General features: G+C 42.2%; 118 protein-coding genes and 1 riboswitch (1 of these 119 cut by a window edge). Of the genes, 116 read left to right on the plus strand and 2 right to left on the minus strand.

Annotated features, from left to right (window positions below; all coding sequences use genetic code 11):
- The first annotated feature begins 22 nt into the window (after window positions 1–22).
- The 41 genes from ftsZ to ABG082_RS07595 all read left to right on the plus strand — a co-directional run bounded on the left by ftsZ (window position 23) and on the right by ABG082_RS07595 (window position 41,942).
- Entirely contained in the window at window positions 23–1,168 is a 1,146-nt protein-coding gene (ftsZ, locus tag ABG082_RS07395) for a cell division protein FtsZ (protein ID WP_007499752.1), read from the plus strand.
- A 301-nt stretch (window positions 1,169–1,469) separates the two neighbouring features.
- On the plus strand, window positions 1,470–5,789 hold the full coding sequence (locus tag ABG082_RS07400; protein ID WP_348936725.1) for a S8 family serine peptidase: 4,320 nt from the start codon (window positions 1,470–1,472) through the stop codon (window positions 5,787–5,789).
- Between the two features lie 250 nt (window positions 5,790–6,039).
- The gene (spoIIGA, locus tag ABG082_RS07405) at window positions 6,040–6,969 is read left to right on the plus strand and encodes a sigma-E processing peptidase SpoIIGA (protein ID WP_181891572.1); all 930 of its coding nucleotides are present in this window, start codon (window positions 6,040–6,042) and stop codon (window positions 6,967–6,969) included.
- 59 nt (window positions 6,970–7,028) lie between these two features.
- Window positions 7,029–7,748, plus strand: a complete 720-nt coding sequence (gene sigE, locus ABG082_RS07410; RefSeq protein WP_007499746.1) for an RNA polymerase sporulation sigma factor SigE — start codon at window positions 7,029–7,031, stop codon at window positions 7,746–7,748.
- A 143-nt stretch (window positions 7,749–7,891) separates the two neighbouring features.
- Window positions 7,892–8,671, plus strand: a complete 780-nt coding sequence (gene sigG, locus ABG082_RS07415; protein ID WP_003211879.1) for an RNA polymerase sporulation sigma factor SigG — start codon at window positions 7,892–7,894, stop codon at window positions 8,669–8,671.
- A gap of 150 nt (window positions 8,672–8,821) precedes the next feature.
- The gene (locus ABG082_RS07420) at window positions 8,822–9,760 is read left to right on the plus strand and encodes a sugar-binding transcriptional regulator (protein ID WP_007499742.1); all 939 of its coding nucleotides are present in this window, start codon (window positions 8,822–8,824) and stop codon (window positions 9,758–9,760) included.
- A 243-nt stretch (window positions 9,761–10,003) separates the two neighbouring features.
- Window positions 10,004–11,248 (plus strand): SAF domain-containing protein, encoded by a 1,245-nt coding sequence (locus tag ABG082_RS07425; protein WP_008344966.1) that lies wholly within the window; start codon window positions 10,004–10,006, stop codon window positions 11,246–11,248.
- A 12-nt stretch (window positions 11,249–11,260) separates the two neighbouring features.
- The gene (locus tag ABG082_RS07430) at window positions 11,261–11,692 is read left to right on the plus strand and encodes a transcriptional regulator GutM (RefSeq protein ID WP_008354650.1); all 432 of its coding nucleotides are present in this window, start codon (window positions 11,261–11,263) and stop codon (window positions 11,690–11,692) included.
- Between the two features lie 17 nt (window positions 11,693–11,709).
- Complete coding sequence (locus ABG082_RS07435; protein WP_003210918.1) at window positions 11,710–12,240, plus strand: PTS glucitol/sorbitol transporter subunit IIC; 531 nt, start codon at window positions 11,710–11,712, stop codon at window positions 12,238–12,240.
- A gap of 13 nt (window positions 12,241–12,253) precedes the next feature.
- On the plus strand, window positions 12,254–13,264 hold the full coding sequence (locus ABG082_RS07440; RefSeq protein ID WP_008344962.1) for a PTS glucitol/sorbitol transporter subunit IIB: 1,011 nt from the start codon (window positions 12,254–12,256) through the stop codon (window positions 13,262–13,264).
- A 26-nt stretch (window positions 13,265–13,290) separates the two neighbouring features.
- On the plus strand, window positions 13,291–13,647 hold the full coding sequence (locus ABG082_RS07445; protein ID WP_007499733.1) for a PTS glucitol/sorbitol transporter subunit IIA: 357 nt from the start codon (window positions 13,291–13,293) through the stop codon (window positions 13,645–13,647).
- A 129-nt stretch (window positions 13,648–13,776) separates the two neighbouring features.
- Window positions 13,777–14,553, plus strand: coding sequence for an ABC transporter ATP-binding protein (locus ABG082_RS07450; protein ID WP_019743283.1), 777 nt, complete (start codon window positions 13,777–13,779; stop codon window positions 14,551–14,553).
- 79 nt (window positions 14,554–14,632) lie between these two features.
- Window positions 14,633–14,869, plus strand: a complete 237-nt coding sequence (locus ABG082_RS07455; protein ID WP_008344958.1) for a YlmC/YmxH family sporulation protein — start codon at window positions 14,633–14,635, stop codon at window positions 14,867–14,869.
- Window positions 14,870–15,080: 211 nt separating this feature from the next.
- On the plus strand, window positions 15,081–15,944 hold the full coding sequence (gene pgeF / locus ABG082_RS07460; RefSeq protein WP_057079577.1) for a peptidoglycan editing factor PgeF: 864 nt from the start codon (window positions 15,081–15,083) through the stop codon (window positions 15,942–15,944).
- Window positions 15,945–15,950: 6 nt separating this feature from the next.
- The gene (locus tag ABG082_RS07465; RefSeq protein WP_175580589.1) at window positions 15,951–16,640 is read left to right on the plus strand and encodes a YggS family pyridoxal phosphate-dependent enzyme; all 690 of its coding nucleotides are present in this window, start codon (window positions 15,951–15,953) and stop codon (window positions 16,638–16,640) included.
- Between the two features lies 1 nt (window position 16,641).
- Window positions 16,642–17,100 carry a cell division protein SepF gene (gene sepF, locus ABG082_RS07470; RefSeq protein WP_017359354.1) on the plus strand — a complete coding sequence of 153 codons (459 nt, stop codon included), beginning with the start codon at window positions 16,642–16,644 and terminating at the stop codon, window positions 17,098–17,100.
- Between the two features lie 6 nt (window positions 17,101–17,106).
- Window positions 17,107–17,388 (plus strand): YggT family protein, encoded by a 282-nt coding sequence (locus ABG082_RS07475; RefSeq protein ID WP_017367203.1) that lies wholly within the window; start codon window positions 17,107–17,109, stop codon window positions 17,386–17,388.
- A gap of 54 nt (window positions 17,389–17,442) precedes the next feature.
- Entirely contained in the window at window positions 17,443–18,219 is a 777-nt protein-coding gene (locus ABG082_RS07480; RefSeq protein ID WP_348936726.1) for an RNA-binding protein, read from the plus strand.
- Window positions 18,220–18,245: 26 nt separating this feature from the next.
- Window positions 18,246–18,740 carry a DivIVA domain-containing protein gene (locus ABG082_RS07485; protein ID WP_008344947.1) on the plus strand — a complete coding sequence of 165 codons (495 nt, stop codon included), beginning with the start codon at window positions 18,246–18,248 and terminating at the stop codon, window positions 18,738–18,740.
- 356 nt (window positions 18,741–19,096) lie between these two features.
- Window positions 19,097–21,862 (plus strand): isoleucine--tRNA ligase, encoded by a 2,766-nt coding sequence (gene ileS / locus ABG082_RS07490; RefSeq protein ID WP_008344945.1) that lies wholly within the window; start codon window positions 19,097–19,099, stop codon window positions 21,860–21,862.
- Between the two features lie 160 nt (window positions 21,863–22,022).
- Window positions 22,023–22,397 carry a hypothetical protein gene (locus ABG082_RS07495; RefSeq protein WP_008344944.1) on the plus strand — a complete coding sequence of 125 codons (375 nt, stop codon included), beginning with the start codon at window positions 22,023–22,025 and terminating at the stop codon, window positions 22,395–22,397.
- Window positions 22,398–22,491: 94 nt separating this feature from the next.
- Complete coding sequence (lspA, locus tag ABG082_RS07500) at window positions 22,492–22,959, plus strand: signal peptidase II (protein WP_008344942.1); 468 nt, start codon at window positions 22,492–22,494, stop codon at window positions 22,957–22,959.
- Window positions 22,956–23,870: an RluA family pseudouridine synthase gene (locus ABG082_RS07505; RefSeq protein WP_007499719.1), complete on the plus strand. Its 915-nt coding sequence runs from the start codon at window positions 22,956–22,958 to the stop codon at window positions 23,868–23,870. Before lspA ends, ABG082_RS07505 begins: the two co-directional genes overlap by 4 nt.
- 170 nt (window positions 23,871–24,040) lie before the next feature.
- A complete protein-coding gene (pyrR, locus tag ABG082_RS07510; protein ID WP_007499718.1) occupies window positions 24,041–24,583 on the plus strand; it encodes a bifunctional pyr operon transcriptional regulator/uracil phosphoribosyltransferase PyrR in 543 nt (180 codons plus the stop codon).
- Window positions 24,584–24,738: 155 nt separating this feature from the next.
- Window positions 24,739–26,067: a solute carrier family 23 protein gene (locus tag ABG082_RS07515; RefSeq protein ID WP_024720322.1), complete on the plus strand. Its 1,329-nt coding sequence runs from the start codon at window positions 24,739–24,741 to the stop codon at window positions 26,065–26,067.
- A 130-nt stretch (window positions 26,068–26,197) separates the two neighbouring features.
- Entirely contained in the window at window positions 26,198–27,121 is a 924-nt protein-coding gene (locus ABG082_RS07520) for an aspartate carbamoyltransferase catalytic subunit (RefSeq protein WP_017359350.1), read from the plus strand.
- A complete protein-coding gene (locus ABG082_RS07525) occupies window positions 27,105–28,391 on the plus strand; it encodes a dihydroorotase (RefSeq protein WP_008344934.1) in 1,287 nt (428 codons plus the stop codon). The genes ABG082_RS07520 and ABG082_RS07525 overlap by 17 nt, the downstream gene beginning before the upstream one ends.
- Window positions 28,388–29,482, plus strand: a complete 1,095-nt coding sequence (locus tag ABG082_RS07530; RefSeq protein WP_019743288.1) for a carbamoyl phosphate synthase small subunit — start codon at window positions 28,388–28,390, stop codon at window positions 29,480–29,482. The genes ABG082_RS07525 and ABG082_RS07530 overlap by 4 nt, the downstream gene beginning before the upstream one ends.
- Entirely contained in the window at window positions 29,467–32,682 is a 3,216-nt protein-coding gene (gene carB / locus ABG082_RS07535; protein ID WP_206114318.1) for a carbamoyl-phosphate synthase (glutamine-hydrolyzing) large subunit, read from the plus strand. Before ABG082_RS07530 ends, carB begins: the two co-directional genes overlap by 16 nt.
- Complete coding sequence (locus tag ABG082_RS07540; RefSeq protein WP_008344928.1) at window positions 32,679–33,455, plus strand: dihydroorotate dehydrogenase electron transfer subunit; 777 nt, start codon at window positions 32,679–32,681, stop codon at window positions 33,453–33,455. The genes carB and ABG082_RS07540 overlap by 4 nt, the downstream gene beginning before the upstream one ends.
- Window positions 33,449–34,381, plus strand: coding sequence for a dihydroorotate dehydrogenase (locus ABG082_RS07545; RefSeq protein WP_281215352.1), 933 nt, complete (start codon window positions 33,449–33,451; stop codon window positions 34,379–34,381). Before ABG082_RS07540 ends, ABG082_RS07545 begins: the two co-directional genes overlap by 7 nt.
- Window positions 34,353–35,057: an orotidine-5'-phosphate decarboxylase gene (gene pyrF, locus ABG082_RS07550; RefSeq protein ID WP_342498982.1), complete on the plus strand. Its 705-nt coding sequence runs from the start codon at window positions 34,353–34,355 to the stop codon at window positions 35,055–35,057. The genes ABG082_RS07545 and pyrF overlap by 29 nt, the downstream gene beginning before the upstream one ends.
- Before the next feature lie 7 nt (window positions 35,058–35,064).
- Window positions 35,065–35,703, plus strand: coding sequence for an orotate phosphoribosyltransferase (gene pyrE / locus ABG082_RS07555; protein WP_144684321.1), 639 nt, complete (start codon window positions 35,065–35,067; stop codon window positions 35,701–35,703).
- A 159-nt stretch (window positions 35,704–35,862) separates the two neighbouring features.
- Window positions 35,863–35,965, plus strand: a riboswitch (SAM riboswitch).
- A 74-nt stretch (window positions 35,966–36,039) separates the two neighbouring features.
- Entirely contained in the window at window positions 36,040–36,186 is a 147-nt protein-coding gene (locus tag ABG082_RS07560) for a YezD family protein (protein ID WP_008344920.1), read from the plus strand.
- A 45-nt stretch (window positions 36,187–36,231) separates the two neighbouring features.
- The gene (locus ABG082_RS07565) at window positions 36,232–36,933 is read left to right on the plus strand and encodes a phosphoadenylyl-sulfate reductase (protein ID WP_007499702.1); all 702 of its coding nucleotides are present in this window, start codon (window positions 36,232–36,234) and stop codon (window positions 36,931–36,933) included.
- Window positions 36,934–36,946: 13 nt separating this feature from the next.
- The gene (locus tag ABG082_RS07570) at window positions 36,947–38,011 is read left to right on the plus strand and encodes an inorganic phosphate transporter (RefSeq protein WP_008344915.1); all 1,065 of its coding nucleotides are present in this window, start codon (window positions 36,947–36,949) and stop codon (window positions 38,009–38,011) included.
- Between the two features lie 57 nt (window positions 38,012–38,068).
- On the plus strand, window positions 38,069–39,205 hold the full coding sequence (sat, locus tag ABG082_RS07575) for a sulfate adenylyltransferase (protein ID WP_046527256.1): 1,137 nt from the start codon (window positions 38,069–38,071) through the stop codon (window positions 39,203–39,205).
- A 13-nt stretch (window positions 39,206–39,218) separates the two neighbouring features.
- Window positions 39,219–39,812, plus strand: coding sequence for an adenylyl-sulfate kinase (gene cysC / locus ABG082_RS07580; RefSeq protein ID WP_007499696.1), 594 nt, complete (start codon window positions 39,219–39,221; stop codon window positions 39,810–39,812).
- Window positions 39,813–39,840: 28 nt separating this feature from the next.
- Window positions 39,841–40,596 carry a uroporphyrinogen-III C-methyltransferase gene (cobA, locus tag ABG082_RS07585; RefSeq protein ID WP_008344909.1) on the plus strand — a complete coding sequence of 252 codons (756 nt, stop codon included), beginning with the start codon at window positions 39,841–39,843 and terminating at the stop codon, window positions 40,594–40,596.
- Window positions 40,597–40,672: 76 nt separating this feature from the next.
- Window positions 40,673–41,458, plus strand: a complete 786-nt coding sequence (locus ABG082_RS07590; RefSeq protein WP_268432359.1) for a sirohydrochlorin chelatase — start codon at window positions 40,673–40,675, stop codon at window positions 41,456–41,458.
- Window positions 41,439–41,942: an NAD(P)-dependent oxidoreductase gene (locus ABG082_RS07595; RefSeq protein WP_348936727.1), complete on the plus strand. Its 504-nt coding sequence runs from the start codon at window positions 41,439–41,441 to the stop codon at window positions 41,940–41,942. The genes ABG082_RS07590 and ABG082_RS07595 overlap by 20 nt, the downstream gene beginning before the upstream one ends.
- A gap of 31 nt (window positions 41,943–41,973) precedes the next feature.
- Here the strand turns inward: ABG082_RS07595 and ABG082_RS07600 are convergent, their stop codons facing one another.
- Window positions 41,974–43,683, minus strand: coding sequence for an NFACT RNA binding domain-containing protein (locus tag ABG082_RS07600; protein ID WP_348936728.1), 1,710 nt, complete (start codon window positions 43,681–43,683; stop codon window positions 41,974–41,976).
- Between the two features lie 165 nt (window positions 43,684–43,848).
- On the opposite strand from ABG082_RS07600, the gene ABG082_RS07605 reads away from it, so the two are divergent.
- The 17 genes from ABG082_RS07605 (at window position 43,849) to spoVM (ending at window position 61,419) form a co-directional block, all read left to right on the plus strand.
- Window positions 43,849–46,524, plus strand: coding sequence for a calcium-translocating P-type ATPase, SERCA-type (locus ABG082_RS07605; RefSeq protein ID WP_342494682.1), 2,676 nt, complete (start codon window positions 43,849–43,851; stop codon window positions 46,522–46,524).
- A gap of 83 nt (window positions 46,525–46,607) precedes the next feature.
- On the plus strand, window positions 46,608–47,483 hold the full coding sequence (locus ABG082_RS07610) for a YicC/YloC family endoribonuclease (protein WP_007499682.1): 876 nt from the start codon (window positions 46,608–46,610) through the stop codon (window positions 47,481–47,483).
- Between the two features lie 76 nt (window positions 47,484–47,559).
- Window positions 47,560–47,829 (plus strand): extracellular matrix/biofilm regulator RemA, encoded by a 270-nt coding sequence (gene remA, locus ABG082_RS07615; RefSeq protein ID WP_008344898.1) that lies wholly within the window; start codon window positions 47,560–47,562, stop codon window positions 47,827–47,829.
- Between the two features lie 9 nt (window positions 47,830–47,838).
- Window positions 47,839–48,453: a guanylate kinase gene (gene gmk / locus ABG082_RS07620; RefSeq protein ID WP_007499680.1), complete on the plus strand. Its 615-nt coding sequence runs from the start codon at window positions 47,839–47,841 to the stop codon at window positions 48,451–48,453.
- 3 nt (window positions 48,454–48,456) lie between these two features.
- Window positions 48,457–48,660, plus strand: a complete 204-nt coding sequence (rpoZ, locus tag ABG082_RS07625; RefSeq protein WP_008344896.1) for a DNA-directed RNA polymerase subunit omega — start codon at window positions 48,457–48,459, stop codon at window positions 48,658–48,660.
- Between the two features lie 115 nt (window positions 48,661–48,775).
- Complete coding sequence (gene coaBC / locus ABG082_RS07630) at window positions 48,776–49,993, plus strand: bifunctional phosphopantothenoylcysteine decarboxylase/phosphopantothenate--cysteine ligase CoaBC (RefSeq protein WP_317329121.1); 1,218 nt, start codon at window positions 48,776–48,778, stop codon at window positions 49,991–49,993.
- Window positions 49,990–52,398: a primosomal protein N' gene (priA, locus tag ABG082_RS07635; protein ID WP_348936729.1), complete on the plus strand. Its 2,409-nt coding sequence runs from the start codon at window positions 49,990–49,992 to the stop codon at window positions 52,396–52,398. Before coaBC ends, priA begins: the two co-directional genes overlap by 4 nt.
- A 15-nt stretch (window positions 52,399–52,413) precedes the next feature.
- Window positions 52,414–52,896, plus strand: a complete 483-nt coding sequence (gene def, locus ABG082_RS07640; protein WP_048002838.1) for a peptide deformylase — start codon at window positions 52,414–52,416, stop codon at window positions 52,894–52,896.
- Between the two features lie 5 nt (window positions 52,897–52,901).
- The gene (fmt, locus tag ABG082_RS07645; protein WP_017359336.1) at window positions 52,902–53,855 is read left to right on the plus strand and encodes a methionyl-tRNA formyltransferase; all 954 of its coding nucleotides are present in this window, start codon (window positions 52,902–52,904) and stop codon (window positions 53,853–53,855) included.
- Window positions 53,842–55,185 carry a 16S rRNA (cytosine(967)-C(5))-methyltransferase RsmB gene (gene rsmB / locus ABG082_RS07650; protein WP_113747338.1) on the plus strand — a complete coding sequence of 448 codons (1,344 nt, stop codon included), beginning with the start codon at window positions 53,842–53,844 and terminating at the stop codon, window positions 55,183–55,185. The genes fmt and rsmB overlap by 14 nt, the downstream gene beginning before the upstream one ends.
- Window positions 55,186–55,188: 3 nt before the next feature.
- Window positions 55,189–56,277 carry a 23S rRNA (adenine(2503)-C(2))-methyltransferase RlmN gene (gene rlmN / locus ABG082_RS07655; protein WP_017367222.1) on the plus strand — a complete coding sequence of 363 codons (1,089 nt, stop codon included), beginning with the start codon at window positions 55,189–55,191 and terminating at the stop codon, window positions 56,275–56,277.
- 3 nt (window positions 56,278–56,280) lie between these two features.
- On the plus strand, window positions 56,281–57,051 hold the full coding sequence (locus ABG082_RS07660) for a Stp1/IreP family PP2C-type Ser/Thr phosphatase (protein ID WP_034647887.1): 771 nt from the start codon (window positions 56,281–56,283) through the stop codon (window positions 57,049–57,051).
- The gene (pknB, locus tag ABG082_RS07665; RefSeq protein ID WP_025207318.1) at window positions 57,045–59,000 is read left to right on the plus strand and encodes a Stk1 family PASTA domain-containing Ser/Thr kinase; all 1,956 of its coding nucleotides are present in this window, start codon (window positions 57,045–57,047) and stop codon (window positions 58,998–59,000) included. Before ABG082_RS07660 ends, pknB begins: the two co-directional genes overlap by 7 nt.
- Window positions 59,001–59,012: 12 nt before the next feature.
- Window positions 59,013–59,909 (plus strand): ribosome small subunit-dependent GTPase A, encoded by an 897-nt coding sequence (gene rsgA / locus ABG082_RS07670; protein WP_019743292.1) that lies wholly within the window; start codon window positions 59,013–59,015, stop codon window positions 59,907–59,909.
- A 3-nt stretch (window positions 59,910–59,912) separates the two neighbouring features.
- Window positions 59,913–60,563 carry a ribulose-phosphate 3-epimerase gene (rpe, locus tag ABG082_RS07675; protein ID WP_017367226.1) on the plus strand — a complete coding sequence of 217 codons (651 nt, stop codon included), beginning with the start codon at window positions 59,913–59,915 and terminating at the stop codon, window positions 60,561–60,563.
- 59 nt (window positions 60,564–60,622) lie between these two features.
- Window positions 60,623–61,267 carry a thiamine diphosphokinase gene (locus ABG082_RS07680; protein ID WP_017367227.1) on the plus strand — a complete coding sequence of 215 codons (645 nt, stop codon included), beginning with the start codon at window positions 60,623–60,625 and terminating at the stop codon, window positions 61,265–61,267.
- Window positions 61,268–61,338: 71 nt separating this feature from the next.
- Complete coding sequence (spoVM, locus tag ABG082_RS07685; RefSeq protein WP_008354550.1) at window positions 61,339–61,419, plus strand: stage V sporulation protein SpoVM; 81 nt, start codon at window positions 61,339–61,341, stop codon at window positions 61,417–61,419.
- A 69-nt stretch (window positions 61,420–61,488) separates the two neighbouring features.
- Here the strand turns inward: spoVM and rpmB are convergent, their stop codons facing one another.
- Window positions 61,489–61,677, minus strand: coding sequence for a 50S ribosomal protein L28 (gene rpmB, locus ABG082_RS07690; RefSeq protein WP_003212514.1), 189 nt, complete (start codon window positions 61,675–61,677; stop codon window positions 61,489–61,491).
- A 271-nt stretch (window positions 61,678–61,948) separates the two neighbouring features.
- Here rpmB and ABG082_RS07695 point away from each other — a divergent pair, with 271 nt between their 5' ends.
- From ABG082_RS07695 to flhF, 58 genes are all read left to right on the plus strand, one after another.
- Entirely contained in the window at window positions 61,949–62,311 is a 363-nt protein-coding gene (locus ABG082_RS07695) for an Asp23/Gls24 family envelope stress response protein (protein ID WP_008344871.1), read from the plus strand.
- Between the two features lie 15 nt (window positions 62,312–62,326).
- On the plus strand, window positions 62,327–64,000 hold the full coding sequence (locus tag ABG082_RS07700; protein WP_048002836.1) for a DAK2 domain-containing protein: 1,674 nt from the start codon (window positions 62,327–62,329) through the stop codon (window positions 63,998–64,000).
- Window positions 64,001–64,149: 149 nt separating this feature from the next.
- The gene (gene sdaAB, locus ABG082_RS07705; RefSeq protein ID WP_348936730.1) at window positions 64,150–64,812 is read left to right on the plus strand and encodes an L-serine ammonia-lyase, iron-sulfur-dependent subunit beta; all 663 of its coding nucleotides are present in this window, start codon (window positions 64,150–64,152) and stop codon (window positions 64,810–64,812) included.
- A 20-nt stretch (window positions 64,813–64,832) separates the two neighbouring features.
- Complete coding sequence (gene sdaAA / locus ABG082_RS07710; RefSeq protein ID WP_008354543.1) at window positions 64,833–65,735, plus strand: L-serine ammonia-lyase, iron-sulfur-dependent, subunit alpha; 903 nt, start codon at window positions 64,833–64,835, stop codon at window positions 65,733–65,735.
- Entirely contained in the window at window positions 65,713–67,761 is a 2,049-nt protein-coding gene (gene recG / locus ABG082_RS07715) for an ATP-dependent DNA helicase RecG (protein WP_025207322.1), read from the plus strand. Before sdaAA ends, recG begins: the two co-directional genes overlap by 23 nt.
- A 112-nt stretch (window positions 67,762–67,873) precedes the next feature.
- Window positions 67,874–68,440 carry a transcription factor FapR gene (fapR, locus tag ABG082_RS07720; RefSeq protein ID WP_017359102.1) on the plus strand — a complete coding sequence of 189 codons (567 nt, stop codon included), beginning with the start codon at window positions 67,874–67,876 and terminating at the stop codon, window positions 68,438–68,440.
- Between the two features lie 15 nt (window positions 68,441–68,455).
- Complete coding sequence (gene plsX / locus ABG082_RS07725) at window positions 68,456–69,454, plus strand: phosphate acyltransferase PlsX (protein WP_348936731.1); 999 nt, start codon at window positions 68,456–68,458, stop codon at window positions 69,452–69,454.
- A gap of 15 nt (window positions 69,455–69,469) precedes the next feature.
- Window positions 69,470–70,414: an ACP S-malonyltransferase gene (gene fabD / locus ABG082_RS07730; RefSeq protein WP_017367232.1), complete on the plus strand. Its 945-nt coding sequence runs from the start codon at window positions 69,470–69,472 to the stop codon at window positions 70,412–70,414.
- Entirely contained in the window at window positions 70,414–71,157 is a 744-nt protein-coding gene (gene fabG / locus ABG082_RS07735) for a 3-oxoacyl-[acyl-carrier-protein] reductase (protein ID WP_008344855.1), read from the plus strand. Before fabD ends, fabG begins: the two co-directional genes overlap by 1 nt.
- Window positions 71,158–71,238: 81 nt before the next feature.
- Window positions 71,239–71,472, plus strand: a complete 234-nt coding sequence (gene acpP, locus ABG082_RS07740) for an acyl carrier protein (protein WP_008344853.1) — start codon at window positions 71,239–71,241, stop codon at window positions 71,470–71,472.
- Window positions 71,473–71,656: 184 nt separating this feature from the next.
- Complete coding sequence (rnc, locus tag ABG082_RS07745; RefSeq protein ID WP_017367233.1) at window positions 71,657–72,400, plus strand: ribonuclease III; 744 nt, start codon at window positions 71,657–71,659, stop codon at window positions 72,398–72,400.
- A 105-nt stretch (window positions 72,401–72,505) separates the two neighbouring features.
- Window positions 72,506–76,066, plus strand: coding sequence for a chromosome segregation protein SMC (gene smc, locus ABG082_RS07750; RefSeq protein WP_348936732.1), 3,561 nt, complete (start codon window positions 72,506–72,508; stop codon window positions 76,064–76,066).
- Between the two features lie 21 nt (window positions 76,067–76,087).
- Window positions 76,088–77,074, plus strand: a complete 987-nt coding sequence (gene ftsY, locus ABG082_RS07755) for a signal recognition particle-docking protein FtsY (RefSeq protein ID WP_007499644.1) — start codon at window positions 76,088–76,090, stop codon at window positions 77,072–77,074.
- 141 nt (window positions 77,075–77,215) lie between these two features.
- Window positions 77,216–77,548, plus strand: coding sequence for a putative DNA-binding protein (locus ABG082_RS07760; RefSeq protein ID WP_008344844.1), 333 nt, complete (start codon window positions 77,216–77,218; stop codon window positions 77,546–77,548).
- A 13-nt stretch (window positions 77,549–77,561) separates the two neighbouring features.
- Window positions 77,562–78,905, plus strand: coding sequence for a signal recognition particle protein (ffh, locus tag ABG082_RS07765; RefSeq protein WP_008344842.1), 1,344 nt, complete (start codon window positions 77,562–77,564; stop codon window positions 78,903–78,905).
- A 105-nt stretch (window positions 78,906–79,010) separates the two neighbouring features.
- Window positions 79,011–79,283, plus strand: a complete 273-nt coding sequence (rpsP, locus tag ABG082_RS07770) for a 30S ribosomal protein S16 (protein WP_003212139.1) — start codon at window positions 79,011–79,013, stop codon at window positions 79,281–79,283.
- Complete coding sequence (locus ABG082_RS07775; RefSeq protein ID WP_348936733.1) at window positions 79,283–79,528, plus strand: KH domain-containing protein; 246 nt, start codon at window positions 79,283–79,285, stop codon at window positions 79,526–79,528. Before rpsP ends, ABG082_RS07775 begins: the two co-directional genes overlap by 1 nt.
- 103 nt (window positions 79,529–79,631) lie before the next feature.
- Window positions 79,632–80,018, plus strand: a complete 387-nt coding sequence (locus ABG082_RS07780) for a YlqD family protein (RefSeq protein WP_046526650.1) — start codon at window positions 79,632–79,634, stop codon at window positions 80,016–80,018.
- An 8-nt stretch (window positions 80,019–80,026) separates the two neighbouring features.
- Entirely contained in the window at window positions 80,027–80,551 is a 525-nt protein-coding gene (gene rimM / locus ABG082_RS07785) for a ribosome maturation factor RimM (protein ID WP_007499637.1), read from the plus strand.
- Window positions 80,548–81,282 carry a tRNA (guanosine(37)-N1)-methyltransferase TrmD gene (gene trmD, locus ABG082_RS07790; RefSeq protein ID WP_007499635.1) on the plus strand — a complete coding sequence of 245 codons (735 nt, stop codon included), beginning with the start codon at window positions 80,548–80,550 and terminating at the stop codon, window positions 81,280–81,282. The genes rimM and trmD overlap by 4 nt, the downstream gene beginning before the upstream one ends.
- A gap of 137 nt (window positions 81,283–81,419) precedes the next feature.
- On the plus strand, window positions 81,420–81,767 hold the full coding sequence (gene rplS, locus ABG082_RS07795) for a 50S ribosomal protein L19 (RefSeq protein WP_008344834.1): 348 nt from the start codon (window positions 81,420–81,422) through the stop codon (window positions 81,765–81,767).
- A gap of 90 nt (window positions 81,768–81,857) precedes the next feature.
- The gene (gene ylqF / locus ABG082_RS07800) at window positions 81,858–82,706 is read left to right on the plus strand and encodes a ribosome biogenesis GTPase YlqF (RefSeq protein WP_007499632.1); all 849 of its coding nucleotides are present in this window, start codon (window positions 81,858–81,860) and stop codon (window positions 82,704–82,706) included.
- 76 nt (window positions 82,707–82,782) lie between these two features.
- Entirely contained in the window at window positions 82,783–83,547 is a 765-nt protein-coding gene (locus ABG082_RS07805; protein ID WP_348936734.1) for a ribonuclease HII, read from the plus strand.
- Between the two features lie 28 nt (window positions 83,548–83,575).
- Complete coding sequence (locus tag ABG082_RS07810; RefSeq protein ID WP_348936735.1) at window positions 83,576–85,309, plus strand: glycosyltransferase; 1,734 nt, start codon at window positions 83,576–83,578, stop codon at window positions 85,307–85,309.
- The gene (locus tag ABG082_RS07815; protein WP_008344827.1) at window positions 85,306–85,581 is read left to right on the plus strand and encodes a FlhB-like flagellar biosynthesis protein; all 276 of its coding nucleotides are present in this window, start codon (window positions 85,306–85,308) and stop codon (window positions 85,579–85,581) included. The genes ABG082_RS07810 and ABG082_RS07815 overlap by 4 nt, the downstream gene beginning before the upstream one ends.
- Window positions 85,582–85,757: 176 nt before the next feature.
- Window positions 85,758–86,918: an ADP-forming succinate--CoA ligase subunit beta gene (gene sucC, locus ABG082_RS07820; protein WP_008344824.1), complete on the plus strand. Its 1,161-nt coding sequence runs from the start codon at window positions 85,758–85,760 to the stop codon at window positions 86,916–86,918.
- Window positions 86,919–86,940: 22 nt separating this feature from the next.
- A complete protein-coding gene (gene sucD / locus ABG082_RS07825) occupies window positions 86,941–87,843 on the plus strand; it encodes a succinate--CoA ligase subunit alpha (RefSeq protein ID WP_007499624.1) in 903 nt (300 codons plus the stop codon).
- A gap of 63 nt (window positions 87,844–87,906) precedes the next feature.
- Window positions 87,907–88,809, plus strand: coding sequence for a DNA-processing protein DprA (gene dprA, locus ABG082_RS07830; protein WP_348936736.1), 903 nt, complete (start codon window positions 87,907–87,909; stop codon window positions 88,807–88,809).
- Between the two features lie 194 nt (window positions 88,810–89,003).
- Complete coding sequence (gene topA / locus ABG082_RS07835; RefSeq protein WP_008344821.1) at window positions 89,004–91,079, plus strand: type I DNA topoisomerase; 2,076 nt, start codon at window positions 89,004–89,006, stop codon at window positions 91,077–91,079.
- A 70-nt stretch (window positions 91,080–91,149) separates the two neighbouring features.
- A complete protein-coding gene (trmFO, locus tag ABG082_RS07840; RefSeq protein WP_007499618.1) occupies window positions 91,150–92,454 on the plus strand; it encodes an FADH(2)-oxidizing methylenetetrahydrofolate--tRNA-(uracil(54)-C(5))-methyltransferase TrmFO in 1,305 nt (434 codons plus the stop codon).
- A gap of 62 nt (window positions 92,455–92,516) precedes the next feature.
- On the plus strand, window positions 92,517–93,434 hold the full coding sequence (gene xerC, locus ABG082_RS07845; protein WP_007499616.1) for a tyrosine recombinase XerC: 918 nt from the start codon (window positions 92,517–92,519) through the stop codon (window positions 93,432–93,434).
- 14 nt (window positions 93,435–93,448) lie between these two features.
- Window positions 93,449–93,994 (plus strand): ATP-dependent protease subunit HslV, encoded by a 546-nt coding sequence (gene hslV, locus ABG082_RS07850; RefSeq protein ID WP_007499614.1) that lies wholly within the window; start codon window positions 93,449–93,451, stop codon window positions 93,992–93,994.
- A gap of 16 nt (window positions 93,995–94,010) precedes the next feature.
- Window positions 94,011–95,411: an HslU--HslV peptidase ATPase subunit gene (gene hslU, locus ABG082_RS07855; protein ID WP_017367242.1), complete on the plus strand. Its 1,401-nt coding sequence runs from the start codon at window positions 94,011–94,013 to the stop codon at window positions 95,409–95,411.
- A 34-nt stretch (window positions 95,412–95,445) separates the two neighbouring features.
- Entirely contained in the window at window positions 95,446–96,225 is a 780-nt protein-coding gene (gene codY, locus ABG082_RS07860; protein ID WP_041108981.1) for a GTP-sensing pleiotropic transcriptional regulator CodY, read from the plus strand.
- 288 nt (window positions 96,226–96,513) lie between these two features.
- On the plus strand, window positions 96,514–96,903 hold the full coding sequence (gene flgB, locus ABG082_RS07865; RefSeq protein ID WP_198406498.1) for a flagellar basal body rod protein FlgB: 390 nt from the start codon (window positions 96,514–96,516) through the stop codon (window positions 96,901–96,903).
- Entirely contained in the window at window positions 96,903–97,355 is a 453-nt protein-coding gene (flgC, locus tag ABG082_RS07870) for a flagellar basal body rod protein FlgC (protein WP_007499610.1), read from the plus strand. The genes flgB and flgC overlap by 1 nt, the downstream gene beginning before the upstream one ends.
- An 11-nt stretch (window positions 97,356–97,366) precedes the next feature.
- On the plus strand, window positions 97,367–97,684 hold the full coding sequence (gene fliE / locus ABG082_RS07875; RefSeq protein WP_007499609.1) for a flagellar hook-basal body complex protein FliE: 318 nt from the start codon (window positions 97,367–97,369) through the stop codon (window positions 97,682–97,684).
- A 50-nt stretch (window positions 97,685–97,734) separates the two neighbouring features.
- Window positions 97,735–99,327, plus strand: coding sequence for a flagellar basal-body MS-ring/collar protein FliF (gene fliF / locus ABG082_RS07880; protein WP_210552433.1), 1,593 nt, complete (start codon window positions 97,735–97,737; stop codon window positions 99,325–99,327).
- A gap of 11 nt (window positions 99,328–99,338) precedes the next feature.
- Complete coding sequence (fliG, locus tag ABG082_RS07885) at window positions 99,339–100,355, plus strand: flagellar motor switch protein FliG (RefSeq protein WP_008344808.1); 1,017 nt, start codon at window positions 99,339–99,341, stop codon at window positions 100,353–100,355.
- Window positions 100,348–101,112 (plus strand): flagellar assembly protein FliH, encoded by a 765-nt coding sequence (fliH, locus tag ABG082_RS07890; RefSeq protein WP_017359090.1) that lies wholly within the window; start codon window positions 100,348–100,350, stop codon window positions 101,110–101,112. The genes fliG and fliH overlap by 8 nt, the downstream gene beginning before the upstream one ends.
- Window positions 101,109–102,425, plus strand: a complete 1,317-nt coding sequence (gene fliI / locus ABG082_RS07895) for a flagellar protein export ATPase FliI (protein WP_008344803.1) — start codon at window positions 101,109–101,111, stop codon at window positions 102,423–102,425. The genes fliH and fliI overlap by 4 nt, the downstream gene beginning before the upstream one ends.
- An 8-nt stretch (window positions 102,426–102,433) precedes the next feature.
- Entirely contained in the window at window positions 102,434–102,877 is a 444-nt protein-coding gene (gene fliJ, locus ABG082_RS07900) for a flagellar export protein FliJ (RefSeq protein WP_024720352.1), read from the plus strand.
- 12 nt (window positions 102,878–102,889) lie between these two features.
- Complete coding sequence (locus ABG082_RS07905; protein WP_017359089.1) at window positions 102,890–103,576, plus strand: MotE family protein; 687 nt, start codon at window positions 102,890–102,892, stop codon at window positions 103,574–103,576.
- The gene (locus tag ABG082_RS07910) at window positions 103,577–104,899 is read left to right on the plus strand and encodes a flagellar hook-length control protein FliK (protein WP_203085356.1); all 1,323 of its coding nucleotides are present in this window, start codon (window positions 103,577–103,579) and stop codon (window positions 104,897–104,899) included. It begins immediately after the preceding gene.
- The gene (flgD, locus tag ABG082_RS07915; RefSeq protein ID WP_017359087.1) at window positions 104,899–105,342 is read left to right on the plus strand and encodes a flagellar hook assembly protein FlgD; all 444 of its coding nucleotides are present in this window, start codon (window positions 104,899–104,901) and stop codon (window positions 105,340–105,342) included. The genes ABG082_RS07910 and flgD overlap by 1 nt, the downstream gene beginning before the upstream one ends.
- 21 nt (window positions 105,343–105,363) lie before the next feature.
- A complete protein-coding gene (gene flgG / locus ABG082_RS07920) occupies window positions 105,364–106,155 on the plus strand; it encodes a flagellar basal body rod protein FlgG (RefSeq protein WP_017359086.1) in 792 nt (263 codons plus the stop codon).
- A gap of 37 nt (window positions 106,156–106,192) precedes the next feature.
- Window positions 106,193–106,408 carry a flagellar FlbD family protein gene (locus ABG082_RS07925; protein ID WP_008344794.1) on the plus strand — a complete coding sequence of 72 codons (216 nt, stop codon included), beginning with the start codon at window positions 106,193–106,195 and terminating at the stop codon, window positions 106,406–106,408.
- On the plus strand, window positions 106,405–106,833 hold the full coding sequence (fliL, locus tag ABG082_RS07930) for a flagellar basal body-associated protein FliL (RefSeq protein ID WP_007499592.1): 429 nt from the start codon (window positions 106,405–106,407) through the stop codon (window positions 106,831–106,833). Before ABG082_RS07925 ends, fliL begins: the two co-directional genes overlap by 4 nt.
- 32 nt (window positions 106,834–106,865) lie before the next feature.
- Window positions 106,866–107,864, plus strand: a complete 999-nt coding sequence (gene fliM, locus ABG082_RS07935; protein WP_008354483.1) for a flagellar motor switch protein FliM — start codon at window positions 106,866–106,868, stop codon at window positions 107,862–107,864.
- Entirely contained in the window at window positions 107,854–108,975 is a 1,122-nt protein-coding gene (gene fliY / locus ABG082_RS07940) for a flagellar motor switch phosphatase FliY (protein ID WP_007499588.1), read from the plus strand. The genes fliM and fliY overlap by 11 nt, the downstream gene beginning before the upstream one ends.
- Window positions 108,976–109,002: 27 nt before the next feature.
- The gene (locus tag ABG082_RS07945) at window positions 109,003–109,365 is read left to right on the plus strand and encodes a response regulator (protein ID WP_007499584.1); all 363 of its coding nucleotides are present in this window, start codon (window positions 109,003–109,005) and stop codon (window positions 109,363–109,365) included.
- Window positions 109,366–109,383: 18 nt separating this feature from the next.
- Window positions 109,384–110,043, plus strand: a complete 660-nt coding sequence (gene fliZ / locus ABG082_RS07950) for a flagella biosynthesis regulatory protein FliZ (RefSeq protein WP_024720357.1) — start codon at window positions 109,384–109,386, stop codon at window positions 110,041–110,043.
- Entirely contained in the window at window positions 110,036–110,701 is a 666-nt protein-coding gene (fliP, locus tag ABG082_RS07955; protein ID WP_007499580.1) for a flagellar type III secretion system pore protein FliP, read from the plus strand. Before fliZ ends, fliP begins: the two co-directional genes overlap by 8 nt.
- 16 nt (window positions 110,702–110,717) lie before the next feature.
- A complete protein-coding gene (gene fliQ, locus ABG082_RS07960; protein WP_003211206.1) occupies window positions 110,718–110,987 on the plus strand; it encodes a flagellar biosynthesis protein FliQ in 270 nt (89 codons plus the stop codon).
- Between the two features lie 6 nt (window positions 110,988–110,993).
- Window positions 110,994–111,773: a flagellar biosynthetic protein FliR gene (fliR, locus tag ABG082_RS07965; RefSeq protein ID WP_007499578.1), complete on the plus strand. Its 780-nt coding sequence runs from the start codon at window positions 110,994–110,996 to the stop codon at window positions 111,771–111,773.
- Complete coding sequence (gene flhB / locus ABG082_RS07970; RefSeq protein WP_007499576.1) at window positions 111,770–112,858, plus strand: flagellar biosynthesis protein FlhB; 1,089 nt, start codon at window positions 111,770–111,772, stop codon at window positions 112,856–112,858. The genes fliR and flhB overlap by 4 nt, the downstream gene beginning before the upstream one ends.
- Before the next feature lie 29 nt (window positions 112,859–112,887).
- Window positions 112,888–114,921 carry a flagellar biosynthesis protein FlhA gene (gene flhA, locus ABG082_RS07975; RefSeq protein ID WP_007499573.1) on the plus strand — a complete coding sequence of 678 codons (2,034 nt, stop codon included), beginning with the start codon at window positions 112,888–112,890 and terminating at the stop codon, window positions 114,919–114,921.
- Window positions 114,921–115,343 carry the 5' portion of a flagellar biosynthesis protein FlhF gene (gene flhF / locus ABG082_RS07980; RefSeq protein ID WP_348936737.1) on the plus strand. Its footprint extends 696 nt past the window's final position, so 423 of the gene's 1,119 nt are visible here — the first part of the coding sequence; its start codon is at window positions 114,921–114,923; its stop codon lies off the right edge, out of view. Before flhA ends, flhF begins: the two co-directional genes overlap by 1 nt.

Genomic DNA, 115,343 nt, shown 5'->3' on the forward strand with positions numbered 1-115,343 from the left:
CGACGGATTAGGAGGATTCAGCATGTTGGAGTTTGAAACAAATATAGACGGCCTAGCATCAATTAAAGTAATCGGTGTAGGTGGCGGCGGAAATAACGCTGTCAACCGAATGATTGAAAATGACGTACAGGGTGTCGATTTTATTGCAGTGAATACAGATGCACAGGCGTTAAACTTATCAAAAGCAGAAACAAAAATGCAAATCGGTGCTAAGCTGACAAGAGGGCTTGGAGCAGGTGCGAATCCTGAAGTCGGTAAAAAAGCTGCTGAAGAAAGCAAAGAACAAATTGAAGAAGTCCTAAAAGGCGCTGACATGGTCTTTGTGACAGCCGGTATGGGCGGTGGAACTGGTACGGGTGCTGCACCTGTCATTGCGAAAATCGCAAAAGATTCAGGAGCCTTGACAGTTGGAGTTGTGACTCGTCCTTTCACATTTGAAGGAAGAAAGCGTCAGCTTCAAGCAGTTGAAGGGATTGCTTCTATGAAAGAAGCAGTTGATACGTTAATCGTGATTCCAAACGATCGCCTGCTTGAAATTGTCGATAAAAACACGCCAATGCTTGAAGCATTCCGTGCAGCAGATAACGTGTTAAGACAAGGTGTTCAAGGGATCTCAGATCTCATTGCAACACCAGGTTTAATTAACCTTGACTTTGCTGACGTGAAAACGATCATGTCTAACAAAGGTTCAGCTCTTATGGGAATTGGTGTCGCAACAGGCGAAAACCGTGCTGCTGAAGCAGCGAAAAAAGCCATTTCTTCACCACTTCTTGAAACAGCGATTGATGGAGCACAAGGTGTTATCATGAATATTACTGGTGGTACCAACCTTAGTCTTTATGAGGTACAAGAAGCAGCGGATATTGTTGCATCAGCCTCTGATGAAGATGTCAACATGATCTTTGGATCTGTCATTAATGATAACTTGAAGGATGAAATTGTGGTCACAGTCATCGCAACCGGTTTTATTGAGCAAGAGCCGGAAGTGACAAAACCTCAAAGAAATCCATTAGGGCAAGGATTAAAGCAGAATCAATCTATTCCACAAAAGCGTGAAGTAAAACGTGAGGAACATCAACAAACATCATCACAACCAAGACAAAATACACAGTCAAGTGATGATACATTGGATATCCCAACGTTCTTACGTAACCGCAACAAACGATAAGCAAGCACGATTCATCCCCCTTCCTTTGGAAGGGTTTTTTTTATGTCTGCATGGTGAAAAGATCCTGAGTCTGATTGATATAAAAGTCTTGTTTCTGCGTGTTATTTGGATCTATCGTATGTGTTTTGGCTTGAGTTTTTTAAGTCAAAAGAATCATTTTTAATTCCCTTTACAAAAAACGACAAAATGTTGAACTTTATTTGACTACATTAATGAGAACACCATGAATCTTGTCATGATCAAAAAGAAGGGGGAGGGGCAGGGTACACACTGTTTGACCATTTGAGGAGGAGGGATTTTATTGAAAGTGAAGTTTCGCAAAACCGCCGTCTATCGTTTCATGAGTCTTTTGGTGATTGGTACTTTAACGATGACAAGCTTTGGGATGGTTCAAGCAAAATCGACTTCTACCTCATATCAGGAGGAAGCCGTTTCCTCTAAGACAACAAAAGCCAAGATTTCTTCGAGATTAAAGAAGCAGTTTCAAAAGGAAGATAAGGTGACCTTCTTAGTCAAAATGAAGGAACAAACGAATGTACAAAAAGTAGCAAAAGAAGCTGTATCAAAAGCAAAAAAACAAAAATTAACCGCGGCTAAAACGCAGTACACAAAAAGATCAGCCGTTGTATCTGAGCTGAGAGCAACATCTGATGAAACGCAGCAAGCGCTCCTAGCGTATTTACAAAAGGAAAAAAAGAATAAGCAAGTGAAAGATATTCATTCCTACTATATTGTGAATGGTCTAGCTGTGACGGCAACAAAAGAAGTGATGGAAAAGGTTGCTTCTTTTCCAGAAGTAGCTCAAGTGCTACCGAATGAAACACGTCAACTTCATCGTCCTGTTGATTTGAAGCATTCTAAGCCAAACAAACAAATCAAAGCAGTAGATGGAGTTGAATGGAATATTGCTCAGGTGCATGCACCAGAAGCGTGGGATTTAGGCTATGACGGGACTGGAACCGTTGTAGCAAGTATTGATACAGGTGTCGAATGGGATCATCCTGCGCTAAAAGAAAAATACCGCGGGTTTGACCCTGCTCGTCCGAACGAACCATCTCATGAACTGAATTGGTATGATGCCACGACAGGATCTGAAGTCCCTTATGATGACTTGGAGCATGGGACCCATGTGACAGGCACAATGGTTGGTTCTGAGCCAGATGGAAAGAATCAAATTGGGGTCGCACCGGGAGCAGAATGGATTGCAGTGAAAGCTTTTTCAGAAGATGGCGGTACAGATGCTGATCTGTTAGATGCCGGTGAGTGGATTTTAGCACCGAAAGATCAAAACGGAAATCCTCACCCAGAAAAGGCACCTGATGTTGTGAATAATTCGTGGGGCGGCGGGCCAGGTCTTGATGATTGGTATAAAGATGTAGTGAATGCTTGGAGAGCAGCAGACATCTTTCCAGAATTTTCAGCGGGTAATACCGATTTATTCAATCCAGGCGGCGCGGGTTCGATTGCAAATCCCGCTAACTATCAAGAAGCCTTTGCTACAGGCGCAACAGATCAGGACAACAAGTTAGGGTCTTTCTCCCTTCAGGGTCCTTCTCCATATGGCGTAATGAAACCAGATATTGCGGCTCCAGGAGTAAACATTCGCTCTTCGATCCCGGGAAAAGGATATGAGGATGGGTGGAATGGTACATCGATGGCAGGTCCGCATGTCTCGGCTGTTGCTCTTCTTCTCCGCCAAGTGCAATCAGACCTTTCTGTTGATGAAATTCAGCAAATTCTCATTGAGACAGCGAAACCACTGACAGATCAGCAATTTCCTGAATCCCCTAACAACGGCTATGGGGCAGGGTTAGTTGATGCAAGAGAGGCGATTACTGCTTTAACCAATGGAATCGGTACGATTGAAGGTCAGGTGACAAAAGAGGGAGAAGATACAGAACCACCTGTTTTTTCACATAAAGGTCCGAATGAAATTTTTACTGCAACGCCAACCCCATTGACCATCACTGCAGAAGATGGGATAGCAGTGACAAATGTTTCCTTGACTTATCGAGTAGATCAAGGTGAATGGGAGACGCTGAAAGCCAACCGCACGGATGGAAATCATTTAAAAGGAACCTATACGGTGCAGCTCCCTGAACTCGAGGGGGAGAACGTGACGTACCGATGGATTGTGAAAGATTTTGGAGAAAATGAAGCGGCATCAGATCCTTATACACTTCCAATTAAAACATCCATCACCACTGGCTACTCACAAGATTTTGAAGCATGGCCAAGTGGATGGTTCAGTGGTGGAACAAAAGATCCGTGGCAGTGGGGAAAACCGTCCACAGGTCCAAAACAAGCATTTAGCGGGGAACATGTCTACGCCACCAATTTAGACAGTCCTTATGAAAATAAAACGGACGCCAATTTGTCTATGCCGCTTATTGCTGTACCAGATTCAGGTTCTTCCTACCTGCAATATCAATACTGGCATGATCTCGAAGCCAATTATGATTATGTGCATGTCTATGTACAGCCAGAGGGGGAAGACGCCGTTCAAGCGACAGCTTATACGGGAAAAACAAATGCGTGGACAGCAGGCGAAGTTGATTTATCTGCTTATAAAGGTCAAAAAGTGAGAGTCCTGTTTCATATAAGAACAGATGGCAGTGTCACAAAAGATGGCTTTTATTTAGATGATGTGAAAATCACAGATCAAGCATTGTCTCAACAAGCCAAGAACCAGCTGGGGGTGATCAAAAAAGAAAAATCCACAAGCCAGAATAAAAAATCAGTTGATCCAAAAAAGGCAAAGCCTGCTAAAGTAAAAAATAAACATGTACAAATTCAAAAGCAAAACAGTCATGATGCTCCGTCTATTCAAGCTCTTCCAATGAGAGCGCAAATCAGTGTTCTAGAAAGCGGAAAATCAACTTCCACCGATGAAGCGACAGGGAAATATCAGCTGTCTCAAGGAGCAGGAGAATGGACAGTGAAAGCGGAAGCTTACGGCTTTGAATCACGGTCCCAAAAAGTCAAAGTGGCATCAAAAGAAACAGCAGAAGCGAATTTCTCCTTACAGCCGCTAGAGAAACGAACGATCTCCGGCACGGTCGTCAATGAAACAACTGGTGAAAAGGTGAAGAATGCAACTGTTTATCTTGTGGAGGACGCAAAAATTGAGCCGGTGAAAACAGATGAATCCGGTGAATTTTCTCTAGAGGCATTAAGCGGTGTCTATACAGTCAAAATTTTTGCGAAGGGGTTTAAAGGCTATACGTTTACAGCGGATGTGACGGAAAAGCCGCTTGAAAAGTCAGTGAAACTTGAGCCTTTTATCGGTTTTCCGGGAGAGATTGGCTACGATGATGGAACGGCTGAAAATGCACGGGCTTTCTACGATCCTGGCAATGGTTGGGCTGTGAAGTTTTCATTAGAAAAAGGAAAGAAACAAGCACAAGTCACAGGTGGCCTTTTCAGATTTTGGACATCAGAATGGCCAGCTCCTGGAGGCGATGAATTTGCTGTTGAAGTATATGATGCTTCTGGGAAGGGTGGCGCACCAGGTGAGAAAATCGCAGGACCTTTAAAAGCAAATGCACTGCGTAATGGTGAATGGACAAAAGTAGATTTAGAAGATCAAGCCATTACAGTGGATGGCGATTTCTATCTTGTTTATATTCAAACGAAAAAGAATACCGAATCTCCGGGACTTGCCACAGATGAAGATGGCCCTAATGCTGAAAGAAGCTGGCAGCTGACGAGCGGTGCTTTTTCTCCTTCTCCGAAAGAAGAGGGGAATTATATGATTCGTGCGCTCGTAAACTATGAAGCAGATGTACCAGAAATCACTTCTCCAAAGGCAGGAACCATTACAAATCAAGGTGAATTGACGATTGAAGGCACGGCCTCTCCGGGTCTCGATGTGGCCATTTATCAAAATGATGAAGAGGTGGCCAAAGTCAAATCAGATGAGTCGGGTACTTTCAAAGAAAATGTATCTGTTCCAAGTGGAGAGCATGTCTTCACGGCGGCGACTGTAACGGATAAAGGCTCAACAAAACATTCCAAGCCAGTCAAGGTGATCATCGATCAAACAGCACCGACGTTGACCATTGATACACCGAAAAAAGGTGACAAGTCTAATAGAGAATCACTCACGGTGGAAGGGAAAGTAGCGGATGATTATCTAGACCAAGTCACAGTCAATGGAAAAAAAGCGACCGTAAAGGATGGGGCATATTCTGCAAGGGTGCTACTTGAAAATGGGAAAAATACAATCAAAGTGACAGCAAAAGATGCGGCTGGAAACAAAACGACTAAAAAGGTCGACATCGATGTACAATATGATGCACCTGTCATTTCTGAATTAACGCCAAAAGAGAATATGAATCTATCATCAGGTGAATCGGTTAAGATTTCATTTAAAAGCAGGGAAAAGCTAGATGCCACCTTTGTTCTTCATATGCCGCTGACAAATGCTAGATCAAAACTTCAAAACACAACTGAACTGCCGATTCGTGAAGTAGCACCGGGAACGTATGAAGGCTATTGGACGGCGACATCTATTGCAAAAGCAAAAGGTGCAGTGATGGAAGTCATTGTCAAAGATGATTATGGAAATGTCACAAGACAGAAGGCAGAAGGAACACTCACCATCAATGAGAAAGAATGACAGCGAAAAAGACACGACTCTTCGGAGCGTGTCTTTTTTTTGTGCTATTGATAGAGGAGACACTTGTCCAACAAATCATTCTGATGTTCTCTCTGTCTCATACGTCGACAAAAACGATAACAATCCACCAAAAGTTCTCTATCATCCCCTACAAGAATTGACAGACTTCCATCCGATGACTGTTTTATACTGGTACAAACAAGTGCAAGTACTGCTTTTGATTCTTTGTTTCAGATGAAAGGAGCAGAAGGTGGTCATTTATTTAGATGTCATTTGGCTGTTAAACTTTTGTTTTGATCTATTGCTGCTCTTACTCACGGCATTTATTCTCAAACGACAAGTGAAAAAAAGGCGATATATGTTTGGAGCTCTCATTGGATCGAGCATTGTTCTCTTGCTCTTTACGCCATTTGCAATGATTGTGTCGCACCCTTTAGGCAAACTGCTTTTTTCTGTCTTGATCGTGCTTGGAACCTTTGGCTTTCAAAGATTTCGTTCCTTTTTTCAAAACCTGTTTGCTTTTTACTTTGTCACATTTTTGATGGGAGGGGGCATGATCGGGGTTCATTCGTTTTTGCAGACAAATACAGTCATTCAAGATGGACTGCTTATTTCACAAAATGATGGATTTGGTGATCCCATTAGCTGGCTTTTTGTTCTCACTGGCTTTCCGGCCATTTGGCTGTTTTCAAAGAAACGATTAGGAGAGGTTGGTGCGAAAAAAAGACAATATGACGAACAAGTACTTGTGGAGATCCACATTCAAGGAGAAACGATCCGCTTAAATGGTCTGGTCGATTCTGGAAATCAGCTGTATGATCCATTGACGAAAACACCTGTCATGATCGTCCAGCTCGATCAGCTCACATCTATTTTCGGAGAGCCATTTATAGAAAAAATGAAACAGTTTCATCCTGTTGAAGTGATGCAAAAGCTTGATGACCATTTTCCGCTGCTTGATCGTTTAAGACTCGTTCCATATCGCGCAGTCGGTCATGATCACGGGTTTCTACTATGCTTTAAACCAGATACGGTCGTCCTTTATACAAAAACGCATATGATCCAGCCAGCGAAGTGTTTTGTTGGGATGAGTCTAAGTGGATTATCAGCAGATCAGGAATTTCAATCCATCATTCATCCAGAGATGTTAGACGGAAAAATGATACAAGGGGTGTCGTAGTTTTTTTGTGATGTCTTTTATCTTACGAAGTCAACTGGACATTTAGAAGGGAGAAGAAGATGAAAAAATTAAAATTTAAACTCACTTACTACTGGTATAAACTCCTCATGAAGCTAGGGCTAAAGAGTGATGAGATTTATTATATTGGTGGAAGTGAGGCACTGCCTCCGCCGTTATCAAAGGATGAAGAACAAGAATTGCTCGTTAAATTACCAAAAGGTGATCAAACAGCACGAGCCATTTTGATCGAAAGAAACTTGCGATTGGTCGTTTATATTGCAAGAAAATTTGAAAACACAGGCATTAACATTGAGGATTTGATTAGTATCGGAACGATAGGCCTCATAAAGGCAGTAAATACGTTTAATCCAGAAAAAAAGATCAAACTGGCCACATATGCGTCTAGATGTATTGAAAATGAGATTTTGATGTATTTGCGTCGAAATAATAAAATCCGTTCAGAAGTATCGTTTGATGAGCCGCTTAACATTGACTGGGACGGCAATGAATTGCTTTTATCAGATGTACTTGGGACAGATGATGATATTATCACCCGGGATATTGAAGCAAATGTCGATAAAAAATTACTGAAAAAAGCGTTAGAACAATTAAACGATCGTGAAAAACAAATTATGGAACTACGATTCGGTTTAGTTGGTGGTGAAGAAAAGACCCAAAAAGATGTTGCCGACATGCTTGGTATTTCTCAGTCCTATATTTCAAGGCTCGAAAAAAGAATTATTAAACGATTGCAAAAAGAATTTAATAAGATGGTCTAAAAAAATTTTTTTGAAAGCTTTATCCCTGTACTGTCAAAGGGATCACCATTTTTTCACATCTTTCTCGTCATAGACCGTGCATATTTTTCCATCCCACGGAGATACTGAACTTTGTACAACAGCTCCTGTAGGGAGGGAAAAAAGTGTCCAGAAATAAAGTGGAAATCTGCGGAGTCGACACCTCCAAACTGCCTGTTCTGAAAAACGACGAAATGAGAAAATTATTCAGACAGCTGCAAGATGAAGGTGACGATACAGCAAGAGAAAAGCTAGTCAATGGCAATTTGCGGTTGGTTTTAAGTGTGATTCAGCGTTTTAACAACAGAGGCGAGTATGTTGATGATCTCTTCCAAGTAGGCTGTATCGGATTAATGAAATCAATTGATAATTTTGATTTAAGCCACAATGTCAGATTTTCAACTTATGCGGTCCCTATGATCATAGGAGAAATCCGTCGATACTTGCGCGATAACAACCCTATCCGGGTGTCTCGTTCACTAAGAGATATTGCCTATAAGGCGCTTCAAGTCCGTGAGAGACTGATTAGTGAGACAAGCAAGGAACCAACGGCAGAAGACATTGCCAAAGTGTTAGAAGTCCCTCATGAGGAAATTGTTTTTGCCCTAGATGCCATTCAAGATCCTGTTTCTTTGTTTGAACCGATTTATAATGACGGAGGAGATCCGATTTATGTGATGGATCAAATTAGTGATGAACGGAACAAAGATACACAATGGGTAGAAGAATTGGCCTTAAAAGAGGGAATGCGCAGATTGAATGATCGAGAAAAAATGATCCTTCGTAAACGCTTCTTCCAAGGCAAAACACAAATGGAAGTGGCAGAAGAAATCGGTATTTCTCAAGCACAAGTATCAAGGCTTGAAAAAGCAGCAATCAAACAAATGAATAAAAATATTTTTTAAAGCCGCCGCTAATGTGCGGCTTTTTTCATTCTTTTTAGAGAACCCATCTCTAGTATTGACTCTGTTATTTTTTTCATTTAATCTGTTTTTAACAAATGTTATTTGAAATATCATTTGTGAGGGAATAGAGAAGCGGAAAGAAGGGTTATTATGACATTCCATGATGAAAGAAGGCTGCTCATTAAGGTTGCGCATATGTACTATGAAGAAGGCGCCACTCAATCTAAAATTGCAGAAGCTGTTGGGGTTAGCCGTTCGCTCATATCGAAATATTTGGCAAAAGCACGTGAAGCAGGAATCGTGGAAATCATTATTCATGATGAAGTGAATCAACAATATGGTTCGTTAGAAAGAAAAATAGAGCGGAAATACGGGCTGCGAGAAGTCGTGTGTGTGGAATCTCTCAGTCAAGAAACAACAAAAAGTCGAATAGGAGCTGCGGCTGCGGGCTTTTTATTAAAAGTCATGAAGGATGGACAAGTCATCGGTTTTTCATCAGGGACAACCTTGCATGAAATGGCGAAAGCGCTTACGTCTGTTCAGCATTTTCCGTCTGTGACATTTGTTCCGCTAGTCGGAGGCGTCGGAAATGAAGATGTTGATATTCATGCCAACTATATTATTGGAAGATGCTCAGAAGCACTCAAATCCAAATGTGAGTTTTTACATGTGCCTGTCATGCTTGATACGAAAGAAGCGAAAGATGTACTCATTAGACAGCCGTCGATCAAAAAAGTCATTGAATTAGGAGAATCATCAAATATCGCGGTCGTAGGAATAGGCGGGGTTCCGCAACATTCAACGATGGTGAAATCCTATATGACAAGTGGTGAGGAAGATATCCTGCAAGCGAAAGATGTCGCGGGTGACATTTGTTATAACTTTATTGATCATAAAGGTGAAGTGTATCCGCATCCGTGGAACGACCGGGTAATGGGGATCAGTCCTCAAAAACTGAAAGAGATCCCGCTTGTGATTGGTGTCGCTGGAGGAGAAGAAAAAATTGAAGCGATCAGGGCGGCGTTAGAAGGTGGATTAATTCATGTGTTAATTACAGATGAACAAACCGGAGATGCCCTATTAAAGTAACTACCTAAGCCGATTAGGTAGTTTTTTTGAGTCTTTAGACTCAAAAAGATTGAAAATTTTATCGATTTTATCTTGACACAAAGTTGACACATCATATAAACTAAGTTCATAACAAATGATAAATAAAATAACAAATGTTACAAGAAACAGATTTTTGTTAATTTTTATAACATTTGTTAAAAGTTTCAGATTATTTTTCTAGCAATCTATTGTGAAGCAAGAAAACCTGAAAGGATGATTTAGATGTCAATTTATCAACAATTGTTAGCACGAGAACGCAGCGGAGATCCAATCAAAGTTGGGATTATCGGGGCAGGCCAAATGGGGTTTGGACTCATTTCACAAATTTCTAAAATTCCAGGCATGATTGTCGCAGGTGTTTGTGATATTCATCTTAGTGCAGCTGAGAAAGCAGCGAATTTTTACAAGCAACATGCGAAACCACATCAAATGGTCGTCACAAATGATTACAGAGAAGTGATTCAATCAGATTCTGTGGAAGTCGTTGTGGATGCAACAGGTGTTCCAGAGGTCGGAGCAAACATTTCTTTGGAAGCGCTTAATTCAAAAAAACATCTCGTTCTTTTAAATGTAGAAGTCGATATTACGATCGGCTTGGTCATGCATAAATTATTCACGAATGCAGGACTTGTTTACTCTGGATCAGCTGGAGATGAACCAGCAGCAACGCTAGAACTATACGAATTTGCAAAAACAATGGGGCTTGAAGTATTGGTTGCTGGGAAAGGTAAGAACAACCCATTCTTCCCAGAAGCAAACCCAGATACGTGTAAAGCTGAAGCAGATAGTAAACATATGAGTGCCCACATGCTGGCAGCATTCCAAGACGGAACAAAAACGATGGCAGAAATGAACCTATTAAGTAATGCAACAGGACTTTTGCCTGATAAAGTCGGCATGCACGGAGTAGAAGCGAATTTAGAAAATGTAGCAGATAAATTAAATCAAAAACAGCAAGGCGGCGTACTGGATAACTTCGGAGTCGTTGAATATGTAAACGGACTGGCACCAGGTGTCTTTGTCATCGTCAAGAGTGATCTTGAGCCAGTAGATGAAGAGCTTCGTTACTTAAAAGTTGGAAAAGGTCCTCACTACACACTGTATCGTCCTTTCCACTTAGCAAGCCTTGAAACACCAGTGACGATCGCAAAAGCAGTCTTACAACACGATTCTTCAATCCATCCAATTGGTGTACCAGTATCAGAAACTGTCGCTGTGGCGAAAAGAGATATTAAAGCAGGAGAAACACTTGATGGTATTGGCGGATACTCCGTAAGAGGTGTACTTGAAACACATCAAGACATGAAAGCGAACGGCCACATCCCAATTGGCTTAATCAGCGGAAAAGTGGTAGCGAAAAAAGATATCAAATTGGGGCAATTCCTATCTCATGATGATGTAGAACTTGATTCAAACACAACGGTCTGGAAGCTACGTTCATTACAAGATCACTTATTTCAATCATAAGGACGTGAGGCTATGGAAAAATTAGCAATCGTACTTTGTATCATTCTGATTGTGCAGTATGGCTTATCGTTTATTCAAATCAAGTACTACCGCAAAAGCATGGATTCACTGATTGACGACTATAAAGGGAAACAAGGCTATCACTTGTTTTCAGGAATGGAGCGGCGCAAATTTGGTCCTGGAGCCATTGCGCTCATCATTGTCGATGAATCATACATCATTCAAAAGTGTCATGTGCTGGGTGGCGTCTCGATTTTGTCTAAATTTAAGGAACTGCCTTCCTATGAAGGAAAACATGTGGGGGCTGTGCTTGATGAGCATCACATGATGAAACAAACATTGAAAAAGCGCAAAAGGGGACCAGCTGTCATGCAAGCACTCTCCATGGCAGCGGAGCAGGCGCTTGTCTCGATTTCTAAAAAAAATATAACAAATGTGAACTAAGAAAGGGGAGATGAAACATGGAATGGATTCAATGGTTTGGAGAGCACTTTATCGGGATGTTTGAAGCCGGCGGAAAGCAATTCATGGGTCTTGTTACAGGTATCGTTCCAACGCTTGTTGTGTTACTTACTTTCACTTATGCTGTCATGAAGTTTATTGGAGAAGAGCGAGTGAATAGAGCGATTCAGTTTGCAGCGAAATATACCATTTTGCGCTATACGTTAATGCCGATCTTATCCGTTCTTATTTTGACAAACCCAATGGCTTATACGTTTGGCCGCTTCTTACCTGAAAAACAAAAACCAGCATTCTATGATTCAGCTGTTTCATTTGTTCATCCGGTGACATCGCTGTTCCCGTATGCCAACGCAGGAGAACTGTTTGTCTACTTAGGAATTGCGAACGGGATTAAAGAAGCTGGATACTCTATGTCAGAGCTAGCTGTTCGTTACTTCTTAGTCGGGATCGTTGTCATTTTACTTCGCGGAATCATTACGGAATGGATCACAAAGTACTTAGCAGGAAAAATGAAAGCGAATTCACAATAGGGGAGGGTTAGACATGACAAACCACAAAGTATTTGTTGCAAAAGGTGCTGGCGGATGGGGAAAAGGATTAGAGCTTGAACCAACCGGTAAAAGAAGAAAGGTCGTTTCCATTACAGGAGGAGGCATTCACCCAGTTGCACGTAAAATTGCAGAAATGACAGGGACAGAAGCATGTGATGGTTTTAAAAATTCTATACCAGAAGATGAAATGATGTGTGTTGTCATTGACTGCGGAGGAACAGCGCGAATCGGACTTTATCCAATGAAACGTATTCCAACTGTCGATGTGCTGGCATCCTCTCCTTCTGGACCGCTTGCAAAACACATTACAGAGGATATCTTCGTATCAGGTGTCACAGAAAAAGATATTTCCTTTGCGGAAGCATCTGATAGTGAAGGGACTGTAGAAGGTCAAGAAAGCAGCGGCCCAATTGACAAAGAGAATTTCAAAGAAACCTATTCAAAACTGAAAGAGGAAAATATCGAACGTCAAGAAAAAGGGAATTTCCTCATGAGATTCTCAAGAGGAATCGGGAAAGTAACCGGCACATTCTATCAAGCTGGTCGTGATTCTGTTGATATGCTCCTTAAAAACATTATTCCATTCATGGCCTTTGTCAGTATGTTAATTGGAATTATCAATTATACAAAAATCGGTGATCTGATTGCCCATTTCCTTTCACCTTTGGCAGGATCTTTATGGGGGCTCTTACTGCTCGTTGTTGTCTGTACCTTACCGTTCCTATCGCCTGTCTTAGGACCTGGGGCAGTCATTGCACAAGTCATCGGTGTTCTCATTGGTAGTCAAATTGCACTAGGGAATATTCCGCCTCAATTTGCTCTTCCAGCACTGTTTGCGATCAACGGTCAAGTAGGGTGTGACTTTATCCCGGTGGGGCTATCACTTGGTGAAGCGAAGCCGGAAACGGTACAATATGGGGTACCAGCAGTTTTGTATAGCCGTCTCATTACAGGCGTTCTATCTGTTGTGATCGCATACGTTGCCAGCTTCGGTATGTATTAAACGTATTAAAGGAGGAATCGAGATACATGGTAACACAATCTGTCGTAAAAGAAATTGGGATCTTAGTCCCGCAGTTTAAAGAAGATAAGCTGATTGTTTTATTTGGACCAGCAGCGCCGCAGGAATTAAGAGATATGTCTGTCATTCATGAGTTTGAACACTTAGAAGAAGAGCCTCTGAAATTAGGCGGAACGATTCAAGTGGGCGACCAAACTTATACCATTACTGCTTTAGGCAATAAAGCAAATGACAACTTTAAGGAACTCGGCCATATTTCGATCTACTTCCAAGAGCCGTTTGATGATGTATTACCGGGAGCTGTCTTTGCATCCCCGCATACGTTTCCTGACATTAAAGAGGGCGTACGAATTGAAATTTCGTAACCATGCAAAAAAGCTGTTCCTTAATAGGGAGCAGCTTTTTTGCGTTAGGTTTACTGATTGAAACATTTGCGATATGCTGTAGACGTTATTATTTGTATATTCAGAATTTTTATTCAGGGGGAAAAGATCGTGTCGCTTGACTTGAAGGATGTTTCTTTAAAACGAAATGGAAAATGGCTGCTTCGTTCTATTGACTGGCAGGTGAAAAACCAGGAACACTGGGTGCTTTATGGATTGAATGGTGCGGGAAAAACCGCTTTATTAAATATGCTGTGCTCGTATTATTTTCCAACGTCAGGTGAGATGACGGTGTTAGGCCATGTGTTTGGCAAGGAAGCGCTTGGTGAAAAACTAAGGAAGAAAATTGGTCTCATCTCTGCTGGTCTTGAAAAGAAGCTGCACAGAGATGACAATGCATTTGAAATTGTTTTGAGCGGGGCATTTGCTTCCATCGGACTTTATGAAACACCGACAGATGAGATAAGAGAGAAGGCGATTGATTTATTAAAAACATTTGGATCGTTTCAATATGCCAATCGCACGTATGAAACCCTGTCGCAAGGAGAGAAACAAAAAGTGCTCATCGCAAGAGCTTTAATGAATGATCCGAAGCTTCTAATATTAGATGAACCTGTGACGGGTCTTGATTTTTTAGCAAGAGAACAAGTGCTGGAGACGATCTCATTGATTGCATCAAAACCAGATGCGCCCACATTGCTCTATACGACCCACCACGCAGAAGAGATTCTCCCGATTTTTCAGCACACCTTATTATTAAAAGAAGGTACTGTTTTTCATAAAGGGGAGACAAAGCAGATGATGACAAGCGACTTGCTTTCTTCTTTTTTTGAATGTCCAGTCGAAGTCATGTGGCAAAACGGCCGTCCTCACTTAAGTAAATTGTAGATAAGAGAAACTATTGGTCTGCTTCCCTGCTTTTCCATCATACATATTATAGTAGAAAACGAAAGGCGGGGAAGGACAGATGATCAGTATTTCTGAATTCCAAATCAAAGATGTTGTCGATGTGTCCAGCGGAAAAAAATTAGGTACCATTGGAGACATCGATATCAATGTCACGAGCGGTAAAATACAAGCGATTATCATAGGCGGTACAGGTAAAATGATGGGATTTTTCGGAAAAGAAGAGGAAATGATTGTCCCGTGGCGAAATATAGTAAAAATTGGCGAAGATGTGATACTTGTCCGATTGTCTTCTTAATTCGTGTAAACTCCTCAATGAATCATTCAATGATCCTTAACATAAGCTCTCCATTCTCAGCAATCAATGTCTTTTTCGGGTAAAAAGATTACGTTTTCATATCAATTTGAAAAAAAACCTGTAGAAAGGGCACATTTGAGTGTAATATTTAATGAATCCCACTAACTGTCTTAGCAGGTCTTGTGGTAAAATAGGAGCGATATAAAGAGAGATGAATGAAAGGTGGGAGGCAGCTTTGATAGACAAATATGACCCCTTTCAGCAGAAATCACCTTATGCAATGATGATTCATGATTGGACGAACATGACATGTTCTGGAAAAGAGATATTGGCCGGTTTTACGACAAAAAATGGCGGCTTTAGTCTTTCTCCATATCAATCAATGAACACTGGACTCCATGTAGGAGATGATGCTTCTAGTGTCCAAATGAATCGTCAAGTCATTGCAGATGCTACTGCTGTGCCGCTCTCTAATTGGGTGTTTGCTGACCAAACACACGAGGATCGCATCATGAAAGTCACGAAGGAACAAAAGGGAAGAGGAAGTCTTCAGTATGATGAAGCGCTCTCTAGAACAGATGGTTTATACACCTCTGAACCAAACATCATGCTCGCTCTTTGTTTCGCTGACTGTGTTCCGCTTTATTTTCTAGCGCCGCAATCTGGGCTGATTGGAACGGCTCATGCCGGCTGGAAAGGAACCGTTAAGCAAATTGGCGCCAACATGGTTGATGCATGGGTTCGCCAAGAAGGCGCTGATGCCGATCATATACAAGTCGTCATTGGACCATCCATTGGCAGCTGCTGCTACATAGTAGATGATGTTGTCATAGATCAAGTGAAACAGCTTCCTTTTACAACAGAGGATGTGTATTCCGAGATGTCACAAGGACAATACAAAATTGACTTAAAAACATTAAACAAAAACGTATTACTTCATGCAGGATTAAAAGAAGAAAACATACATGTCAGTTCGATGTGCACAAGTTGCAATGAGCAGCATTTCTTCTCACACCGGCGTGATCAAGGGAAAACAGGACGTATGATGTCTTTTGTCGGGTTTAAGGAGGCATAAGTGCAATTGAATGTACGAGAGAATCTCAGACAAATAAATGAACAAATCAACGAAGCATGTAAAAGAGCAGGTAGACATCCAGACGATGTATCGGTTGTCGCTGTCACAAAATATGTCTCGATTGAACGAGCATTAGAAGCCAAGGATGCCGGAATTTTGCACTTTGGTGAAAATCGTGACCAAGGGTTACTTGAAAAACAGGCAGCCATAACCGATGAAAACATTAGCTGGCACTTCATCGGCAGTTTACAGACGCGAAAAGTGAAATCTGTCATTCAGACCATTGACTACTTACATTCGCTAGACAGAATGTCCCTTGCGAATGAAATTGAAAAAAGAGCGGATCACACGGTTCGCTGTTTTGTACAGGTGAACACATCACTTGAGGAGTCAAAACACGGCTTACAAAGCGAAGACGTGATTCCATTTGTCAAACAGCTGGCTGATTTCAAACATATTGAAATTGCTGGACTCATGACGATGGCTCCATTTACAGATGATTATACTGTGATACGAAACTGTTTTAAAACATTAAAAAGCCTTCAACAAGAGGTAAAACAACTGAACCAAGTAAATGCACCTTGTCAGCATTTATCGATGGGCATGTCAAACGATTTTGAAATCGCAATTGAAGAAGGTGCGACATTTGTTCGGATTGGCTCTTCACTTGTTGGAAATGAAACAGGAGGTGCGTGACATGAGCATAAAAAATAAGTTTAAAAGCTTCTTCACACTCGATGATGAAGAGTATGAGTACGAATATATTGATGAAGAAAGAGAACCAGCACAAGAAGAAAAAAACACAAAAGATAAAGCGGCATTTCAAGAGCGTCCTCAGGCAGGAAAACAAAATGTCGTCAGCTTGCAAAGCGTGCAAAAATCCTCTAAAGTGGTGTTAAGTGAGCCACGTGTTTATGCAGAGGCTCAAGAGATTGCAGATCATATTAAAAATCGGCGTGCAGTCGTCGTCAATTTGCAGCGCATTCAGCACGATCAAGCAAAGCGAATCATCGATTTCTTAAGCGGAACGGTTTATGCAATCGGTGGAGACATTCAGCGTATTGGCTCGAATATATTCCTCTGCACTCCTGATAATGTGGATGTATCTGGCACAATATCAGAGCTATTGACAGAGGAAGAACCTCAGAGGTGGTAAACCAAAGTGATTCTATATTACATTTTTCAGTTTCTACAGACTGTATTAACGATTTACTCATTCGCGATCATTATTTACATCTTTATGTCATGGGTACCATCTGCAAGAGAAACAGCGATTGGCCGCTTCTTGACAAACATTTGCGAACCGTATTTAGAACCATTCCGTAAAATTATTCCGCCAATTGGCATGATTGACATCTCGCCAATTGTGGCATTGCTTGTGATTCGTTTCGCATCATTGTATGGACTAACTGGTCTTTATAATATGATTGTACGATTCATGTAAACAGGCTGCCGGGCTTGGCATCTGCCAGGCTCTTTTACATAAAAGGGGAACAAAATGAGCGATATTTATCAACATTTTAGAAAAGACGAACAGCCATTTGTCGACCAAGTATTAGGCTGGAAAAACATCGCACTCGATCAATATCGAATGAAATTAACAGACTTTCTTGATCCGCGTGAGCAGTTCATTACCCAGTCCGTGATTCAGCATTCTGATGAACTGGGTCTCATGTTTTTTGGCGGGTATGAGGAAGCAGAGCGAAAAAGGGCTTTGATCTATCCTGATTATTTAGCACCGTCTATACAGGATTTCGAGCTGACTTATTTTCAGGTGAACTATGCGAAAAAGTTTATTTCTATAGAACACCCCAACCTTCTCGGTTCGCTCATTGGGACAGGCCTGAAGCGTCAAAAATTCGGTGATTTGTTGTTTTCAGAGGACAATGTGCAATTTATTTGTACAAGCGATGTTGCCGATTTTGTTCGGGCTCAGCTGACGCATGTCGGCAGAGCATCTGTTTCATTAGAGGAAATTAGCAAGGCAGATCTTCAGCCAGTCATCAGCAAAACCGATATCAAAGAAGATACGATTTCTTCACTGCGGCTTGACGCTGTATGTGCTGCTGTCAGCCGTCAGTCTCGGCAAAAAGCACAACTTTTGGTCAAAAATGGTCTTGTCAAAGTAAACTGGAAAGTCACTGAAGACCCTTCCTTTACAATTGGTGAAGGTGATCAGCTCTCTGTCAGGGGATTTGGCCGCTTTAGCTTAAAAACAATTGATGGAAAGACAAAAAAAGATAAATTGAAAGTAACATTTGAGCTTCTGACATAACGAATTTGAATCTGGAGGTGGCAAGATTGCCATTAACACCTAATGATATTCATAATAAAACGTTCACAAAAAGTTTTCGCGGCTATGACGAAGATGAAGTAAATGAGTTTTTAAGCCAAGTACGTAAAGATTACGAGATCGTACTTCGCAAAAAGAATGAGCTTGAAGACAAAGTCAACGAGCTTGATGAAAGACTAGGCCATTTTGCAACAATTGAAGAAACATTAAACAAATCCATTCTTGTGGCGCAAGAAGCAGCAGAAGACGTGAAGCGTCATTCTGATAAAGAAGCGAAATTGATCATTCGTGAAGCTGAGAAAAATGCAGACCGTATTATCAACGAAGCGTTATCAAAATCAAGAAAGATTGCAATGGAAATCGAAGAGCTCAAGAAACAGTCGAAAGTCTTTAGAACTCGTTTCCAAATGCTCATCGAAGCTCAGCTTGATCTTCTGAAAAATGATGATTGGGATCATTTGCTGGAATATGAAGTTGACGCTGTCTTTGACGAAAAAGAATAAGCGCATCATCTTGACATGACGTGCTCATGTTGCATATAATACCATCATAAATTAACAAGAGATAAACGTTTGAAAGGGACACTCGCAGTTGTCACATGCGTAATTAAGCGAATCAGGGACGGTGGAAGCCTGACATTACGGGACGCTGCAATGAGATCACCCCTTTAGTTCCTTTTCTGAAATGAATGAGTAAGAAAAGGCGTCTGATCACGTTACGATTTTAGAGTGGATAAGCGGCAGTTTCAAAGCGCTTGTCTAAAAGGGTGGTACCGCGAGACAAGCCTTCTCGTCCCTTATGGGATGAGAGGGCTTTTTTTATTGTTTTTTAATACGAATTTGCATGTGGAGGAATAGGTATGAACTACAAAGACACCTTATTAATGCCAAAAACAGAATTCCCGATGAGAGGAAACTTGCCGAACAAAGAGCCTGAAATCCAAGAGGAGTGGGCAGAAAAAGACATCTATCAAATGGTTTTAGAGCGGACAAAAGGACGCCCAACCTTTATTTTGCATGATGGACCTCCATATGCGAATGGTGACATTCATATGGGGCACGCACTCAATAAAATCCTCAAAGATTTTATTGTCCGTTTTAAATCAATGAATGGATTCCATGCACCGTACGTACCGGGCTGGGATACACATGGCTTACCGATTGAAACAGCCCTTACGAAAAATAAAAAAGTCAAACGCAAAGAAATGTCGACAGCAGAATTCCGTAAACTATGTGAGGAGTATGCTTGGAAACAAATCGAAGGTCAGCGCAATCAGTTTAAACGTTTGGGCGTAAGAGCAGACTGGGACAATCCATATGTGACATTGAAGCCTGAATACGAAGCGCAGCAAATTCTTGTCTTTGGTGAAATGGCGAAAAGAGGCTATATTTACAAAGGCCTTAAGCCTGTTAACTGGTCTCCATCAAGTGAATCAGCACTTGCTGAAGCAGAAATTGAATACAAGGACAAACGTTCACCATCGATTTACGTATCATTTAAAGTGAAAGATGGCAAAGGCGTACTTGAAAACGGCGAGCAGTTCATCATCTGGACAACAACACCTTGGACACTTCCTGCAAACCTTGGCATTTGTGTACATCCAAACCTAGAGTACAGTGTGCTTCAAGTGGGGGCTGAGCGATATGTCATCGCATCTGAGCTAGTTGAACAAGTGGCAAAAACACTTGGCTTTGAAGAGTACGAAGTTGTGAAAACCTTAAAAGGTAAAGAATTAGATAAGGTCGTTGCAGCACATCCAATTTACGATAGAGATTCTCTTGTGATGCTTGGCGATCACGTCACAACAGATGCAGGAACAGGCTGTGTTCACACAGCGCCAGGTCACGGGGAAGATGACTTTATCGTAAGTATGAAGTACGGTCTTGATGTGCTATGTCCAGTAGATGAAAAAGGTGTGATGACAGAAGAAGCACCTGGTTTTGAAGGACTATTCTACGAGGATGCCAATAAAGCCATCACAGAACAGCTTGAAGCAAAAGGCGCATTGAAAAAACTCGACTTTATCACGCACTCCTATCCGCATGACTGGAGAACGAAAAAACCAACGATTTATCGTGCAACTGCTCAGTGGTTTGCTTCTATTAAAGATTTCAGAGAAGCACTATTAGATAATATTAAAGAAACGAAATGGGTTCCAGCTTGGGGCGAAACGCGCCTGTTCAATATGGTGCGTGACAGAGGTGACTGGTGCATTTCAAGACAGCGTGTATGGGGCGTTCCAATCCCAGTCTTCTATGCTGAAAATGGTGAGCCAATCATCACAGATGAAACGATTCAGCACGTCTCTCAATTATTTAGAGAACATGGCTCGAATATTTGGTTTGAAAAAGAAGCAAAAGAATTATTGCCTGAAGGCTTTACACATCCAGGCAGCCCGAATGGTGAATTTACAAAAGAGCAAGATATCATGGATGTATGGTTTGATTCTGGTTCTTCTCACCAAGCGGTATTAGAAGAACGAGATGACCTGGTTCGTCCAGCAGACCTTTACCTTGAAGGTTCTGATCAATATCGCGGCTGGTTTAACTCATCTTTATCTACAGCAGTTGCTGTTACAGGAAAAGCGCCATATAAAGGTGTTCTCAGCCATGGCTTTACGCTTGATAAAGAAGGACGCAAGATGAGTAAATCATTAGGCAATACGATCGATCCGACGAAAGTGGCGAAGCAGCTTGGTGCGGAGATTCTTAGACTTTGGGTATCTTCTGTCAACTATCAAGCCGATCATCCAGTGTCTGATGACATTTTAAAACAAGTCGCAGAAGTTTATCGTAAAATCCGTAACACGTTCCGCTTCTTGCATGGTAACCTGTTTGACTTTGATCCAGCAGTCAATGCAGTACCGGTCGAAGAGCTTCGCGAAGTGGATCAATATATCTTAATCAAATTAAACAAATTGATTGATAAAGTGAAAAAAGCTTATGATGATTACGAATTTGCGGTTGTCTATCATGCCATCCACAACTTCTGTACGATTGAGCTTAGCTCTTTCTATCTCGATTTTGCAAAAGATGTGGTATACATTGAGCATGCGGATCATCCAGACCGCCGCAGCATGCAAACGGTCTTCTATGAAACATTAATGGCGTTAGTGAAGCTGACAGCACCAATTCTTCCGCATACAGCAGATGAACTATGGAGCCACTTAAGCTTTGTTGAAGAGCCAAGTGTTCAGTTAACAGATATGCCAGAAGGTGTAGCTGTTCCTCAAGCAGAAGCGACAGAAGTGAAGTTTGACCGCTTTATGGAAGTACGTGACGATGTGCTAAAAGCGCTGGAAATTGCGCGTAATGAGAAAGTCATCGGACGTTCACTTGAAGCAAGTGTGACCCTTTATGCAACAGAGGAAGTGAAAAATCTTCTTGCATCCATTAAAGAAGATGTGAAGCAGCTCTTCATCATTTCTGAATTAACAGTAGAAGATGAGAAACATGCAGACGCATCAGCGCCTGAATACACATCAGGACGTATTGTTGTTCAAAAAGCAGAAGGCGAACTGTGCGAACGCTCCCGCATTATTTCAAAAGATGTTGGCGCAAATCCAAAATACCCAACATTGTCGCTCAAAAATGCTGAAATCGTGGAGAAATATTACCAGAATTAACAGCGTGATATCACCAACTAGCGCCCCGCATATAGCGGGGCGTTTTTGATATAGAGAAAATGACAGCGTTTAGAACGAAAGGAAAAATCTTATGGCTTTAAAGTGAACAGGCGGGGCAACAATATGATTATCACGACAGGGCAGGAGTTGAATCAGCGACATGAATGGCGATCTAGAGACGATTTACATGGAACTCCTTCAAATGAGAGAAGAACTGCAATCGAAACTGTTTGAATATGCATCATTGCGTTCACCCGCTGAACATGTCACTTTCGATCAAGCAAAAACGACCACGCTTCTTTATCACATCAAAGAAGAACTGCAAGATGTTTCGCTCGCGATTGCAAAAATTGAACAAGGAACTTATGGCATATGTGAGGCGACTGGGCATACAATGCCCATTGAACAAATGAGTATTCTTCCGACTGCTCGTACGACTGACGACTTTTTATATCATAAGCAATACGAGAAAAAAGCATTCACCCCTTATCCTTATGAATCAAATGATTCTCATTTTGAAGCCTTCCACATGTAGGGAGGTTTTTGTCTGTCAACTAAAGTTTCTTTACTCCATCCTGTTTTCTTGATAAAATGCTTAAAGACCAAAGTATGAAGATGGAGGAACGTGTGTGTTCTATTACATAATCGCATTCGTGATAATTTGTTTAGATCAATTAACAAAATGGCTCATTGTCAAACATATGATGCTCGGTGATTCTATTCCTGTGATTGATGGCTTCTTTTACATCACATCCCACCGAAATTCAGGAGCCGCATGGGGGATTCTCCAAGGACAAATGTGGTTTTTCTATGTGATCACACTCGTTGTTATTGCAGGAATTGTTTATTATTTGCAAAAACATGGACAAAAGGACAAGCTACTTGGCGTAGCGCTTGCCTTAATGCTTGGCGGAGCGATTGGGAACTTTATTGACCGTATTTTCCGTCAAGAAGTGGTTGATTTTGCTCATTTCGTATTTGGGGATTATCATTATCCGATCTTTAATATCGCAGATTCCTCTCTATGTGTGGGGGTTATTCTGCTCTTTATTCAAATGCTGTTAGATGGAAAGAAAAATAAGGAGTCAACTACATGAATCAAGTAAACATTGCCGTTTCAGAAGAACAAACGAGTGAACGGCTTGATAAATTTTTAAGCACAACTGAACCAGAATGGTCAAGAACCCAAGTCCAGCAGTGGGTGAAAGATGGGCTCATCGAAGTAAATGGAAAACAAGTGAAGGCCAATTATAAAGTACAAGCTGGAGATCAAATCAAAGTAGAGATTCCAGATCCAGAAGCACTAGATGTAGAAGCGGAATCAATGGATCTTGATATTTATTATGAGGATGAAGATGTACTAGTGGTCAATAAACCAAGAGGAATGGTCGTTCATCCAGCACCAGGACATGTGACAGGTACTCTTGTCAATGGCCTCATGGCTCATTGCAATGATTTGTCAGGCATTAATGGTGTGATGAGACCAGGAATTGTCCACCGGATTGATAAAGATACGTCAGGGCTTTTAATGGTCGCAAAAAATGATATGGCGCATGAATCACTCGTCAATCAGCTGGTGGCGAAAACGGTCACTAGAAAATACACAGCCGTTGTTCATGGCATCATTCAGCATGATACTGGAACGATTGATGCACCAATTGGTCGAGACAAAAAAGATCGCCAAAGCATGACGGTCACAAAAGAAAATGCAAAGCAGGCAGTCACTCATTTTGATGTGATGGAGCGCTTTAAAGACTTTACCGTTGTAGAATGCCGCCTAGAAACAGGAAGAACCCACCAAATTCGTGTTCATATGAAATACATTGGCTATCCGCTTGCCGGAGATCCAAAATATGGCCCGAGAAAAACTGTTGATTTCAATGGACAACTGCTGCATGCAGGCGTGTTAGGATTTGATCACCCTAGAACAGGAGAATATATGGAGTTTACAGCTCCAATTCCAGCTGATATGCGGGGCTTTATCGATTCATTAAGAAATAACGATTGACAGGCCGTTCTTTTTTTGAAATAATAAACGAAGAAATTGAGATTCTTTAAAACAGTCCAGAGAGGCTGAGAAGGATAACGGATCAATTTGTGCACGAGTATGCACAAATGAGCGCCCCTCTCTGCCCTTTGCAGAAGGGGCTTTTTATTTGTCAAAAAGAGGTGTAAAAGATGGAACAAAAAGCAGTCATTCTTGATGAACAAGCGATAAGACGAGCGCTTACCCGTATTGCACATGAAATGATTGAGCGCAACAAAGGGATGAAGGATGTCATCCTAGCCGGGATCAAGACAAGAGGTATTCATCTTGCAAAGCGCCTTGCAGAGCGCATCGAACAAATTGAAGGAAACCCAGTGACGGTGGGTGAACTGGATATTACGCTATACCGTGATGACCTGACAAAAAAGACAGAGAACCAAGACCCGCTTGTCAAGGGTGCAGACATCCCAGCTGACATTAATGACAAAACACTGATTGTCGTAGATGATGTTTTGTTCACAGGTAGAACCGTCAGAGCGGCTATGGATGCGCTTGTGGATGTAGGAAGACCATCTTCCATTCAGCTAGCTGTTCTAGTCGACCGGGGACACCGGGAGCTGCCGATTCGAGCGGATTATATCGGAAAAAACATCCCGACATCAAAAGCAGAGACAGTCATGGTTCAGCTCAATGAAGTAGATCAAAACGACCTTGTCGCTATATATGAAAAATAACCTTTTTAAATGCATTCCAGAGAGTTTGCAAAGAGGGCAATAACAGAGACACCGAGCACACGGCTAAAGTGACGTGTACGGTTTTTCTAGGCCTCTTTGCGCATACTCGCAAAGAGGCTTTTTTAATGAAAAAGGACACATCTAGGAGGAAAATCATGAGTCAGCAAAAAGCCAATTTAGGCATTCGAGATATCCCAAAACCGTTCACATGGCTGTCACTCAGCCTGCAGCACTTGTTTGCCATGTTTGGTGCAACCATTCTTGTACCAAAGATCATTGATATGAGCCCAGCCGTCGCGCTCATCTCAAGCGGGGTTGGAACCATTGTGTACTTAATCATCACAAGAGGGCAGATTCCGGCGTATCTTGGATCGTCCTTTGCCTTTATCGCCCCTATCTTGAATGTAAAAGCCACCGGCGGCCCTGGAGCAGCAATGGTAGGTGCCTTTATGGCGGGTGTGGCATATGCACTCATCGCATTATTTATCAAATGGCTCGGCACAGGCTGGCTAATGAAGCTTCTGCCGCCTGTCGTTGTAGGACCCGTCATTATGGTCATCGGACTCGGACTCGCTGGAACAGCTGTTAACATGGCGATGTACGTCGATCCGAATGCAAAGGAGCTTGTTTACAGCCTGAAGCACTTAATGGTTGCAGGCTTCACGCTCGCTGTCACCATTATTAGTATGATCTTCCTAAGAGGATTCCTTAGCTTGATTCCAGTCTTAATCGGCATTATTAGCGGCTACCTCTTTGCCTTAACACAAGGCATTGTGAACTTCCAGCCAGTCATTGACGCAAAATGGTTTGCTGTACCAGACTTTGTTGTGCCATTTGTCGACTATACACCTGCTGTGACTTTAAGCATTCTCACAGTGATGGTGCCGGTTGCCTTTGTGACCATGTCTGAGCACATCGGCCATCAAGTCGTGTTAAGCAAAGTTGTTGGACAAGATTTTATTAAAAAGCCAGGTCTTCATCGCTCCATTTTAGGAGACAGTGCGGCGACAATCTTCGCTTCACTCATCGGCGGACCTCCAACAACGACTTATGGAGAGAACATTGGCGTCCTTGCCATCACAAGAGTGTTCAGTATCTTCGTCATCGGCGGAGCAGCGGTGTTTGCGATCTGCTTCGGCTTTGTTGGGAAAATTTCAGCATTAATCAGTACAGTACCATCCGCGGTTATGGGGGGCGTTTCGTTCCTGCTCTTTGGAATCATAGCCTCAAGCGGACTGCGAATCCTGATTGATCATAAAGTGAACTTTGAAGAAAAGCGCAATCTCATTATCGCATCAGTCATCTTAGTCATTGGAATTGGCGGAGCATTCATTGAGGTGAAACAAATCAATCTGACGCTGTCAGGAATGGCACTCGCTGCAATTACTGGCGTCCTGTTAAATATGATTCTGCCGCATCAGAAGGCAGAAGATGATGAGTCAAATGAATCGAATACCGAAAACCTTTTAAAAGAAGTCCAGTGAGGCTGACAAGGGTTCTAAACGGAGCAGAACGTGCGAAAGCACCCCTGCTTCTTTTGGAGAACCCTAAGCTGCCGAGGCTTAGGGTTTTTTTGAACCTGAAAGTGATGAAAAACTAGAGGGGGCAGAAAAAATGAATGATTTATCGACAATGAGCAGCTTGTCAAAGGAAGAAATTTTACAGCTGATTGAAGAAGCATGTGCATTGAAAAAAGGGAAACAGGAACATGGTTTAGCAGGTGAATTTGTAGCGAACCTCTTCTTTGAACCAAGTACAAGAACGCGTTTTAGCTTTGAGGTGGCAGAGAAGAAACTTGGAATGAATGTGCTGAACCTAGACGCAGCAAGTACCTCTGTTCAAAAGGGAGAGACCCTTTACGATACAGTGAAAACACTTGAATCCATCGGAGTCAAGGCATGTGTCATCAGAGACAGTACCGACGAATATTACAAAGAGCTGATTGGGAAGGTCGGGATTCCAATCATTAATGCGGGAGATGGCTGCGGACAGCACCCTACACAATCATTGCTGGATTTGATGACGATCTTCGAAGAGTTTGGCGGTTTTGAAGGCTTAACGATCTCGATTCATGGTGATATCAAACATAGCAGGGTGGCAAGGTCCAATGCTGAAGTCCTCGCAAGACTAGGAGCGACAGTGCTCTTTTCAGGACCAGCTTCCTTCCAAGATGAACAAAATCCTCATGGAATGTATGTCGAAGTGGACGAAGCCATGAAGCGGTCTGACGTGGTGATGCTGCTGAGAATTCAGCATGAAAGACACTCAGAAAAGATGGGCAATGAGGGTTACTTATCGACTTATGGATTAACAGTAGACAGGGCAAGCAAAATGAAAGAAAGAGCGATTATTATGCATCCAGCACCAGTAAATAGAGGTGTTGAAATAGATGATTCATTAGTAGAGTCAAAACAGTCAAGGATTTTTAAACAAATGGAAAATGGTGTGTATATCCGAATGGCTGTGTTAAAAAGGGCTTTTCAAAATAGCAGACTACATCAAAAAGGGAGAGATTCTGTCTATGTCATATCTCATTAAAAACGGTTTTATCTTATCAAGCACAGGGGAAAGAGTGCAGCAGGATATTAGGGTAGAAGGAAAAGTGATTCAAGCAATGGGTCACTTAGAAAGAGAAGACGGAGAAGAAGTCATTGATGCAGCAGGGCTATTTGTATCACCAGGTTTGATTGATCTGCATGTGCATTTAAGAGAGCCAGGCGGCGAGAAAAAAGAAACCATTGAAACAGGTTCTAAGGCAGCAGCAAGAGGCGGGTATACGACCATTGCAGCGATGCCAAATACACGGCCAGTTCCAGATACAAAAGAACAAATGGAATGGCTGATGAATCGAATCAAAGAGACCTCATCTGTAAGAGTACTGCCATACGCTTCCATCACGACGAGACAAATTGGCGAAGAGATGACGGACTTTGCAGCGTTAAAAGAAGCGGGCGCTTTTGCCTTTACGGATGACGGTGTTGGTATTCAAACAGCAGGCATGATGTACGAAGCAATGAAAAAGGCAGCAAGCCTTGATCAAGCCATAGTGGCGCACTGTGAAGATAACTCACTCATTTATGGAGGATGTGTTCATGAAGGAGACTTTTCAAAAGCAAATGGGTTAAACGGGATACCGTCAATTTGTGAATCGGTGCATATTGCAAGAGATGTCCTCTTAGCAGAAGCAGCGAATTGTCATTATCATGTATGCCATATCAGCACAAAGGAATCCGTCCGAGTGGTACGCGATGCAAAAAAAGCAGGCATTCGTGTGACAGCTGAGGTCTCGCCACATCACCTGCTCTTATGTGATGCAGACATTCCAGGTCTTGACACAAACTATAAAATGAATCCGCCGCTCAGAGGAGCAGAAGATCGCGAGGCACTGATCGAGGGGCTTTTAGATGGCACGATTGATTTTATCGCCACAGACCATGCACCGCATACAGAAGAAGAAAAGAACGAAACGATGCAGAGGGCACCTTTTGGGATTGTTGGACTTGAAACAGCGTTCCCGCTTCTGTACACACGTTTTGTGAAAACAGGGGAATGGACATTAAAAGAACTTGTTGATTATATGACCATCAAACCAGCAGAAGCCTTTGCTCTTCCATACGGAAAGCTGGAAGAAGGTCAAATCGCTGATATCACACTGATTGATTTAAACAAAGAAATGGCAATTGACAAAAAAAGCTTCTTATCTAAAGGACAAAATACACCGTTTGACAAATTGACTGTATCAGGATGGCCGGTCATGACACTTGCATCTGGGAAAGTCGTTTATGAAGAGGGGAGACTAGTAAAATGAAGAGACGCTTAGTGCTAGAAAACGGAACAGTATTCGAAGGAACAGGCTTTGGCAGCTTAGAACCGTCAGTCGGAGAAGTCGTCTTTAACACAGGGATGACAGGCTATCAAGAGATTTTGTCTGACCCGTCGTACTGCGGACAAATTGTCACACTCACTTACCCGCTGATCGGCAACTATGGCATTAACCGTGATGATTTTGAATCGATCACACCGTTTGTGAAAGGGCTGATCGTGAAAGAGCTTTGTGAAAAGCCTTCAAACTGGCGCTCTTCATACTCACTTGATGAGTATTTAAAAATGAAAAATATCCCAGGTCTTAGCGGTATTGATACACGCAAGCTCACGCGCATGATTCGAAGTGCAGGTACATTAAGAGGAGCTTTTGCAGGACCGGATGAACAAGTAGAAGACGTTGTAAGCCGCCTTCAAACGATGCAGCTACCAACAGATCAAGTAAGCCAAGTATCTGTGAAAAATGCGTATCCAAGCCCAGGAAGAGGAAAAAGAATTGTGCTTGTCGATTTCGGCATGAAGCACGGCATTTTGCGCGAGCTCAATAAGCGAGACTGTGATGTCATTGTGGTGCCATACAATATCACGGCAGATGAAGTATTACAGTTAAAACCAGACGGCATCATGCTTTCAAACGGACCTGGGGATCCAGTCGATGTGCCAGAAGCGGTTGAAATGATTCAGCAGCTGATTGGAAAGGTACCACTCTTTGGTATCTGCCTGGGACACCAGTTATTCGCGCTTGCGTGCGGCGCAAGTACAGAAAAAATGAAATTTGGGCATAGAGGATCCAATCATCCAGTCAAAGAATTAGCAACTGGCAAGGTAACCTTGACGTCTCAAAACCATGGCTACACGGTTAGCGCCATTAATGAAGACGTGCTTGAAGTCACACATATTGCGCTAAATGACAACACCATTGAAGGATTAAAACATAAAGAAGCACCAGCATTCACTGTCCAGTATCACCCAGAAGCATCACCGGGTCCAGAAGATGCGAACTACTTATTTGACGAGTTCATGGACATGATTCATACAACTGAGAAAGAAGGGGAAGAAGTATGCCAAAACGCGTAGATATCAAAAAGATTTTAGTGATCGGTTCAGGTCCAATCATCATCGGTCAGGCAGCGGAGTTTGACTATGCAGGCACACAGGCTTGCTTAGCGCTAAAAGAAGAGGGCTATGAAGTCGTTCTTGTGAACTCTAACCCTGCGACGATCATGACGGATACAGAAATGGCCGATAAGGTATACATCGAACCACTGACACCAGAATTTTTAACACGAATCATTCGAAAAGAACGTCCTGATGCGATTCTGCCAACACTTGGCGGACAAACTGGATTGAACCTTGCTGTTGAATTATCAGATCTTGGTGTACTCGCTGAATGCGGTGTTGAAGTACTAGGCACCAAGCTGTCAGCTATTCAAAAAGCAGAGGACAGAGATTTATTCCGTAATCTAATGAATGAATTAAATGAACCTGTACCAGAAAGTGAAATCATCCATAACCTTGAAGAAGCGATGGCATTCACAGATCAAATCGGTTTCCCAGTCATTGTTAGACCAGCCTATACACTAGGCGGAACAGGCGGCGGAATTTGTACAAATGAGCAAGAATTAAAAGAAATCGTCGAGAATGGACTGAAGTTAAGTCCGGTGACACAATGTTTGCTTGAAAAAAGTATCGCAGGCTTTAAAGAAATTGAATATGAGGTCATGCGTGACAGCGGAGATCATGCCATTGTGGTTTGTAACATGGAAAACTTTGATCCTGTCGGCATCCACACAGGTGACAGTATCGTTGTGGCACCAAGTCAAACGCTAAGTGATCGTGAATATCAGCTGCTTCGTAATGTGTCACTCAAGCTGATCCGTGCACTTGGCATTGAAGGCGGATGTAACGTACAGCTGGCGATTGATCCAGACAGCTTCCAATACTATATTATCGAAGTAAACCCCCGCGTGAGCCGTTCTTCTGCTCTTGCGTCTAAAGCAACTGGATATCCGATTGCAAAACTTGCAGCGAAAATCGCAGTTGGCCTAACACTTGATGAAATGATGAACCCAGTCACAGGTAAAACATATGCAGCGTTCGAACCAGCACTCGACTATATCGTTTCAAAAATCCCGCGCTGGCCGTTCGATAAATTTGAATCTGCCAACAGACGACTTGGAACACAAATGAAAGCAACGGGTGAAGTCATGGCGATTGGCCGCACATTAGAAGAGTCTCTTTTAAAGGCTGTTCGTTCACTTGAAGCGGATGTGCATCACATTGAATTAAAAGACGAAGCGGACATTACGAACGAAGTGCTCGAAAAGCGGATTATCAAAGCAGGAGATGAACGTCTGTTTTATATCGCTGAGGCACTAAGAAGAGGCTATACCGTCGAACAGATTCATGAATTCTCGAAAATTGATTATTTCTTCCTTCATAAACTGGAAGGCATCATCACATTTGAAAAGACACTAAAAGAAAACAAAGGCAATGTAGACGTTTTAAAAGAAGCGAAAGAAAAAGGTTTCTCAGATATTTATATTAGCCGCGAATGGAATATGAATGAGGCAGATGTCTATAACCTAAGAACAGAAGCAGGCATCGTTCCTGTGTATAAGATGGTGGACACATGTGCGGCAGAATTTGAATCAGAAACACCGTACTTCTACAGCACATATGAAGATGAAAATGAATCCGAACGAACAGAGAAGAAAAGTGTCATCGTGCTAGGCTCAGGTCCAATCAGAATCGGACAAGGGGTTGAATTCGATTATGCGACCGTTCATTCAGTGTGGGCAATCAAACAAGCAGGCTATGAAGCCATTATTATTAACAACAACCCTGAAACCGTCTCAACAGACTTTAGTATTTCAGATAAGCTCTACTTTGAACCACTCACTGTAGAAGATGTGATGCACATCATCGACCTTGAACAACCAGAAGGTGTCGTCGTTCAGTTTGGCGGACAAACAGCGATTAACTTAGCAGATGAATTATCAAATAGAGGGGTTAAGATACTTGGAACATCGCTTGAAGACCTTGACCGTGCGGAAAACCGTGACAAGTTTGAACAAACATTAGAAACTCTCGGCGTGCCGCAGCCAAAAGGTAAGACAGCAACGTCTGTGCCAGAGGCAGTAGCGATTGCGAATCAAATCGGTTACCCCGTGCTTGTCCGTCCTTCCTATGTATTAGGCGGCCGTGCAATGGAAATTGTGTATCAAGAAGCTGAGCTCCTTCACTACATGGAGAATGCGGTGAAAGTCAATCCGCAGCACCCAGTGCTCATTGACAAGTATTTGACAGGAAAAGAAATTGAAGTAGATGCTGTGTCTGACGGAGAAACGGTTGTCATACCAGGCATTATGGAACACATTGAAAGAGCCGGAGTTCACTCTGGAGACTCCATTGCGGTCTACCCGCCGCAAACTTTGTCAGAGGACATCAAAGCGAAAATTGCAGAATACACGATTAAACTGGCAAAAGGCCTTAACATCATTGGGCTTTTGAACATTCAATTTGTTCTATCAAAAGGAGAAGTGTACGTACTTGAAGTGAATCCGCGCTCAAGCCGGACTGTCCCATTCTTAAGTAAAATTACAGGCATTCCAATGGCGAACTTAGCTACAAAGGTTATTTTAGGAGAAAAACTGAAAAACTATGGCTACCAAGAAGGGCTTCATGTTGAGCAAGAAGGCGTATATGTTAAAGTTCCAGTCTTCTCTTTTGCAAAACTAAGAAGAGTAGATATTACACTAGGGCCTGAAATGAAATCAACAGGTGAAGTCATGGGGAAAGATGTCACAATCGAAAAAGCCCTCTACAAAGGGTTGATTGCATCAGGCATTCAAATTCCAAAAGACGGAACGGTGCTCCTGACAGTGGCTGATAAAGATAAAGAAGAAGGACTTGAGATTGCAAGAAGATTCCATTCCATCGGCTATCATATTTTAGCAACAGAAGGAACAGCGAATTACTTAAAACAAGCCTCTATTCCATCAAGTGTTGTCGGCAAAATAGGAGAAGAAGGAAAGAACCTGCTGGATGTCATTCGAAATGGTGAAGCCCAATTTGTCATCAATACCTTAACAAAAGGAAAACAGCCGGCAAGAGACGGCTTTAGAATTAGACGTGAATCTGTTGAAAATGGTGTCGCTTGCTTAACGTCACTAGATACAGCGGAAGCGATTTTAAGAGTGCTAGAGAGCATGACATTTAGAGCAGATGAAATGCCAGAAGTGAAAACGAATGCTGAGGTGACAGTAACGATATGAAAAAAGCATACTTGACGGTCGTCTCAAACCGAGAGATCGCTGATCATATTTACGAAATGACATTAAAAGGTGATCTTGTTGAATCCTTTCAAACAGCTGGACAGTTTCTTCATATAAAGGTCAGTGAATCCATGACACCGCTGCTGAGAAGACCGATCAGTATTGCCAACATTCATGCCGAAAAGCAAGAAGCAACCATCATTTACCGCGCAGAGGGAGAGGGCACAAAGCTCCTTTCCCAAAAGCGGGCGGGAGAGTCAGTCGATGTGTTAGGACCGCTTGGAAACGGCTATGACCCTTCAGTCGTTCAGGCCGGACAGACCGCATTATTAGTCGGTGGAGGAATCGGTGTGCCTCCGTTATATGAACTGTCTAAGCGGTTAACGAAAAAAGGCGTCATCGTAAAACATGTTCTCGGTTTTCAATCAAAAAAGGATGTATTTTATGAGGAGATGTTTCAAGCGCTCGGAGATACATTTATCGCAACCGTTGATGGAACATATGGCTCGAAAGGTTTCGTGACAAATGTCATTGAAGAGAATGAGCTGGACTTTGATGTCTTGCTTTCCTGTGGACCGACACCTATGTTAAAAGCACTAAAAGACTCTTATCCCGATAAGCCTGTCTATATTTCAATGGAAGAACGAATGGGCTGCGGAATCGGTGCATGCTTTGCTTGTGTCTGTCATACCGATCAGCACGAGAAACCGTACGTTAAAGTTTGTCTGGATGGACCTGTTTTTAAAGCGGAGGAGGTGGCGCTATCATGCTAAACATCGAATTACCCGGCTTATCTTTAAAAAATCCAATCATTCCTGCATCAGGCTGTTTTGGATTTGGAAAAGAATTCGCATCATTATATGACCTTTCCTTGCTGGGCGGCATCATGATTAAAGCCACGACCCTTGAACCGAGATTTGGCAACCCGACACCTAGGGTAGCTGAGACAGGAGCCGGTATGCTGAATGCGATTGGTCTCCAAAATCCAGGTCTAAAAGGCGTGCTTGAACATGAATTACCTTGGCTTGAGCAGTTCGATACCCCTATTATTGCCAATGTTGCTGGATCACAAGTTGATGATTATGTTGAAGTAGCAAAGCAAATTAGTCAAGCAAGCAATGTTCACGCCCTTGAACTGAATATCTCGTGTCCGAATGTGAAAACAGGAGGAATTGCCTTTGGGACCGATCCAGAAATGGCGGCTACATTGACAAAAGCCGTCAAGGAAGTTTCCTCCGTTCCTGTTTATGTGAAGCTGTCACCTAATGTAGCCAATATCGTTGAGATTGCTAAAGCGATTGAATCGGCTGGAGCGGATGGACTCACCATGATCAATACTTTGATTGGGATGCGTTTAGATTTAAAAACAGGCAAACCCATTCTTGCCAATAAAACAGGCGGATTATCAGGTCCTGCCGTAAAACCTGTTGCCATCCGAATGGTGCATGAGGTCAGTCAAGCTGTTACTATTCCGATTATTGGGATGGGCGGGGTGCAAAGCGCTGAAGATGTACTTGAATTTTTACTAGCTGGCGCAAGTGCGGTAGCTGTTGGGACAGCCAATTTTGTGAACCCATTTATTTGCCCGGAAATCATTGATGAACTGCCGAATGTGTTAGCGGCTTATGGGTATTCATCTGTAGAGGAATGCATCGGAAGGAGCTGGAAACATGAAGCACTTGCCCATCATCGCGCTTGATTTTCCATCAGGACAGGAGGCGCACGCCTTTTTAGATCGTTTTGAAGGCACTCCATTATTCGTAAAGGTTGGCATGGAGCTGTTTTACCAAGAAGGTCCTGCCATTATTGACGCACTGAAAGAAAAAAATTGCCGTATTTTCCTTGATCTGAAGCTTCATGACATTCCAACAACCGTGCAAAAAGCGATGAACCGGCTTGCTGGACTTGGTGTTGATTTGGTGAATGTGCATGCAGCCGGCGGGAAAAGGATGATGCAGGCGGCCGTAGAGGGGCTTGAAAGCGGAACCCCTGCCGGGCAAAATCGCCCAGGCATTATTGCAGTGACCCAGCTGACAAGCACGTCAGAAGATATGATGAAAAAAGAATTGCTAATTGACCGCCCATTGCAAGAGGCTGTGCTTCATTATGGACAATTGGCATATGAAAGTGGGCTTGATGGTGTGGTGTGCTCTGTTCATGAATCAAAACAGCTTCATGAACAAATCTCTCCCTCCTTTCTCACTGTCACACCAGGAATTCGCTTACCAAATGATCAAACGGATGACCAAAAGCGTGTGGCGACACCTGCTTTTGCCAAAGAGCAGGGGGTTTCACAGATTGTTGTGGGAAGATCGATCACAAAAGCCACAAACCCAGTGGAAGCTTATCAACAAATTTTGAAAGAGTGGGAGTGACTGCCGGATGAAAACGAAAATCGCGAAGCATTTATTACAAATCAAAGCTGTCTCTTTAAAACCAGACGAACCATTTACATGGGCGAGCGGTATCAAATCACCGATTTACTGTGACAATCGCCTCACCTTGTCTTATCCTGAGGTCAGAGGGGACATTGCGGAAGGTTTAAAAGACTTGATTCTCACTCATTTTGAAGGAGCGGAAGTTGTCGCAGGTACAGCTACAGCTGGCATTCCTCATGCGGCATTAGCAGCTGATCGTCTGAACGTACCGATGTGTTATGTAAGAAGTAAACCAAAAGCACACGGAAAAGGAAATCAAATTGAAGGAGCTATATCACCTGGACAAAAGGTGGTTGTCGTAGAAGACCTCATCTCAACTGGAGGCAGCGTTCTTGAAGTTGTGGCTGCTCTAGAAGAAGAAGGCTGTGACGTACTCGGAGTTGTTGCGATCTTCACTTATGGACTGCCAAAAGCAACTGCAGCTTTTCAAGAGAAAAACATTCCCTATGTCACGCTGACAGACTATGACACACTGACAGAAGTGGCACTTGAGCTAAAAGCAATCGAGTCTTCTGCTATGAATAAACTAAAACGCTGGAGACAGGATCCTTCGTCTGAATCTTGGATGGAAGAAACGGTCTAAAAAGCTTGTTTTGTTTTAAAAAAAGCTGTGCTGCGCTGCACAGTTTTTTATTTGGTTAAAAATAGTAAAATAGACTCAAATTTAAATAAAAACTAATCCTATCAATAAAGTCGGGTTGACTTTTGTTTGAATTGTGTTAATATTTAATACAAATTAAAACTCTTATCCAGAGAGGTGGAGGGACTGGCCCGATGAAGCCCGGCAACCTGCGATTTGCAAGGTGCTACTTCCTGCAAAATGATTCTATTTTGAAAGATAAGGAAATCGTGAGCTTCCTCATCTTTCTTTCGGACTGAAAGAAAGTTTTTTTATTTTAACGGTGAGGAGGAAGAGGAGATGGAACTGAAACAAAACCAGGATGAGGACTTAGTGAAGCATATGCAAGAGCTGATTGGGGATATGAAATTCGGTTCAATTACGTTGATCGTTCAGGACGGTCAAGTGATTCAAGTGGAAAAAAATGAAAAAATCAGATTAAAGTAGTGCGGAGAATAGCAATAGAAGCAGTACTCCGGAAGGGGAGAAACAATGTTAACTTATGAAAATTGGCAAGAGCCGTCCATTACATTTCAAGAGGATGATTTGTATAAAGGGGCCCTATCTGTGCTGAAATGGGCGTACGGCCACTATGGTGATCAGCTCGTTTATGCATGCAGTTTTGGCATTGAGGGCATTGTCCTGATCGATCTTATTGCGAAAGTAAAAAAAGATGCAAGAATTGTCTTTTTAGATACAGGTCTGCATTTCAAGGAAACATACGACACCATTGATGCAGTTAGGGAAAGATATCCCGGGTTAGACATCGTGCTGAAAACACCTGAGCTGACGGTGGAAGAGCAGAATGAGCAGCATGGTGATAAATTATGGGAAACGAATCCTCAAAGCTGCTGCCATATGAGAAAGGTCATTCCGTTGCAAGAGGCACTATCTGGCTATCCGGCATGGCTGTCTGGTTTAAGAAGAGAGCAGTCGCCTAAACGAGCAGGTACGAACTTCTTAAATAAGGATGAAAAATTCCAATCAGTCAAAGTATGTCCGCTCATTCACTGGACGTGGAAGGACATATGGAGATATGCGTCTAGAGAGGATCTTACTTATAATCCGCTGCACGACCAAGGATATCCAAGCATCGGGTGTGCACCATGTACACAGCCGGCATTTACTGCTGATGATTTGCGTTCTGGAAGATGGTCAGGGACAGCAAAGACTGAGTGCGGATTACATGAGTAAGGGAGCATAATGTATGGAAATCGCCGCAATTTTATTTAGCTTATTCTTTGCTTTAAATATTGGCGCAAGCGGAGCAGCCGCTTCGATGGGCATCGCATATGGATCAGGTGCGATCAAAAAGCCAATATATGCGCTCAGCGTTTGTGCAGTTGGAATATTAGCAGGTTCAGTGATTGGCGGCGGTGAGGTCGTCAAAACGATTAGCTCCGGGATTATGCCGGAATCTGTCATCACACTTGAAATTGTGTGTATCATCATTGGCTCGGCCGCATTATCACTTTTCATAGCGAACCTCTTGGCCATTCCTTTATCCACAAGTGAGGTCACAGTAGGTGCTGTGGTCGGTGTGGCAGCCGCATATAAAGTGCTGTATGTGAAATCGATCTTAGTCATTGTCTCTTTTTGGGTGATTATTCCGATTGTTGCCTTTGTTTTTACCTTTGCTGTTGTCAAAATCATCAGATTGTTCCCTAAACGGACATTATCCAAAAAAGGTACATTGATCTTATCTGTTGTTTTGATTATCAGTGGGTTTTTAGAAGCATTTTCAGCCGGCATGAACAATGTCGCCAATGCGGTTGGCCCGCTTGTCGCATCAGGTGTTTTGTCAGTCGGGCAAGGAACCCTTTACGGCGGAATCTTTGTGGCCATTGGGGCGCTGCTTCTAGGAAGAAGGGTACTAGAAACAAACGGAAAGAAAATTACACGCTATCAAACGGGTGAAGGCATTCTATTATCGAGCACCGGTGCAGGACTTGTCATCGTCAGCTCTATATTCGGACTCCCTGTTCCCCTTACTCAAATTACCTCCTCGTCCATTATTGGGCTTGGTATGGCAAAGGGTGGACCGAACATTTTTCATAAACATGTTGTGAAAAAAATGCTGAAGGTATGGGTTGTGTCACCTTTCTTATCACTTAGTCTATCTTATTTGTTGGTAAGCCTTTTCTTAAAAGGAGACTATTACTCTATCTTTATCATGATGAGTGTACTGCTTGCTTCACTAGGTGCACTGAGTCTTATGAAGGCAGTTAAAAATGAGAGCAGCTCGATTCATGAACAGGGAGGCGGGATTTAAATATAAATCCGACTATTAACATCTAATAAATATGAACATTGAGAGGAAGATGAACAAATGAGTTTAACACCACATGGTGGCGTATTAATTAATCGAGTAAATGAAGAATTTGATCTAAGCACAGCTGCGAAAGAAATTGAGCTGGATGCCATCTCTTTTGCAGACCTTGAACTCATCGCAATTGGCGGGTATAGTCCAATTGAAGGGTTTTTAACGAAAGCTGATTATGAAGCAGTTGTCAGCAGTATGCGACTAGCAAGTGGTGTCGTTTGGTCTCTTCCGATTACTCTGCCTGTCACAAAGGAACAAGCAGCGGAGATCAATCAAGGTGACATTGTTCGTTTATCGTATAATGGAACAGTATACGGGGTCATTGAGGTGGAAGATCAATACACACCTGATAAGGAAAAAGAAGCAGTGAATGTGTATAAAACAGATGACCGCAATCACCCAGGCGTGAAAAAATTATTTGAACGCGGTGACACGTATATTGGTGGTAAAATTACACTGACAAAACGCAGTGAAAAACCTTTCCCGCAATTTACGTATGAGCCAGAAGAAACAAGAAAACATTTTAAAGAAAACGGCTGGAAAACAATTGTCGGTTTCCAAACGAGAAACCCAGTCCATCGTGCGCATGAATACATTCAAAAGACAGCACTGGAAACAGTGGATGGTCTATTTTTAAATCCACTTGTTGGTGAAACAAAATCTGATGATATTCCAGCAGATGTCAGAATGAAAAGCTATCAAGTGTTACTGAACGGTTATTACCCAAAAGACCGCGTCTTTTTAGGTGTTTTTCCTGCTGCCATGCGTTATGCTGGACCAAAGGAAGCGATTTTTCATGCGCTTGTGCGTAAAAATTATGGCTGTACACATTTTATTGTCGGCAGAGATCATGCGGGTGTTGGTGATTATTACGGCACATACGAAGCGCAGGAGCTATTTGAACAATTTACAAGCGAAGAAATTGGGATCACACCATTAAAATTTGAACACAGCTTTTACTGCAATACATGTGAAGCAATGGCAACACCAAAAACATGCCCACATGATAAAAGCGAACATGTCATTCTTTCAGGTACAAAGGTCAGAACGATGCTGAGAAATGGTGAATTACCACCGAGCACGTTCAGCCGCAAAGAAGTCATTGAAACATTAATCGAAGGATTAAAAACGACGGTATCTTAAAGGAGGATATGACATGAGCAACGAACATATCGTGTGGCATGATTCATCTATTACTAAAAAAGAATATCAACAGAAAAACAACCATACAAGCGGGATCATTTGGCTGACAGGTCTAAGCGGTTCAGGTAAATCGACGATCGCCAACGCAGCGGCTCGAGAGCTGTTTGAACAGGGGTACCAAGTGACAGTCCTTGACGGCGATAACGTACGCCATGGACTCAATAAAGATTTAGGCTTTTCAGATGACGACAGAAAAGAGAACATTCGGCGCATCGGTGAAGTGGCGAAATTATTTGTTGAGCAAGGAACGATTGTCATTACTGCTTTTATTTCACCATTTCAAGAAGACCGCCAAATCGTAAGACAGTTAGTCGAAGACGGAGAATTTCACGAAGTGTTTGTGAAATGTGATCTGAACGTGTGTGAAGAGCGTGATCCAAAGGGATTATATAAAAAAGCAAGAAACGGCGAAATTCCATTTTTCACGGGAATCGATTCACCATACGAAGAGCCAGCTGCGCCTGAGCTCGTTCTAGATACAGGTGAATTATCACGCGAGGAGTCAAAACAGCGGCTTGTTGAATATGTAAAAGGTAAAACGAAATAATCGCCTGATGGCAGGGGGAGAAAGCAAGATGGGGAAAGTATACATTGTTGGTGCCGGACCGGGTGACCCAGACTTAATTACGCTAAAGGCCCATAAGGCAATACAGCAGGCAGATGTCATTTTATATGATCGTCTTGTCAATCAAGAGATTCTTGCCCATGCCAAACCGGAGGCGGAGTTGATCTATTGCGGCAAACTGCCGAATCATCATACGATGAGACAGGAAGCGATTAATGAAGCGCTAGTTGCTTATGCGAAGGAAGGGAACATAGTCGTTCGTCTAAAAGGCGGTGATCCCTTTGTATTTGGCCGTGGCGGTGAAGAAATCGAATGCTTAGCTGAGCATGGTATTCCGTATGAAGTTGTCCCGGGGATTACTTCTGGCATTGCAGCCGCTGCTTATGCAGGCATTCCAGTCACGCACCGAGAATTCAGCTCAAATGTTGCGTTTGTGACAGGGCATTATCAAAAGGATGAACATTTTGAAGAAAAGTGGGAAGCGCTGGCGACGGGGATTGATACCCTTGTCATTTACATGGGCGTCAAAAACGTGGAAAGAGTCCAGCGGCTGCTTTTGAAAAATGGGCGGAACCCTGAAACCCCAGCTGCGTTTATTCACTGGGGAACGACCACAAGGCAAAAGACGACTTGCTGCACGGTGGCGACACTATCTGAAACGGTTGAAAAAGAAGGGATCGAGCATCCGAGTTTAATCGTAGTAGGAGATGTCGTTCACTTTCATCAAAAGTTGAACTGGTTTGAACCAGCACTGATTGAGAAATGAGAACAAAGGTGAAAAGACACGTGTGGACATCGTGTCTTTTCGTCTGAATAAAACTAAGGTTGCAAGGAGGAGTCAAATGAAACAAGCTGTCCTTTATGTTGGGCATGGAAGCAGGGTAAAAGAAGCACAGGATAAAGCCATTTCTTTTATGAAAAGCTGTATGCCGTTAGTGGAAGCAGATATACAAGAAATTTGTTTTTTAGAGTTGACGGACCCTTCAATCGAAGAAGGGTTTGAGACTTGCGTACAAAAAGGAGCAACCCACATTGCGATCGTCCCGCTCCTCCTTTTAACTGCCATGCATGCCAAATCAGATATTCCAGATGAGATTGTGAAAGTACAAAAACGTTTCCCACAAGTGAAAGTGACATATGGAAGACCTATAGGCGTGAACCAAGAAGTCACGAAAGCGGTTATCGCAAGGATTGAAGAAGCTGGATACAAGGGAGAGCGCGCAAAAATTCTCTTAATTGGCCGTGGAAGCTCTGATCCAGATGTAAAGCGGGATGTGTTTGGCATTGCAGATGATGTCCGAAGCATGCTGCCTTGTGCAGAGGTTTTTCCGTGTTTTATTACAGCGTGTGAACCGAATTATCGTGACGTCTTAGCACAGTTAACAGTAGATGACGATACGCCTGTCTATCTCGTGCCTTATCTTTTATTTACAGGCATTTTAATGAAAGAGATTGAGAATGAAGCGAATCAGGCGAGAGAGCGGCTGCGAGATGTCCGTGTCTGCCGGTATATTGGGTTTCATCCCCATGTAAAAGCAGCTTATATTGAACGTGTGCAGGAAACGATCTTAAACAAAGAGGATGCGTTTCGTTTTCAAGGAGAAAGCCATGCTTCCAGTTCATCTTGATCTAAACAATAAACACGTGCTAATTGCCGGCGGTGGAAGGATTGCGGCTAGAAGGACGAGTGCGCTATGCATGGAGCCATGCAGCATAACCATTGTGAGCCCTGACATTTGTGATGAAATGGCGAATCTTATTGAGACATATCAGCTGACTTGGAAGAAAAAGAAAGTTGATGCGGAAGATGTAAAGGATGCATTTTTGATTGTCGCTGCTACAGACGATCCTTCAGTAAACGAGTGGATGACGCAATCAGCGCTTCCTCATCAGCTCGTCAACTGTGTGAGCCAGTCAGAGCTTGGCAATGTGATTGTGCCAAAGGTTGTGAGGGCAGGAAAAGTGACAATCTCTGTATCTACGAGTGGTGCAAGCCCAGCCCGCACTAAACAGCTGGCTGCGGCCATTGAGACCTTGCTTGAACAAGAGGACGTAGATGCACTGGATGAGCTCTATATAGAAAGGAAAAAACGACAAAGAAAGAGCCGATAAAATCTCATCTAAAGATTTAATCGGCTCTTTTTTATTTTCTCAGCTTTAGGACAACATCCTCATCAGGCGTCACAAATAATGTTTGCTGCTGATCATACGTGACAAAGCCCGGTTTTGCTCCGTTTGGTTTTTTCACATGCCGGATTTTCGTATAATCGACAGGGACGGAGCTTGATTCTTTTGCCTTCGAGAAGTAGGCAGCAATTTGTGCCGCTTCAAGCAAGGTTTGTTCATCAGGCGCTTGGTGACGAATGACGACATGTGATCCAGGAATATCCTTTGTGTGCAGCCAAATGTCATCACGAGCTGCCGCCTTTGTGGTCAAATATTCGTTTTGCTTGTTGTTTTTTCCAACGAGAATCGGAACACCTTGAGAAGATTCATATGCTTCAAGCTGAATGGCCGATGGCTTTTTCTTTTTGGCGTTGCGTTTTTGTTTGGGACGCAAATATTTTCCTTCCACCAGTTCTTCTCTTATTTCCTCTAAATCTTTTGGTGAGGCAGAGGACAGCTGCTGGATCAGCTCATCAAAATAAACAATTTCTTCATGTGTTCGCTTGATTTGTTCATTTACGGCCTCTACTGCATTTTTTGCCTTTTGGTATTTTGTAAAATACGCTTGTGCATTTTCAGAAGGGGTTTTGTTTGTTTTGAGCGGGATCGTGATCTCTCCGCCTTCTTCATCATAATAATTGATGACAGTCGCTTCTTTATCCCCTTTTTTAATTGCATATATATTGGCAGTAAGCAATTCACCATAAAGCTGGTACTTATGCGCATTTTGAGATTCTTCAAGCGTTCTTTTTAGTTTTTTTAGCTTGTTTTCATTTTTCTTTTTTTCATTCACAACAAAACGTTCAAGATCAGCCGCCTGCTGTTTGACTCTGTCTCTTTCAGCTTTTCCGAAATAAAAGCGGTCAAGCAGCTCGCTTAGAGAATCAAATGTCTTCATGTCACCATGGACGTGCTGAAGTTCTAATAAATAAAAATACTCTTTCCCATCTTTTCTCGTGAGCTGAGGGGTAAAAGAATGCGCCTGTATGAGCTGGAACATCTCGAGTAATGTACTTGGAATCGTTTCCTGATTGGCAAGACCGGCCCTGTGGACAGCTTCCTTAGCAAACAGCGGAGAAACCCCGGAGAATGTATCGACAATTTGATTGGCGATTTTCCCTTCTTGAAAACGTAAATGCTTTAAAATATCTTCCTTCGTCACGTCAAAAGGATTCAGCTTTTGCTGTGCCGGCGGCAGAAGATATTGATGTCCGGGCAGCACCGTTCGATAGCTGTTCACAGATGGAGAAAGATGTTTCAGTCCGTCAATGATCTGCTCCGTTTCGTCCTCCACGAGAATTAAGTTGCTGTGCCTGCCCATAATTTCAATATACAGCTTACGGGTTTGTTCATCGCCAATTTCATTTCGGCTTCGCACGTGCAGCACGATCACCCGATCTAACCCAATTTGTTCAAAACGTTCAATGAACCCACCCTCAAGATGTTTTCTGAGAAGCATACAAAACATTGGCGGTTCGCTCGGATTATCATCATGGTGCTCAGTGAGCTGTACCCTTGCATAGCTCGGGTGAGCGGATAAAAGAAGCTTATGATTCTTCCCCTTTGACCGGATATGAAAAATCAGCTCATGCTTGTATGGCTGATGTATTTTCGAAATTCTTCCGCCAGTTAATGTTTCTTGCAATTCATTTGTCATACCGTATGTAAAAATGCCGTCAAATGACATGTTGGATACACCCTCTTCTTTCACACAAATCTACTGAAAGAACCTTACGTTTTCTCGTTCTTTAGGCAGTCTTATTATTATAGCATGATTTAGGACGAGTCTGAATAAACTGGCTTATAGAACACTGCATAAGAGAGAGAACAAAAGAGGAGTGGACGAGGTCAAATGAATTGGCATGAACTGAACCAAACCGATTTATTAAAAACAATGAATACATCGATAGGTGACGGACTGTCAGAAAAAGATGTGCAAAAGCGGCTTGAAAAACATGGGCCAAATGAATTGCAGGAAGGGAAAAAGGCGTCGGCGTTCGTTATTTTTTTAGCGCAATTTAAAGACTTTATGGTGTTAATCCTGCTTGCGGCAACGATTATTTCTGCCTTTTTAGGTGAATACATTGATGCTGTGGCGATTGTGGCGATTGTGCTAATAAATGGTGTGCTTGGCTTTTATCAGGAACGCCGTGCGGAAAAGTCCCTCCAAGCACTAAAGGAATTATCAACGCCGCATGTCTATGCAAGGAGAAACAATGAATGGGTCAAGATCCCGTCCAAGCACCTCGTGCCGGGAGATATTGTGAAGTTTTCAAGTGGGGATCGAATTGGGGCAGATATCAGATTACTAGAAACAAAGAGTTTGGAAATCGAAGAATCTGCCCTCACCGGAGAGTCCATCCCAGCAGTCAAACATGCGAGTCCGCTCTCGCAAGATCATGTCTCGCTTGGAGATTTGACGAACATGGCCTTTATGGGAACGCTTGTCACAAGAGGAAGCGGTGTAGGGGTTGTCATTGGTACAGGGATGAATACGGCGATGGGACAAATTGCCGGTATGCTGGATTCAGCAGGTAATATGGAAACACCGCTACAAAGACGCCTTGAGCAGCTGGGGAAAATTTTAATTGTTGCTGCATTATTTTTAACTGTGCTTGTGGTTGTTCTTGGTGTGGTGCAAGGTCATGATTTGTATCATATGTTCTTAGCGGGTGTATCTCTCGCTGTTGCTGCGATTCCAGAAGGACTGCCGGCGATCGTCACTGTCGCACTTTCCCTAGGTGTGCAGCGGATGATTAAACAAAAATCCATTGTCAGAAAGCTGCCGGCCGTGGAAACACTCGGCTGCGCCTCGATTATTTGCTCAGATAAAACAGGCACAATGACACAAAATAAAATGACAGTGACACATGTATGGGCAGAGGGGAAAACGTGGAATATTTCTGGCACTGGGTACGAGCCGTCAGGTGATTTTACCTTAAACGGAGAACTTGTCCACGTAGACAAACATCCAAGCCTGCAAAAGGTGCTATTATACGGAGCACTTTGTAATACATCGACCATCGTTGAAAAAGACGGAGAGATGAGACTTGATGGCGATCCGACAGAAGGAGCACTTCTAACCGCTGCGCGTAAAGCGGGTTTTACAGAGCAATTCATCGAAGCGGGATTTCGTGTGGTGGAGGAATTCCCTTTTGACTCTGAAAGAAAAATGATGTCAGTCGTCGTGGAAACGAATCAGAAGGAGCGGTATGTCATTGCCAAAGGGGCGCCAGATGTGCTGATGAACCGTTCAAGTCATATGATGCACGGCGGACGCACCGCCTCATTTTCAAAGGCCCACCGGCAAGAAACAGAAGCTGCCATTCAAGGTTTAGCAAGACAAGCGCTTAGAACCATTGCGATTGCATATAAAAAAGTAAGCCTGACAGAAAAAATCACCTCTGTTCAGCAGGCGGAAACTGGCCTCACATTTATCGGTCTAGAGGGCATGATTGATCCACCTCGTCCTGAAGTGAGACGAGCGATTAAAGAATGCCGGGATGCTGGCATTAAAACAGTGATGATTACAGGCGATCACGTAGAAACGGCTAAAGCGATCGCTAAAGATTTAAGTCTCTTACCGAAGCAAGGAAAGGTGCTTGATGGAAAAGCTCTGGATCAGCTAAGCGACAAAGAGCTGGAGCAAACAGCAGAAGATGTGTACGTCTTTGCCCGTGTATCACCTGAGCATAAACTGAGAATTGTGAAGGCCTATCAAAAAAATGGCCATATTGTCGCGATGACAGGTGATGGGGTGAATGATGCGCCAGCGATTAAACAGGCGGATATCGGCATATCCATGGGGATTACCGGAACAGACGTTGCCAAAGAAGCTTCTTCTCTTATTTTGCTTGATGACAACTTTGCGACCATTAAATCCGCTATTAAAGAGGGCCGGAATATTTATGAAAACATTCGCAAATTTGTCCGCTATTTGCTGGCATCGAATGTGGGAGAGATTTTGGTCATGCTGTTTGCGATGCTTCTTGCGCTTCCATTGCCTCTCGTTCCAATTCAAATTTTGTGGGTAAACCTTGTCACAGACGGCTTGCCGGCTATGGCACTTGGAATGGATAAACCAGAAGGCGATGTCATGAAGAGAAAGCCGCGGAACATGAAAGAGGGGATTTTTGCAAGAGGGCTTGGCTGGAAGGTCGTATCAAGAGGGTTTCTGATCGGGATTGCCACTTTGTTAGCCTTTATGTTTGTGTATCACCGTGATCCGAACAATCTTCAATATGCGCAGACGGTTGCATTCAGCACACTCGTTTTGGCGCAGCTCATTCATGTGTTTGACTGCCGCAGTGAACGGTCTATTTTTGAACGCAATCCATTCGGGAATATGTACTTGATCGGCGCCGTTGTGTCTTCCCTGCTGCTGATGCTTGTGGTCATTTATTATCCGCCGCTTCAGCCGATTTTCAAAACGGTGGCGGTCGCACCAGTTGATTGGCTTCTGATCATCGGTATGTCTGCATTGCCAACTTTTTTACTGGCGGGATCACTTTTGACAAGAAAAAAATAATTGGTTATGGTATAATTTTGAGGTAATAGTGTCTGCTATTACCTTTTTCATTTTATTAATATGAAAGAATTGGGTGTTTTCACATGATACGCAGTATGACGGGATTCGGCCAAGCGAGTAAAACGGATGGAGAACTGACAGTGTCAGTTGAGCTAAAATCGGTCAATCACCGTTTTAAAGAGGTTCATGCCCGTTTGCCGAGGCCGCTTTTATATTTCGAAGATACATTAAAAAAAATTATTCTTCGTCACGTGCAGCGCGGTCGAATTGAGCTGTTTGTTACGATTGAAGGCGGTAAACTTGCAAGCCGGTCTTTACAGATTGACTGGCCGCTGCTTGATGAATATATGAAAGCCGCAAAAGACCTTGAGGACCGCTATCATATTTCAGGTATTCAGCATGCACATGACTTACTGAAGCTGGAACAGGCTGTTCAGGTGGAAGAGTCAGTCAGCCGTAATGAGCAGCTGGAGCATTTGCTGATAGACACTTGTGAAGAAGCTGTCAAGGAGCTTTGCTTTATGAGAGAGCAGGAGGGAACATCACTTCAAAAAGACTGTGAACTCAGGCTGTCTGAACTTGAGGCATTTACAGAAGAAATCAAAGTGTTTGCACCAGAGGTTGTGAGTCAGTACAAAGAACGATTGAATCAAAGATTGCAAGAATGGATCGGAGAGGCGCTTGAAGAGAGCAGACTGACCACAGAGGCGGCCATCTTTGCTGATCGCTGTGACATTACAGAAGAGATTACCAGGCTGAAAAGTCATTTTCAGCAGTTCCAGCAAATTTTGACGCAAGGTGGCGCTGCCGGACGAAAGCTTGACTTTCTTGTACAGGAGCTCAACCGTGAAGTGAACACGATTGGATCAAAAGCAAACCATCACCATTTAACAAAGCTGGTGGTTGAAATGAAAAGCGCTATTGAAAAAATAAAAGAACAAGTGCAAAATATAGAATAGTCATTGTGTATGCTGTTTACAGTGCGTCTCTTTCGGCGAGACTAGAGACGTTTATATTACAGGGGGACGTTAGAAGATGACCATAAAGTTGATCAATATCGGATTTGGAAACATCATTTCAGCGAATCGGATGATTTCGATCGTCAGTCCGGAATCAGCACCGATTAAACGAATGATACAAGACGCAAGAGATCGAGGCATGCTCATTGATGCGACATACGGAAGAAGAACCCGTGCTGTTGTCATTATGGACAGTGACCATGTCATCTTATCTGCCGTTCAGCCTGAGACTGTCGCGCAAAGACTTTCTGTAAAAGAAGAAATCATAGATGAAGGGCAGGGGTAATACGCCATTATGAAAGAAAGAGGACTTTTAATCGTTCTCTCTGGACCTTCGGGAGTTGGAAAAGGAACGGTCAGACAAGCCATTTTCTCCCAGGAAGATACGAAATTTGAATACTCTATTTCTGTGACAACCCGCAAACCGCGTGAAGGTGAAAGAAATGGTGTTGATTATTTCTTTAAAACCAGGGAAGAATTTGAACATATGATTGAAAACAAAAAGCTGTTAGAATGGGCAGAATATGTCGGGAATTACTACGGCACGCCTGTTGACTATGTAGAACAAACATTGAGCGAAGGAAAAGATGTTTTCCTTGAAATCGAAGTGCAAGGTGCACTTCAAGTAAGAGAAGCATTCCCGGAAGGTCTCTTTATTTTCCTTGCGCCGCCAAGTCTTTCAGAACTTCAAAACCGCATTATTACACGCGGGACAGAATCTGAGGATCTCATCCGTAACCGAATGGCTGCTGCAAAAGAAGAAATTGAAATGATGGATGCTTATGACTATGTCGTTGAAAACGACGATGTCGAGCTTGCATGTGAAAGAATTAAAGCGATCGTCCTTGCAGAGCACCTGCGAAGAGACAGAGTCGCACCAAGATATAAAAAAATGCTGGGGGTAGAATAAACCATGTTAGATCCTTCAATTGACTCATTGATGAACAAACTTGACTCAAAATATACACTTGTCACAGTGTCTGCACGCCGTGCGCGTGAAATGCAAATCCATCAAGATCAACAAATCGAAAACACAAAATCCTACAAATTTGTAGGGAAAGCTCTTGAAGAAATCGATGCTGGTCTTTTGACATTTGAAAAAGAAGAGCAAGAATAACATCGCTTCTGCCATGCAGATACGATACGTTCAAAAAAGTCAAAACTATGATTGGTTTTGACTTTTTTGAATTGTAGACGAATTTGTGAAAAAGGCCGTTAAGGGGGACAAACAAATGTTACAGTCAAAAAATATTTTGCTCGGCGTCAGCGGAGGAATCGCCGTATATAAAGCAGCTGCACTCACTAGTAAACTCGTACAGGCAGGCGCAAACGTAAGAGTGATTATGACAGAATCTGCCCGTGAGTTTGTGTCTCCGCTCACCTTTCAAGCCCTATCTCGGCATGAGGTGTATGTGGATACATTTAAAGAAAACAATCCAAAAGTCATTGCGCATATTGATGTAGCTGACTGGGCCGATCTCATTCTTGTTGCCCCTGCAACAGCACATACCATTGGTAAAATGGCCGCAGGACTTGCTGATGATATGCTCACAACGACCTTGCTTGCTTCAACAGCTCCTGTATGGGTTGCACCGGCTATGAATGTGCACATGTATGATCATCCAGCTGTCAAGCGGAACATCCGCACTTTATATGAAGACGGCTACCGGTTTATAGAGCCAAGTGAAGGCTATTTAGCATGCGGCTACATTGGAAAAGGACGCTTAGAGGAGCCTGAAAAAATTGTTGAACACATTCGTGCGTTTTTTGATGAGCCAACCAGCTTGCCGCTTTCAGGTAAAAAAGTCGTGGTCACAGCTGGCCCTACACGAGAAGTGATCGACCCTGTTCGTTTTCTTTCAAATCGATCTTCTGGGAAAATGGGCTATGCCATTGCACAAGCTGCCGAGCAAATGGGGGCTGATGTCACGCTCATTTCAGGACCTGTTTCGTTGACTGCGCCTGAGCATGTGGATGTGGTGCAAGTGGAATCGGCTGAGGAGATGTATCAAGCAGCGTTAGATGTATACGAGACAGCAGATATAGTGATTAAATCAGCAGCTGTTGCCGATTATACGCCTGTCACGACGTATTCTCATAAAATGAAAAAACAAGACGGTGCACTAGCGGTTGAATTTAAGCGAACGAAAGATATTTTAAAAGAGCTTGGGAAAAGAAAAGAACATCAGGTGCTAGTCGGCTTTGCAGCTGAGACGCAGGATGTAGAATACTATGCGAAAAAGAAAATCGAATCCAAGCATTTAGATATGATTGTCGCGAACAATGTTGCAGCAGAGGGCGCAGGCTTTGGCACAGATACGAATGTTGCAGCATTGATCAAAGCAGACGGAACAAAAAAAGAGCTGCCAATGATGAGCAAAAAAGACCTTGCCTTTGAAATCTTACAGGAGGCAAAGCAGCTGCTGCCAAAAGAGCGTGATCGAGCATGATTGCTGAAGTGATCGTCGATGTCACAACGAAAGCCATTGACAGGCCATTTGACTATCGTGTGCCAGACCGCTTTAAAGGCCTTGTCAAGGCTGGTATGAGGGTAGTAGTTCCTTTTGGCCCAAGGAAGATTCAAGGGTTTGTGACAAAAATCAAAGAAGAAACAGACGTACAGTCAGGAAACATCAAGGACATTGTCGATTTATTTGATTTATCTCCTGTTCTGACAGATGAGCTATTGGAGCTTTCCCACTGGCTGACGGAAAAAACATTGTCCTATCATATTACGGCGCTTCAATCGATGCTCCCAGCAGCGATGAAAGCCAAATATGAAAAAGAAATTCAGGTGTTATCAGCTGAGGAACTTCCGCAGTCATTGAAAGAGCTTTTCGGTCAGCAAGAGAGCATCCTTTACGCTGACATTCCGCTTGAACAGCTGAAGCCTATTCAAAAGCATGTCCAAAAAGGCCATCTAGAAGTCAGATATCACGTCTCGCAAAAATCCGGAAAGAAAAAGGTGCGGACACTTCAGACAGCTGTTTCAAAAGAAAAACTTGAAGAAAAGCAGGAACAGTTAAAGAAAAATGCGGTGAAACAGAAGGCGCTGCTTGCTTTTTTACTTCAATCGAATGAAACGACGTTTTTAGCAAAAGATTTGCAGCAGCAAACAGGTGCTAGTTCTCAAACGATAAAAGCCTTGATTCAAGAAGGTCTGTTAACAGAAAGCTATGAAGAGATTTATCGAGACCCTTATCGGGATAGGGAGTTTACACCATCTACTCCTCTTGATCTCACAACAGAGCAAGCAGAAGCGGCAAAACCCATTCATCAAGCAGTGAGCGATGACAAACATGAAACGTTTTTACTGCACGGAGTCACAGGAAGCGGTAAAACCGAAATTTATTTACAGACGATTGATCATGTCCTCCAAAAGGGAAAAGAAGCGATCGTCCTAGTTCCTGAAATTTCATTAACGCCTCAAATGGTCCAGCGTTTTAAAGAGCGCTTCGGGTCCAATGTGGCTGTCCTTCATAGCGGCTTATCGACTGGGGAAAAATACGATGAATGGCGGAAAATCCACCGCAAGGAAGTCAAGCTTGTCGTTGGCGCAAGATCGGCTGTTTTTGCCCCGTTTGAGAATCTAGGAATGATCATTATAGATGAAGAACACGAATCGTCATATAAACAAGAAGAAATGCCTCGGTATCATGCGAAAGATGTGGCCATTGAACGAGCAGGGCGGCACCAATGTCCGGTTGTATTAGGCAGTGCAACGCCTTCACTTGAGTCATATGCGCGTGCGAAAAAGGGTGTGTATACACTGCTGACGCTCAAACGGCGAGTCAATCAGCAGCAGCTGCCGCACGTTTCGTTAATTGATATGAGAGAAGAATTAAGAACCGGCAACCGCTCCATGTTCTCAGAAGAATTAATGCTCAGGTTAAAAGAAGTACTTGAAAGGAAAGAACAGGCTGTTTTATTTCTAAATAAAAGAGGCTATTCATCCTTTGTGATGTGCCGTGATTGCGGATATGTGGAACAATGTCCACATTGTGAGATTTCTCTCACTTATCACCGCTTTCAAAAACGGCTGAAGTGCCATTACTGCGGTCACGAAGCTCCTGTACCTGCAGAATGTCCAGAATGCCATAGTGAGCATATTCGCTATTTTGGTACAGGCACGCAGCGTGTGGAAGAAGAGCTGACGAAGGTATTGCCAGAAGCAAGGGTCATCCGAATGGATGTAGATACAACCTCTCGGAAAGGCGCGCACGAAAAGCTTCTCACGTCCTTTGGTAATAAAGAAGCGGACATTCTGCTTGGGACGCAAATGATTGCAAAAGGATTAGACTTCCCAGATGTTACACTTGTCGGTGTCCTTAGTGCGGATACGTCTCTTCACATCCCTGATTTTCGTTCAAGTGAAAAAACGTTTCAGCTTCTTACACAAGTAAGCGGACGGGCGGGACGTCATGAAAAAGCGGGGTCAGTCATTATTCAATCATATACACCTTCGCATTATAGTATTGAATTAACCAAACAGCATGATTATGAAGCCTTTTATGAGCAGGAGATGTTGCACCGTCGTCATCAGTCCTATCCGCCATTTTATTTTTTGGCGATGGTGACTGTATCACATGAAGAAGTGACAAAGGCAGCGCATGTCACAGACAAAATTGTTCAGTTCCTGAAAATGAATTGTGCACCGAATACAAGGATTCTCGGTCCTGCTGCTTCTCCGATCGCTAAGATCAAAGATAGATATCGATATCAATGCGTGATAAAATACAAAAGGGAAAATGAACTGGCAAGTTTATTACGGAAAATACAAGATCATTATCAAAAAGAAATGGAACAAAAACAGTTGATGATATCAATCGATATGAATCCATATATGATGATGTAAAACGGAGGTCTTTTCGTGGCAATCAAACCGATAGTCTTACATCCTGCAGACGTGCTTGAACAACAAACAGAGCTTGTTGATACATTCGATAAAAAACTGAAAAAACTGCTGGATGATATGTATGATACAATGCTTGAACTAGATGGAGTCGGCCTAGCCGCACCACAAATCGGCATCTCAAAAAGAATCGCCGTGGTCGATATCGGAGAAGATTCTGGGAGGATTGACTTAGTAAATCCTGAGATTCTTCATGTGGAAGGGAGCCAGACAGACATTGAAGGCTGCCTGAGCTTTCCATCTTTATACGGAACGGTTGAAAGACCAAATTATGTGAAGGTGAAAGCCTTTGATAAGAAAGGCAAACCATTTACAATAGAAGCAGAAGGATTTTTAGCAAGAGCTTTATTGCATGAAATTGATCACTTAGACGGCGTATTATTCACGTCGAAGATCATTCAAACCTATACAGAAAAAGAACTTGCGGAAATGGAAGGGTGAAGAAAATGGCACGTATCGTATTTATGGGAACCCCTGATTTCTCAGTACCTGTGCTGCAAACACTTATAACAGAAGGATACGAAGTGGTAGGGGTCGTCACACAGCCAGATCGCCCGAAAGGCAGAAAACGAGTGCTCACGCCGCCTCCTGTAAAAGTAGAAGCCTTAAAACACGGCATTCCAGTTTTACAGCCTGAAAAGGTACGTCTTGATGAAGAAATTGATAAAGTGCTTGCGTTAAAGCCAGATTTAATCGTAACAGCAGCATTCGGACAAATCTTGCCAAAAAGATTACTTGATGAACCTGAATTTGGCTGTATCAACGTTCATGCCTCACTGCTGCCAGAACTAAGAGGCGGTGCACCGATCCATTATGCGATCCTGCAAGGCAAAAAGAAAACAGGCGTGACGATCATGTATATGGTAGAAAAGCTTGATGCAGGTGACATGATTAGCAAAGTAGAAGTAGAAATTGATGAATTAGACAACGTCGGAACACTGCACGATAAATTAAGTGTGGCTGGTGCGGCGTTATTAAAAGACACAGTTCCAAATGTGTTAAGCAGGTCTATCTCGCCAATTCCGCAAAATGAAGAGGCAGCAACGTATGCACCAAATATTAAACGGGAGCAGGAAAGGTTAGATTGGACCAAGCCAGGAGAAGAGCTTTACAACCAAGTTCGCGGCTTAAATCCATGGCCAGTTGCCTATACTGAATGGAACGGTGCTAACTTAAAAGTATGGGAAGCGAAAAAAGTCCCGCTTCAAGCACCAGAAGAACCTGGGAAAGTGATTGAGCTTCAAAAAGAAGGACCAGTCGTTGGAACAGGAAATCAGCAAGGCCTTTTATTAACGAGTGTACAGCCCGCTGGAAAGAAAAAAATGAGCGGTGAAGACTTTTTAAGAGGCGCAAATATCGAAATTGGACAGAAATTAGGGTTAATCAATGAAGAAAAGTAATGTGAGAGAAGTAGCGCTAGACGCTTTAATCAAACTCGAACAAAATCAAGCCTACAGTAACTTGCTTTTGCAGTCAGTGATGAAAGAGAAAGAACTTTCCGATCAAGACAAACCGCTATTAACAGAACTTGTATACGGTACACTGCAAAACAAGCTGGCACTTGATTATATGCTCACACCCTTTGTGAAAAAACCGCAAAAGGTGGCTCCGTGGGTCATGCAGCTTTTGCGTATGTCTCTTTATCAGATGGTTTATCTTGAAAAAATTCCAGATCGTGCAGCCATCCATGAAGCAGTGGAACTAACGAAAAAGCGCGGACATAAAGGCATTTCTTCACTAGTCAACGGCGTTCTTCGTTCTGTGCAAAGAGAAGGCGTGCCAGCATTTGATGCGATCAAAGATCCGGTAAAAAGGCTTTCGATAGAGACAAGCCATCCATTGTGGCTCGTACAAGAATGGGTGGAGGCGTACGGTTTTGAAGCAGCAGAAAGCATGTGCCGTATTCATTTAGTCCCGCCAAAGCAGACATTGCGTGTCAATCGAATGAAAAAAGACCGCACTGCACTGCAGCAAGAACTCATGGATGCAGGAATTGAAACAGAGCTCGGCGACTTATCTGAGGATGCACTCAAACTCATGAAAGGATCTATCGTATCCACTCCTTTCTTTCAAGAGGGCTTTGTCACGATCCAAGATGAAAGCTCCATGCTTGTCGCAAGAGCGCTGGACCCTCAGCCGGGAGAAATGGTGCTTGATGCCTGTGCCGCTCCTGGTGGTAAATCAACACATATCGCAGAGCGAATGAACGATGAGGGGAACATTGTGTCTCTTGATTTACATGAGCACAAAGTAAAACTGATTAAACAGGCAGCAAAGCGTCTGAACTTAACGCATATTGAGGCAAAAGCGCTTGATGCAAGAAAAGCATCCGACCATTATGATGATGCTTCGTTTGACCGTATTCTCATTGATGCACCATGTTCAGGTTTTGGCGTCATCAGACGAAAACCAGATATGAAATATACAAAGTCCTCGGAAGACTCAGCAAGACTTGCGACAATTCAGCAATCGATCTTGCATGAAGCAGCCCAGCTGCTAAAGCCAGGCGGAACCCTTGTATACAGTACATGTACAATGGATCCAACAGAAAATCAACAAGTGATTCATGCGTTTTTACAAGAACACCAAGACTTCGAACCCGATCTATCTCTTAATGAACGGCTGCCTGAGCAGGTTGCTCCGTTTGTTCAAAACGGAAGTGTACAAATTCTTCCTCATTATTTCGGAACAGATGGTTTCTTTATTTGCAGCATGAGAAAGAAGGGATAAAAAATGACAGAACAAAAACAAAAAGTAAGAAAAGAACTGAAAACAGATATGCCGTCGATCTACTCATTTGAGCTAAACGAAATCAAAGAATGGTTAAAGGAACAAGGCGAAAAGCCTTTCCGTGCAACACAAATTTTTGAGTGGCTTTATGAAAAACGCGTCACATCCTTTGATGAAATGTCTAACCTTTCAAAGGAATTAAGAGAAAAATTAAAAGATCAATTCGCCATCACGACTTTAAAAACAGTGATCAAACAAACATCTCAAGATGGAACGATCAAGTTCTTATTTGAATTACACGATGGCTATACCATTGAAACCGTGCTGATGCGCCACGAATACGGCAACTCTGTCTGCGTCACAACACAGGTTGGCTGCCGGATTGGTTGTACATTCTGTGCATCTACACTTGGCGGTTTGAAACGTAACCTTGAGGCGGGAGAAATTGTGGCCCAAGTATTGAAAGTACAACAGGCGCTTGATGAAACAGATGAACGCGTCAGCTCAGTTGTCATCATGGGAATTGGCGAACCGTTTGATAACTTTGATGAGATGCTTGCATTCCTTAAGATCATTAACCATGATAACGGCTTAAATATTGGAGCACGTCATATTACCGTTTCGACGAGCGGGATCATTCCAAAGATTTATCAATTTGCTGATGAGCAAATGCAAATCAACTTTGCTGTCTCCCTGCACGCACCAAATACTGACATTCGAAGCCGCCTCATGCCAATCAATAAGGCATACAAGCTGCCAAAATTAATGGAAGCTATTGAATACTACATTCAAAAAACAGGCAGACGCGTGAGCTTTGAATACGGTCTGTTTGGCGGAGTCAATGATCAAGTCCATCACGCAGAAGAACTTGCTGATTTATTAAAAGGAATCAAATGCCATGTAAACCTCATCCCGGTGAACTATGTACCAGAAAGAGATTACGTGAGAACACCAAGAGAACAAATCTTCCTATTTGAAAAAACGCTGAAAGAACGAGGCGTAAACGTAACGATTAGACGAGAGCAAGGCCATGATATTGATGCTGCTTGCGGTCAGCTAAGAGCGAAGGAGCGTCAGGAAGAGACGAGGTGACGAATGTTGATAAGGGCAGCCTTTCAAACCGATACAGGAAAAGTCCGTCAGCATAATGAAGATGATGCAGGTATTTTTGAAGCAAAAGAAGACACACTTCTAGCTGTTGTAGCAGATGGAATGGGAGGTCATCTTGCTGGTGATGTAGCCAGCAAGATGGCAGTTTCTTCTTTAAAAGAATACTGGCAGGAAACATCTTCAATTCCAAATAAACCAGCCGATCAAGAGAATTGGTTAATCTCAAAAATTAGCGACATTAATGACCAAGTATACGAACATGCGAAAAACAATGAGGAGTGCCAAGGAATGGGGACGACCATCGTTTGTGCGCTCGTTCATTTGCAAACGGTCACAATTGCCCATATTGGTGACAGCCGCTGCTACTTGCTAAGAGAAGGAGCACTGACCCAATTAACAGATGATCACTCACTAGTGAATGAGTTAGTGAAAACAGGAGAGATTTCAAAAGCGGATGCAGAATATCATCCAAGAAAAAATGTGCTGACCAAAGCGTTAGGAACGGATAAACACGTTCAAATTGATGCACGAACTTTTGAAGTGGATCCAGGAGATCAAATTTTGCTTTGCTCAGACGGGTTATCGAATAAAGTAGAAGAAGAGCATTTGATTCAGATTTTATCGCAAACAACCGCACCAGATGAAAAAGTAACAGAGTTAGTTCAAACAGCGAATGACAACGGCGGTGAAGATAACATTACAGCAGTACTGTTAGAAATCTCCTCCCAAACAGAGGAGGGTGACAGCAAGTGTTGATCGGAAAAAGGATCAGCGGCCGTTATCAAATTCTTCGCGCCATAGGCGGAGGCGGAATGGCCAACGTTTATTTGGCGGAGGATATGATTTTAGATCGCGAAGTGGCGATTAAAATTTTACGGTTTGACTTTGCAAGCGATGATGATTTTATTAGACGGTTCCGGCGAGAAGCGCAATCAGCAGCCAGCTTAGATCATCCGAATATTGTCAGTATCTACGATGTAGGGGAAGAAGATGACATTTATTATATTGTCATGGAATATGTCGAGGGGATGACGCTGAAGGAATACATACACGCCAATGGACCACTTCATCCAAAAGAAGCCGTTCGCATCATGGAGCAAGTCGTTGCGGCGATGGAAGAAGCCCATGCGAAACAGCTCGTCCATAGAGATATTAAGCCTCACAATATATTAATAGACAACTTGGGGAATATCAAAGTCACTGATTTTGGCATTGCCATGGCACTTAGCTCAGCGACCATTACCCATACGAATTCTGTTCTTGGCTCCGTGCATTATTTGTCCCCAGAGCAAGCGCGCGGCGGTCTTGCAACGAAAAAGTCAGACATTTATTCACTTGGTATTGTTCTTTATGAGCTGATTTCAGGACGCATGCCATTTGAAGGAGAATCCGCTGTCAGTGTCGCACTGAAGCATTTGCAATCAGAGCCGCCATCTGTGAGAAGGTGGAATCCTTCTGTACCACAAAGCGTGGAGAACATCATTTTAAAAGCGATGGCTAAAGATCCATTCTATCGATACGAAGATGCATCTGAAATGCAAAAAGACTTAAAAACGGCTTTTGACCCTGCAAGACTAAAAGAAAAGCGCTTTGTCATTGAAGAAGATCATGAAGCAACAAAAGCCATTCCTATTATAAAAGATCATCAAGTCGATCAAGACAATGAAAAAACAGCCGTCCACCCGGTTCAAAAACCAAAGAAAAAAGAGAAGCAAAAGCCGAAGAAAAAACGGAAAAAATGGCCGTGGATTGTAGCGTCGATCTTATTTGTTTTGACGGCTGCGACCATTTTAGCGATCACGGTATTCCCAGGATTACTCTTTCCAAAGGATGTAGAGGTGACCGATGTTTCTGGCATGACGGTTGAAAAAGCGGAAGACACCTTGAAGAAAGCGGGATTTACCGTCGCTTCTGAACCCATTGATATTGCCGACGAGAAGATTGAAAAAGGGCTGGTTGTCAAAACAGACCCGAAAATCGGAACTAAGGTAAAAGAAGGGACAGAAATTCAGCTTTATCAAAGTACAGGTAAAGAAAAAACCGAATTACCTGATGTAACAGGTGAAAAGGTCGAGAAAGCAAAAGAACTATTAGAGAAAAAAGGGTTTAAACAGGTTGTTGTAGAGGAAGTGAATGATAATGACACAGAATCAGGCATTGTCATGGAACAGAAACCTTCCGCGAATACAGAACTTGTCGCAGCAGATGAAGAAGTCACATTGACCGTCAGTATAGGCCCTGCCGATATTACCTTACGGGATTTAACGACGTATAGTAAACAGGCCGCATCAAATTATCTAGAGGATAATGGACTAAAGCTAGATGAAAAAGAAGCATATTCTGATGATGTGCCGAAAGGTGAGGTCATGAAGCAGGAACCGGGAGCGGGGACAGCTGTTAAACCTGGTGATACGGTTAAAATTACGTTCTCTCTTGGACCAAAAGAGAAACCGGCCAAAACGGTGACTGAAAAGATTGCGATCCCGTATGAACCAGAAACAGAAGGACAAGAAATGAATGTTCAAATATCTATTGATGACGCAGAACATAGCATTTCTGATTTATATGAAACCTTTAAAATCACTGCGCCCACTGAGCGAACGATTAAATTTAAGATAGAACCTGGTCAAAAAGGATACTATCAGGTGACAGTGGATGATAAAGTAGTGAGCTCCAAAACGATTGAATACCCTGATGATGAATAAAGGAGGGACTTTATGCCTGAGGGCAAAATTATTAAAGCATTAAGCGGATTTTATTATGTGCTAGATGAGTCTCTAGAAAGTGGCAAAGTAATTCAGTGTAGAGCGAGAGGGATTTTTCGTAAAAACAAAATAACCCCTCTTGTTGGAGATTATGTCGTCTATCAAGCAGATAACGATAAGGAAGGCTATTTGCTGGAAGTAAAAGAGCGGACAAATGAGCTGATTCGGCCGCCTATTAGCAACGTTGATCAAGCGGTGCTCGTTTTCTCAGCAGCAGAGCCGACCTTTAGTACATCGCTTTTAGACAGATTCCTAGTGCTTGTTGAAGAGAGCCAGATTGAACCGATTATCTGCATCACAAAAATGGACTTGCTGAAAACAGACCAAGAGCGAGAAACGATTCAAGCCTATGCAGAAGACTATCGCCAAATTGGATACGACGTTCATTTAACATCGACGATCGAAGGGGATGGAATTGAAAAACTGACCCCGCATTTCCATCACAAGATTACTGTATTTGCAGGTCAATCAGGTGTAGGGAAGTCTTCTCTCTTAAATGCGATGAGTCCTGATTTAGCACTGAAAACAAATGATATTTCCTCCCATCTTGGCAGGGGGAAACATACAACAAGACATGTGGAACTCATTCGAACGGCTGAAGGGCTCATTGCTGATACACCAGGATTCAGCTCACTTGAATTTACAGGCATCGAAGCGGAAGATTTAGGGCTCTATTTCTTAGAAATCAGAGAGAAGAGTGCAGAATGTAAATTTAGAGGCTGTTTGCACGTAAAAGAACCTGGATGTGCGGTAAAAGAGGCAGTAGAACACGATCGCATCAGAGAGTATCGCTATCAGCATTATTTAGAGTTTTTAACTGAAATTAAAGACAGAAAGCCGAGGTACTAAATCATGGTTTATATTGCCCCATCCATTTTATCAGCCGATTTTGCCAATCTGGAGAAAGATATCCGTGATGTGGAACAAGGTGGTGCGGATTATATTCATATTGATGTGATGGACGGTCATTTTGTACCGAATATGACATTTGGACCAAATGTAGTGGAGGCGATCAGGCCGCATACAAAGCTGCCGCTCGATGTTCACTTAATGATTGAGCAGCCAGACCAGTATATCCCTGCATTTGCAAAAGCGGGCGCTGATATTATTTCTGTTCATGTCGAGGCGTGTCCACACTTACATCGCACAATTCAGCATATAAAAGAACAAGGTGTCAAAGCAGGGGTCGTTTTGAACCCGCACACACCCGTTTCTCAAATCGCGCATGTATTAGAGGATGTTGACCTAGTCTTATTCATGACGGTGAACCCTGGTTTTGGCGGACAGGCGTTTATTCCTTCTGTTCTCTCAAAGGTAAAAGAAGTAAAGACACTTAGTGAACAAAAGGGCTTAACCGATTTACTCATTGAAATAGATGGCGGTGTCAATGTAGAGACAGCAAAGAGCTGCAAAGAAGCAGGCGCTAATCTACTTGTTGCCGGCTCAGCGGTATATGGGAAAGACGACCGCGCGGCGGCCATTCAGGCCATTCGAGAAGCATAAGAAAAAGAACCAAAGTCATTGTGATCTTTGGTTCTTTTTCAATGGAGAGGAGCGTAATCATGCACATACATATCGTAGCCGGCGGTCCTTTTGCGTACATCCCGCCGCTTGATCATGAAGCATCTGAGGAGGACATTCTCTGGGTCGGCGTAGATCGGGGAACCCTTTTCTTACTAGAGCATGGCATTGTACCTGACAGAGCATTTGGTGATTTTGATAGTGTGACAGAAGAGGAGCTTCATGAACTGAAAAAGAAATTGCCTGCACTCAATCTATTTCAGGCAGAGAAAGATGAAACGGATTTAGAACTTGCGCTGAACTGGTCTTTGCGTCAGAATCCAGCACATATTCAAATTTACGGTATCACAGGCGGAAGAGCAGATCATTTTCTTGGGAATATCCATCTCCTTTATAAAGGCATTCAGCACAAACAGAGCATGACCCTTGTAGACAAACAAAATATCATTCAAATGTTTGGACCTGGTACATACGAAATCAAACAAGACCCGGATAAAAAATATGTGTCGTTTTTGCCCTTCGGTACATCGGTTGAAAAGCTGACATTAAAAGGTTTCAAATATCCTCTGAAAAATTGTCATATTGAGCCTGGTTCCACACTATGTATTAGTAACGAACTCATCCACTCAAATGGTACTTTTTCTTTTCATGAAGGCATATTAATAATGGTAAGAAGCAAAGATTGACCAACCTATCAATGTGGATGGCTGATTAAGCTCAATTGTGCTGCAAGCGGTACTTTTAGGAGGGGGACAAAATGAAATTTTATACAATCAAACTGCCTAGATTTCTTGGCGGCATTGTCCGTGCGATGCTTGGTTCATTTAAGAAAGATTAATGAGTATTCTCCTTTATTTCCACATAAAAACGCCTGCTACAGTTAAATGTAGCAGGCGTTTACTCTTGCTTATACACGCTCAACTTTACCAGATTTCAAAGCTCGAGCTGATACATATACTCTTTTAGGCTTACCGTCCACTAGAATACGAACTTTTTGAAGGTTCGCGCCCCATGTACGTTTTGTAGAGTTCATTGCGTGAGAACGGTTGTTCCCAGCTTTTGTTTTTCTGCCTGTAATAACGCATTTACGTGCCATTTGTTTCCCTCCTAACTGCGAAAACATCATCATATTCTTCATATACGTACTTAGAGATGCCTCAAGATACTTTAATAATTTACCACAGCTTCAAGGGGTTTGCAAGGATTGTTTACTCCTCTTTCAAGAAAAATACCTTGACATCTTGATAAAAAATCAAGGCTATAGTATAAGTAGGATTGGGTCGGATTGAATGATTTCTTTTAAAAAGAAGGGTCTTATAGTAAAATAGTGATAACTCAGGGCAATTTCTCAAAAAGGGGGAACCAATGTGTCCATTGAACTTAGAACGAAATACGGACAAATTGATATATCAAATGAAGTCATTGCAATGGTGGCAGGAGGCGCTGCGATCGATTGCTATGGTATTGTTGGCATGGCGTCCAAAAATCAAATAAAGGACGGCTTGACGGATATTCTCCGCAAAGAGAACTTCAGCCGGGGTGTTCTTGTGCGTCAAAAAGAAGATCGCATTCATATTGATATGTACATCATCGTCAGCTACGGTACAAAAATATCAGAAGTCGCACATAATGTTCAAACGAAAGTCAAATATACGATTCATCACACGATTGGACTTTCAGTTGACTCAGTCAACATTTATGTACAAGGAGTAAAAGTTACGAACCCGTAGTAAGGAGGAAATATATTGTCTATTAGAAATCTGGGTGGCCGCTCATTTGCAAAAATGATTCTTGCAGGTGCTCACCATCTTTCTCAAAACGCACAAATTGTTGATGCGTTAAATGTTTTTCCAGTGCCAGACGGAGACACGGGGACAAATATGAATTTGTCAATGACTTCAGGGGCAAAAGCAGTTGAAGAAACAAATACCGATCACATTGGTAAGGTCGGGGTGGCTCTGTCAAAAGGGCTGTTAATGGGGGCACGAGGAAACTCAGGTGTGATCCTGTCTCAGCTCTTCAGAGGTTTCAGCAAAAATATAGAACAAAAAGAAACAATTGACGCAAAAGAATTTGCGCTTGCCTTGCAGGCCGGTGTTGATACAGCATATAAAGCCGTCATGAAACCGATTGAAGGAACCATCTTAACGGTTGCAAAAGACGCAGCAAAGAAAGCGGTTGCTGTTTCAACAACAGAAGACCAAATCGATCGTGTGCTTGAATTAACGATTGAGGAAGCAAGAGCATCACTTGACCGCACGCCAGATCTCCTTCCTGTTTTAAAAGAAGTCGGCGTTGTAGATAGCGGCGGTAAAGGACTTCTTTGTGTATATGAAGGTTTCCTTGCTTCATTAAGAGGAGAAGAGCTTCCTCCTAAAACGGCCTCTTTGCCAACATTAAAAGAATTAGTGAGTGCAGAGCATCATAAAAGTGCACAAAGCCATATGAACACAGAAGATATTGAATTTGGCTATTGTACAGAATTTATGGTGAAATTCGAAGAAGACAAACAGTCCTTTGACGAAAATGCCTTCAGAGAAGAATTAAGCGAATTCGGAGATTCACTTCTTGTGGTATCTGATGATACGCTTGCAAAAGTTCATATTCATGCAGAGCAGCCAGGAGATGTCTTATCATATGCACAGCGCTACGGCAGCTTGATTAATATGAAAATTGAAAACATGAGAGAGCAGCATAGCTCAATCGTCAATGAAGAAAAAGATCATTCGCCTGCTGCACCAAAAGCAACAGCTGCTGAAAAACAGCGCTTTGGAGTAGTGAGTGTCGCAATGGGAGAAGGGATTGCTGACTTGTTTAAAAGTATCGGAGCATCTGTCGTCATTGAAGGCGGACAGACAATGAATCCGAGCACAGAAGACATTGTCAAAGCAATTGATAGCATTCATGCCGAAACCGTCTTTATCTTACCTAATAATTCTAATATTGTCATGGCAGCTAAACAGGCGGCAACTGTCTCAAGTCGTGAGGTCGTTGTTATTCCGACAAAGACCGTTCCTCAAGGAATGTCGGCACTTCTTTCTCTCAATGAAGCAGCTTCGAATGAAGACAATGAAGCAGCGATGTTAGAAGCGATTGATCATGTGAAAAGCGGCCAAATTACCTTTGCGGTAAGAGATACCCAAATTGATGGGATCGACATTGCCAAAGGCGATTATATGGGCCTATACAATGGAAAAATCACCTTAACAGCTAAAAATCAATTAGATGCAGCAAAAGAGCTTTTGACCCAAATGGTGACAGAAGATGATGAGATTGTCACAATCATCAAAGGGGAAGATGCATCATCTGATGAGATGGAAGCTTTAGAAGCATATATTGAAGACACATTTGAAGATGTAGAAGTTGAAGTCCACGATGGAAAACAGCCGCTTTATTCATATATTTTGGCTGTTGAATAAAGAAAGAAGGGCATATGAAGCCCTTCTTCTTCTTTTGCATTTTTTTACTATGTGTTCATTCGTGAAATGAGTTGCGGGAATCGAATGAATCCATTAGTCTAAAGGGAGTAACAAACCAATCTGTGATTGGTGATGAGAGGGGAAGACCTATGAAATTTAGAAGTGTGTTTGATATTATTGGACCCGTCATGATTGGTCCATCAAGTTCGCACACGGCGGGTGCGGCTCGTATTGGAAGAGTGGCTCGCAGCTTGTTCGGAAGGGAACCGAAACGAATTGTTGTGTCGTTTTATGGCTCTTTTAAAGATACGTATAAAGGACACGGGACAGATGTAGCCATTATCGGCGGTGTTCTTGATTTTGATACATTTGATGAACGAATTAAAACAGCGATTGATATTGCAAAAAGCAAAGAAATCAACATTGAGTTTAAAGAAGAAGATGCGGTACCAGCGCATCCAAATACAGCAAAAGTAGAAATTTCAGATGCGAATGGAAGCCTTGAATTAATCGGGATTTCCATTGGCGGAGGTAAAATTGAAATCACAGAATTAAATGGCTTTGAACTGAGACTCTCAGGGAATCACCCGGCCATTCTTGTGGTTCATAACGACCGTTACGGGACGATTGCAGCAGTTGCCAATGTGTTAGCGAAATTCGCCATCAACATTGGTCATATGGAAGTGGCACGTAAAGAGGTCGGGCAAGAAGCACTCATGACGATTGAAGTGGATCAGAATATTGATCCAGCGGTTTTAACAGAGCTTGAGACGCTGCCAAACATTATTCAAGTCACACAAATTGCAGAGTAACAACAAGGAGGTTATGTATGATGTTTAAAAACGTCAAAGAACTCGTGCAGCTAACAGAAGAACGGAATACCTCCATTTCAGAAATTATGATTACTCAAGAAATGGAAGTGACAGGGAAATCACGTGAAGACATTTTCTCGCAGATGTACCGTAACCTAGAAGTGATGGAACAGGCCGTTGAAAACGGACTGAAAGGTGTGAAATCATTATCTGGTTTAACAGGCGGAGATGCGGTGAAACTTCAAGCATATATCGCATCAGGCAAGACATTGTCTGGTCATACCATTTTAGATGCTGTCAGTAAGGCAGTGGCAACAAATGAAGTAAATGCAGCAATGGGAACGATCTGTGCAACGCCTACAGCTGGCTCAGCAGGTGTTGTGCCAGGTACGCTCTTTGCGGTGAAAGAAACATTAAAGCCCACAAAGGAACAAATGGTCAGATTCCTATTTACATCTGGTGCATTTGGTTTTGTTGTGGCCAATAACGCAAGTATTTCTGGTGCAGCAGGTGGCTGTCAGGCAGAAGTAGGATCTGCATCAGGTATGGCAGCAGCCGCCATTGTAGAAATGGCAGGCGGTACGCCGCAGCAATCCGCTGAAGCCATGGCCATCACCCTAAAAAATATGCTGGGTCTTGTTTGCGATCCAGTCGCAGGACTTGTGGAAGTGCCATGTGTGAAACGAAATGCAATGGGCGCTTCTAATGCGATGATTGCAGCAGATATGGCACTTGCCGGCATTACAAGCCGCATCCCTTGTGATGAAGTCATTGATGCGATGTACAAAATTGGTCAAACGATGCCAACAGCTCTTCGTGAGACCGCACAAGGCGGACTTGCTGCAACACCGACAGCAAGGGAGCTTGAAAAGAAGATTTTCGGAGGTGTGACCTCATCTCGTGATACAGAAACTGCAAGATAATATCTCCGCCTTGAAAGGGATTGGAGAAGAAACAGAAAAAACACTAAATGAACTTGGAATCTACACAGTAGCCGACTTACTCGGCTACTTTCCTTATCGATATGACGACTATGAGCTTCGCAACTTAGAAGAAGTCAGACATGACGAACGTGTCACAGTTGAAGGCAAAGTGCACAGTGAGCCCGTTCTCACCTATTATGGAAAAAAACGAAGCAGGCTGACATTCAGGCTGCTTGTCGGTCGTTTTTTGATTACAGCCATATGCTTCAATCGCCCCTATTTAAAACGAAGTCTTGCTTTAGGCGATACGGTATCCGTCACAGGCAAGTGGGATAAAAACCGGCAATCCATTATGGTGCAGGAATTTAAAAAAGGAACACACGAACAAGATGGCAGCATAGAACCCGTTTATTCGGTCAAAGAAAATGTAACCGTGAAAATGATGAGGCGATTTGTGAAACAAGCGTTGTCCCTCTATGTAGACCATGCAGAAGATCCACTGCCAAAGCAGCTTGTGGCTGCTTATAAACTCATGTCTTATCAAGAAGCACTAAAAACCATTCATCTCCCTGAAACAAGAGACTCACTCAAGCAAGCAAGACGACGATTCGTGTACGAGGAATTTCTCATCTTTCAGCTGAAGATGCAGGCGATCAGAAAAAAAGAACGAGAAAAAACATCAGGCATCCAGCATCCATTCTCAAAAGAGGCGGTCTTTGAGTTTGTACATAGCCTGCCGTTCCCGCTGACAAAAGCACAATCAAGAGTGCTTGATGAAATTATGGCAGATATGGCGTCCCCGTACCGCATGAACCGGCTTCTTCAAGGGGATGTTGGATCGGGGAAAACAGCTGTTGCGGCAATTGCTCTTTATGCCGCTCATTTATCCGGCTTTCAAGGTGCGCTGATGGTGCCAACTGAAATTTTGGCAGAACAGCATGCCGATTCACTGTATCAGCTATTTGAAAAATGGGGGCTAAATATTGCTCTTTTGACGAGTTCAGTGAAAGGAAAGCGCCGCAGAGAACTGCTTGAACGTCTGAAAGAGGGAGATATTGATATTTTAGTCGGCACGCATGCCCTTATCCAGGACGAAGTGGAATTTCAGCAGCTTGGCCTTGTTATTACAGATGAACAGCACAGGTTCGGCGTGGAACAGCGGAAAAAACTGCGAAGCAAAGGGCAGGACCCAGATGTTTTGTTTATGACCGCAACACCGATTCCAAGAACGCTTGCCATCACAGTATTTGGAGAAATGGACGTCTCAGTCATTGATGAGCTGCCAGCCGGCCGAAAGCAGATTGAAACGTATTGGGTGAAGCATGACATGCTTGAGCGGATTCTTGCTTTTGTTGATAAAGAGCTAAGAAAAGGCAGACAAGCGTATATTATTTGTCCACTTATAGAAGAATCAGACAAACTGGATGTCCAAAATGCGATTGATGTTCACAGCATGCTGACAGAGGCGTATCGCGGAAAATGGTCGATCGGCTTAATGCACGGGAAACTCGCCAGTGATGAAAAAGATCAAGTGATGAGAGATTTCACTTCCAATGAAGTGCAAATCCTTGTGTCAACGACAGTTGTTGAAGTTGGAGTCAACGTGCCGAATGCGACCATCATGGTCATTTATGATGCAGACCGCTTTGGACTGTCACAGCTTCATCAGTTAAGAGGCCGGGTCGGACGCGGAGAGCATCAATCTTTTTGTATTTTAATGGCGGACCCTAAATCAGAGACCGGTAAAGAGCGCATGCGGATCATGTCTGAAACAACGGATGGCTTTGAACTGTCTGAAAAGGACTTAGAACTAAGAGGCCCTGGCGACTTCTTTGGCAAGAAACAAAGCGGAATGCCTGAATTTAAAGTGGCAGATATGGTTCATGACTATAGAGCGCTTGAAACCGCTAGAAAAGATGCGGCAGAGCTCGTGCAGTCTGAAGCCTTTTGGACAGACCCTGAATACAAAGAACTTAGGCAAACACTCGTAGACAGCGGTGTGCTTGGCGGAGATAAATTGAGCTGATCAAGTGCTGGAGGAATTTTCTTGTCTTTTTGAAACAAGGATTGATTTATCATCTATGAGATTATATACTACTATTAGTACCTAGTCATAAATGTACGGATGGTGTCTGCATATGAAACTAAATAAAAAAGAACGACAAAAGCTTCTCCAGCAAACGATCAGCTCGACTCCGTTCATTACTGATGAAGAATTGGCAAGTAAATTCGGTGTAAGCATTCAAACAGTTCGACTTGACCGTTTGGAGCTGTCAATCCCTGAATTACGCGAACGAATTAAGCACGTGGCCGAAAAGACATTAGAGGATGAAGTGAAGTCTCTTCCGCTGGATGAAGTCATTGGAGAAATGATTGATGTAGAGCTTGATGATCAAGCGATTTCCATTTTTGAAGTGAGAAAAGAGCATGTATTCAGCCGTAACCAAATTGCCAGGGGACATCATCTTTTTGCCCAGGCAAATTCGCTGGCAGTAGCCGTCATCGACGATGAACTGGCTTTGACAGCAAAAGCAAATATTAAGTTTACAAGGCAGGTCAAACAAGGCGAAAGAGTCGTCTCAAAAGCCAAAGTTGCCTCACATGATAAAGAAAAAGGCAGAACCGTAGTTGAAGTAAACAGCTATGTAGGTGAGGAAGTTGTCTTCTCAGGCGATTTCGTCATGTATCGCTCAAAACAAAAGTAAAAGGTGGCACATAACATGAGAATTGCAGTCGATGCAATGGGGGGAGATCATGCCCCTAAAGCCATTATTGACGGTGTGCAAAAAAGCTTAGAAGCATTTTCAGATATCGAGATTACACTTGTCGGCGATGAAAGCAAGATCAAATCATACATAACAAATCATGAACGCATCACGATCTTAGATGCAAAAGAAGTCATTGAACCAACGGATGAACCAGTGCGTGCAGTGAGACGTAAAAAAGATTCTTCTATGGTGAAAATGGCGCAGGAAGTTTCAGAAGGAAGAGCAGATGCCTGTATTTCAGCTGGAAATACTGGGGCACTCATGACAGCAGGCCTGTTTATCGTAGGCAGAATTGATGGCATTGACAGACCAGCACTTGCTCCGACGTTGCCAACACTTGATGGTAGCGGGTTCTTATTATTGGATGTCGGTGCAAACGTTGATGCAAAGCCAGAGCATCTTGTGCAATATGCCATGATGGGATCTATTTACGCAGAGCATGTCTTCCCGAAGAGCAATCCACGCGTTGGACTTTTAAATGTCGGGACAGAAGATAAAAAAGGCAACGATTTAACGAAAAAAACCTTTGAATTATTAAAAGCATCAGATTTGAATTTCGTAGGAAATGTAGAATCGCGTGACTTATTAGAAGGTGTAGCTGATGTCGTTGTCACAGATGGTTTCACGGGGAATATCGCCCTTAAAACGATCGAAGGCACAGCCCTTTCTGTTTTTAAAATGCTGAAAGAAACCTTAACATCCAGCCTCACAGCTAAAATAGCAGCAGGTATGATGAAGCCAAAATTAATGCAGATGAAATCTAAAATGGATTACTCCGAATATGGTGGTGCCGCATTATTTGGTTTAAAAGCACCCGTTATTAAAGCGCATGGTTCCTCTGATGAAAATGCGATTTTTCATGCCATTCGTCAGGCGCGCGACATCGTTAAAAAAGACGTTTCAGCTATCATTCATCAAGAAGTTCAAAAAGAAGACACGAATGAGTCGTAATGGAGGTAGAGCAGCATGAGTAAAATTGCTTTTTTATTCCCAGGCCAAGGCTCTCAAAAAATTGGCATGGGAAAAGATTTATTTGACCAAGAAGCAGCATCTAAAGCTGTGTTTGAAGAAGCAGATCAGACCCTTGGTTTTGATTTATCTTCAATGATTTTTGAAGGAGATGCAGAAGAACTGACGCTGACATATAATGCACAGCCAGCTCTTTTAACGACAAGCATCGCGATCTTAAAGAAGTTTGAAGAGAGCGGAATCAAAGCAGATTATGCAGCAGGGCACAGTCTGGGTGAATATACAGCCCTTGTTGCAGCGGGAGCTCTTTCGTTTAAAGATGCCGTTTTCGCAGTGAGAAAGCGCGGCGAATTAATGAATGAAGCCGTTCCAGCAGGAGAAGGCGCAATGGCGGCGATTCTTGGCTTAGACCAAGCGGCGCTTGTAGAAGTGACAAAAGAAGTGACAGAAAGCGGTCATCTTGTAGAACTTGCGAACTTAAACTGTCCGGGCCAAATCGTCATCTCTGGTACAGCAAAAGGTGTGGAACTTGCATCAGAGAAAGCGAAAGAAAAGGGCGCAAAACGTGCAATTCCACTTGAAGTGAGTGGACCTTTCCATTCTGCATTAATGAAACCAGCAGCTGAAAAATTCACAGATGTATTATCTAAATTAGACATTTCTGATGCCGCGACGCCAGTGATTTCAAACGTAACAGCAGACATCGTGACATCACGTAATGAAATTGAAACAAAGCTGATTGAACAATTGTATTCTCCTGTTCGATTTGAAGAAAGTGTAGAACGCCTGATTGACTTAGGCGTGACAACATTTATTGAAATTGGTCCTGGTAAAGTGCTCTCAGGTCTTGTGAAAAAAGTCAATCGCCGCCTGACGACCATTTCCGTATCAGATCAAGCAACAATTGAAGCAGCAATTCAAACACTCAAGGGGGATTCTTGATGCTTACAAATAAAACAGCCGTTGTCACAGGTGCATCACGCGGTATTGGCCGTTCGATTGCGATCGATTTGGCGAAAAAAGGTGCCAATGTTGTGGTGAACTATTCAGGCAACGAAGCAAAAGCAAATGAAGTCGTCGATGAGATCAAAGCACTTGGCCAGCAGGCTTTTGCTGTCAAAGCGGATGTGTCAAATGCAGAAGAAGTACAGGCATTAATGAAACAAGCCGTTGATACATTTGGTTCAATCGACATTCTTGTGAATAATGCTGGAATTACAAAGGACAACCTGCTCATGAGAATGAAAGAAAATGAATGGGATGATGTCATTAACATAAACTTAAAAGGTGTCTTCAACTGTACAAAAGCTGTGACACGTCAAATGATGAAACAGCGCAGCGGAAGAATCATCAATGTAGCATCTGTTGTCGGCGTTTGCGGAAACCCTGGACAAGCAAACTATGTTGCAGCAAAAGCTGGTGTGATCGGTTTAACGAAAACAACAGCGAAAGAGCTGGCAAGCCGTCATATTACAGTCAATGCCGTAGCACCAGGCTTTATTTCTACTGATATGACTGACAAGCTTGATGAGAATGTTCAAACAGAAATGCTTAAGCAAATCCCGCTCGCACGCTTTGGTGCGCCTGAAGATATAAGCAACGTTGTTGTCTTTTTAGCTTCAGAAGGAGCAGGTTATATTACAGGCCAAACCATCCAAGTGGATGGCGGAATGGTTATGTCCTAAGAAATATCAAAATTTCGTTACGTTTTCTCTAGTTTTTTAAAAACGAATCAACTATAATACTTTGAGGGGAGGTGAAAGGCAATGGCAGACGTATTAGAGCGTGTATCAAAAATTATTGTAGACCGCCTTGGCGTTGATGAGGCTGACGTGAAAATGGAGGCTTCATTTAAAGAAGATTTAGGCGCTGATTCCCTTGATGTAGTTGAGCTAGTTATGGAACTTGAAGATGAGTTCGATATGGAAATTTCTGACGAAGATGCTGAAAAAATTGCAACAGTCGGTGACGCTGTGAACTACATAAATAACCAGCAATAAGCGTAACAAAGTCCCGTCTATTTTCATGGCGGGACTTTGAAAATTTATGTTAGTTTCAACATATTCAGCTGATCAATTGTCAGCCTTTTTCAGATGCTAAGGAGCACGGTTTCCTTGCATGTAGAAAGAGAGACTCCATATAATCAGTATCCTTAAAGGCGATGACGCCTACCTGGAGGTTGCTATGCCAAAACACTATAAAGACAAACAGAAACAGAGCAAAAAACTAGAGCAATTCAGAGAATTTCAGCAGCGCATTTCTGTACACTTTAAAAATGAAAAACTACTCTATCAAGCCTTTACACATTCCTCTTATGTGAATGAGCATCGGAAAAAACCTTATGAGGATAATGAAAGACTTGAATTTTTAGGGGACGCTGTTTTAGAGTTGACGATTTCACAGTTCTTATTTGCAAAGTACCCAGCCATGAGCGAGGGAGATTTAACAAAACTGAGAGCGGCGATCGTATGTGAGCCATCACTTGTGTCATTAGCACATGAGCTGTCCTTTGGAGACCTTGTTCTTTTAGGAAAAGGGGAAGAAATGACAGGCGGCAGAAAGCGTCCGGCACTCTTAGCAGACGTATTTGAGGCGTTTATCGGAGCGCTTTATTTAGATCAAGGACTTGAGCCTGTTGAACGATTCCTAGAAGCCTATGTGTACCCGAAAATTAATGACGGGGCATTCTCACATGTCATGGACTTTAAAAGCCAGCTTCAAGAATTTGTTCAGCGAGATGGAAAAGGTGTACTTGAATACCGAATCCTGCATGAAAAAGGTCCAGCACATAACCGGGAATTTGAAGCCAATGTATCCCTTAGAGGAGAAGTGCTCGGAATTGGAAATGGCCGTTCAAAAAAAGAAGCGGAACAGCATGCTGCACAGGAAGCACTTGCTAAATTACAGAAACATCATATGAACCAATAAAATCCCCCTCGTGATTCAGGGGGATTTCACTCTGTTTTCCATCATCTTTTTTCAGTTAATATGGTAAGATAATAGTACTTTAAATACATAAGGAGGATCACTCTCATGTTCCTCAAACGTTTAGACGTGATAGGATTTAAATCTTTCGCACAGCGGGTGACTGTAGACTTTGTCAAAGGGGTTACAGCTGTTGTTGGACCAAACGGAAGCGGCAAAAGTAATATTACTGATGCGATCCGCTGGGTACTTGGAGAGCAATCAGCAAAAAGCCTCCGCGGAGGAAAAATGGAAGACATCATTTTTGCAGGAAGTGACTCAAGAAAACGAGTCAACTTAGCAGAAGTGACATTAACGCTCGATAACGAAGATCACTTTTTGCCGATCGATTTTCACGAAGTCAGTGTGACAAGAAGAGTCTATCGTTCTGGAGAAAGTGAATTTCTCATTAACAATCAATCTGTCCGCTTAAAGGATATTATTGATCTTTTCATGGATTCAGGTCTTGGAAAAGAAGCTTTTTCGATCATCAGCCAAGGTAAGGTAGAAGAGATTCTATCGAGTAAAGCTGAAGAAAGACGTAGCATCTTTGAAGAAGCAGCTGGTGTCCTGAAATATAAAACAAGAAAGAAAAAAGCCGAGAATAAACTGTTTGAAACGCAGGACAACTTAAACCGGGTGGAAGATATTCTGCATGAACTAGAAGATCAAGTAGAACCACTAAGAATGCAGGCATCTATCGCAAAAGACTATCTGCAAAAGAAAGAAGAACTTGAAAATGTAGAAATTGCTCTCACCGTCCATGATATTGAAGCACTGCACAAAAAATGGACAACACTTGGTGAAGCTGTCGAGCGGTTCAAACAAGATGAAATGAAGCAGTCCACAGACATTCAAGCGAAGGAAGCCAAAATCGAAGAATCGAGAGACCGTATTCAGGCGCTTGACGATTCGATTCATGACCTCCAAGAAGTCCTCCTTTTCACAAGTGAAGAACTAGAAAAGCTTGAAGGGAAAAAAGAAGTTCTAAAAGAACGGAAAAAAAATGCGGCCGCTAACCAAGGGCAGCTAGAAGACACGCTCGTGCGTTTAACCGAAAAACAGTCGTTGTTAACGGAAAAGATTGAACAGCAGAAAGTCACACGTGACAGCCTGCAAACAGAAGTGCAGCAGCTAAAAGATGAAGTGAAAACAAAACAGCATCAGCTGTCTCTTCATAGTGAAGATGTGGAAGGGCAAATTGAACAGCTGAAAAGCGATTATTTTGACCTATTAAACGAGCAAGCTTCTATCCGAAACGAACGTAAATTACTAGAAGAGCAGCAGCGCCAAGCAGCCTTGCAGCTAGAGCGGTTAACGCAAAATAATCAGAAACATATCGAAGAACGGGTGTCTGTGAAGGAAAAGAAAACAGAAGCCGAGCAGCAACTTTCAGAACGAGAAGAAGACATTTTGGCTCAGGTGAAACGCTTTAGAGAAGCGGAACAAAAGCTAGAGCAGATGAAGCGTCAATACGAGAAAAAAGAAACGGCTCTTTACCAAGCCTATCAATATGTACAGCAGGCAAAATCTAAAAAAGAAATGCTTGAATCGATGCAGGAAGACTTCTCAGGTTTTTTCCAAGGAGTAAAAGAGGTTTTAAAGGCAAAGGACCGGTTAGGCGGTATTCACGGGGCGATTGCAGAGCTGATTCAAACAGAGCAGCAACATGAAACAGCGATTGAAATTGCACTTGGCGCAGCCACGCAGCATGTCGTTACTGAAAATGAAGCGGCTGCCAGACAGGCCATTGGATACTTAAAGCAGCATTCCTTTGGGCGTGCGACCTTCCTGCCGATGAACGTCATTAAAGAACGAACCATTCAGTTTAGAGATATTCAAACAGCTGAGCAGCATGACGCATTTATCGGCGTAGCGAGTCAGCTCGTTTCCTTTGACGAAAAGTATGAAAAAGTCATACAGAATTTGCTTGGAACGGTCCTGATTGTTCAAGACTTAAAAGGTGCCAATGAGCTGGCGAAAATGCTTGGACATCGTTATCGCATCGTGACCCTTGATGGGGACGTGGTGAACCCAGGCGGTTCAATGACTGGGGGCGGCGTAAAGAAAAAGAACAATTCCCTCCTCTCCAGAAACCGAGAGATTGAAACATTAACAAAGCAGCTCGTTGAAATGGAAGAAAAAACAACGATCCTTGAAAAAGAAACAAAAGAAACGAAGCAATCGATTGCCGCAAGCGAAGTCCAATTAAATGAACTGCGTCAGCGCGGCGAAATTCTTCGAGAAAAGCAGCAAGAGTTAAAAGGGACATTATATGAACTGCAAGTAGCGGAAAAAAATATTAACGCTCATCTAGAGCTCTATGATCAAGAAAAAGAAGAGTTGCAGCAGCGCTCTAGCGAACTTGCGAGCAAGGACAAAGAGCAGGCAGCCCTTGAAACATCTATAGGTGAGAAACTGACCTCTCTTGACGAAGAGATCAACACGTTAACAAAACGGAAGCAAACCCAAAGCTCAACGAAAGAAACCATTTCTTCCGAATTAACAGAGCTGAAAATCTCGCTTGCCAAAAAAGAGCAGTCTTTAGCAAATGAACAAGAAAAACTATCGAGCTTAACGGCTGAATTAGAAGAGGCTGAAAAGACGCTGACGGAAACAAAAGAAGATTTGTCCCTCTTAACAAGTGAAATGTCATCCAGCTCAAGCGGCGCCGAACAACTGGAAGAAGCGGCAAAAGAGAAACTGGAACATAAAAACAAAACGACAGCGCTTATCTCAGAGCGACGCAAACAGCGCCTGGCTCTTTCTGAAACATTAGAATTCGCAGAACGTGAACTGAAAGAGCAAAAACGCCTGTATAAACAGCTCACGACAAGCTTAAAAGATGAAGAAATCAAGCTTGGCCGCATGGAAGTTGAACTTGATAACCTCATCGCCTATTTAAATGAAGAGTATGCCCTTTCGTTTGAAGGAGCAAAAGAAATGTATCATCTGACGCTATCGCCGGATGAAGCAAGAAAACGCGTGAAATTGATCAAACTAGCCATTGAAGAGCTTGGAACAGTGAACTTAGGCAGCATTGACGAGTATGAACGTGTGAATGAACGTTATCTCTTCTTAACAGAACAGCGCAATGATCTGACAGAAGCGAAAAATACGTTATTCCAAGTCATTGAAGAAATGGATCAAGAGATGACGAAACGTTTCTCTGAGACATTCTCTCAAATCCGCGGGCATTTTGAATCTGTTTTCCAAGCATTATTTGGCGGAGGAAGAGCAGACCTTAAGCTCACAGATCCAAACGATTTACTAAACTCAGGCGTCGATATTGTGGCGCAGCCGCCGGGGAAAAAGCTGCAAAATCTAAGCCTGCTTTCAGGCGGAGAAAGAGCATTAACAGCCATCGCCTTATTATTCTCGATCTTAAAAGTGAGACCAGTTCCATTCTGTGTGCTAGATGAGGTAGAAGCGGCACTTGATGAAGCGAATGTGTTCCGCTTTGCCCAGTATTTAAAGAAATACAGCCAAGAAACACAGTTCATTGTGATTACACACCGAAAAGGAACCATGGAAGAAGCAGATGTTCTGTACGGTGTCACGATGCAGGAATCGGGTGTCTCAAAACTGGTATCTGTCAAACTAGAGGAAACGAAAGAGCTTGTCCAGTAATTAAAGGAGGTTTTTGAACCCATGAGCTTTTTTAAGAAATTAAAAGAAAAATTTACGCAGCAAACCGATTCAGTATCAGAAAAGTTTAAAGATGGACTTGAAAAAACGAGAAATTCGTTTCAAGGAAAAGTAAATGAACTCATTTCTCGCTATCGTAAAGTGGATGAAGACTTTTTTGAAGAACTAGAAGAAGTGTTAATCGGTGCGGATGTTGGTTTCACGACTGTGATGGAACTGATTGATGAGCTGAAAAAAGAAGTGAAATTAAGAAACATTCAAGACCCAAGTGAAGTACAAGCAGTCATCTCTGAAAAACTCGTAGAGATTTACAATAGCGGTGAGGAACAAATCTCTGAACTGAACATTGAAGACGGCCGTTTAAATATTATTTTATTTGTAGGCGTGAACGGTGTCGGTAAAACCACAACCATTGGTAAGCTGGCAAACAAGCTAAAAAATGAAGGGAAATCCGTCATTTTAGCAGCAGGTGATACGTTCCGTGCGGGGGCGATTGAGCAGCTTGAAGTATGGGGCGAGCGCTCTGGTGTTCCTGTCGTTAAACAAACAGCAGGCTCTGACCCGGCAGCGGTCATCTATGATGCCGTTCAATCAGCTAAAGCCAAAAAAGCAGATGTCCTGATCTGTGATACAGCAGGCAGACTGCAAAACAAAGTCAACTTGATGAAAGAGCTAGAGAAGGTCAAGAGAGTCATTGAACGCGAAGTGCCCGATGCACCGCACGAAGTACTGCTTGCCCTTGATGCGACAACGGGTCAAAATGCGATGGCGCAAGCGAAGGAATTTTCTAAAGCAACAAACGTGACAGGTATTGCTTTAACAAAGCTTGACGGTACTGCAAAAGGCGGGATTGTTCTTGCCATTCGCAATGAGCTCAACATCCCTGTAAAACTTGTCGGACTAGGTGAAAAAGTAGACGATCTGCAAGAGTTCGATGCTGAATCGTATGTGTACGGATTATTCTCAGACATCATTGATCAAGAAGACTAATCAAGATGCCGGCAAAATTGCCGGCATTTTTATTTATATGTCGCCGCAGGAAGTGACAAGATAAAAACTTGACACATAGATCAGAACCGTGTAAACTTAGTTGTTGTAAAGGGAATGAACTTAACAAAGGGGAGAGAGCCCATGACGCTTGAAAAGACAACGAGAATGAACTACTTGTTTGATTTCTATCAATCGTTGTTGACCGCAAAACAAAAGAGCTACATGTCGCTTTACTACCTAGACGATTTTTCCCTCGGTGAAATTGCGGATGAATATGAAGTATCAAGACAGGCTGTTTATGATAATATTAAACGGACTGAAGCGATGCTTGAACAATATGAAGAAAAGCTGCTCTTGTTTAAGAAATTTAAAGAGCGTAAAGAACTTCTCACAAAAATGAGAGAGCTTGTAGCAGATTCCGCGCAAAAGGAAGAAGCAGAAGCTTTAATTGAATCGCTTGAGAAATTAGATTAGGAGGCGGCACAGTATGGCATTTGAAGGATTAGCCGACCGACTGCAGCAGACGATTTCAAAAATCCGCGGCAAAGGAAAAGTGTCAGAGCAAGATGTAAAAGAAATGATGCGCGAGGTACGCCTTGCCCTTCTTGAAGCTGACGTCAATTTTAAAGTAGTCAAAGACTTTGTGAAAAAAGTAAGCGAGCGGGCAGTTGGACAAGAGGTCATGCAAAGTCTTACCCCAGGACAACAGGTCATTAAAGTTGTAAAAGAAGAACTCACTGAATTAATGGGCGGGGAAGAGAGTAAAATCGCTGTAGCGAAAAAATCTCCAACTGTCATTATGATGGTTGGTCTTCAAGGGGCAGGTAAAACGACCACAACTGGAAAGCTTGCCAACTTACTTCGCAAAAAACATAATCGCAAGCCGATGATGGTGGCTGCTGATATTTACAGACCAGCAGCGATCCAGCAGCTTCAAACGCTTGGGAAACAGCTTGATATGCCCGTATTCTCATTAGGTGATCAAGTTAGTCCTGTCGAAATTGCCAAACAGGCAATTGAAAAAGCGAAAGAAGAACATCATGATTATGTCATTTTAGATACAGCAGGACGTCTTCATATTGATGAAGACTTAATGGATGAACTTCAGAAAGTAAAAGAAGTCGCAAATCCAGAAGAGATTTTCCTCGTTGTTGACTCGATGACTGGTCAAGATGCTGTCAATGTCGCAAAAAGCTTTAATGAACAGCTTGGTTTAACAGGTGTCGTTCTGACAAAACTAGACGGTGATACACGAGGCGGGGCAGCACTTTCAATTCGTGCAGTCACAAATACGCCGATTAAATTCGCCGCACTAGGTGAAAAGCTTGATGCAATTGAACCATTCCATCCAGAGCGGATGGCATCGAGAATTCTTGGCATGGGAGATGTGCTCACGCTTATTGAAAAAGCACAAGCAAACGTTGACCAAGATAAAGCGAAAGAGCTTGAACAAAAAATGCGGACAATGAGCTTCACGCTCGATGATTTCCTCGAGCAGCTTGGGCAGGTTCGCAACATGGGTCCACTTGATGAACTGATCCAAATGATGCCGGGAGCCGGTAAAATGAAAGGGCTCAAAAACGTCCAAGTAGACGAAAAGCAGCTCAATCACATCGAAGCGATCATTAAATCAATGACGACCGAAGAAAAAGAACAGCCAGAGGTCATCAATGCAAGCCGCAGAAAACGGATTGCAAAAGGAAGCGGAACATCTGTACAGGAAGTCAATCGCCTTTTAAAACAATTTGACGAAATGAAAAAGATGATGAAGCAAATGACCAACATGTCCAAAGGAAAGAAAAAAGGCGGCTTTAAATTACCATTTATGTAATTGGTTATACATGATAAAACCGTTGTTAAGAAAAAACACTTTACAAACCCTTTTATCATTGTTAATATACTATCTTGTTGAAATATTTTCGGAGGTGCTAGTAAAATGGCAGTAAAAATTCGTTTAAAACGTATGGGATCAAAAAGATCTCCTTTCTATCGTATTGTTGTAGCAGATTCTCGTTCACCACGTGACGGTCGTTTCATCGAAACAGTTGGAACATACAATCCAGTGTTATCACCAGCTGAGGTGAAAATCAACGAAGAATTAGCGCTTAAATGGCTTCAAAATGGTGCGAAACCATCTGATACAGTTCGTAACCTTTTCTCAAGCCAAGGAATTCTTGAAAAATTTCATAATGCGAAAAACAGCAAATAATGAATGAGCTGTCCTTGGAAGAATTGATTGTGTCCATCGTCGAGCCACTTGTTGATTTCCCTGAAGATATTCTCGTATCTTCATTAGAAAAAGATGAGCAGGTCATTTACACACTGTCTGTCAATGCTGAAGATACCGGAAAAGTGATCGGAAAGCAGGGACGTACAGCTAAAGCGATACGAACAGTCATGTTTGCAGCAAGTGCAGAGTCTTCTAAGAAAGTTCAACTTGAGATTGCTGACTAAAAAGGGAGAGGGCTTAGGACCTCCCCTTTTTTTACACGTTTAAATCTATTTTTCGTTATACTGTAGAGGACAAATGCCTTCGGATAGGGGGACAAAAAGGAAGATGCAGATCATTCAACATGTCACCGTTATGCAAGTATTAACTGAAAGCAGTAAGGACAAACTGTTAACGACTTTTTTGGAGAAAAAAGAAAGACTAGAACGTGAGTGCAATCAACTATATTTTCAACTAAAAAAGCATGAAAAAGAACCGCATCAGCAAGAAGCCATCCCTCAATTTCAAAAAGCCATTGAAAAAAGACAAGAGAAAATGAGGCAAATTGATTTTCAAGTCGAGCAGCTGCATATCTTGCCTCTTGGCAGTGAAATGAAAGAAACAGAAGTGGATGCGCTGGTTGAAGTAAAAATAGGTGATAAATGGGATGACAAAATGCAAGACAATGTCATCGTCGTGAAAGACGGCACCATTGTGGAAATACGTCAGGGGTGATTGAGAACATGGAGCTAGAATGGTTGAATGTCGGAAAGATCGTCAATACACATGGAGTGCGCGGAGAAGTACGTGTTGTGTCAAAGACTGATTTCCCAGAAGAACGCTACAAAAAAGGCAGCGTCCTTTATATTTTCAAACAAAATCAAAAAGAACCGCTAAAAGTGACTGTCGCATCACATAGACAGCACAAACAATTTGATTTACTGACATTTGAAGAAGTCGGCTCGTTAAATGAAGCTGAGCAATTAAAAGAGTCGATTTTAAAAGTAGAAAAAGAACATCTTGGTTCATTAGATGAAGGGGAATTCTATTTCCACGAAATCATCGGCTGTGAAGTATATGATGAAGAGGACAAACTGATTGGTCAAATCAAAGAAATTTTAACGCCAGGGGCAAATGATGTATGGGTGGTTGGAAGAAAAGGCAAAAAAGATGCCCTCATCCCTTATATTCCATCTGTCGTCAAAACAGTTGATATTTCATCCAAGAAAGTACACATTGAAGTGATGGAAGGACTCATTGACGAATGAAAATTGACTTTTTAACACTGTTTCCTGAAATGTTCGAAGGAGTGCTTCACTCATCGATCTTAAAAAAAGCTCAGGAAAAAGATGCGGTCTCATTTGATGTCGTGAATTTTAGGGAGTATTCCGATCATAAACATAAAACAGTGGATGACTATCCGTATGGCGGCGGTGCTGGCATGGTTCTGAAAGCACAGCCTGTATTTGATGCGGTAGAAGATTTAACGAAAAAAGCAAACAAGAAGCCCCGCATTATTCTTGTCTGTCCTCAAGGAGAAAGATATACACAAAAGAAAGCAGAAGAGCTTGCAAAAGAAGAGCATCTTATGTTCATTTGCGGCCACTATGAAGGCTACGATGAGCGCATCAGGGAGCATCTTGTCACAGATGAAATCTCAATCGGAGATTTCGTTCTCACAGGCGGAGAGCTGCCGGCGATGATGATTGCAGACAGTGTGGTCAGGCTTTTGCCTCATGTGCTTGGAAAAGAAGCGTCTCATATCGAAGATTCATTTAGTACAGGTCTGCTTGAGCATCCGCACTATACAAGACCAGCTGATTATAAAGGATTGAAAGTACCAGATGTGCTTCTCTCTGGAAATCATGCCAAAATTGAAGAGTGGCGGCGTAAAGAATCGTTGAAGCGAACCTATACAAGACGGCCAGATTTGATCGATTCTTGCAAAACATTAACGGATGAAGAAAAAAGATGGCTTTGGCAGCTTCATAATGACTAGATTGTATTGCACAAGGTATACAGGTGTGGTATGATACTACTTGTGACTTGGACGGCTTGCCGATTCAAGTTTGAAAACGATGTTCCGCTGCAATGAAGAAAGAGGACATGAGCATCTGTTGGAAGGAGTTGAAAACGATGCAACAATTGATTGAAGAAATCACAAAAGAACAATTACGCACTGATCTTCCTGCGTTCCGTCCTGGTGACACTTTACGTGTACACGTGAAAGTTGTCGAGGGTACTCGTGAGCGTATCCAGATCTTTGAAGGTGTTGTAATTAAGCGTCGTGGTGGTGGAATCAGCGAAACTTTCACAGTTCGTAAGATCTCTTACGGTGTAGGCGTTGAGCGTACATTCCCTGTACACACACCAAAAATCGCTAAGATCGAAGTTGTACGTCACGGTAAGGTACGTCGTGCGAAACTTTACTACCTACGTGAACTTCGCGGTAAAGCGGCTCGTATCAAAGAAATCAGACGATAATGATATCAAAAGAAAGAGCTTGTTACCTGTAACAGGCTCTTTTTTTGTACAATGTATAGAGACAACCGTTAGAAGAGAGAAGGTGCACATATGACAATTCAATGGTTTCCAGGCCATATGGCAAAAGCAAGACGGGAAGTCACAGAAAAATTAAAGCTCATCGACATCGTATTTGAATTAACCGATGCAAGAATTCCGATGTCCTCTAGAAACCCAATGATTGAAGAAATCCTCCAAAACAAACCGAAAATTATGCTTTTGAACAAAGCAGATAAAGCAGATCCTCGTATGACAAAAGAGTGGCAGGCACACTTTGAAGCGCAAGGTGTACGGTCACTTGCCATTAATTCTGTCGATGGACAAGGGTTAAATCAAATCATTACGACATCAAAAGAAATCTTAAAAGAAAAGTTCGATCGAATGAAAGCAAAAGGTGTTAAGCCGCGTGCCATTCGAGCTTTGATTATCGGAATTCCCAATGTCGGCAAATCAACGCTGATCAATCGGTTGGCAAAGAAAAATATTGCGAAAACAGGAGATCGACCTGGTATTACGACGTCACAACAATGGGTGAAGGTCGGAAAAGAACTTGAACTGCTCGATACCCCCGGAATTCTCTGGCCGAAATTTGAAGATGAACAAGTAGGTCTTAGGCTGGCCGTCACTGGAGCGATTAAAGACTCAATCATCAACTTGCAGGATGTCGCAGTGTATGCGCTCCGCTTTTTAGAAGAGCACTATCCAGAGCGGTTAAAAAAACGCTATGATTTAGCAGAAATACCTGAAGATACAGTTGAGCTGTTTGATGCCATTGGCACAAAACGCGGCTGTCTGATGAGTGGAGGATTCATTAATTACGACAAAACGACCGAAATCATTATTCGGGATATTCGAACGGAAAAATTTGGTCCCCTCACTTTTGAGAAGCCTGAAAGCTAAAAGACACGCAGCTCATGCGGGTCTTTATTTTTTGCGAAAAACTGCCGATATAAAGAAGGAGGCTGCGGAAAAGCCAATGTACACGGTCAAACAAATAAAAGAATTAATAGAACAACATGCTGACGACGAGTCATACATTCGTGAACTATTGAAAGATGATACAAGAAAAAGTGTCCAGAAACTGATGGACAAATGGAACAAAGAGAGAGAAAAACAGCAAGAACTGCATGCAGCATGGAAGCAAATGCTGCAATTTGAAACCAAAGCAAGAGCGCAAGGATACAATTGTATTGCAGGCATAGATGAAGCAGGAAGAGGACCACTGGCTGGCCCAGTTGTTGCGGCAGCTGTGATATTAAAAGAGGATACCGTCCTACTCGGTTTAAATGATTCAAAACAGCTATCTGAGAAAAAAAGAATGACCTATTATGAGCTCATTCAAAAGGAAGCACTCGACATCGGCATCGGCATTGTTGATGCGGCAACGATTGACGAAATAAATATATACGAAGCATCAAGACTGGCGATGGTGAAGGCTGTAAAGCAGCTCACTCACACACCTGATTATCTACTCATAGATGCGATGACGCTCCCGCTTCCTACTCAACAGGAGAATATCATCAAAGGAGATGCTAAAAGCGCATCCATCGCAGCTGGTGCATGTATTGCCAAAGTGACAAGGGACAAAATGATGGAAGAGTATGGACGCCAGTACCCTGAGTATCAATTTGAAAAACATAAAGGGTATGGAACGAAAGAGCACCTGGCTGCCATTCAAACACATGGCGCCACACCTATCCACCGGTTATCATTTGCACCAGTGAAATCTGTTATTTCATAAATATTTTGACACAAGGAGGCTGCCTGTGATGACAAGAGTTGAAGATATACATACTGCACTGAATAGTCGGCTGAATACGGCAGAATCTGTTCCGCTTAACACGGAAGGAAAGGAAAATATTCACCGGCTCATTCTCGGCAAAGTACTGAAAATGCTTGGTGATGATACAGCACTTGTTCAAATAGGTTCGACCAAAATCAAAGCGCAGCTAGCGGCTCAGCTAAAAGCCGATTCTTTCTACTGGTTCCAATTAGAACAAGAAGGTGGAGGCAGTCTGAGTAAATTAAGACCTGTTCAGCAATTTGACCAAGATCCTAAAACATTAAAGGATGCTGCAGCTAAACTACTAGAAGGTCTGTCGCTTAAAAATGGACTTGAACAAATGTTAACAGCTACAGCCTTTTTAAAAGAAAAACCGGTCATCAACGAAGCAGAGTTAAAAACGGCAGTAAAATGGATTGAACAACTTCAAGGCGCGGATATCAAAAAAGGCCTGCAAGCACTTCTTTTTGCTTTAAAGAAAGATTTGCCGATTCAACAAGGAGTGCTCCAATCAATATTAGCGATGAAATCCCCCTCTGCACTTCATCAGGATGTGACAGCACTGCTAGATCGATTAACACAGCTTCCGAAGCAATCAGAAGCCACACAGGCTCTTACACAGGCCGTTCGTACGGTTGTAAATGCTGAGACAACTGTTCATGCAGAAAAGCTCTTATCGGTGCTTCTAGGAGCAAAAGAAGGTCAAACGAAGCAAGGAGAAAGCTTGCAGCAGGTGAAGCCTCATGTCAATCCGGCTCAGCAAACAGAGCAGAGCCAGCCCGCCGCTATACAAGGGCGACAGGTGGATACAGTGAATCAGAACAGCGTGCAGCAATTATTAAGTCCAAAACAGCTCCCGCTTCAGCAAATAGAACGCCTTCTGACAAGCATCACAAAGCAAGGCACAGACGGACAGCAGCAGCTTGATGTAAAACAACTCACATCACTGGTTCAAGCAGTCCAGCAGGCAGGACCACAGGCTGACGCAAAGGCAGCCGTGCTTCAAAAAGAATTTCCATTTCTTTCGAAAACAGAGGCGAACGCATTGGTAAAGGTCATTCAGCAGACTGAACCAGCATTAAGCAATAAAACCGATGTACTCGATTTACTGATGACGATGAAAAAAGCGATAGGTGTACGAGATGAAATTGGGATGCTGAAATTACTGGAAAAGGGCAGCCAAGATGTCAAAAGCCAAGAGCTTCACCAATTAAAGATGGTTTTAAATGATGCAAGGCAAGCTGATGTTCCGGAACCCGTAAAAAAAGAAATGGATCAATTATTCCATAGATTAAATGGGCAGTTACTAGTGCATCAGGAAAACCAAACAGTTAGTCAAATGATGGTGTCTTACCCTCTTTTCTCAAAACATAGTGTTCAAGATTTAACCTTTATTCTAAAAGGGCATAAGAAAAAAGATGGCTCTATTGATATTTCTCAGTGCCGTTTAATGTTTTATTTAAACATGGAAAACTTAGAAGAAACGTTAATAGACTGTACGATTCAGCAAAAAGTGATGTCAATTACAGTCGAGACGGCTCACGAACTTCAAGGGACCATTAATCCAATGATTCCAGCTGTTCGAGAGAATTTAAATGCCCTAGGGTATAGTTTAACGGGGATTACAGCGAAAAAGAGAGAAGAGCCAATTGATCCGTCTCACTTTCTAGATGAACACTTTCATAAAATCAGCGAGAAAGGGCTGGACTTACGAGTATGAAAGATTCAAAACCGCTTAGAAGAGCGGTCGCTCTACACTATGATGAAGAAAAACAAAAAGCGCCAAAAGTCGTTGCAACAGGCAGCGGCTATGTGGCTGATCATATTATTGAAGAAGCTCAAAAAGCTGGCGTCCCTATCCAAGAAGACCGTAATTTAGTAGAACTGATGCGCCACTTAACGCTCGATGAGGAAATCCCAGAAGCGTTATACGATACTGTAGCAGAAATATTTTCATTTATCTATCGATTGGATCAAAAAATGAAAAAATAAGGTAAAATAAGTGTTTTGACTGAAAAATTTATATTTTTAATAAAATAAAAGTTTGAATGTTTAGAAGGATTTTACGATTTTACATAGAACCCTAGACATTCTCTTTTTTATTCTTTAAAATGAAAGCGCAGTCTATTTTATAATTTTTGTTTCTACATATGTTGGGAGGATGGGAAATGAATATCCATGAGTACCAAGGAAAAGAAATCCTAAGAAAATATGGGGTTTCAGTTCCAAATGGTAAAGTAGCATTTACACCTGATGAAGCAGTGAAAGCATCAGAAGAGCTAGGAAGCTCTGTATATGTCGTAAAAGCACAGATTCATGCAGGCGGCCGTGGTAAAGCAGGTGGGGTAAAAATTGCAAAAACAAAAGATGAAGTGAAAGGGTTTGCAGAGGAATTGCTCGGCAAGACACTTGTCACACATCAAACAGGGCCTGAAGGGCGCGAAATAAAACGCTTACTTATTGAAGAGGGCTGCGATATTCAAAAAGAATACTATGTAGGACTCGTTTTGGATAGAGCAACATCAAGAATTGTTTTGATGGCTTCTGAAGAAGGCGGTACTGAAATTGAAGAAGTAGCAGAAAAAACGCCAGAAAAAATCGTGAAAGTGGTCATCGACCCAGCGATTGGTCTCCAAGCCTATCAGGCGAGAGAAGTTGCGTTTAAAATTAATATTCCAACAAAATTAGTTGGTCAAGCTGTTAAGTTTATGACAAGCCTTTACAATGCGTTTATTGAAAAGGATTGTTCAATTGCCGAGATAAATCCTCTTGTTGTAACAGGTGATGGAAAAGTCATGGCACTTGATGCAAAATTAAACTTTGATAGCAATGCCTTATATAGACAAAAAGATATATTAGAATACCGTGACCTTGATGAAGAAGATCCAAAAGAGATTGAAGCATCTAAATATGACCTAAGCTACATTTCTCTAGATGGGAATATTGGCTGTATGGTGAATGGAGCAGGCCTTGCGATGTCTACAATGGATATCATCAAGCATTACGGCGGGGACCCTGCAAACTTCCTTGATGTTGGCGGCGGTGCAACTGCTGAAAAAGTAACGGAAGCATTTAAAATCATCTTATCTGATCAAAATGTCAAGGGGATTTTCGTGAACATTTTTGGCGGCATCATGAAATGTGATGTCATCGCAGAAGGTGTTGTTGAAGCGACGAAACAAGTCGGCTTAACATTACCACTCGTTGTACGTCTTGAAGGAACAAACGTTGAATTAGGGAAGAAAATCCTGAGTGATTCAGGCTTAAATATCACTTCTGCTGAGTCTATGGCTGACGGGGCAGAAAAGATTGTATCTTTAGTCAAGTAGAGCAGAAAGGCAGGGAACCTAAATGAGTGTATTTATTAATAAAAATACGAGAGTAATTGTTCAGGGGATTACCGGTTCAACCGCATTATTCCATACAAAACAAATGATTGAGTATGGAACAAATATCGTTGGCGGTGTCACACCTGGAAAAGGTGGAACTGAAGTAGAGGGAGTTCCTGTATTTAATACTGTATCTGAAGCAGTACAGACAACTGGAGCAAATGCTTCTGTTATCTATGTACCAGCACCATTTGCAGCAGACGCCATTTTAGAGGCTGTTGATGCAGAAGTGGATCTAGTGATTTGTATCACAGAACACATTCCAGTTCTGGATATGGTTAAAGTGAAACGCTATATGGAAGGTAAGAAGACAAGACTTGTTGGACCGAACTGTCCTGGTGTGATTACACCTGAAGAATGTAAAATTGGCATCATGCCTGGCTACATTCATAAAAAAGGTCATGTTGGTGTTGTGTCTCGTTCTGGAACGCTTACATATGAAGCGGTACATCAGCTTTCAGAGGCTGGTGTTGGTCAATCAACAGCTGTAGGAATTGGCGGCGACCCTGTCAATGGTACGAACTTTATTGATGTATTAAAAGCCTTCAATGAAGATCCTGAAACGCATGCTGTGATCATGATTGGTGAAATCGGCGGTACTGCTGAAGAAGAAGCAGCTGAATGGGTAAAAGCAAATATGACCAAGCCGGTTGTTGGCTTTATTGGCGGTAAAACAGCGCCTCCAGGAAAACGTATGGGACATGCTGGTGCCATTATTTCTGGTGGTAAAGGAACTGCTGATGAAAAAGTAAAAACAATGCGTGAATGTGGAATTGAAGTGGCAGAGACACCATCTGTCATGGGAGAAACCTTAATTAAAGTGTTAAAAGAGAAGAATCTCTTCGAAGCTTGTAAAACGCATTAATGACACAAGAAGACTTGTTCTTTGACAAGTCTTCTTCTTTCTATCTTAAACTGGAGGAATGGTATGTACAACGTGTCCGAAAGAATGATTTTTCACCGCTTAAAAGGCCTCATCTCACCCTCTTTGTTAACAAAATGGTGGAAAGTCGATCCTGAGCTATATATAAATGAAGAAACACATCATTTCAAACAGGATCGATCATTACAAAAGATCGACTTTACCCGCTTACAACAAGCTGAAGAAAATGAATTCCCCATTTTTCAACACATCGTTCAAGCCTATTTAAAGCAAAATATTCACATGATTCCCATCACATCACCTTTATATCCCAGCTCACTAAAACACATTTATGATCCTCCCCCAGTATTATTCCTAAAAGGAAACGTTACCTATTTAAATGAAGAAAAAAGTTTAGGTGTAGTAGGTACACGAGTGCCATCCTGTTATGGAGAAGCGTGCGTGAAGAAAATTGTTGGAGAACTAGTAGAGGAAGATTGGATGATTGTGAGCGGTTTAGCAAAAGGAATTGATGGACTTGCACACAAAGAGTGCATAAGAAAAAAAGGAAAAACGATTGGTGTTGTAGCTGGTGGCTTTCAACATGTATATCCAAAAGAACATGTGCAAATGGCTCAATATATGGGAGAACATCATTTACTGTTGTCAGAGCATCCGCCTTATATCAAACCAGAAAAATGGCATTTTCCAATGAGAAACCGATTAATTAGTGCCCTGACAAGAGGAACCATCGTGGTTCAATGCAAAGAAAAGAGCGGATCGCTTATTACAGCCTATCAGGCATTAGAGCAAGGAAAAGAAGTGTTTGCTGTTGCAGGATCGATCTTTGATTCTAATTCTATAGGTCCAGCTAGACTGATTCAGCAAGGTGCCAAGCTTGTTCATTCAACGAAGGATATTTTAGAGGAATTCTCTTTGAGCGGTGTTCAATATACTGAACTCACATAAAAATATCGTTTGACAAAAGACATCGGAATATTTAATAATAGTGAGGATTTAAGTTTACACTTTGTTTTTCGTGTTTATAATGATGTTCATCATAAAGAATTTTTAACGATTGCCTGTTAGATAGGTGCAATTAACATAAATATAAATTTGTGAAATGGATAAAGAGAGAACACCTCTTAAGGGGGATTTTGAGTATGGCTGATTATTTAGTCATCGTTGAGTCGCCAGCAAAGGCGAAAACGATTGAGCGTTATTTAGGAAAAAAGTATAAAGTAAAGGCTTCAATGGGGCACGTAAGGGATTTACCGAAAAGTCAGCTTGGTGTTGACACTGAGCATGACTTCGAACCGAGATATATTACGATTCGAGGAAAAGGTCCAGTCTTAAAAGAATTAAAAACAGCAGCGAAGAAAGCAAAAAAAGTATATCTCGCAGCTGACCCCGACAGAGAGGGAGAAGCGATTGCTTGGCATTTAGCCCACAGCCTTGACCTTGACCTCTCTTCAGATTGCCGCGTTGTCTTTAACGAGATTACAAAAGATGCAATTAAAGATTCCTTTAAACATCCACGTATGATCGATATGGACTTGGTTGATGCGCAACAGGCAAGACGGATTTTAGATCGTCTCGTTGGATATAAAATCAGCCCGATTTTATGGAAGAAAGTCAAAAAGGGCTTAAGCGCCGGTCGTGTTCAATCAGTTGCACTCCGCCTGATTATTGACCGCGAGAATGAAATTAATGAATTCAAACCAGAAGAATACTGGACAATTGATGGCACCTTCCTAAAAGGGAAAGAAAGTTTTGAAGCGAGTTTCTTTGGCGTAAATGGCAAAAAACATCCGCTAAAAACAAAAGAAGATGTAAAAGAAATCCTTTCGAAATTAAAAGGAAGCAAGTTTTCTGTTGAAAAAGTGACGAAAAAAGAACGTAAACGCAACCCAGCTGTTCCGTTTACAACATCTACCTTACAACAAGAGGCAGCGAGAAAACTAAACTTCCGTGCGAAGAAAACGATGATGATTGCACAGCAATTATATGAAGGAATTGATCTTGGTAAAGAAGGTACAGTAGGTCTCATTACATATATGAGAACGGACTCAACACGTATTTCCAATACGGCAATTGAAGAAGTATCTGCTTTCATTGATCAAACGTACGGCAAGAATTTCTTGAATACAACAAAACGTACTGCCAAAAAGAACGAAAATGCACAGGATGCTCACGAAGCCATCCGTCCGACTTCTACGCTAAGAAAACCAGCAGATGTTAAACATGTGCTAAGTAGAGATCAGCTTCGTCTTTATAAATTGATTTGGGAACGTTTTGTGGCAAGCCAAATGGCACCAGCTGTTCTTGATACAATGAGTGTGGATCTTGAAAATAACGGGCTTACTTTCCGTGCAAATGGAAGTAAGGTGAAATTCCCTGGATTTATGAAAGTATATGTTGAAGGGAAGGACGACCAGTTAGAAGAAAAGGACAAAATGCTTCCTGATCTGAAAGAGGGAGACACCGTTCTTTCAAAAGATATTGAACCAGAGCAGCACTTCACGCAGCCGCCTCCACGTTACACTGAGGCAAGACTTGTCAAAACCCTTGAAGAGCTAGGTATTGGCCGCCCATCTACGTATGCACCAACATTAGATACCATTCAAAAGCGTGGCTACGTGGCACTTGATAACAAACGGTTTATTCCAACAGAGCTTGGAGAGATTGTGCTCAACTTAATTATTGAATTCTTCCCTGAAATCATTAACGTAGAATTTACTGCGAAAATGGAAAAAGAACTTGATAGCGTTGAAGAAGGTACGATTGAATGGGTACGCATTATCGACAGTTTCTATCAAGATTTTGCAAAACGGGTAGAAAAAGCAGAAGCAGAGATGCAGGAAGTTGAGATCGAGCCTGAATACGCCGGAGTTGATTGCGAAGAGTGTGGTCATCCAATGGTGTACAAAATGGGGAGATACGGTAAGTTCATGGCATGCTCTAATTTCCCTGACTGCCGTAACACAAAACCAATTGTCAAAGATATTGGTGTCAAATGCCCGACTTGTCACGAAGGAAATATCGTTGAACGGAAATCTAAGAAGCGCCGCATTTTTTACGGTTGCGATCGTTTTCCAGAGTGTGAATTCGTCTCTTGGGACAAACCAATTGAAAGAAAGTGTCCAAAATGCGAAAATATGCTTGTAGAGAAAAAGCTGAAAAAAGGCATTCAAGTTCAATGTGTGAACTGTGATTATAAAGAGGAACAACAAAAATAGCGGTGAGCAGCCTTGTTCACCTGCTTTTTTATGTCATCAAATAGAACTTACGAAATAGGAGAGTTGTACAATGAGTCAATTTGTAAATGTGATCGGAGCAGGTTTAGCAGGAAGTGAAGCGGCATGGCAAATTGCCAAGCGCGGAATTAAAGTCCATCTGTATGAAATGAGACCTGTCAAACAAACACCAGCTCACCACACTGATAAATTTGCGGAGCTCGTATGCAGTAACTCATTGCGTGCGAATGCTTTAACGAACGCAGTAGGTGTTTTAAAGGAAGAAATGCGTCATTTAGATTCAGCAATCATCGCAGCAGCAGATGAAAGCTCGGTTCCTGCTGGTGGAGCGCTTGCAGTAGATCGTCATGAATTTGCAGCGAACGTCACAGACCGCGTGAAAAATCACCCGAATGTGACGGTCTTTCAAGAAGAAGTGCAAAGCATTCCAGAAGGTCCGACGATTATCGCAACGGGTCCTCTTACATCAGAAGCACTTTCAAAAGAATTAAAATCTTTAACAGGTGAAGAGTATTTATATTTCTACGATGCAGCAGCGCCGATCCTCGAGAAAGACAGCATCGATATGGATAAAGTGTACTTGAAATCACGTTATGATAAAGGGGAAGCGGCTTATTTAAACTGTCCGATGACAGAAGAAGAATTCGATCGTTTTTATGAGGCGCTCATTTCTGCTGAAACTGTGCCGTTAAAAGAGTTCGAAAAAGAAATCTTCTTCGAAGGCTGTATGCCCATTGAAGTCATGGCCAAAAGAGGGAAAAAAACCATGCTCTTTGGCCCGATGAAACCAGTTGGACTTGAAGATCCAAAAACAGGAAAAAGACCTTACGCTGTTGTTCAATTAAGACAGGATGATGCAGCAGGTACTTTATATAATATTGTTGGTTTCCAAACACATCTAAAGTGGGGCGATCAAAAGGAAGTATTCCGTTTGATCCCAGGTCTTGAAGAGGCTGAGATTGTTCGCTATGGTGTGATGCATCGTAATACATTTATTAACTCGCCAAGCCTTCTAAAACCGACGTATCAATTTAAAAATAGAGACGACTTATTCTTTGCCGGACAAATGACTGGTGTTGAAGGATATGTTGAGTCCGCGGCTTCAGGATTAGTGGCTGGAATCAATGCAGCTCGTTTTGTTAAAGGAGAAGAGCTTGTGACACTTCCAGAAGAAACAGCGATTGGCAGTATGGCTTACTACATCACATCAACAAACAAGAAAAGCTTCCAGCCGATGAATGCAAACTTTGGATTGCTGAAAGATCTTGGCGTTCGAATTAAAAACAAACAAGAGCGCTATGCAGAGTACGCTAAACGCGCAATCGAAACTATTCAAACTATTTCGAAATCTCTGTAGTAAAACATTGCACGGAAAGCAAGATATGTGATACCATTTAAAAGCCTTAAAGAGGTGTAAAAATGACAGATAAACAGCGTCTTGTCCACTTATTCATTGAATATTTGCAGATTGAAAAGAACTATTCAGCTTTAACGATCTCAGGTTATACTGAGGCGATTGAAGAGTTTGTCAGATTTATGAACATTCAAGGAATAGACGGTTTTGAAGAGGTATCCTATCAAGATACGAGAATTTATTTAACAGAAGCTTATGAAAAAGGCCTTACAAGAAGAACGATTAGTAAGAAAGTCTCTGCACTTCGCAGCTTTTATAAATTTTTATTAAGAGAACAGCTTGTGAAAGAAAATCCTTTTTTACTCGTTAGCTTACCAAAGCAGGATAAGCGAATTCCTTCATTTTTGTATGAAGAGGAACTAAAAGAGCTATTTACAGTTTCTGATGTAAATACACCGCTTGGTCAAAGAAATCAAGCCATTTTAGAACTACTTTATGCAACAGGTATGAGGGTCAGTGAGTTATGTTCATTAAAAGAATCTGATCTTGATTTATCGATGGATACAGTGCTTGTACATGGGAAAGGCAGCAAACAGCGGTATGTACCTTTCGGATCTTATGCACATGAAGCGCTCTCCACATATTTAGAGGATGGAAGGCAGAAGCTGAAAGTGAAGGGAAAGGATCGTGCTGATTCACATGTGTTTTTGAATCAGCGCGGAGCTCCTCTTACAGATAGAGGCGTTCGATTCATTCTAACTGAATTAATGAAAAAGGCGTCTGGCACATTACATATCCATCCACACATGTTAAGGCACACCTTTGCTACGCATCTTTTAAACGAGGGAGCGGATTTAAGAAGTGTTCAAGAACTTCTCGGTCACTCAAATTTATCATCAACACAGGTGTACACGCATGTATCAAAAGATTCTTTAAGAAAAACGTACATGTCTCATCACCCAAGGGCTTTTAAACGATCCTAAAAGGAGGTTTTTTCATGTCATCATTTCATGCAACCACAATCTTTGCCGTTCAACATAAAGGAAAAAGTGCGATGGCTGGAGACGGTCAAGTCACTTTTGGGCAGGCTGTCGTCATGAAACACACAGCAAAAAAAGTGCGCCGTCTTTTCGGAGGCAAAGTACTCGCAGGTTTTGCTGGTTCAGTTGCAGATGCATTTACACTCTTTGAGAAGTTTGAAACGAAGCTTGAAGAATACGGTGGTAACCTAAAACGAGCAGCTGTAGAACTGGCGAAAGAATGGCGGAGTGACAAGATGCTCAGACAGCTTGAGGCCATGCTTATCGTCATGAATAAAGAAAGCATCCTGCTCGTATCTGGAACAGGAGAGGTCATCGAGCCAGACGATGGCATTTTGGCTATCGGGTCAGGCGGCAACTACGCGCTTAGCGCCGGGAGAGCACTCAAAAAACATGCAGGTGACCATCTCTCAGCTCGAGAGATTGCAAAGGCGGCTCTTGAAACGGCCGGAGAAATCTGTGTCTACACGAACGATCAAATCACTTTAGAAGAGCTTGAATAGAAAGGACATGAGACGTATGGAGAAAAAGCCGTTCACCCCAAGAGAGATAGTTGAAAAGCTCGATCAGTACATTATTGGTCAGCTTGATGCGAAAAAAGCAGTGGCGGTGGCTTTAAGAAACCGTTACAGAAGAAGTCTTTTACATGATAAGCTAAAGGATGAAGTCGTTCCTAAAAACATCTTAATGATTGGTCCGACAGGTGTGGGGAAAACAGAAATTGCCCGCAGAATTGCAAGGATTTCTGGTGCACCTTTCATTAAAGTGGAAGCGACGAAGTTTACTGAAGTTGGATATGTCGGACGTGACGTAGAATCAATGGTCAGAGATTTAGTGGAAACAGCAATCAGACTAGTCAAAGAAGAAAAAATGAAGGATGTTCAAGAAGAAGCGGAAAAACAAGCAAACAAACGGCTTGTTCATCTACTTGTTCCTGGAAAGAAAAAAAGTCAGTCTGTGAAAAATCCTTTTGAGATGCTGTTTGGTGGTTCTGATGCTGATGAAAGTGATCGAGATCACTCAAGTGAAGAAGTAGAGCTTGAGTCGACGAGAAAACGCATTGCGCACCAGCTGGCGATGGGTGAACTTGAAGACCATTACGTCACGATTGAAGTTGAAGAGCAGCAGCCTTCCATGTTTGATATGCTTCAAGGCTCGGGTATGGAGCAAATGGGTATGAACATGCAGGATGCGCTTAGCAATCTCATGCCTAAAAAGAAAAAACGCAGAAAGCTGACCGTCAGAGAAGCGAGAAAAGCGTTAACTGCTGAGGAAGCTTCAAAACTGATTGATATGGATGAAGTCGGTCAGGAAGCCGTGCAAAAAGCAGAGCAGCAAGGAATCATCTTTATCGATGAAATCGATAAAATTGCCAAAAGCGGTGGTACATCGTCTGCAGATGTTTCTCGTGAAGGGGTTCAACGTGATATTTTACCGATTGTAGAAGGTTCCACTGTGATGACGAAGTATGGGGCTGTGAAAACAGATCATGTTCTATTTGTAGCAGCAGGTGCTTTTCATATGGCGAAACCCTCGGATTTGATTCCAGAGCTTCAAGGACGCTTCCCAATCCGTGTAGAATTAGATAAATTAAGTATAGAAGACTTTGTGAAAATCTTAACGGAACCAGATAACGCGTTATTAAAGCAATATAAGGCTTTACTTGAAACAGAAGGTATATCTCTTGAATTTTCTGACGATGCTATTCATAAGATTGCCGAAGTGGCTTATCACGTCAATCAGGAGACGGATAACATCGGTGCAAGAAGGCTTCACACCATACTTGAGAAGCTGCTAGAAGAGCTCTCATTTGAGGCGCCTGATATTACAATGGAAACAGTGACCATTACCCCTCAGTATGTAGAAGAGAAGCTAGGAAAGATTGCAAATAACAAAGACTTAAGTCAATTTATACTTTAACAAATGAATAAAGTAATCTAGGAGGATCATTATTATGGCGTTACTACAAAAAACAAGGATTATTAACTCGATGCTGCAAGATGCAGCGGGGAAACCGGTTAATTTTAAAGAAATGGCAGAAACACTGAGAGATGTCATTGATTCAAACATTTTCGTATTAAGCAGAAGAGGGAAGCTTCTTGGCTACTCTATTAACCAGCAGATTGAAAATGCACGTATGAAAAAAATGCTGGAAGATCGTCAGTTCCCTGAAGAATATACAAAAAGCTTATTCAATGTCCCTGAAACATCTTCAAACCTTGACATCAACAGTGAGTACACAGCTTTCCCGATTGAGAACCGTGATTTATTCCAATCCGGTTTGACAACGATTGTGCCAATTATCGGAGGCGGAGACCGCTTAGGGACGTTAATCCTTTCTCGTTTGCAAGATACATTCAAAGATGATGATTTAATTCTTGCTGAATACGGCGCAACAGTTGTTGGAATGGAGATTCTTCGCGAGAAAGCGGAAGAAATTGAAGAAGAAGCAAGAAGTAAAGCGGTTGTTCAAATGGCAATCAGTTCTCTTTCATATAGTGAGCTTGAGGCGATTGAGCATATCTTTGAAGAACTTGATGGCAACGAAGGGCTGCTTGTGGCAAGTAAGATTGCTGACCGTGTAGGAATCACTCGTTCAGTGATCGTAAACGCACTTCGTAAATTAGAAAGTGCAGGCGTTATTGAATCTCGTTCTCTTGGAATGAAGGGAACATACATCAAAGTATTAAACAACAAATTTTTAATTGAACTTGAAAATTTAAAATCTCACTAATCAAAAAACCCTTTTCGGCCGAAATAAACGCTGAAAAGGGTTTTTTTGTATAAAAAAAGAGGATTTGTCCGAAAAATGACACTCTTTTTTCCAAGAAACCCCTTACAATTCTGTAGTGCTTTGAATCTAGGTCTTTATACCTATTCGTAAAATAGATATATATTACGAGTTTTTTTTACAATTACATCATAGACTTTAATCCTATTATTTCTTACAATGAACATATGGTTTTACAAATCTCGACATGATTAAATGGAATGAAATACATATGATTGGAGGTATATGGTTTTGGATATATTTTCTGGAACGATAAGCAACCTTGAGAATGCCTTGGGCAGAGCGAATGTTAAGCAAAAAGTCATAAGCAATAATATCGCGAATATAGACACACCGAACTACAAGTCTAAAAAAGTTGCATTCCACGACATGCTAAATGATGCGTCAATCAAATTAGATGCTAAAAAAACATACCAAGGTCACATTGATTTTTCTGAAACAGGGTCTAATTATTCAGTTGTTTCGAGTAACCGTACTTCTTATCAAGAAAACGGAAATAATGTCGATATTGATCAAGAGATGAGTGAACTCGCTAAAAACCAAATTCAGTATAATGCGTTGGTTGAAAGAATGAGCGGAAAGTTCAATTCTCTTAAAACAGTTTTGACAGGAGGTAAGTGATGTCGATTTTTTCAGGCGTTAACGCTTCGGCCTCAGCATTAACAGCACAGAGGCTCAGAATGGACGTTGTATCCTCGAACCTTGCGAATATGGATACAACAAGAGCTAAACAGGTTGATGGCAAGTGGGAGCCTTATAGACGCAAGCTCGTCACATTACAGCCGTCAGGTGAATCATTTTCATCTATATTGAACTCAAGCATGAATTCGAGCGGCAAATTAGGAAACGGCGTCAAAGTAACAAAAATTACTGAAGACGAAACTCCATTCAACCTTCAATATGATCCTACAAATCCCGATGCCAATGAAAATGGATATGTTCAAACACCAAACGTTGATCCATTAAAGGAAATGGTTGATCTCATCAGCAGCTCAAGGTCATATGAAGCAAACGTGACCGCGCTGAATGCGAATAAAAGCATGCTGATGAAAGCTTTAGAAATAGGAAAGTAAGGTGAAAAGAATTGGTTAACGCAATATCTCCTTTCCAGCTTCAAACCGCTCAGCAAGCAAGTGAATTGACGAATGCATCGTCTGTGCAGGCGGCTGCACCTAAAAGTCAAACGAATTTCTCTGATGTGCTGAAGAATTCCATTGAGGCATTAAATCAATCACAGCTGAAATCAGACCAGTATACGAATGCTCTCGCACAAGGGAAAGATGTCAATCTCGATGAAGTCATGATTGCTTCACAAAAAGCGAGTGTGACACTCACAGCTGCAACCGAGTTTCGGAATAAAGCAGTCGAAGCGTACCAAGAGATTATGAGAATGCAGATGTAGGAGGTGCTGGTGGACAAAAAATAGACTGAATGGAATGACCGGGGGTTAAGATGAATCGTACTTTAATGCAATTAAGAACAAAAACAGTTGAGTTTTGGCGAAATCGATCAAAATTACAAAAAATACTCATGATTGGCGGCGTAGCTGCCCTAGCAATCATTATTACGGTTGTTAGCATCTTTGCTTCTTCTGAAAAAATGGTTCCGTTGTTTAGAGATTTGTCTGAGGCAGAAGCAGGACAAATCAAACAGGAACTGGATGGCAAAAACGTTAAATCGGAACTTGCAAATAACGGAACGACGATTTTAGTTCCTGAAAAGCAAGCAGACACTTTAAAAGTAACACTTGCATCTGAAGGACTTCCTAAAACGGGGAATATTGATTACTCCTTCTTTGCGAACAATTCCGGCTTCGGTTTAACAGATAATGAATTTGATGTTCTGAAAGTAGACGCAACTCAGACAGAACTATCCAATCTGATCAACACGATTGATGGGATTAAAGATTCAAAGGTTATGATTAACCTGCCAAAAGATTCCGTTTTTGTTGGAGAAGAGCAAAGTAATGCATCAGCATCAATTGTGCTGCAAGTTCAACCAGGCTACACGCTTACTCAGCAACAAGTAAAAGGCCTTTATCATCTTATTTCAAAAAGTGTGCCGAATTTAAAAACAGAAAACATTGTCATTATGGACCAAGATTCCAACTACTATGACTTAAACAGCAGCTCAGATTCCTATGCAAGTGGAATGGATGCACAGCAGCAGAAAAAAGAGGAGATTGAAAAGAATCTTCAACGAAAAATTCAACAGCTGCTTGGAACGATGATGGGTCAAGAGAAAGTTGCCGTATCGGTCACTACAGACATTGATTTTACTGAAGAAAAAAGAAAAGAAGATCTTGTCGAACCAGTTGATCAAGAAAACATGCAAGGAATTGCTGTCAGCGCTGAAAAGATTGCTGAAACTTATTCAGGTAGTGGCGCAGCAGCTGGAGGCACCGCTGGAACAGGTGACGATGATGTCACAAATTATCAAGGTGCCGATGGAACGAATGGAAGCGGAGATTACGAAAAGAGCGAAGATCGTATCAATTATGAAGTCAACCGCATTCATAAAGATATCAAAGAAAGTCCTTATAAAATCAGAGACGTTGGCATTCAGGCACTAGTTGAACCGCCTACTGCAAACGATCCGAACTCATTAACTGCTGAAAGGCAGGATGATATCAAAAAAATTCTTTCAACCATCATCAGTACATCGATTGATAAAGAATACACAAACGGTCAAGCGCTCACTCAAGCTGACTTAGATAACAAAATCGTTTTATCTGTATCAAAATTAGACGGTAAACAGCAAACGGCAGCAGAAAACCCTTCAAACAATATTCCGATTTGGGTTTATATTGTTGGCGGTGTGCTACTACTTGCCATTATCGCTCTCATTATCCTTCTCGTACGTAAGCGAAGAAAAGAAGAGGAAGAAGAGTTTGAGTTTGATGAACGTACACCAATCCATGTTCCTGATATCGATACTGAGCCAGAAACAGAAGAAATGGTGAGAAAAAATCAGCTTGAAAAAATGGCAAAAGATAAACCAGAAGACTTTGCTAAATTGCTACGCAGCTGGCTGTCCGAGGATTAGGAGGAATACACATGTCGAGAAAAGATCCAAATCGACTAACAGGCAGACAAAAAGCAGCAATCCTAATGATTTCCTTAGGGCTAGACGTGTCAGCATCTGTATACAAACATCTGTCTGAAGACGAAATAGAAAAATTAACATTAGAAATTTCAAATGTAAGAAGTGTAGATACTGCTAAAAAAGATGAGATCATCGAAGAATTTCACAGCATTGCCATCGCGCAGGACTACATATCACAAGGCGGCCTTATGTACGCAAGACAAGTGCTTGAAAAAGCGCTTGGTGAGGACAAAGCGGACAGCATCTTAAATCGCTTAACATCCTCACTTCAAGTGAAACCATTTGATTTTGCTAGAAAGGCTGACCCAGAGCAAATTTTAAACTTTATCCAGCATGAGCATCCACAAACCATTGCGCTCATTCTTTCCTACCTAGATCCAGTACAGGCTGGACAGATTTTATCTGAGTTAGGCGAGGAAGTACAAACTGAGGTTGCAAGAAGAATTGCTTTAATGGACCGCACATCTCCAGAGATCATCAATGAGGTGGAACGTATTCTTGAACAAAAGCTCTCTTCAACCTTTACGCAAGATTATACCCAAACGGGCGGAGTCGAAGCGGTAGTCGAAGTCCTGAATGGTGTAGACCGTGCAACGGAGAAAACCATTTTAGATACACTAGAAATTCAAGATCCTGAGCTTGCTGATGAAATTAAGAAACGTATGTTTGTCTTTGAAGACATTGTCACTCTTGATAGCAGAGCCATTCAGCGCGTGATTCGAGATGTTGAAAATGACGATTTACTACTTGCACTCAAAGTGGCAAGCGAAGAAGTCAAAGAAATTGTCTTCCGCAACATGTCGCAGCGTATGGTCGAAACGTTCAAAGAAGAAATGGAGTTTATGGGACCTGTCCGGCTTAGAGATGTCGAGGAAGCACAGACTCGTATTGTCAGCATCGTAAGACGACTTGAAGAGGCTGGAGAAATCGTCATAGCTCGAGGTGGAGGAGACGATATCATTGTCTAGGATTATCAAACATGAAACATCTGTTATTCCTGAACAAGGCCGTCAAACCATTCCCTTGCAGCAAGTGGAATTCAAAAGAGAACATCACGAAGAAGAGCTTGTCAACGAAACAGAAGCATCTCAACTTGTATTAAGTGATGCACAAGATGAAGCGAGCCGTATTTTAGAACAAGCAAATCGTGAGCTGGAACAAACAATGGCTGAAATCAATCAGCGGCGAGCTGATTTTGAAGCAGAAAGAGTACAGCTCATTGAAGAAGCGAAACAAACAGGATATCAAGATGGTTTTCAAAAGGGCGAAGCAGATGCGACTTTACAGTATCAATCGATTCTTGATCAAGCGAATGACATTGTCAGCCTTGCAAAGCAGGACTATGAAGCAAAAATTGAAAGCTCTGCTGAAGAAATTGTCGAACTTGCCTTTGAGCTCGCTAAACGAGTATGGAATGCAGCTGAGGACACAAAAGAACAATTTTTAACGCTAGTGAAGCAGGTCATTTCAGAAGTGAAAGAATATGACGATATTTCCATCTATGTCGACCCTGCACATTACGAACATGTGATGGAATATAAAGACGAATTAAATAGAATCCTTCAAAAGAATACACATCTTGCCATTTACTCGGATGAAAAAGCACCAAAAGGTACTTGTTACGTCGAAACAAGCTTTGGAAAAGTGGAAGCGAGTGTTGATACCCAAATGAATCAGTTAAAAGAAAAGTTATTAGAAGTCATTGATTCAGGTGATCACAAATGAACATAGATGTGCTAAAAGAAACGATTGAAACCGCCGATCCTTATAAACGTTTTGGTAAAGTCAATCGAGTTGTTGGACTGATGATCGAGTCCAAGGGGCCAGAAAGCTCAATCGGTGATGTATGTCTGATTCACAAAAAAGGGAGCAAGAATCATCCGATCAAAGCAGAAGTCGTTGGCTTTAAAGATGAAAACATTTTGCTCATGCCCTACGTAGAAGCCTCTAACATCTCACCAGGCAGTCTTGTTGAAGCAACAGGTGAGTCGTTAAAGGTCAAAGTAGGAACTGGTTTAATCGGGCAGGTTGTTGATGCCTTCGGTGATCCACTGGACGGCAGCATGCTTCCTAAAGGACTTGCACCTGTCTCAACAGAACAATCTCCTCCAAACCCGATGGACAGACCGCCTATTCGTGAAAAAATGGGCGTTGGTGTCAGAGTGATCGACAGCTTGCTCACAGTCGGCACTGGTCAAAGAATTGGCATATTCGCGGGAAGCGGTGTTGGTAAAAGTACCTTGATGGGGATGATTGCCAAGCAGACAGAAGCGGATCTCAATGTCATTGCACTTGTTGGAGAGCGTGGACGTGAAGTTCGCGAGTTTATCGAAAAAGATTTAGGAGCTGAAGGACTGAAGCGTTCGATTGTTGTTGTCGCAACTTCAGATCAGCCCGCACTGACAAGATTAAAAGCAGCCTATACTGCAACAGCTATTGCCGAATATTTCAGAGACAGAGGAAAAAATGTCATGTTTATGATGGATTCTGTCACAAGGGTCGCCATGGCACAGCGGGAAATAGGACTTGCAACCGGTGAACCGCCAACAACAAAAGGATATACGCCTTCAGTGTTCGCTATACTGCCAAAATTGCTAGAACGAACTGGAACAAATCAACTTGGTTCCATCACAGCGTTTTACACAGTGCTTGTTGATGGTGACGATATGAATGAGCCGATCGCTGATACAGTGCGGGGGATTTTAGATGGCCACATAGTACTTGATCGTGCATTGGCCAACAAAGGACAGTTTCCAGCTGTCAATATTCTGAAAAGTATCAGTCGTGTCATGAGTAATATCGCAAGTCATGATCACAAGGAAGCGGCTAACCGGTTCCGCCAGCTTTTATCCACATATCAAAACGCTGAAGACCTCATTAACATTGGAGCATATAAAAAAGGCTCCTCTAAAGATATTGATGAGGCCATGCAAGCTTACCCACAACTGATTTCATTTTTGAAGCAGGACGTTGAAGAGGCTGTATCGATTGAAGACAGCGTGAGGATATTGCTCAGTTTGATGAATAGAGAGGATTGACAAAAACAGTGAGATATCAATACAAATTTCAAAAGCTCTTAGAATTGAAAGAAAGTGAAAAAGACAAATCACTCGCAGCGTATCAACAATCCGTTTCGGCATTTGAGCAAGCCGCTGAAAAACTCTATGAAAATATGAGTAAAAAAGAGCTAATGGAAAAGAGCAAAGAAGAAAAGCTGAGAAGTGGGATGAGTGTTCAAGAAATGCGTCATTACCAGCAATTTGTGACGAACTTAGATAACACCATTCATCATTATCAGCAGCTTGTGATCATGAAACGCCATCAAATGAATGAAAAACAATCTGATTTAACTGAAAAAAATATTGAGTTTAAAAAGTTTGAAAAAATGAAAGAAAAGCAATTTGAAAAGTTCTCCCTTGAACATAAGGCAATTGAAATGAAAGAAATGGATGATATCTCTATCAGCCAATTCATGTTTCAAGGACATTAGGAGTCGAGATGAATGCCTAAGAAGGAAAAAACAAAGGAATCAAGTGGCGGCGGTAAATTTCAATGGATCTTGTTTATTGTCATTATCCCATTGGTTGTGCTTGTGATCGTGACGGGCACAATCCTTTATATGGCGGGTTATGATCTAAAGAAACCGCTCCAAAACATTCCGGGGATTAGCAGCTTGGTTGGATCAGATGACACATCAAAAACGTCATCTTCAAATAACGATCAACGTGATACAGAGTTGAAAGCGTTGAAAAAGACGATTAAAGAACAAGAGAATGAACTTGAAATTGCTCAAAAAGACTTGAAGACAAGTGATGAAGAGATTAAACGATTGAATCAAAAAATCAATTCACTTGAAAAAACATCTGATAAAGAGAACACGTCAGCAAGTGACAGTTCATCAAACAGTACATCATCAAGTAATAACGCATCAGGATCTTCCTCTGATTCGTCAGCATCTTCTAACCAGCAATCAAAAGGAAAGGTCGCCAGCATTTATGAAAGCATGGATGCAGGGAAATCTGCCAAAATTTTATCAGAGCTAAGTGATAAAGAAGCTTTGAAGATCCTTGAAGAACTGAGTAAAAATAAGCTGACGGACATATTAGCAAAACTGACACCTCAGAAGGCAGCAACGTTCACGAAGGAGCTTGCCAAAAAAGAAGAAAGTGAAAATGGGGGTGGACAATAAGTGAAGCTATTGGACATTGGAGCCTTACAGCAATCTTCCCAAAGTCTCTCGGGACTAAAGGGAGAGGGGGCAGTATCTGCTCGCGGCCTGTTTAAACAATTGTTAAATGGCGCAGGTATTCAAAGTGGTCCAGCTATTTCTCAACCAGCGGAAATCACTCTATCCATGAATGATGCGATGCAAATCATTGAAAGATGGATGCAATCACCTGAAGAAGGAATAGATGGAGATCTTCTTACGGCACTTCAGGCGCTGCAAGGTCAAAAGCTTGAAGGGGCTGACTTAAAGTCACTTGAAGAGCTATTTCAAAAGATGGAATCGGTTATCTATGGCGATCAGGATGAGAAGCCAGTTGCTGAACATAGTGAACAGCTCATACAAGTCCACTTTTTCTTATATCAAATACTGAATCAGCAGCCGGTGAGCTTTGATGCAAAACTTGTACAGGATATTCAAGCAAAAGGTGAAGATTTCATCAAGTTTCTAACGAAAAACGGAGCAGATGAAAAGCTCATTCAACAAGTAAAAGAGCAGTTCTTCTCGCAAGGATCGGCACCTAAGCTGAATAATATGTCGCAAAGCGAGCTGAAACACTTTAATCAGTTAATCGATCATATGATGGCGAATGCGAAAGGGTCAGATAAAGAATGGAAAATTTCCTTAGGAGAGTTAAAAGAAATGGTTGCTCCAAGGCAAGAATCTTCCTTCTCATCTCCAGCAAAAGGTGCTGCCTCACTTGAATGGCTTATGAAGAAAGAAGTCATCAAAGGTCAAGGCACTGCGGCACCTGCTTCTGAAAAAACAATCACCCATACGCTGCTTCCAGGGCATAAACAGTTTTTCCAACTGCAATCAGCTGCTCCTATGCAGCAGACGCAAACAACTGACGAAAAGCCAGGCACGGTTGATCAGCAGATTTTAAATACGTGGAAACAAATGAAGTTCACACCATTTGGCAATTCAAGCGGACGGTTTACCGTACGATTAAATCCAGAAAATCTCGGGTTTATCACCATCCAGCTAACGAAACAAAACGGGATGTATGCGAGTAAAATTACAGCTTCAACGCAAGCAGCAAAAGAGCTGCTCGAGCATCATCTGCCTCAGCTCAAGCAGGCGCTACCGAATATGTCGGTTCAAGTTGACCGTTTCCATATACCGCTTCAGTCAAATGAGCAACCGTCTTTTGGACAATTTAATGAGGAAGGCAAGCAGCAGCCATCAAAAGGACAAAGTTTCCAGCAGCCTGATGAACAGGAAGCTGAATTCCAAGATGTACTAGATGCGCTTGTTGGATCAGAAGAAGAAGAGGAGGAGATCTAATGGCAACTGTTGATGCGACGAATAGAACAGCCGCACAAGCGGACACTTCTTCAAACGCAGCAAAGAAAACAGATACACTTGGCCGAGATCAGTTCTTGAAAATCTTGCTTACGCAGCTTCAAAACCAAGATCCGACAAACCCGATTGATGACCGTGAGTTTGTCACACAGCTTGCAACATTTTCTTCTTTAGAACAGCAAATGAATATGAATGAATCAATCACCAAAATGAATCAGATCATGTCTACATTTGTTGCACACCAAGATCCATTTACGACATATGTAGGCTGGATTGGTAAAGAAGTAGCGGGTAAACAAGATGATAAAGACATATCTGGCACTGTGAAGTCTGTGAAAAACATAAACAATGAATACTTCCTATATTTAGAAGATGGAACGAAAATCAGCCCTTGGGACGTTACAACTGTTGGAGAAAAATCGTAAGCAAATCGAGGAGGAAAATAAATGTTACGCTCACTTTACTCAGGAATTAGTGGAATGAAAAACTTCCAATCAAAATTAGATGTTGTAGCCAACAACGTAGCCAACGTCAACACACACGGATACAAAAAAAGCCGTATCACGTTTAAAGATATGGTCAGCCAAACCATTGGAAGTTCTGGTGGGCCAACGAACAACTCTGGTTCAATCAACTCAAAGCAAATTGGTTTAGGGTCATCTTTATCTTCAATCGATAAAATCATGTCAGCGGGATCTTCTCAAAATACAAATGAACCTTACGACTTCTATATCAATGGAGATGGGTTTTTCCGTATTGAAGTTCAAGGAGAAGTTCTTTATACAAGAACAGGAAATTTCGACACTGATTCAGAGGGAAGCTTAGTCACCCCTGATGGAAATTATCTACTTGGAATGAATGGACAAAAGATAACGATTCCAGACGGTGTTTCAAGTGTAAGTGTTGGTCCAGATGGAACGATTTCGGTTGTTGAAAACAATGTATCAAGAACCGTTGGTCAAATATCACTCGTATCTTTCCGTAACGCAGGAGGGCTAGACAAAGTTGGTGACAACCTTTACCGCCAAACGTTAAGCTCAGGTGCTCCAAGTAATCCAATCGTACCAGGTGAACAAGGAACGGGCGTCGTCCAAACAGGTAAACTTGAAATGTCAAACGTTGATTTAACAGATGAGTTTACAGAAATGATTATCGCACAGCGTGGATTCCAATCGAATGCAAAGACGATCACAACATCTGATGAAATTCTGCAAGAACTTGTGAATCTGAAACGATAGGAGGTAGGAGGAGCGGTTTATCGCTTCTCTGCTTAATATGATTGAAGTGACAAGATTAAATGGCAAAGGATTTATGCTCAACGCTCTCCATATCGAGCAAATCGAAAGCTTTCCAGACACGACCATTACACTCGCCAATGGAAAGAAATTCGTTGTGAAAGAAGATGAAGAGCAGCTTCAGGAGAAAATCATTTCTTTCTATAGAAAAATCCAAGTCATTTCATTGAATCAAGGAATAGAGGAGTTTGAATGAAGAAGAAATTAGTCGTAGTAATGCTAATCATGATTATTGCTATCGTCGGAATTGGAGCAGGTATTGTCTTTCTGGTGAATGGGTCAGACGAAGCAAAAGCAGAAAAAGAGCCAACAGCAGATGAAGTCGTAAAAGCTTCTGTTGAAATTCCTGAGATTGTGACCAATTTAAAATCTGAAGGAAATGCGGTCAAACTTGTACTAAATATTGAAACAGATTCAGAAAAAGCCAAAGAAGAGCTTGAAAAAAGAAGCTTCCAAGTGAAGGATGCTGTGATCGACATTTTATCAGACACGAATGCAGATGAACTTGATGGCAAAAAAGGCAGAGAACATTTTAAAACACAGGTCAAAAACAAAGTGAATAACTATTTGCAAGATGGCAAGGTGAAAGAAGTTTATATAACCTCCTTTAATCTGCAATAGAGGCGATTAATTGACACGATGGAGGTGAAGAAATGTCAGGAGAAGTGCTTTCCCAGAATGAGATCGATGCATTATTATCCGCCATATCAACAGGCGAAATGGATGCAGAAGAGCTGAAAAAAGAAGAAACGACGAAAAAAGTGAAAGTGTATGACTTTAAACGTGCACTGCGCTTTTCAAAAGACCAGATTCGAAGTTTAACAAGAATTCATGATAACTTCGCTAGACTGCTTACCACACACTTTTCAGCGCAGCTAAGATCATATATTCAAATTTCTGTCAGCTCGGTTGACCAAGTGCCATATGAAGAATTTATTCGTTCGATTCCTAATATGACATTATTAAACTTATTTTACGTCAGCCCGCTTGAAGGAAGAATCATGCTTGAAGTGAACCCAACGATTGGCTATGCCATGATGGATAGGCTGATGGGTGGGATTGGCATTAGTCATAATAAGACAGAATCACTGACAGAAATCGAAACAAAGATTATCTCAAACATGTTTGAGGGAGCTTTGGAAAACTACAGAGAAGCGTGGCAGTCCATAACCGACATCGAGCCAGAAATGGCAGATTTCGAGGTAAATCCCCAGTTTGTTCAAATGGTGTCACCAAACGAAACAGTTGTCGTCATTTCTCTTAATACACAAATTGGTGAGGTAAGCGGGGTTATTAATCTCTGTATTCCTCACGTAGTATTAGAGCCTATTATTCCGAAGCTGTCTGTACACTACTGGATGCAATCGGAACGAAATGAACCGAAACAAGAAGAAACAAAGGCCATTGAAAAACGGATTATGACGGCGAAAATACCGGTAGTCGCAGAGCTTGGACAATCGGAAATGACGGTGGAAGAGTTTTTGAATTTGGAAATTGGTGATTGTATTGCCTTGGACAAACCAGTAAATGCGCCTCTTACTGTTATGGTCGGAAATAAACCGAAATTCTTGGGACAGGCCGGCCGCGTGAATCGGAAACAGGCGATTCAAATTCTAGATCACGACATAAGAGGTGAAGAAGATGGAGAATAACGGAAGTAAATTATCACAAGATGAAATCGATGCGCTCCTTAAAGGAGGCAGCAATGACGATATAGAGCCTGATACACTCCTTTCTGCAATGGAACAAGATGCCATTGGGGAAATCGGAAATATATCATTTGGAAGCTCTGCAACAGCACTTTCAACCCTATTAAGTCAAAAAGTGGAGATTACAACTCCAACTGTCACAGTGATTCAAAAAAGCAAGCTGAATGAGGAATTTCCTCATCCGTATGTCGCAATTGAAGTGAATTATACGGAAGGCTTCAGCGCTAGTAACCTGCTTGTCATCCAGCAAACCGATGCGGCAGTCATTGCGGATTTAATGATGGGCGGAGATGGAACAAATGCTGACCCGTCGTTAAGTGAAATTCACTTAAGTGCAGTACAAGAAGCGATGAACCAAATGATGGGTTCAGCAGCGACGTCCATGTCAACAGTCTTTAATAAAAAGATTGATATTTCTCCGCCTCGCGTTGAGTTGCTTGATGTGAAAGAAGGAGAAGGCACAGACCGCATTCCAGCTGAAGAGATGCTTGTCAAAGTGTCCTTTAGATTAACGATAGGTGAACTCATAGATTCAAATATTATGCAGCTTTACCCTATTACGTTTGCGAAAGATTTGATTGCAGAATTAACAGACCCAGCGGAAGAAGAGCCGGTTCAAGAAGCACCTCAGAGTGCACCTGAACCACAGCAGGCTGCTCCGCAAGCACAATCTGCTCCTATGCAGCAATCGGCACCGCCGAAAAGACAGGCGAAACCAAAGCCGGCAGAACCTGTCAATGTGGCGCCAGTTGAATTTGAGGCATTTAGTGAGCCTCAGCATACAACAAGTCAGCTCGGTAATCTTGATATGCTGATGGATATTCCACTTTCCATTACAGTGGAGCTTGGAAGAACGCAGCGCAGTGTGAAAGAAGTACTTGAACTTTCCGCTGGAAGTATCATTGAACTGGACAAACTTGCAGGTGAGCCAGTCGACATTCTGGTCAACAAACGAATCGTCGCCAAAGGAGAAGTTGTTGTCATTGATGAGAACTTTGGCGTACGTGTGACTGACATTTTAAGTCAGTCTGAAAGACTTTCTAATTTAAAATAAACAAACATATAGGGAGAGAATAAGTAAATGGCTACTAAGGTATTAATCGTAGATGATGCAGCATTCATGAGAATGATGATTAAGGATATTCTTGTAAAAAACGGATTTGATGTAGTAGGAGAAGCAGAAAACGGCGCACAAGCTGTTGAAAAATATAAAGAAACATCTCCTGATCTAGTCACAATGGATATCACAATGCCAGAAATGGACGGGATCACAGCATTAAAAGAAATTAAACAAATCGATGCTTCTGCAAAAATTATTATGTGCTCAGCGATGGGACAACAATCAATGGTTATTGATGCCATTCAAGCAGGTGCAAAAGACTTTATCGTGAAGCCATTCCAGGCAGATCGTGTACTTGAAGCAATTAATAAAACGTTAGGCTAAAAAAGGGTGTAAGACTTGTTGAAAAAACGTTTGATATGTATAGCAATGATCAGTTTTATGCTTTTCTTGACAGCGCAGCCAGCCTCACTGTTTGCTGAAACAAAAGATCCTGAAAATGGCACAGTGAATGACTGGCTCAAAGATGAGAAAGAAAGCAAAAAGGATACAGAAAAGAAAACCACTGACAATCAAACGAATCCGGCAGAAGAAGTTCCCTCTTCTTCTGTCTCCATTATGGATTTTGTCAAAATGATTGGTGCCTTACTTTTTGTCATCCTGCTCATTTACGGATTGGTGAGATTTGTTGGAAAGCAAAACCGCTTACTCAAGCCATTTCGCTATGTTGAAAATATTGGCGGAACGACGGTTGGTCAAAATCGTTCAGTTCAGCTGATCAAAGTGGGCAAACGAGTATTAGTTGTCGGCGTAGCAGACTCAATCCAGCTGCTAAAAGAAATCGATGATGAACAAGAATGCGAAGCGATTGTGAAACAATACGAAGAAGCGATGGAAAGTAAGACTGACTTACCGAAAATGATGCAAAAATTAACATCGCAAGTGAAGAAACACGATCAGCCGACCACTTCTTCTTTTTCAGCCAATTTAAAGGCGCAGCTAGCCGAATTGAAAAAGACCCAATCAGAAGTCAGAAAGAAAGGCCCGAAACAAAATGAATGAGTTTATCGATTTATTTAATTCCAGTGGCGCAGGGAATATTAGCACATCTGTCCGTCTTCTTTTATTGTTAACTGTATTTTCAGTTGCACCAGGCATTCTGATTTTAATGACCTGTTTTACACGGATTGTGATTGTTCTTTCGTTCGTCAGAACATCACTTGCAACCAACTCAATGCCGCCAAACCAAGTGCTTGTAGGACTTGCTTTGTTTCTCACATTTTTTATTATGGCACCCACGTTCTCAGAGATTAATAAAGAGGCACTCACGCCGCTTTTAAATGATGATATTACGTTAAATCAGGCCTATGAAAAAGCCGAAGTGCCAATTAAAGAGTTTATGAGTAAACATACGAGACAGAAAGATTTGGCTTTATTTCTTAGTTACGCAAAAATGGATACCCCTGAATCGATTAAAGATATTCCCTTAACGGCGATGGTACCAGCATTTGCAATTTCAGAATTAAAGACGGCATTTCAAATTGGTTTTATGATTTTTATTCCATTTTTAATTATTGACATGGTGGTCGCAAGTGTCCTGATGTCGATGGGGATGATGATGCTTCCGCCAGTTATGATATCGCTCCCTTTCAAAATATTGTTATTTGTATTAGTTGATGGATGGTATTTGATTGTTAAATCTTTGCTGCAAAGCTTTTAGAGTAGGTGCTTAAAACATGAGTTCAGAATTTGTCATTACGATGGCTGAAAGATCAGTGTATGTTGTATTACTTGTCAGCGGGCCGCTTCTAGCGCTCGCACTAATCGTGGGACTAATTGTCAGTGTGTTTCAGGCGACAACCCAAATCCAAGAACAGACGCTTGCGTTCATTCCAAAAATTGTTGCAGTGCTTATTGGACTTGTTGTGTTTGGTCCGTGGATGCTTTCAACAATTGTGTCATTTACAACAGAGCTGTTCTCGAATTTAGATCGATTTGCAGGTTAATCAGAGATGTCAATCATAGAATTATTTCCTGCCTTTCTTCTCGTTTTCATTCGGATCACCGCTTTTTTCGTGACAGTGCCGCTATTAGCACATCGAACGATACCAGCAGTTCACAGAGTTGGTTTTTCACTGTTTTTGGCTGTCATTAGTTTTAGCACCATTAAAGAACCGCCAGCACTCGATATCGACGGTCTTTACATGATGCTTGCCGTGAAAGAAGCAATGGTCGGACTTCTTCTTGGACTGATTGCATATATCATGGTGTCCGCTGTTCAAATTGCCGGCTCATTCATCGATTTTCAAATGGGTTTTGCGATCGCCAATATTATTGATCCACAAACAGGGGCGCAAACGCCGCTGATGGGGCAGTTTTTTTATACGGTGACCTTGCTGCTGATGCTGGCAACAAATGCACATCATTTGCTGCTTGATGGAATCTATTACAGTTTTCAATATATTCAAGTTGATCAGTATGCACTGAACTTCGGTAGTGAATCCTTTGCTTACTTTATTGCAAAGAGCTTCAACCAAATGTTCATCATAGCCTTTCAAATCTCAGCACCTGTTGTGGCTAGTTTGTTTTTAGTCGATTTGGCATTAGGAATTGTGGCACGTACAGTTCCGCAAATGAACGTATTTGTCGTTGGACTTCCCATTAAAATGGGCGTGAGTTTTATTATGATCATCATTTGTATGGGTGTTATCTTCGGGGTCGTCCAAAATACATTTGAAACGATTGTGCTCACCATGAGGAACTTCTTAGCATTGGTCGGTGGTTCGTCATGACGACAAGACTTAGACTCGACTTGCAATTTTTCGCAGGTGAAAAAACAGAAAAAGCAACACCGAAAAAGAGACGGGATTCACGTAAAAAAGGGCAGGTTGCCAAAAGTACCGACGTCAATACAGCCATCTCATTTCTACTAATCTTTTTATCATTCTTTTTTATTGGGCCTTTTATGAAAGAGCGTATTATTGCGCTCATTGAACGTTTTTATTCAACAACCATGCTAATGAAGGTTAGCACATCTAATATTCACCAGTTATTCTTGGAATTGCTTCAAGAGACAGGTCTCCTCCTCATGCCAATTCTTGGTGTTGGGATGCTGGCAGGGATCATCAGTAACTATTTACAAGTTGGATTTCTCTTTTCAACTGAAGTGATCAAGCCCAAATTAGAAAAGCTTGATCCAATCAAAGGGTTTAAACGAATATACAGTATTCGAGCACTCGTTGAGCTATTAAAATCCATTTTAAAAATTGGTTTTGTTGGTTTTGCGACATTTATCGCTCTATGGATGCACTTTGACGAAATCTTGCGGCTCCCTCTACTCACTGCAGAGGAAACCCTTCATTTCGTGGCAAATATGACCTTGATTATGGGTCTATATGCAGCAGGTGCTCTTCTCATCTTAGCTGGGCTTGACTACATGTATCAGAAATTTGATTATGAAAAAAACTTACGGATGTCTAAACAAGACATCAAAGATGAGTATAAAAAATCAGAGGGTGACCCGCTCATAAAATCAAAAATTAAACAGCGGCAAAGGGAAATGGCCATGAGACGGATGATGCAGGAAGTCCCAAAAGCGGACGTCATCATTACAAACCCGACCCACTACGCAATTGCCTTGAAATATGACGAAGAAAAGATGGACGCGCCGTTTGTTGTGGCAAAGGGAACGGATATTTTGGCTTTGAAAATTAGAACAATTGCGAAAGAACATGATGTCATGACTGTAGAGAACCGGCCGCTCGCCCGCGCCCTCTACGATCAAGTGGATATCAACCAAGCGGTGCCTGAAGAATATTTTAAGGCGATCGCAGAAATTTTGGCTTACGTATATAAAACGAAACAAAAGATTTTATGAATTTTTGGTTTTAAAAGGAGAGAACAGGCATGTCAGCAAGAGATTTATCTGTTTTATTCAGTGTTATTTTAATCGTGGCGATGCTGGTCATACCGTTTCCGCCCGTCCTATTAAGTATTTTAATCATTATTAATATTTCTCTTGCGCTTATCGTGCTTCTCACCACAATGAACATGCAAGAACCACTGCAATTTTCCATTTTTCCATCGTTACTTTTGCTCTTAACACTGTTTCGTTTAGGGCTTAACATCTCTACAACCCGTTCTATTTTATCAACTGGAGATGCTGGTAAGGTTGTAGAAACGTTTGGATCATTTGTTGTTGGGGGCAATATACTTGTTGGTCTGGTTGTCTTCCTTATTCTGATCATCATTCAGTTTGTTGTCATCACCAAAGGGGCAGAGCGTGTATCAGAGGTTGCGGCCAGATTTACACTCGACGCGATGCCAGGTAAACAGATGAGTATTGACGCAGATTTGAATGCAGGAATGCTGACAGAGAGTGAAGCTAGAAACCGCCGTGAAAAAGTAGCAAGAGAAGCAGACTTTTATGGTGCGATGGATGGTGCAAGTAAGTTCGTTAAAGGGGATGCCATCGCAGGTATTATCATCGTTATTATCAATATTATTTTTGGCATCATTATTGGGATGATTCAGCAAGGAATGTCGATTCAAGAATCAGCTTCCCACTTTACTCTTTTAACAGTAGGGGACGGAATTGTGTCGCAAATCCCTGCACTTCTCATCTCAACAGCGACAGGGATTGTTGTCACGAGAGCGGCTTCTAACGGAAACCTTGGTTCAGACATTACGGGTCAGCTCTTTGCCTTCCCTGCCATGCTTTACGTCACAGCAGGTACGATCTTCCTGCTTGGATTGTTTACGCCAATTGGCGTACTTTTGACAGGGCCGATCGCAGGTTTACTTGCACTCGGTGCGTACATGATGTCGAAAAACAAACAGGATCAAGAAGAGATTGAAGAAGTACTGGAAGAACAGGCAGAGGTAGAAGAGATGAAAAGTCCAGAAAGTGTCATTCATCTCCTGCAAATGGATGCCATTGAATTTGAATTTGGCTACGGGTTGATTCCACTTGCAGATGCCAATCAAGGCGGAGACCTGCTAGACCGAATTGTGATGATCAGAAGGCAGCTTGCTCTTGAACTAGGTCTTGTCATTCCAGTTGTCCGTATTCGAGACAACATTGCGCTGAACCCGAATGAATACAGGCTCAAAATAAAAGGGAACGAAGTGGCAAAAGGAGAGCTGCTGCTTGATCATTACTTAGCGATGTCCCCAACGCCTGATGATGATCCGATTGAAGGAATTGAAACAATCGAACCATCCTTTGGTCTGCCGGCAAAATGGATATCAGAAGCAGAAAAAGATCAGGCTGAAATGCTTGGGTATACAGTGGTCGATCCAGCATCTGTTGTGTCTACCCACATCACAGAGAAGATTAGACAAAATACCCACGAACTGCTTGGACGCCAAGAAACGAAGCAATTAATCGATCATCTAAAAGAAAGTTATCCAGTTTTAGTTGATGAGGTAACACCGAATCCATTAGCAGTCGGGGATATCCAAAAAGTACTTGCAAAACTTCTGAAAGAAAAGGTCTCCATTCGAAACCTTGTGACCATTTTTGAGACCCTTGCAGACTACGGAAAATTAACGACTGATACAGACTTGCTAACAGAGTATGTTAGACAGGCACTTGCAAGACAGATTACTGCACAGTATGCAAGAGAAAATGAATCACTGAAAGTCGTGACATGCTCAGGCCGAGTCGAAAAGGTGATTGCAGACAGCGTGCAGCAAACGGAGCATGGGAACTACTTATCGTTAGATCCAGAATCCTCTGAAAGTGTGATTCAATCAGTGGCGAGAGAAATTGAACAGCTTTCGCTTCGTCAGGAAACGCCGGTTCTATTATGCTCACCTCCTATAAGAATGTACGTCAAACAGTTGTTAGAAAGATATTTCCCAGATTTACCGGTACTATCTTATAACGAACTAGAAGCAAATGTGGAAGTACAGAGCATCGGAGTGGTGGATATCTAATGAAAATGAAAAAAATCACAGCGAATTCTATGCAGGAGGCAACGATCCAAATCAGGCAGCAGCTTGGGAAGGATGCCGTCATATTAAATTCGAAAACCGTTGTCAAACGAAAGCTGTTCGGTTTAAAGAAACAGCAAATGGTCGAAGTGATTGCAGTGCTGGATCAAGATTTTGAAGAAAGAGCCGGTAAAGGATTACAACCAGCAGCTGCGCCTATCCCGGTGTTACCGAAAAAGGAGCAGATTCAACATCTTACGCAAGAGCTGCCGGCTGCCACTCAAGCCGTTAAAGCAGCGCCTTCTCATTCTCAGCCTTTAGAATATGCAAGAAACGAACGCCATGCCGGGATCTTGCCGGATTCTCTCATGAAAATGGATCAAAAGCTAAAGGATCAAGGTCTTGATGATGAGATTCGAGATGAG

Origin of the sequence: Bacillus sp. BS1807G30, from assembly GCF_040047675.1 — a bacterium.
Lineage (GTDB): Bacteria > Bacillota > Bacilli > Bacillales > Bacillaceae > Bacillus > Bacillus altitudinis.

Excerpts from the sequence above, each read along its gene's own strand:
- ileS (WP_008344945.1), top strand. The coding sequence starts at position 19,097 with ATGAACTACAAAGACACCTTATTAATGCCAAAAACAGAATTCCCGATG.
- sucC (WP_008344824.1), top strand. The coding sequence starts at position 85,758 with ATGAATATCCATGAGTACCAAGGAAAAGAAATCCTAAGAAAATATGGG.
- ABG082_RS07495 (WP_008344944.1), top strand. The coding sequence starts at position 22,023 with ATGAATGGCGATCTAGAGACGATTTACATGGAACTCCTTCAAATGAGA.
- fliI (WP_008344803.1), top strand. The coding sequence starts at position 101,109 with ATGAACATAGATGTGCTAAAAGAAACGATTGAAACCGCCGATCCTTAT.
- pyrR (WP_007499718.1), top strand. The coding sequence starts at position 24,041 with ATGGAACAAAAAGCAGTCATTCTTGATGAACAAGCGATAAGACGAGCG.
- ABG082_RS07530 (WP_019743288.1), top strand. The coding sequence starts at position 28,388 with ATGAAGAGACGCTTAGTGCTAGAAAACGGAACAGTATTCGAAGGAACA.
- ABG082_RS07925 (WP_008344794.1), top strand. The coding sequence starts at position 106,193 with ATGATTGAAGTGACAAGATTAAATGGCAAAGGATTTATGCTCAACGCT.
- ABG082_RS07420 (WP_007499742.1), top strand. The coding sequence starts at position 8,822 with ATGACATTCCATGATGAAAGAAGGCTGCTCATTAAGGTTGCGCATATG.
- ABG082_RS07480 (WP_348936726.1), top strand. The coding sequence starts at position 17,443 with ATGAGCGATATTTATCAACATTTTAGAAAAGACGAACAGCCATTTGTC.
- ABG082_RS07760 (WP_008344844.1), top strand. The coding sequence starts at position 77,216 with ATGACGCTTGAAAAGACAACGAGAATGAACTACTTGTTTGATTTCTAT.
- flhB (WP_007499576.1), top strand. The coding sequence starts at position 111,770 with ATGACGACAAGACTTAGACTCGACTTGCAATTTTTCGCAGGTGAAAAA.
- sepF (WP_017359354.1), top strand. The coding sequence starts at position 16,642 with ATGAGCATAAAAAATAAGTTTAAAAGCTTCTTCACACTCGATGATGAA.
- codY (WP_041108981.1), top strand. The coding sequence starts at position 95,446 with ATGGCGTTACTACAAAAAACAAGGATTATTAACTCGATGCTGCAAGAT.
- ABG082_RS07590 (WP_268432359.1), top strand. The coding sequence starts at position 40,673 with ATGAAACAAGCTGTCCTTTATGTTGGGCATGGAAGCAGGGTAAAAGAA.
- spoVM (WP_008354550.1), top strand. The coding sequence starts at position 61,339 with ATGAAATTTTATACAATCAAACTGCCTAGATTTCTTGGCGGCATTGTC.
- rsmB (WP_113747338.1), top strand. The coding sequence starts at position 53,842 with ATGAAGAAAAGTAATGTGAGAGAAGTAGCGCTAGACGCTTTAATCAAA.
- ABG082_RS07605 (WP_342494682.1), top strand. The coding sequence starts at position 43,849 with ATGAATTGGCATGAACTGAACCAAACCGATTTATTAAAAACAATGAAT.
- ABG082_RS07545 (WP_281215352.1), top strand. The coding sequence starts at position 33,449 with ATGCTAAACATCGAATTACCCGGCTTATCTTTAAAAAATCCAATCATT.
- rpmB (WP_003212514.1), bottom strand. The coding sequence starts at position 61,677 with ATGGCACGTAAATGCGTTATTACAGGCAGAAAAACAAAAGCTGGGAAC.
- ABG082_RS07505 (WP_007499719.1), top strand. The coding sequence starts at position 22,956 with ATGAATCAAGTAAACATTGCCGTTTCAGAAGAACAAACGAGTGAACGG.
- ftsZ (WP_007499752.1), top strand. The coding sequence starts at position 23 with ATGTTGGAGTTTGAAACAAATATAGACGGCCTAGCATCAATTAAAGTA.
- sat (WP_046527256.1), top strand. The coding sequence starts at position 38,069 with ATGAGTTTAACACCACATGGTGGCGTATTAATTAATCGAGTAAATGAA.
- ylqF (WP_007499632.1), top strand. The coding sequence starts at position 81,858 with ATGACAATTCAATGGTTTCCAGGCCATATGGCAAAAGCAAGACGGGAA.
- pyrF (WP_342498982.1), top strand. The coding sequence starts at position 34,353 with ATGAAGCACTTGCCCATCATCGCGCTTGATTTTCCATCAGGACAGGAG.
- rpoZ (WP_008344896.1), top strand. The coding sequence starts at position 48,457 with ATGTTAGATCCTTCAATTGACTCATTGATGAACAAACTTGACTCAAAA.
- ABG082_RS07815 (WP_008344827.1), top strand. The coding sequence starts at position 85,306 with ATGAAAGATTCAAAACCGCTTAGAAGAGCGGTCGCTCTACACTATGAT.
- hslU (WP_017367242.1), top strand. The coding sequence starts at position 94,011 with ATGGAGAAAAAGCCGTTCACCCCAAGAGAGATAGTTGAAAAGCTCGAT.
- ABG082_RS07610 (WP_007499682.1), top strand. The coding sequence starts at position 46,608 with ATGATACGCAGTATGACGGGATTCGGCCAAGCGAGTAAAACGGATGGA.
- ABG082_RS07570 (WP_008344915.1), top strand. The coding sequence starts at position 36,947 with ATGGAAATCGCCGCAATTTTATTTAGCTTATTCTTTGCTTTAAATATT.
- gmk (WP_007499680.1), top strand. The coding sequence starts at position 47,839 with ATGAAAGAAAGAGGACTTTTAATCGTTCTCTCTGGACCTTCGGGAGTT.
- ABG082_RS07600 (WP_348936728.1), bottom strand. The coding sequence starts at position 43,683 with ATGTCATTTGACGGCATTTTTACATACGGTATGACAAATGAATTGCAA.
- cobA (WP_008344909.1), top strand. The coding sequence starts at position 39,841 with ATGGGGAAAGTATACATTGTTGGTGCCGGACCGGGTGACCCAGACTTA.
- ABG082_RS07435 (WP_003210918.1), top strand. The coding sequence starts at position 11,710 with ATGGAATGGATTCAATGGTTTGGAGAGCACTTTATCGGGATGTTTGAA.
- rnc (WP_017367233.1), top strand. The coding sequence starts at position 71,657 with ATGCCAAAACACTATAAAGACAAACAGAAACAGAGCAAAAAACTAGAG.
- dprA (WP_348936736.1), top strand. The coding sequence starts at position 87,907 with ATGTACAACGTGTCCGAAAGAATGATTTTTCACCGCTTAAAAGGCCTC.
- sdaAA (WP_008354543.1), top strand. The coding sequence starts at position 64,833 with ATGTTTAAAAACGTCAAAGAACTCGTGCAGCTAACAGAAGAACGGAAT.
- ABG082_RS07805 (WP_348936734.1), top strand. The coding sequence starts at position 82,783 with ATGTACACGGTCAAACAAATAAAAGAATTAATAGAACAACATGCTGAC.
- ABG082_RS07905 (WP_017359089.1), top strand. The coding sequence starts at position 102,890 with ATGCCTAAGAAGGAAAAAACAAAGGAATCAAGTGGCGGCGGTAAATTT.
- ABG082_RS07520 (WP_017359350.1), top strand. The coding sequence starts at position 26,198 with ATGAATGATTTATCGACAATGAGCAGCTTGTCAAAGGAAGAAATTTTA.
- ABG082_RS07525 (WP_008344934.1), top strand. The coding sequence starts at position 27,105 with ATGTCATATCTCATTAAAAACGGTTTTATCTTATCAAGCACAGGGGAA.
- ABG082_RS07540 (WP_008344928.1), top strand. The coding sequence starts at position 32,679 with ATGAAAAAAGCATACTTGACGGTCGTCTCAAACCGAGAGATCGCTGAT.
- rplS (WP_008344834.1), top strand. The coding sequence starts at position 81,420 with ATGCAACAATTGATTGAAGAAATCACAAAAGAACAATTACGCACTGAT.
- fliL (WP_007499592.1), top strand. The coding sequence starts at position 106,405 with ATGAAGAAGAAATTAGTCGTAGTAATGCTAATCATGATTATTGCTATC.
- remA (WP_008344898.1), top strand. The coding sequence starts at position 47,560 with ATGACCATAAAGTTGATCAATATCGGATTTGGAAACATCATTTCAGCG.
- fliG (WP_008344808.1), top strand. The coding sequence starts at position 99,339 with ATGTCGAGAAAAGATCCAAATCGACTAACAGGCAGACAAAAAGCAGCA.
- ABG082_RS07945 (WP_007499584.1), top strand. The coding sequence starts at position 109,003 with ATGGCTACTAAGGTATTAATCGTAGATGATGCAGCATTCATGAGAATG.
- fapR (WP_017359102.1), top strand. The coding sequence starts at position 67,874 with ATGAAACTAAATAAAAAAGAACGACAAAAGCTTCTCCAGCAAACGATC.
- fliP (WP_007499580.1), top strand. The coding sequence starts at position 110,036 with ATGAATGAGTTTATCGATTTATTTAATTCCAGTGGCGCAGGGAATATT.
- fmt (WP_017359336.1), top strand. The coding sequence starts at position 52,902 with ATGGCACGTATCGTATTTATGGGAACCCCTGATTTCTCAGTACCTGTG.
- rsgA (WP_019743292.1), top strand. The coding sequence starts at position 59,013 with ATGCCTGAGGGCAAAATTATTAAAGCATTAAGCGGATTTTATTATGTG.
- flgG (WP_017359086.1), top strand. The coding sequence starts at position 105,364 with ATGTTACGCTCACTTTACTCAGGAATTAGTGGAATGAAAAACTTCCAA.
- trmFO (WP_007499618.1), top strand. The coding sequence starts at position 91,150 with ATGAGTCAATTTGTAAATGTGATCGGAGCAGGTTTAGCAGGAAGTGAA.
- fliR (WP_007499578.1), top strand. The coding sequence starts at position 110,994 with ATGTCAATCATAGAATTATTTCCTGCCTTTCTTCTCGTTTTCATTCGG.
- rpsP (WP_003212139.1), top strand. The coding sequence starts at position 79,011 with ATGGCAGTAAAAATTCGTTTAAAACGTATGGGATCAAAAAGATCTCCT.
- ABG082_RS07810 (WP_348936735.1), top strand. The coding sequence starts at position 83,576 with ATGACAAGAGTTGAAGATATACATACTGCACTGAATAGTCGGCTGAAT.
- pgeF (WP_057079577.1), top strand. The coding sequence starts at position 15,081 with ATGAATGAAAGGTGGGAGGCAGCTTTGATAGACAAATATGACCCCTTT.
- ABG082_RS07660 (WP_034647887.1), top strand. The coding sequence starts at position 56,281 with ATGTTGATAAGGGCAGCCTTTCAAACCGATACAGGAAAAGTCCGTCAG.
- ABG082_RS07430 (WP_008354650.1), top strand. The coding sequence starts at position 11,261 with ATGGAAAAATTAGCAATCGTACTTTGTATCATTCTGATTGTGCAGTAT.
- ABG082_RS07445 (WP_007499733.1), top strand. The coding sequence starts at position 13,291 with ATGGTAACACAATCTGTCGTAAAAGAAATTGGGATCTTAGTCCCGCAG.
- priA (WP_348936729.1), top strand. The coding sequence starts at position 49,990 with ATGATTGCTGAAGTGATCGTCGATGTCACAACGAAAGCCATTGACAGG.
- ABG082_RS07775 (WP_348936733.1), top strand. The coding sequence starts at position 79,283 with ATGAATGAGCTGTCCTTGGAAGAATTGATTGTGTCCATCGTCGAGCCA.
- pyrE (WP_144684321.1), top strand. The coding sequence starts at position 35,065 with ATGAAAACGAAAATCGCGAAGCATTTATTACAAATCAAAGCTGTCTCT.
- ABG082_RS07425 (WP_008344966.1), top strand. The coding sequence starts at position 10,004 with ATGTCAATTTATCAACAATTGTTAGCACGAGAACGCAGCGGAGATCCA.
- plsX (WP_348936731.1), top strand. The coding sequence starts at position 68,456 with ATGAGAATTGCAGTCGATGCAATGGGGGGAGATCATGCCCCTAAAGCC.
- fliM (WP_008354483.1), top strand. The coding sequence starts at position 106,866 with ATGTCAGGAGAAGTGCTTTCCCAGAATGAGATCGATGCATTATTATCC.
- sdaAB (WP_348936730.1), top strand. The coding sequence starts at position 64,150 with ATGAAATTTAGAAGTGTGTTTGATATTATTGGACCCGTCATGATTGGT.
- flgD (WP_017359087.1), top strand. The coding sequence starts at position 104,899 with ATGGCAACTGTTGATGCGACGAATAGAACAGCCGCACAAGCGGACACT.
- ABG082_RS07515 (WP_024720322.1), top strand. The coding sequence starts at position 24,739 with ATGAGTCAGCAAAAAGCCAATTTAGGCATTCGAGATATCCCAAAACCG.
- fliQ (WP_003211206.1), top strand. The coding sequence starts at position 110,718 with ATGAGTTCAGAATTTGTCATTACGATGGCTGAAAGATCAGTGTATGTT.
- rpe (WP_017367226.1), top strand. The coding sequence starts at position 59,913 with ATGGTTTATATTGCCCCATCCATTTTATCAGCCGATTTTGCCAATCTG.
- fabG (WP_008344855.1), top strand. The coding sequence starts at position 70,414 with ATGCTTACAAATAAAACAGCCGTTGTCACAGGTGCATCACGCGGTATT.
- flgC (WP_007499610.1), top strand. The coding sequence starts at position 96,903 with ATGTCGATTTTTTCAGGCGTTAACGCTTCGGCCTCAGCATTAACAGCA.
- acpP (WP_008344853.1), top strand. The coding sequence starts at position 71,239 with ATGGCAGACGTATTAGAGCGTGTATCAAAAATTATTGTAGACCGCCTT.
- fliF (WP_210552433.1), top strand. The coding sequence starts at position 97,735 with ATGAATCGTACTTTAATGCAATTAAGAACAAAAACAGTTGAGTTTTGG.
- xerC (WP_007499616.1), top strand. The coding sequence starts at position 92,517 with ATGACAGATAAACAGCGTCTTGTCCACTTATTCATTGAATATTTGCAG.
- topA (WP_008344821.1), top strand. The coding sequence starts at position 89,004 with ATGGCTGATTATTTAGTCATCGTTGAGTCGCCAGCAAAGGCGAAAACG.
- sucD (WP_007499624.1), top strand. The coding sequence starts at position 86,941 with ATGAGTGTATTTATTAATAAAAATACGAGAGTAATTGTTCAGGGGATT.
- cysC (WP_007499696.1), top strand. The coding sequence starts at position 39,219 with ATGAGCAACGAACATATCGTGTGGCATGATTCATCTATTACTAAAAAA.
- ABG082_RS07780 (WP_046526650.1), top strand. The coding sequence starts at position 79,632 with ATGCAGATCATTCAACATGTCACCGTTATGCAAGTATTAACTGAAAGC.
- trmD (WP_007499635.1), top strand. The coding sequence starts at position 80,548 with ATGAAAATTGACTTTTTAACACTGTTTCCTGAAATGTTCGAAGGAGTG.
- ABG082_RS07560 (WP_008344920.1), top strand. The coding sequence starts at position 36,040 with ATGGAACTGAAACAAAACCAGGATGAGGACTTAGTGAAGCATATGCAA.
- coaBC (WP_317329121.1), top strand. The coding sequence starts at position 48,776 with ATGTTACAGTCAAAAAATATTTTGCTCGGCGTCAGCGGAGGAATCGCC.
- rlmN (WP_017367222.1), top strand. The coding sequence starts at position 55,189 with ATGACAGAACAAAAACAAAAAGTAAGAAAAGAACTGAAAACAGATATG.
- rimM (WP_007499637.1), top strand. The coding sequence starts at position 80,027 with ATGGAGCTAGAATGGTTGAATGTCGGAAAGATCGTCAATACACATGGA.
- smc (WP_348936732.1), top strand. The coding sequence starts at position 72,506 with ATGTTCCTCAAACGTTTAGACGTGATAGGATTTAAATCTTTCGCACAG.
- ABG082_RS07595 (WP_348936727.1), top strand. The coding sequence starts at position 41,439 with ATGCTTCCAGTTCATCTTGATCTAAACAATAAACACGTGCTAATTGCC.
- carB (WP_206114318.1), top strand. The coding sequence starts at position 29,467 with ATGCCAAAACGCGTAGATATCAAAAAGATTTTAGTGATCGGTTCAGGT.
- fliY (WP_007499588.1), top strand. The coding sequence starts at position 107,854 with ATGGAGAATAACGGAAGTAAATTATCACAAGATGAAATCGATGCGCTC.
- ABG082_RS07455 (WP_008344958.1), top strand. The coding sequence starts at position 14,633 with ATGATCAGTATTTCTGAATTCCAAATCAAAGATGTTGTCGATGTGTCC.
- ABG082_RS07680 (WP_017367227.1), top strand. The coding sequence starts at position 60,623 with ATGCACATACATATCGTAGCCGGCGGTCCTTTTGCGTACATCCCGCCG.
- fabD (WP_017367232.1), top strand. The coding sequence starts at position 69,470 with ATGAGTAAAATTGCTTTTTTATTCCCAGGCCAAGGCTCTCAAAAAATT.
- ABG082_RS07565 (WP_007499702.1), top strand. The coding sequence starts at position 36,232 with ATGTTAACTTATGAAAATTGGCAAGAGCCGTCCATTACATTTCAAGAG.
- sigE (WP_007499746.1), top strand. The coding sequence starts at position 7,029 with ATGAAAAAATTAAAATTTAAACTCACTTACTACTGGTATAAACTCCTC.
- ftsY (WP_007499644.1), top strand. The coding sequence starts at position 76,088 with ATGAGCTTTTTTAAGAAATTAAAAGAAAAATTTACGCAGCAAACCGAT.
- ABG082_RS07440 (WP_008344962.1), top strand. The coding sequence starts at position 12,254 with ATGACAAACCACAAAGTATTTGTTGCAAAAGGTGCTGGCGGATGGGGA.
- hslV (WP_007499614.1), top strand. The coding sequence starts at position 93,449 with ATGTCATCATTTCATGCAACCACAATCTTTGCCGTTCAACATAAAGGA.
- ffh (WP_008344842.1), top strand. The coding sequence starts at position 77,562 with ATGGCATTTGAAGGATTAGCCGACCGACTGCAGCAGACGATTTCAAAA.
- flhA (WP_007499573.1), top strand. The coding sequence starts at position 112,888 with ATGTCAGCAAGAGATTTATCTGTTTTATTCAGTGTTATTTTAATCGTG.